Origin of the sequence: Streptomyces sp. JJ66, from assembly GCF_019303495.1 — a bacterium.
In the GTDB taxonomy this organism is placed as follows: domain Bacteria; phylum Actinomycetota; class Actinomycetes; order Streptomycetales; family Streptomycetaceae; genus Streptomyces.
This window is the reverse complement of sequence record NZ_JAEVFI010000027.1, coordinates 1-103,340: the sequence shown is the minus strand read 5'-3', so window position 1 is coordinate 103,340 and position 103,340 is coordinate 1. Positions and strand designations below refer to the sequence as shown.

The window sequence follows — 103,340 nt, the reverse complement described above, 5'->3', positions numbered from 1 at the left end:
CGCCTTGGCCGCGAGGGTGTCGATGAGCTTCTGCTCCACCAGGTTGTGATCGCCACGGAGCAGGACGAGGGTGAGCTGGCCGTCAACCACGTACACCAGCGTCTTGATCTGCCGTTCGGCCGCCACCTCATGCAGGCGGGCCAGCTCCTCGATGGTGCGGACGTCAGGAGTGTCGAACGCCTCCGGGGCCGCCAGCCCAGCACCATCCACCACCGCTGGCAGGGCAGAGGTCGCCTTCTCCGCGTTGGCGGCGTAGTCACAGCCTGGGCAGCGGACCACCAGATCCTCACCCGCCTCCGAGGGGCTCATGAACTCGACCGATGCACTGCCGCCCATGCTCCCGCTCGATGCCTGCACAGCGATCGCGGGCAGGCTGAGACGGGCGAAGATCCGCTCGTAAGCGGTCCTGTGCAGTTCGAAGGAGCGGTCTAGGCCGTCGTCCTCGACGTCGAAGCTGTACGAGTCCTTCATGGTGAACTCGCGGACCCGCAGCAGGCCGCTCTTCGGACGGGCCTCGTCACGGAACTTGGTCTGGAACTGGAACCACATCTGTGGCAGGTTCCGGTACGACCGCAGCTCCTGCGACAGGACGGTGAAGATCTCCTCGTGCGTCATGCCGAGCGCCAGATCCGCCCCCTTGCGGTCCTTGAGCCGGAACATCTCCTCGCCCATCACCTCCCAGCGGCCACTGCGCTGCCAGATCTCAGCCGGATGCAGCGCGGGCAGGATGAACTCCTGCACACCGATCGCGGTCATCTCCTCGCGAATGATGTCCATGATCTTGGTACGGACGCGCACAGCCAGCGGCAGCAGGGAGTAGTGCCCGGCCATGAGCTGCCGGACGAACCCCCCTCTCACCAGCAGGCGGTGACTCACCGCATCCGCGTCCGCCGGGTCCTCCCGGAGAGTGGGCACGTACAGCTGGGACCAGCGCATGGGACCGGGGTCCGTCCTCTCGGTGAAGCTGTGGAGTGTCGCGGCAGCGGTCGCGCCGACATCACGACGGGAGGCGCATTCTAGTAGCGAAGCCGTGCCCGAATCTCACCGTTTGAGAAGCCCCAGGCCAGAAGCGGCGCCGGGTGGGCCGGGCTCGGTACCCGGACGGAGGCGAATTGGCAGACACGCCCGAGAGCGCGGCCAGCAGCGATCGAACCGTGGACGCCATCCGCCGTTACTACGACGCACTCGGTGACGAAGAGTCCGACCGCCTCACCAAGGACATCGCCGGCAGAGTGTCCTTCGAAGTCCACCGCCGTTTCCTGGCCAGTTACCTGGAGGAGGGGCAACGGGTCCTGGAGATCGGAGCAGGACCGGGACGGTTCACCACGGTGCTGGCCGAGCACGGGGGACGCATCGTGGTCACCGACATCTCCCCGGTCCAGCTCCGTCTGAATGAGGTCAACGTCGCCGCAGCGGGAGCCCAGCACGCCGTGGAAGCCCGCCACACGCTCGACGTCCGCGACACCAGCCGATTCCCCGACGCATCGTTCGACATCGTCCTGGCATACGGCGGCCCGCTCTCCTACGCCTTCGGCCAGGAACACGAAGCCCTCACCGGCCTCCTCAGAATCGTGAAGCCCGAGGGCGTCATCGTCGCCTCGGTGATGTCCTTGTGGGGAAGCTGGAGGGCACGCTTCCAGGAGGCCACTCAGCTGATCCTCCACCATGGAACCGACATCAGCGACGCCGTCATCCGCACCGGCGACCTTCGCCACGTGCCCGGCATAACCCACGTCTGCCGACTGTTCACCTGGCAGCAACTCACCACGCTCGTCACCGAATGCGGCGGCGAAACTCTCGCAGGATCAGCCAGCAACTGGGCCAGTCTCGAAGACCCCACAGTCCTCGCCGACCTCGAACGCTCGCCCCAACTCTGGGAAAGGTTTCTCGCCTACGAGACCGCCGCCTGCGCCGATCTCGGCGCCCGCGACGGCGGCACCCATATCATCCTCGCGGCGCGCCCCAGCCAAACCGTACGGTGACCAGAACGACACCCCGTGCAGGCGCGAATGAGTACCTTCTCATCCAGAGCGCCACGGGTTATTACCCTGAGGAGCGCCCATCAGGCAGACACGCCGCCTCATCGCGTGACGTGCGATGAAACACCCACCACATGCGCCCTGGAAGTCGCGCCAAGACGTGATTACCGTCGGTGATTTGCGGGAGGGAAAAGTCTGGAGAAATACGTCGCTGTCCTGAAAGGCCAAGAGTAGACTCGGCGGGTATGAAGCAACGACGCCAGAAGAAGCTGGCGCGCGATCTTATCGACGCGACGTTGAGTTCGGACGCGGCGCGGGTGAAGAAGCTGTTGCGGGCCGGAGCTGACCCGGAGCGCAGGGACAGCGAGGGCGTCACCCCGTTGTATCGGGCGGCTGTGCAGGGAGAAGCCGAGATCGCACGGTTGCTTCTGGAAGCGGGTGCCGCCCCGGATGCCGAGAGCGAGGGAGGGGAGGGGGCGGAGGGCACACCCTTGTGTGCCGCCGCGTGCTGGGGCCACACCGAGGCAGTGCGTGAACTCCTGGCGCACGGAGCCGACCCCACCCTTCGTGAGGACGGAGGCAGGGGGATTTCCCCCCTGGAGTGGGCGAACTATGGCCCGCACCGGGAAACCGCCGCTCTGCTCCTTGCGGCGGGAGCGAAACCCGCCAGCGGAACGTCCAACGACTCGTAGCCCATGAGATAGAGCCCGCTACTTTCGCATCACCCCGTCAAACTTTAAACCGAGGCCGAGAAGACAGGACATGGCTGGTGGGACCCGTTGGGTGCTTGCCGGGCCACGCTGAGCCGACGCCCGTCCCCGCCCTTCGCCGGTCGCAACGATCAGGACGGCTGCATCCCCCGAGCTGACGAGCGTGCGCATGTTCCCCGCTGGGGCCGTGCCCAATCCCACCCGTACGGAGCATCAGGCATCGGGGTTTTCCCGTTCCCGATGGGGGAGGGTGTACCGCAGTGAGCGATGCGGTCACGCATGGCGATTTCCGGCCAACTCGCTCACTTGCGGGCAACCTCCGGGCCAGGCCACCTGTCTAGCCCGGTAAGTGTCCTGACGAGCACTCAGCACCTCTCCCGCTCTGGCGGGAGCAGACCAGAAGAGGGGAATTCCATGACGTTCTCACGTCGTGTCACGGTGACCGGAGCCGCCGTCTTCGCGCTGGCGGGCGCGGCCTCGGTCCTCGCTCCCACGGCCGCCGCCGCGCCGCCCACCGCAGCCGCCGCGTACAACGGGGCCTGCGGCAGTGGCTACTCCGTGGTGAACTCGGCTCCGGTCGCGAACGAGGGCACGGTCTTCCTGACCTACAGCCCTTCGGCACGGGCCAACTGTGTCGTCACCATCCGCAACAACCCTGGCTCCAGCCGGTACATGTCGGCCGTGCTCTCCACCGGCCGGGGCGCCGACTTCCGGACCTCCCGGGATGAGGGCTACTACACCCGGTACGCCGGTCCGGTCTATCTGACGGGCACCTCCGGCGCGTGCGTGAGCTGGTTCGGCGAGATCGACGGCCAGGTCGGCGGCAAGAACAACACCAACTGCGGCCAGAACTGACCACCTCAGGGGTGCCCGGGCTCCATGCTCCGGGCACCCCTTGAGCGGCCGGGGGCCGTTGGTGAAGTGCTGACCCAGCCGCTCCCGCGTCCGGTGAAGAACCTGCGGGGCGGCGGTGTGCTGGCGTGCCGGTGAGCGGGCCGCTGCAGGGCCGCGCGTCAGTGGCAGAGGGTGACGGCGGTGAGCGGTCAGCCGTCGGTCCGGGTGAGGTCGGCGGTGGGGCGGCCGGCGGCGTCGTCCTGCGAGGCGTAGCGCAAGGTGTGGTCCCCTTCCCGGAGGGTGAGGGTGACGGGGGCTGTCGAGTCGGCGCACAGCTTGATCCCGAGCACGGTGGGGCTGTCACCGGTCGGGTGATCGGTGAGTGTCAGCTTCGACTGGGTGATCTTGGTGAGTTCTCCGGTGCTGCCGCACTCGTACTCGCCCAGCCGCGCGGTCATCTCCACCACCTCATCGCCCGGTTTCCCCTCGCGGACGGTGAGGAAGAGGTTGCCGTTTCCCAGACCCTTGTCGGTGACGAGTTGCCCGCTCCAGGTTCCCAGGAAGTGACCGGGCACGGTGGTGGGGCTGTCCTGGGGGTTGTCAGAGGGGGAGAAGAGCAGCAGGGCGGTGACGGCCAGCGCGGCGGCGGTGAGGCCACCCGTGACGGCGAGCAGCGTCCGCCGCCGGACCGTCCGGCGCGGCGCTTCCCGCTCCGGCTGACCGGTGGGGGCAGCCGCCTCTGTGGGGTGGCCCGGGCCGCCGAAGGTGCCAGGGGCGCGGGGTGAGGTGGGGAGGTCCGAGAACCGGGGTGGCGGGCCGAAGGCTCCTCCTGGCGGTGCTGTCTTCGGGTCCTCGGTCTCCAGGTCCAGCAGGGCGACCGCCTGACGGCTGACCTCCTCCATCACCGGGCTGGGGAGCCAGCCCCCGGAGATGAGTGCCACGGCTCCGGCCGGGCCCGCGAGGTCGCGGGCCACCTCCGCCACGTCGGGCCGCCCGGCGCTCTCCTTGGCCAGGCAGGCGGAGACGAGTTCCCGCAGGGGGCCTTCCAGCCCCTCCAGTTCCGGGGGCTCGTGTACGACTTTGTAGAGCAGCACCGCGGGAGCGTCGCCGGGGAAGGGTGGCTGGCCGGTGGCGACGAAGGCCAGCACCGCGCCGAGGGAGAAGACGTCGGTGGCAGTCGAGACCTCTCGCCCGAGCACCTGCTCGGGCGACATGTATCCCGGCGAGCCGATGGCCACCCCGGTGGCCGTCATCGGGGTGGTGGCGTCGGTGGCGCGGGCGATCCCGAAGTCGATCAGGCGCGGACCGTCCAGGGTGAGCAGGACGTTGGAGGGCTTGACGTCCCGGTGCAGCAGGCCCCGCGTGTGCACCGTGGCCAGTGCCTCCGCCAGCCCCGCACCCAGGGCGCGCACGGTACGCGCGGGCAGCGGCCCGTACCGGGTGACGGCCCGGGCCAGATCCGGCCCCGCCACGTACCCGGTGGCCACCCACGGAACGTCGGCAGCGGGATCAGCGTCCAGCACCGGGGCGCTCCACTCACCACCCACCCGCCGGGCAGCGTCCACCTCCCGCCGGAACCGGGCCCGGAACTCCTCGTCGGCCGCGAACCGCGCGTGCACCACTTTCACCGCGACGGTACGGCCGCCCCGGCTGCGGCCCAGGTAGACCCGGCCCATGCCTCCCGATCCCAGCCGCCCCAGCAGCCGGTAGCCCCCCACGTACGCCGGGTCCTCCACCCCGAGCGGCTGCATCATCCGCTGCCCCCTCCAAGCACCGTCCACCCTTCCCCGGCCAGCGTAGACACTTCCCTCCCCACTGCTGGCACTTCGCCAAGCTATGTACTCCCCGGGGCGGGAGATGGTGTCCCTGGTGACCGGGACTGAGGACGCGTGCATCGCCTCCTCCAGAACGGCTCCTTCCCATACCTCCTGATCGCGGTCGGCCGCGTCTGACCAACCGCTGCCTGCCGGTGTCTGCGTGGGCGGGCTCGTGCCGCACGGGTCCGCCCACGCACCGGGTTTTCGGGCCTGCGGTCGGGGGCAGGCCGGTGTCAGTCCACGGGGGCGACGCGGATCAGGTTGCCGTCTGGGTCGGCGACGACGAACGTGCGCCCGAATACCTCGTCGCGCGGCTCACGGATGACGCGCACCCCTTTCGCCGTCCATTGCTCGAACCGGCGGTCGATGACCTCGGGGCCGCCGGGCAGCGTGAGGCAGACCTCGCTCGTGCGGGGCGCCTCCGGGGTGACGCTGCCGGTCTCGCCGCTCCAGAGCGCGAGCTCCGCGCCGTCTCCCAGACCGAAGGCGACGTATCCAGGGTCCTCGAAGCTCGGCTTGAGCTCCAGCAGGTCGGCGTAGAAGCGGGCGGCTTGGGGGGCGTCGTTGACGTAGACGATGAACACGATCGAACGCGACATTCCTGTACTCCTTGGGTCGTTCGCACGGAACGACTGGAGCGTGCTGGTCATGTGTGACAGGTCCCGTCGGGTATTTCTGAAATTCTCGGTCCCATGACTCCGGACCGTTTCTTCTCGCTGCTCCTGGCGCTGCAATCCCGGCAGACCTCGACGACTGCCGATCTGGCCGCGCAGGTCGGCGTGTCGGTGCGTACCGTCCTGCGGGATCTGCGGTGGTTGCAGGAAGCGGGCTTTCCCCTGGTGATCCGGCGCGGTCGCCTGGGTGGGGTGACGCTTCTCCCCAGTGGCTTGCTCGACACGTCGCACCTGACTCCCGACGAACGAGACCACCTCGCGCTGTACGGACTCGACGACGTGCAGCGCGAGCAGCTGGGGGCGGCGTCCGGGACCAGGCGCGCGCTGCGGAAGGTGCGCGGGGCGCTGCGCCGGTCGCGTAGCGATGCGCTGCCGCTCAGCGCGATCGTCACCACGGACAACAGGCCGTGGTTCTCCCCGGACGCTGAGGGCCTGCCTCCCGCTGCGCTGGCGGGTGACCTGCGGCGCGGGGTGCGGTTGCGCATCCGCTACCGCCGAGCTGAGGACACCGAGGCCACGTGGCGCGTCGTGGACCCTTACGGCCTGCTGGCCAAGGCGGGGAGGTGGTATCTCGTGGCGGACTCCGCGGGCCGTCCGCGACTCCACGCGCTGGAACGGCTCACTGAGTGGGAGCCGATGCGGGCCGCGCGTCGGCTGCGCCCGGGCATGACGCTGGAGGGTGTCGCGGCGGAACTCACAGCGCGTTGGGAGAATCCGGAAGCCGTTCAGATCCGTGCCGAGCTCGATGCGCGCCAACTCGACCGGGCACGGCGCATTCTCGGCCGTCGGCTGTCCCGTTGGGAGTGTGGGGGAGCGGGCCGCGTGTGCATGACCGTCACCGGCCGGAGCGTGGAAGACGTGCGGATGCTCCTGCCGTTCGGCGACAGCGTCACCGTGACCGGGCCGGTGGAAGCCCGCGAGCACATCCGGCACCTCGCTGCCCAAACCCTGCGGCAGCACTCGTGACGGCTGAGCCAGCCGCTCCAGGTGGGATTTCTGCGGTGGCCGGGTGCTCAGGGGACCGCTGCGGGACGCGGCCCGGGCGGCCGGGGTGGCTGCCGCAGGGCCGGGCAGGGCGGGGCAGGCCGGGGTGCCGCGGGGCCCGGGTGGTGCGGCGGGGTGTGGGGCCGCCGCACCGGGGTGGGTCAGCGGTCGGACAGGGTTTCGTAGCCCTCGATCTCGCGCGGGCTGCGCTGGCCGGGGCCGGTGTAGCGAGCGGAGGGGCGGACCAGGCGGCCGGTGCGCTTCTGCTCCAGGACGTGCGCCGACCATCCGGCGGTGCGCGCGCAGGTGAACATCGACGTGAACATGTGCGCCGGAACCTCGGCGAAGTCCAGCACGATCGCGGCCCAGAACTCGACGTTGGTGGCCAGCACGCGGTCGGGGCGGCGGGCGCGCAGTTCGTCCAGAGCCGCCTGCTCCAGTGCGGCGGCGACCTCGTAGCGCGGCGCGCCCAGCTCCTTGGCGGTGCGGCGCAGCACGCGGGCGCGCGGGTCCTCGGCGCGGTAGACGCGGTGGCCGAAGCCCATCAGCCGTTCGCCCTGGTCGAGCTGGCGCTTGACGTAGGCGGTCGCGTCGCCGGTGCGCTCGATCTCCTCGATCATGTGCAGCACGCGCGAGGGGGCGCCGCCGTGCAGGGGGCCGGACATGGCGCCCACGGCACCGGACAGCGCGGCGGCGACGTCGGCACCGGTCGAGGCGATGACGCGGGCGGTGAAGGTGGACGCGTTCATGCCGTGTTCGGCGGCCGACGTCCAGTAGGCGTCCACGGCGGCGACGTGCTTGGGGTCCGGCTCGCCGCGCCAGCGCCGCATGAAGCGCTCCACGACGGTGCCGGCCTTGTCGATCTCGCGCTGCGGCACCATCGGCAGCCCCTGACCGCGCGCGGACTGGGCGACGTAGGACAGGGCCATGACGGCGGCCCGGGCGAGGTCGTCGCGGGCCTGTTCGACGTCGATGTCCAGCAGCGGTTTCAGGCCCCACACCGGTGCGAGCATCGCCAGCGCGGACTGGACGTCCACGCGGATGTCCCCGGAGTGGACGGGGATCGGGAACGGCTCGGCCGGAGGCAGGCCGGGGTTGAAGCTGCCGTCCACCAGCAGGCCCCAGACGTTGCCGAAGGAGACGTGCCCGACCAGATCCTCGATATCGACCCCGCGATAGCGGAGCGCGCCACCCTCCTTGTCGGGCTCGGCGATCTCCGTCTCGAACGCGACGACTCCCTCAAGGCCGGGAACGAAATCGGACATCAGGCGGCTCCTCACGGTGGGCGCAGCGGCGGCGGCGGATGTGTGGTCCGGGTCGGCGGCCGTTGCCGGAATCCTGGGGTGGGCGCGGTGCGAGCTGGCGGTCTCCCAGTCTCGGGCGCGATCGAACACGATAGTCCCGGTCGGGAGGGTCCACACCTTTCCGGACGGCGATTTCTGCGGGTTCGTCACCGTGGGCTCGGGCGTGAGGAATGGCACACGCGGCGATCGGGTCGTCGCAGGTGTGAAGGCCGCCCGGAGTGGGCAGACTCGCCCACCAGCCGGGCAGGGTGGCGGCGGCATGATGCAGGATGAGGCTCGTGTCTGAACCCCACGACGCCCGTGACGAGGCCCCTGGTTCCGCCGACGCCGCTTCCCGCGCCGCGAATGGCGCCGCGAGCGGCGGCGCGAACAGCGGCGCGGCCCAGGACGCGGAGGCGTACCACGGTCACCGTGCCCACCCGGCCGACTACGCCATCGAGTCAGCCCGGCTCGCGGAGGCCGCCGCCACCTCGGCCGAGGCCGCGGCCCGCCGGGCGCGGCGCGCGGTGGACCCGGCCGCGATGCGCGCCCACTACCGGCACGAGGGCCTGCGGGAAGCCGAGCTGGCCGGGGAACCGTTCGAGCAGTTCGCGCACTGGTTTCACGACGCGCGGGAGGCCGGGCTGCACGAGCCGAACGCGATGGTGCTGTCCACGGCCGACGCGCAGGGGCGGCCCAGCTCCCGCACGGTGCTGCTGAAGGCGTACGACCGCGCGGGCTTCGTCTTCTTCACGCACTACGGCTCCCGCAAGGGGCTGGAGATCGAGGAGAACCCGTGGGTCTCGCTGCTGTTCCCGTGGCACGGCATCGCGCGACAGGTGATCGTCTCGGGACGGGCGCGGCGCACGGCCCGGGCGGAGACGACGGCGTACTTCCGTACCCGGCCGCACGGCTCCCAGCTCGGGGCGTGGGCGAGCGAGCAGTCCGCGACGGTGGCCTCGCGCACGGAGCTGGACGCGCTGTACGCGTCGCTGGCCGCGCGGTATCCCGAGGGCGCCGACGTTCCGGCGCCCCCGCGCTGGGGCGGGTACCGCGTCGTCCCCGAGACGGTGGAGTTCTGGCAGGGACGCGAGAACCGGCTGCACGACCGGCTGCGGTACCGCCGCGCGGGCTCCGCGTGGACGGTGGAGCGGCTGGCGCCGTAGCCGTCGGCGGGGCAGCCGGGCCGGAAACGGGAAACGGCCCGTGGGCTGCTTCCGTGCCGTGCGGGAAGCCGCACGACGCGGGCCGGTCGGACGAACCGGCAGCCCACGGGCCGGGTGACTGCGTTGGGTTGGCCGGCCAGGCCGACCGTGCTGAAAGCGACGAACGGCCTTAGGCCGCAGTCACCTCACGCGTCCGGGAGTCAGACATTCTCCGGATCACCTCCTTTCCCGTGTGCCCGCACGCTAACGCGGCACCCCGCCCCCCGCGCAAGGGAATTTCCACCCCAGAACGATTCCGGCGGATTCCGCGATTTCAGCTGTGCGCTGCGTCACGTTCGCGTTGAATGGGTCCACGTGCACCGTGCACGTACTCCCGGGGGTGCCAGATGCCTGCTCAGCGCGATACCCACTCCGAGCGTGCGGCCGACGACGCGGGCGGCCCGGCGGACAAGCGTCCCGCCGCCGCCCAGCCCGAGGCGCGACCGGCCGCCCACCCGGACGACGACCGCCTGCTCGCCGCCCTGCTGGACGGCATGGACGCCGCGCTGTGCGCCTTCGACGCCGACGGCGTGGTCACCCACTGGAACCGGGAGGCCGAGCGCATGCTCGGCTGGAGCGCGGCGGAGGCGGTGGGGCGGCGCGGCCTGTCCGGCTGGGCGGTGCGCAGCGCGGACGCCCCGGAGGTCGAGGAACGGCTGCTGGCGGCCATGACGGTGCCCGGCCGCCAGGTGCACGAGTTCGCGCTGCTCACCAAGGACGGCGGCCGGGTGCTGGTGCGCACCCAGTCCTCCGGGGTGCGCGACGCGGCCGGTGCGCCCGCCGGGGTGTACTGCGCGTTCAGCGAGGCGCACACGCAGATCGACCTGGAGCGTTCGATCGCGCTGAGCGAAGGGTTGTTCGACGAGGCGTCCTGGGGGGTCGTGCTCATCGACGCGGACTTGCGCCCCGCCGTGGTCAACGCGCACGCCGCCCGCGCGTTCGGCGTGCGCCGCTCCGGCCTGCTCGGGCGGCCGCTCGGGGACGTCCTGGGCAACGGCCTGGAGGAGCTGGAGGGCGCGCTGCACCACGTGCTGGCCGAGGGCACGCCGCCCGCGCCCGCCGACCTGTGGGTGACGCTGCGGCCGGGTGGTGACGGACCCGTCGAGCCGCCGCTGCGCCGGTGCTGGCGGAGCAGCTTCCTGCGGCTGTCCTCGCCGCTGGCGGAGGAACCGGTGCCGCTGGGCGTCGCGTGGCTGTTCCACGACGTCACCGACGCCAAACTCACCGAGCAGCAGGCGGCGCGCACCCGGTTCCGCGACAGCCAGCTGCACCGGGCCGCGCGGGCCGCCGCCGAGTGCGAGGACCCGATGGAGGCCGCCGCCGTCCACCTGGACTTCGCGCTCGCCGGATACGCCGACCACGCCCTGCTCGACCTGGCGGCCGGTGCCCGGCTGGTGCGGGCGGCGCACGCGCCGGGCGGCGCACAGGAACACTGGCACCCCCACCCGGACAGCGGCCTGCCAGTGCCCTATATGGCCAACCACCCCGCCCTCCAGGCGTTCGAACACGGCGGCCCGGTGCGCACGGGTGCGGGCGGCAGCACCTCGCCGGAGTGGGCGCGGGCGCGTTCCTGGCCGGAGGGGACGGCGTACGGCATGTGCACGGCCCTGCGCAGCCGGGGCCGGACGCTGGGGGTGGTGACGTTCCTGCGCGGCGCGGCCCGCCGTGGCTTCGACCGCGCGGACATCGCCTACGGGCAGGACATCGCGGTACGCGTCGCCGCCGCCGTCGATCTGGCGCAGGCGGTGCGCGGCGAACGCCGGGAACGCGGAGCGCGCGGTGCCCGTGGCGGCCTGGGCCAGCCGCCCGCTCCGCGCTGGTAGCGGCGTCTTGGACGCGGCACCCGGGACCCGGCTGGGTACGCCTCGCGGGCTCCGGCGCGGGGCGCGCGGCTCCGGCGCGGCACGCGGACCGGCGTGGAGTGCGGACCGGTGTGGGCACGCGGCTCCGGCGCGGCACGCGGACCGGTGTGGGCACTCCGGGCGCGCGCCCGGGGCTCAGGGGCGGCGGTAGAGGATCTGGTCCGCGTGCTGGGCCATCACTTGCTCGTTCCAGTCGTGGCCGCCGTCCACGTTGCCCGAGCGCAGCAGCGGCGGCGTCAGACCGCGCGCGATCAGCTCCCCGGCCGCCGTGGCCACCGTGGCCTGCAGCAGCGCGCAGGCGACGACCGTGGACGCGGGTGCGAAGGGGGCGGGCACCCCGGGGTGGCTGAGCACCGTGTCGCCGACGGGGACGCGGCTGTCCAGGACGACATCGCAGTGGTCCTTCAAGAACGTGCCCGAGGGGTGCCGCGAGCGGGTGGCGTACGCGTAGGCGACCGAGGTGACGCCGACGACCCGCAGCCCGCGCTCCCGCGCCCCGGACGCCATCTCCACCGGCAGCGGGTTGCGCCCGGACAGCGAGACGACGACGAGGAGGTCGCCGGAGCGCGCCGGGGAGGTCTCCAGCACCGCGTCAGCCAGCCCCGCCACCCCTTCCAGCGCGCTGCCCAGCGTCGCCGGGGTGACCTCGACACCGACCGTGCCGGGTACCGGCAGCAGGTTCAGCACCGCGAGCCCGCCCGCCCGGTACACCACGTCCTGCGCGACGAGCGAGGAGTGGCCCGCGCCGAAGGCGAACAGCCGCCCGCCCTCGGCCACGGTGTCGGCGAGCAGCGCGCCCGCCGCCGCGACGGCCTCCGCTTCCTCGTCCCTGACCTCCCTCAGGAGGCTGATCGCGCTGTCGAAATACCGCTCGGCAAGCTCGCTCGCGCTCATGGCGCTCACGGTAGAGGACCGGGCAGGCCGGGACCAGGGTGCCGCCGGAGCCGGCTGTCGGCGCGATGGGTCAGAATTGAGGTCAGGGCCACCGCACCAGACGAGGGGCACGAAGAGCCATGTCAGGACTCATCGACACCACCGAGATGTACCTCCGCACCATTTTGGAGCTGGAGGAAGAGGGCGTCGTGCCCATGCGTGCCCGCATCGCCGAGCGGCTGGACCAAAGCGGCCCGACCGTCAGCCAGACCGTGGCCCGCATGGAGCGGGACGGCCTGCTGACGATCGCGGGGGACCGGCACCTGGAGCTGACCGAGGAGGGCCGCAAGCTGGCCACCCGCGTCATGCGCAAGCACCGGCTGGCCGAGTGCCTGCTGGTGGACGTGATCGGCCTGGAGTGGGAGCAGGTGCACGCGGAGGCGTGCCGCTGGGAGCACGTGATGAGCGAGGCCGTGGAGCGGCGCGTGCTGGAGCTGCTGCGCCACCCGACGGAGTCGCCGTACGGCAACCCGATCCCGGGCCTGGAGGAGCTGGGCGAGGCGGGGGACGGCGAGCCGTTCCTGGCGGACTCCATGGTGAGCCTGGCCGACCTCGCGCCCGGCCCCGAGGGCAACACCGTCGTGGTCCGCCGCATCGGCGAGCCGATCCAGACGGACGCCCAGCTGATGCACACGCTGCGCCGGGCGGGGGTGCAGCCGGGCTCGGTGGTGACGGCCACGGCGGGCGCGGGCGGCGGTGTCCACGTCGGCAGCGGCGGCGAGGCCGCCGAACTCCAGGCGGACATCGCGGCCCACGTCTTCGTCGCCCGGCGCTAGCCCGCTGGCTTGCTGGCCCGTTGGCTTGCTGGCGTGCCGCCGGGGGAGAGGTGGGGGAGAGGGAGGGGCGGCGAGGGGTCACCGGGCGATCGGTGGCGCGGCAGCGCCCGGTGCCGCTGGCTTGTGGGAACAGCACTCTTTTCCGTGGCACTTGGCTGGAACGCGCCCGCACAGGGGCGGGGCGTGGCACCCTGTGGCTCCACTGGATGCGGGACAAGCCGAAAGGGGGAGTGCGGGATGCGGGCGAACGAGGTTCCGGGGAGGGTGCGGGCGGCGGTGCCGTACGGGGCCGCCGCCCTGTTGTCTGGTGCTCCCCCGGTGGATGCGGCCCGAGTCCCCGAGCGTCCCGGGCCGCTCCCGCCGGGCGCCCGATACCTCCCGATGCCGCGCGGCGCCCGCCTCTCGCTACGACTCTCCCCGCCGGGGGCGCCGTCAACCGTGACGAGGCGTCACACGAACGAGGGAAGTTGCGCCACTTCCACCCCTGCTCGAATGATCGTTCGATACTGTGAGGGGTGGCATCACCCAACGGGGTACCAATTCACTGGAGATTCCCCGGGAATCCACCGGACGGGGAACACCGCCGCAGGCAACCCGGAGGCGAATCGGGGTAGACGAAGAGGCAACGCGGCAGCGACAGCTGAGGAACGGCAGTGACGGCGACGGACACGGGAACGGGGGTGTCGGACCAGATGGTGCGGCGCATCGATGTCACCGGTACGGGTGGGCTGCGGCTCGCCGCCTGGGAGTTCGCCGACCCGCCCAAGACGGTGCCAGGCCAGCGCTCCGCCGCGCCCGGTGAAACCCCCGCGCGTACGGCGTCGGCGCGCAGCACTCCCGAGGCGCCGGGTGAGGGCCACCGCCAGCAGCCCGCCGTGCTGTTACTGCACGGCCTCATGGGCCGCGCCTCCCACTGGGCGCCCGCGGCCCGCCGACTGGCCGGACGCTACCGCGCCATCGGCCTGGACCAGCGGGGCCACGGCCGCAGCGACAAGCCCGAGAACGGCCCGTTCGACCGGGAGGCGTTCGTCGCCGACGCCGAAGCGGTGCTGGAGCAACTGCGGCTTGGTCCCGTCGCGCTGATCGGCCACTCCATGGGCGCGCTCACCGCCTGGCAGCTCGCCGCCCGCCGCCCCGACCTGGTGTACGCCGTCGTCATCTGCGACATGCGGGCCTCCGCGCTCGGCGAGCAGTCCCAGCGCGAGTGGGAGGCGTGGTTCCGCTCCTGGCCGCTGCCGTTCGCCACGCTGGCCGACGTCCGGCGCTGGTTCGGTGGGGAGGACCCGGCGCTGGAGCGGCCCAGCCCATCTCGGGGCGAGTTCTACGCCGAGGTGATGGCCGAACAGGCTGACGGCTGGCGCCCGGTGTTCTCCCGCCAGCAGATGCTTCAGGCCCGGGAAGCCTGGGTGTACGACGCGCACTGGGACGAGCTGGCGCAGGTCCGCTGTCCCGCTCTCGTCCTGCGCGGCATCGACGGTGAGCTGGGGCGCGCGGAGGCCCAGGAGATGGTGCGCGTGCTGCCGCGCGGCGAGTACGGCGAGGTGCCCGACGCCGGCCATCTCCTCCACCACGACCAGCCCGACGCCTGGCACCAGGCCGTTGACGGCTTCCTCACCCGCCACTTCCCGGCCGACGTGGCCCAGGCCGACCTCCCCGGCTGACGCCGAACTCCGCGCGGTGCCGCCGGAGCCCAGCGCGGGGGCGCGCCTGCCGGGGAGGCCGGGTCACGTTGACCGGGTGCGTGCGGTGGCGGCTTCCTGGCCGCAGGCGTAGGCCAGGTGGGGCAGAAGCTCCTCCGCGTCGGGCAGCCAGCGGTTGGCGTCCGTGGGATGCCGGACCCACTGCACGCAGCCGCGTACCCCCACCCGGGTCGGCGGCGCGGCGATCCAGCTGCCCTCGCCGTGGGTGGCGAGGTCCAGCGCGCCAGGCGACCAGCCCAGGCGGCGGATCAGCCCCGGTGCCTTCGACGCCGCGCCCGGGAGTACGAGGAACAGCATGCGGCCCTGCGGGGTGCTTGTCACCGGGCCGAGTGCCACCTCCAGGCGCTCCATGCGGGCCAGCGCCAGACAGCCCGCCACCTCGGGCACGTCGATCGCGTCGAAGGTGCGGCCTGTGGGCAGCAGTACCGAGGCGAACGGCGTGCGCTCCCACAGGCGGCGGGCGGCGGTGGCACCGCCCGTTGCCCGTTCGCTCCAGCCCGGCTGGAGCGGGTGGGCGCCGGGGGAGGGGCAGTCCGCCTCCCGGCACACGCAGCGCGGGACGCCGGTGACGATCTCCAGCCAGCTGCCGGGCAGCACGTCCCAGTGCCGCTCGCTCGTGTAGCGCAAGGCGTGGTCCAGGAGGGTGTCGCCGTGCGGTGCCGGGCCGCGCGGTGTCGCACGGCCCGGCACCGCACGGCGTGGCGCGGGCACCTGCTGCTGCGCGGGGTCGGCGGGGTGCGGAGTTGCCGGGGTCGCGGGGCCCGCCGGGGTGAGGGCGGTCGTGTCTTCCACGCAGTTCCCAACTGCGCCGCTGGGCCAGGGTTACGGCTGTTCGAGTGGTTCGCGGCGGCGCAACGTTACGGCAGACCGGCGACGCCGGGGCATGCGGTCGGTCACGGGGGCGCACGGGTGCACGCAGGGGGGCGCGCGCGGCGCCGGGCGGTGCGGCTGGGTAGCCACACCGGGTGCGCTCCCGGGTGCGTCGCCCGCACCGTCGTCGGTTCGAAGGGGACACCGCATGGCCGCCAGACCGCTCACCGCGCGCCAGCCGAACGACCGGCTCGCCGCCCTCATCGAGGCGGCGGGCTCCTCCAACGCCGGGCTCGCCCGCCGCGTCAACCTCGTGGGCGCCGAGCACGGGCTCGACCTGCGGTACGACAAGACGTCCGTCGCCCGCTGGCTGCGCGGCCAGCAGCCGCGCGGCCAGGCCCCGGCGATGATCGCTCAGGCGCTCGCCCGCAAGCTGGGGCGCCCCGTCACCGTGGACGAGATCGGCATGGCGCCCAGCCGCGACCAGAGCTCCGGCGTCGGCCTGCGCTACGCCAGCAGCGTCCCGCAGGCCGTCGAGCTGGCCACCGAGCTGTGGCGCGGCGACGTCGCCAGCCACGACTTCCTCACCGGCCAGACGGTCGCCGCCGCCGCGCTGGTCGAGCCCAGCCGGGACTGGCTGATCTCCGCGCCGGACACCGAGGTCCCCCGCGGCAGCGGTCCGCGCGTGGGCCCCGGCGACGTGGCGGCGGTACGGGCCACCACCGCCGCGCTGTCCGAGCTGGACCACCGCTTCGGCAGCGGCCACGTCCGCCCCGTCCTCGCGCACTACCTGAACAGCGTCCTCGCCGGGCTGCTGGCCGGGTCCTACCGCGAGCCGGTCGGGCGGGCGCTGTTCGCCGCCGCCGCCCGGCTGAGCGAACTGGCCGGGTACATGGCGGTGGACACCAAACGTCCCGGGCTCGCCCAGCGCCACTACATCCAGGCGCTGCGGCTCGCCCAGGCCGGCGGTGACCGCGCCTACGGCGGCTACGTGCTCGCGGCCGGAATGAGCCACCTCGCGGCGTCCCTGGGCAACCCGCGCGAGATCACCCAGCTGGCGCGCGCCGCGCAGGAGGGCACCCGTGGCCGGGTCACCCCGCGCACCGAGGCCATGTTCCACGCGGCCGAGGCCCGCGGGCACGCCCTGCTGGGCGACCACCGCGCCTGCCAGCTCGCCGCGGGCCGTGCCCTGGCCGCGTTCGAGCGCGCCGAGGCCGCCACCGACGCGGGCGACGACCCACCCTGGATCGCCCACTTCGACGCCGCCTACCTCGCCGACGAACTCGCCCACTGCCACCGCGACCTCGGCCAGCCAGGGCCTGCCCAAAGCCGCGCGGAGGAGGCGCTCGCCGGGCATCCGCAGACCCGGGCCCGGCGCCGGGCGATCGGTCTGCTGCTCCTGGCCGACGCGCAGGCCGCCGGGCGTCAGCTCGACGCGGCCTGCCACAGCGCCGGGCAGGCGCTCGACCTGCTGGCGGGCCTGCGCACCGGGCGCGGGCAGGAGTACCTCGACGCCTTCCACCGCCGCCTCGAACCGTTCGCCGCCGAGCCGGTGGTGCGCGCGTTCACGGAGCGGAGCTCCGCGCGGGATTCGTCGCCGGTCCCGTCGCAGTCCTCCCCGCCGTCCGCGCCGTCCGCGCCGTTCTCCTCCCGCTCCTCCGCTGGGACGGAGGAGCGGGCGGGCGGGTGAGGCGGTGGCCCGCCGACGCGCTGAGCAGCGGGTGCTGACCGGTAGGGGGGACGACGTGGCCGCGTGTGCGAGTCACCGGGTAGCGTGACCCGCTGGCGCCGGTAGCGGAGCCGTGAGGTCAACACGCCGCCCGCACCGGCCGGGTGGCCGTGACGCGGGCACAGGTGGGTAAGGAGTCCGGCGGTGACAGCGCACAGCGGACAGGGCGACGAGCCCCGCGAGGGAGTTCTCCTGCCGCCCGAGGGCAGCGAGCCGTGGCCACCGCGTTCGCGTGAGGTCCCGCAGGCCCCACCGTCCGGTGGGCAGCCCTGGGGACGGCCCTGGGGGCCCGGCGAGGCACCGCCGCCCGCGCAGGCGCCCGTGGGGCCGTCCGGCGCGGCCGACGAGACCCGGGTGCTGCCGCCCCAGCCGCCCACGGGCTACGCGCAGCCCCCCGCGCCCCCGCTGCCCCCGCAGGCCGGTGCTGTGCCCGGGGCCGACGACGCGACGCGCATGCTGCCGCCGCTGGCGCCCGAGCCGTCCTACGGCGGCCCCCCGCCCCCGTACGCGGGTGCTCCCGGCGCGGCCGACGAGACCCAGCTCCTTCCCCCGCAGGGGGCGCCGCCCGCAGGCGGTGCGGGCGAGGCCGAGGCCACCCGCGTCCTGCCGCCCGCCACCGGTGCTCCGCCGCAGGACCCGGGGTCCGCCGGGAACCCGGAGGCCACGCAGCAGCTCCGCCGCGTCCCCCGGCAGGGGCACCAGCCGCCGCAGCCCGCGCACACCCCGCCCCGGGCGGCGCAGCAGCCTCCGGCCGCCCCGCAACAGGCGCCGCCGGGCGGCGACGCGCGCCAGCCCCCGGCGGAGTTCGACAACCTCTTCCGCCCGGCCGGGGCCGCGTCCGCCGGAGGTTCCCCGCAGCGGTCCGGCTACGGCTACCCGCTCAGTCCGCCCGGCCACGGGTACGGCTACCCGCCCGCCGGTCACCAGCCGCCGTCCCCGCCCGGACCCGGCGGCGGCCCCGTCCCAGGAGGCGGTGCCCACGGTGATCCCGGCCCGCAGGGGCCACGTACCTCCGGCGGACGGCGCCGCACCTACCTCATCGGCGCGCTCGCCCTGGTCGTGATCATCGGCGCGGGTCTGGTCGTCGGCGCGGTCACCAGCGGTGGCGGCGAGGAGGACGGCCGCGATGACACCCCGCCGAGCGCCGGGCCGAGCGCCGAGGCCGGGCAGGCGGGCCAGGAGAGTGCCCAGGAGCAGGCCCGGGCGCTGGACGAGCTGCTGGCCGACAGCAACAACAGCCGGGACACCGTCATCAGCTCGGTGCAGAACATCAAGGAGTGCACGAAGCTCGGCCAGGCCGCCAAGGACCTCCGCGACGCCGCCGACCAGCGCACCGACCTGGTGACCCGGCTCGGGGAGCTGAACCTCGACCAGCTGCCCGACCACGAGGCGCTCGCGGACGAGCTGACCGAGGCGTGGAAGGCGTCCGCCGCCGCCGACGAGCACTACGCCGACTGGGCCGACGACGCCGCAGCGGAGGGCGGCTGCCCCGGCGGCACGGCGAAATCGACGGACGCGCTGACCCAGGCGACGGCGGCCAGCGGGGACGCGACGGCGGCGAAGAAGGAGGCGGCGCGGCTGTGGAACCCCACGGCACGCGAACACGGCCTCCCCGAGCGCCAGGCCACCCAGCTGTAACCCGCAACCCCGCGCGGCGGCCCCGGTGCCGTGCTGCCGCGCGGCCGTGCCGGGCGGCGGGAACCCGGGTGGGTCAGCTGGGGAGGTTCAGGAGGGTGGGGCCCATGTCCACCAGCTTGCCGCGGGTGGCGACGAGCTGGCCTTCGCGGACCTGCTGGAAGCTCACGTTGGCGTTGACGATGCGCGGGTACTCCGGGGCGCCGAGCAGGTCCTCGTAGTGCCAGCGCAGGGCGGGCGTGATGCCGCCGGTGCTGACCGGGCCGGTGTCGTCCAGCGTCCGGTGGACACTGCGGTGGGTGATCTCCTCACCCTCCATGGACTCCAGCACCGCGCGCAGCACGGTGTAGGCGACCCACGTCGTCTGCACGCCCGGGTCGGCGGGGTCGATGCGGTTGTCACCGAAGGCGTACTCGTGCAGGACGCCCTTCATCTCATCCCACACCGGTTCCTGGAGGGCCGGGTACCAGCTGGTGACGTAGGAGCCCTCCAGCATGCTGCTGGCGCCGCCGGTGCGGTTGATCAGCGACTGCTCGACGCTGCCGAGCACGGAGGCGAGCGTCACCGCGGGCGCGCCGTCGCGGACGCGGGCGAAGGAGTCCAGGAACGTGCCGGTGCGCCCGCCGAGCGCGGCGGCGACGCAGGCGTGCGCGGCCCCGGAATCCGCGTCCGGCCCGGTCCGCGAGCCCTCAGCCGGCCCGGACGCCGTGGCGTACCGCTCGCGGCCGTCCGCACCCGGTGAACCGGCGTCCACGCCCGCGCCCCGCAGCGCGCGCCGGGCCTCATCGGCGTAGGACGCGGAGTCCTCCGGGGCGCGCACGTCCGCCGCCGGTTTCGCCTTGCCGCCGTGCAGCCCGGCGTTGAACAGGCCGGGCAGTTCGTCGCCCGCGCTGGTATCCGGCCGCACGAGCGCGGTGTCCTCGCAGACGTCGGCGAGCTGCCGGCCGCTGCCCGCGACGAGCGCCGGCTGGCCGCCGTTGACGGGGAAGGACAGCGGGCTGGACATCTCCTCCGTCGTCAGCCCGTATCCGCCGAGGTAGGGGATTCCGGCCACCTCCAGCGCGGGCATGACGGTGCGGGCGTGCTGCGTGTAGGAGCCGACGACGGCGACGGCGCCCACCTCGCGCGCCTGCTCGGCGCACCGCGCGGCCCGCACGCTGTCGTTGCCCTCGTCGCAGGTGACGACCTTCAGCTCGCGGCCACCCACGCCGCCGCTGTCGTTGACCCAGCGGGCGTAGGCGGTGGCGACCGCCGTCATGCCGGGCATGTTGGTGGCCTTGGTCTCCTGCGGGGCCCAGGTCATCACGGTGATCGGCGTGTCGGCCGACCCACCGGAGAGCGTGTCGCACCCGGTGACCGTGCCGGCGAGCGCGGCGACGGCGAGAACGGCGGCGGTGACGGGACGGAGGTCGCGTGGTGCACGCCAAGCGGTCATGTCGCGCCACCCTGCCGGGCCCACGTAACGGCCAAGTGATGGTTCCCCAACTGTGGGTGACCAGGAGATGAAGACGGGGGGTTCGGGGGACCGGGGGGCGCGCACGTACGATCGGTGACCGTGCACGCCCACGAGAGCTCTTCCCGCCGCACCCGCCGGTCCGCCACCATGGGCGGCATGCCGGTCAACGACATGCCCTGGTGGCGCTGGCGCAGCAACGTGCGCTCGGCGCTGCACATGCTCTCCGACGCCGTCTTCCAGGAGACGTACTGGCTCGCGGGCCGCCCCGGCTACGGGGACGTGACCGACGCCGTGTACCGCCTCGTCGAGGACACCTGGCTGGACCACTGGTCGGCCGAGAAGTACGTCGGCGCGGTGTTCCGGGACGCCGAGGAGGCCGCTGCCGTGGACGCGGCGGTGCTGCCCGTGCTGCGCATTCTGCACCAGGTCGGCGCGGACGCCCCCGTCGCCGCCTACCTGGAGCACCCCGGGTGGGCGCAGGCGCGGCAGGCGGCCCACGTGGCGCACGTCCTGCTCGCGCACAACGACGGGGACGACCCGCAGGAGCCGGTGAAGTCGCTTGAGGTGCTGGCGATCATGCTGCGCGCCGCCTGACCCGTCCGCCCGGTGTGCCACCCTGGTGCCCATGAGTTCGCCGTCCGCCGCCCCTGACCGGGCCACCGCCGACCAGTACGTGCTGACCCTGTCCTGCCCGGACAAGCAGGGCATCGTCCACGCGGTGTCCAGCTATCTGTTCATGACCGGCTGCAACATCGAGGACAGCCAGCAGTTCGGCGACCACGACACCGGTCTGTTCTTCATGCGCGTCCACTTCAGCGCCGAGCCGCCGGTGACGCTGGAGAAGCTGCGGGCCTCCTTCGCGGCCGTCGGCGACAGCTTCCACATGGACTGGCAGATCCACCGGGCCGACGCGAAGATGCGTGTGGTGCTCATGGTCAGCAAGTTCGGGCACTGCCTGAACGACCTGCTGTTCCGCTGCCGCATCGGCGCGCTGCCGGTGGAGATCGCCGCCGTCGTCTCCAACCACACCGACTTCGCCGAGCTCGCCGCCTCCTACGGCGTCCCCTTCCACCACATCCCGGTCACCCGCGAGACCAAGGCCGAGGCGGAGGCGAAGCTGCTGGAGCTGGTGGCCGCCGAGGGCGTCGAACTGGTGGTCCTCGCCCGCTACATGCAGGTGCTCTCCGACGACCTGTGCAAGGCGCTGCCCGGGCGGATCATCAACATCCACCACTCCTTCCTGCCGAGCTTCAAGGGCGCCAAGCCCTACCACCAGGCGCACGCGCGCGGGGTGAAGCTGATCGGCGCCACCGCGCACTACGTGACGGCCGACCTGGACGAGGGGCCGATCATCGAGCAGGAGGTCGAACGCGTCGGCCACGAGGTGACGCCGGAGCAGCTCGTCGCCATCGGCCGCGACGTCGAGTGCCAGGCGCTGGCCCGCGCGGTGAAGTGGCACAGCGAACACCGGGTGCTGCTGAACGGGCACCGCACGGTGGTCTTCGCCTGAGGGCTGTCCCTGCTCCGGGCCGCGTCAAAGGCGGCTCAGCGACGCCGTGGCCAGCAGGACGTCGTGGACGGCCTCGCGGTCGCCCACGGCCCCGGCCGCCGCGTCGCGCGGGGTGACGTGGCCCGCCGCGAGCTGGCAGAACTCCAGGCCGTCCAGCGCGATATGCGCCACCGTCTGGTGCTCGGAGCCGACGGCGGCGGGGGAGTCGAGCGGGATGTGCCAGTCTCCGCCGCCCGCGCCCTCGATCTCCAGGTGCAGGGAACGCCCCGGGGCTCCGGCGGCCGTCAGCGTGCGGGCGGGGGCCGCGAGGCCGGACCTGCGGCGGGCGGCGAGCACGACGGGCAGCATGCGGGCGGCCAGGTCCACCAGCAGCCGCAGGTGAGGCGCCGCGGGCTGCCGGTACGGGTAAGCGACGGCCTCGGCGATGTCCGCGCCGTGCACCCAGCACTCGAAGGCGCGGTCGAGGAAGGCGTCCGGCAGCGGCAGCCCGGAGCCGGGCACGATGAGGGCCTCCGCGCGTTCCACGGCGAACGACGCGGCCTGCACCAGCGTGTGCGACTGGGCCCGCCACGGCACCCGCGCCGAGCGCGGCGACCGCTCGCCCATCTGACGCCAGTACGCCTCGGTACGGGCGACGAAGGCGGGCGCGGCGGTGGCGGTCAGCGGGTCCGGCAGGCCGAGCGCGGTGGCCACCAGGCCGTCCACCGCGGTGAGGTGGCCGACGACCTGGGCGACCGTCACGCTCCGCGTCCGCTGCCGCTCGCCGTCGAACCAGCGCAGCCGCACCTCGGCGTCCCACTCCGCCGCGCCCATGTCGCGCAGCAGCGCGTCCAGCCGCGCCGCCTCGGCGTCGTAGGGCCCGGCCCACTCGGGCACGGGAATGCGGGCCGGACGCCGGTCCAGGCACCCGGCGAGGACGCGGGAACGCAGCAGCGGGTCCAGGTCCAGGCTCTCCTCGTGGCGCAGCAGGCCCACGGCGTCCCGCAGGCGCAGGGCCTCCTCGGCGCAGGCCGCGCAGTCGGTCAGGTGCGCTTCGACCGCCGTCGTCTCCTCCGGCGGACAGGCCGACAGCGCCCAGGCTCCCAGCAGCGACTTCAGCGTGCCGTGGTCGAACACGTCGCTGACCTCACCCGTCCCGGCATGCCCCATCGCCCCGGCGGCCTCTTCTGCTCCGTCGGCCACCTCTTCTGCTCCGTCGGCCACCTCTTCTGCTCCGTCGGCCACCTCGGCCCCGGCGGCCTCTTCTGCCCCGGCGGTCACCTCCGGCTCACCGGTCCGCGCCCGTGCCTGCGTCTGCCCCGCCCCGGGTTCCGGCCCCGGCGGTTGCTGCGGTGGGACCGGGTCCGGCGCACGTGGGGCGTCCGGCGCGGTGGGTGGGCCGGGCGGCTCCGGCGCGGCGGGCTGCTCCGGGGTGCCGAACCCGCCCGGGGCGGTGGGCCGCTCCCGTGCGGTGGGCCGCTCGGGCGTGCCGGGATCGTCCGGTGGCCACGGGACGTCGCGGTCTGGTGGTACCCACCGGGGCGCGTCGTCGGCGGCCGGGCGGGGCGGGGGTATGCGGGGTGGCTCCCCGGCGCCGTCGGCGCGGCCGTCCCCGCCGGGCAGCCGCGGGCCGCTCACCGCCCGCCCCCGAGCCCGGCGGGACCGGAGGGCGGCGGCAGCGGGGTCGCCGTCGAGAGCAGTTGCAGGCCCAGCCGCAGCCTGCGCCGGGCCTCGGCATCGGTGACGCCCAGATCCCGCGCCGCCTCCGGGTAGGTCCGGCGGCCCCGGTGGGCCAGCTCCAGCGCGGCCCGCAGAGTGGGCGGCATGGCGGTGACGATGTAGTCCGCGCGGGCGGCGGCTGACGCGGAGCGCACCCGCTGCTCCAGCTCCTCCGGCGGCCCGCCCGCCGCCGCGTGCCGGGAGCGCAGCCCACGCACCGCCTCCTGCCGGGCCAGCGCCGCGAGCCAGGCGCGCAGCGGGCCGTCCTTGGGGCGGTAGGCGTCCGGGTGCTCCCACACGTGCGCGAACACCTCCCGGGTGACGCCGGCGGCCGCGTCCTCCTCGCCCAGCACGCGGTACGCCAGGCCGTACACCAGGGACGCGAACCGGTCGTACAGCTCGCCGAGCGCGGCGGCCTCGCCGCGCACCAGCCGCTGCTGCATCTTGCGGTCCCAGCGTGGTGGTGTGTCGTGCGCCATCGTCTCGACCCCCAGGCCCTTCGGCTACGTCGAATGTAGGCGAAGGGTCCGACAGCCCGGGCCGCTTCGCGGCACATCTCCACCCGGCAACGCTCCGGATCGTGGCGAACTCCTCACGCACCGCAGGGTCCGCAGGGTCACCCCGGGGCGAACATCACGGACATTTCAACATGTTCCGCCGAGGGTTGTTACACGGTTGACGAAAACCTTAGGTGGCGCTCACCCCACTTGGGCTTAGGGTCAGGGAGTGGAACGTCGTTTCCCGCCGCGCCCGGCTGGGCAGCCGAGCGGGGAAGACCGGTTCCACAGGGCGAGGAAAGGCTTCGGTAGGTGTCGTTGAAGGTGGTGGAGGAGGAGCGCGGGGAGTGGACCGTCCTGCGGGTCTCCGGTGAACTCGACCTGGTGACCTCGCCCGCGGTCCGCCAGCACGTCCACGACGCGGTGGCCGACGGCCGCCTCCACGTCGTGCTGGACCTCTCGCACGTGCTGTTCTGCGACTCCAGCGGCGTCGGCGTCCTGATCGCCGCGCGGCGGCTCATGCACGCCTGCACGGGCAGCCTGCGGCTGATCCTCCCGGCCCAGGGCGCGGTGGACGGCTCGCACGTCAACCGGGTCCTCGCGGCGCTCGGGGTGCGGCGGCTGTTCGCCTGCTACCCCGACCTGGACGCCGCCACCGACGTCTCCGCCCGCCCGCTGACGGCGTAGCCGCCTGCGCCGCGAGCCGGGCGCGACGCGTGCGACCCGCGACGCGTGCGGCCCGCGACGCGAGCGGGATGCCGCGCGAGCCGGTGTGCCTCACCGGGGCGGGCGCCGTCAGCGCGTGGCCACAGTGGCGGTGGCGGCGCCGAGGAAGGCGTGGATCGCCTCGCGGGAGGTGTCGCGGCGGGCGTCCATCCCGGCCCGGGTCAGGCACAGGTCGTGCAGCTCGGTGACCGCCTCCAGCGCCCGGTCCGCCAGGCCGTGCAGCGCCGCGTCCGACGTCAGCAGCCGCAGCCGGTACTGGGCCTGGACCGCCGTCGAGCGGAGCTCGAAGACCTCACGCGTGAGCGAACTCACCTCCTCCACGCCGGGGCGCTCGTTGTGCGCGTACCAGCGGTGGACGACCAGGCGCCGGTAGTTGTGCAGGGCGCTGGCGTAGGCGGCGCAGGCGTCCAGGCGTTCCTGGCGCAGCCGGTGGGAGGCGTCCAACTCCCGTGCCCGCTCGGTGATCCGGCGTTGGAAGAGGTAACTGACCGTGGCGCCCAGCAGGGTGCCGAAGACCGCGATGAGCGCCGTAATCGCCTCCATGGTGATCAGTTCAGCACGGTGACGCCGCGTCACCGCACCGGGGTTACCGTCGGGCTATCGCCGGTCGATATGGGCTCGTGATGGGCTCGTGACGGACGCGCGGGGTCACGCGGGCCGGTGCTCCGGTACCCTCCGTGAAACGCGACGCCGGGTTACGCCCGCGTTCGAGTCGACGCGGCGGGCCTCGCACAGTGTGCGGGACGGGTACTCCTTTGCGCCGGAATATTCCGGACGTGCTTGTTCGGGCCGGAGCGTGTCGAGCAGGCTGTCTTGCTCCGGGGTCACGGCGGGTGACCACGTCGGTACTGGTGGTGTGAAACGGTGCAGATGCTTCAGGTGCAACTGGAGATCGGTGCGGACCCGACCGAGGTCGGCCGTGCCAGGCAGTGGGCGAGGTCACGGCTGGCCGGTTCCGGGATCAGCGCGGACGGCCCCCTGGGCGAGGCGCTGATCCTGCTCGTCTCCGAACTGGTGACCAACGCCGTCGTGCACACCGGTGCGCCCGCCGTGCTGCGGATACTGCTCCCCGGGCCGCGCGGCGTCGGCGCCGTCCGGGTCGAGGTCGCCGACCACAGTTGCCGCCCGCCGTGCCCGCGTCAGGCGGGCGACGAGGACTCCGGCGGGCGTGGCCTGGAACTCGTGGGCGGCCTGGCGGACCGCTGGGGCTGGCACCCCGAGGGGCTCGGCAAGCGCATCTGGTGCGAGCTGGACAGCCTAGACAGGCTGGACAGCCTGGACAGCGCTGCCACGGTCGCCGAGCCGGGGGCCGTACCCGTCTCGGCGCAGGCATAGGCCCACCCGATCGGCGGGAGGTAAACCGGGCCATTGTGGGCAGCGAGCCGGTTCAGCCCCGCGCCCGGCCCCCGCGGCTACCGGTCATGGCGCGGACGACGGCCTTGGCCACCCGGTCCGACTCGCGCGCGATCTCCCGCAGCGGCCCGCTCGCCGGCTGCGCGTACCCCGCGAAGAACAGGCCGGGCGCGGCCGGACGCCGCCCGGCCTGCTGCGGCACCCCCCGGCCGTCCAGCACGCCGAGGTGGCCCACCAGCTCCTCCAGCCCGCGCCGGTATCCGGTCGCCGCGATCACCACCTGCGGCGAGAGGATCGTTCCGTCCGCCAGGTGCACCTTGTCGCCGTCGAAGGACTCCACGGCCGCCACCGGCGCCACCTGCCCCCTGCGCACCCGCCGCACCAGCCCGGCGTCGTACACCGGGGCGGAACCGGCCCGCGCCCGGCGGTGCAGCCCCGGCGCGGGGCGCGGCAGCCCGTACGCGGCCAGATCCCGCACCGTGACCCGGCTGGCCAGCGCCGCCGCCCGGTCGGCCACCGGCAGCGGCAGTCGCCGGGTCAGGATCGCGGTGCTCTGCGCCGACCAGCCCAGCGTCGAGCGGCGCAGGAGCTGCGGAGGGGTGCGCACGGCGAGCTGGACGCGGGCGGCGCCGCCGTCGGCGAGGTCGCAGGCGATCTCCGCGCCGCTGTTCCCGGCGCCCACCACGAGCACGTCGAGCCCGGCGTACGGCGCGGCGTCGCGGTATCGCGCGGAGTGCAGCAGTTCGCCGGTGAAGCCGTCCTGGCCCGGCCACTCGGGCAGGTGCGGGGTGCGGCACCAGCCGGTCGCCACGACGACGGCGGGCGCGTACAGCCGTCGGCCGCCGTTCCCGTGCAGCAGCCACCGGGGCTCTTTGGCGCCGCGAGCCCCGGCCGCTCCGCCGCCCTCGCTGTCACCGCCGTTTTCACCGCCGCTGTCACCGCCGCCGCCACCGGCGTCCGGCAGCGGCTCGACGCGGCTGACCGACACCCCGGCGGCGATCTCCAGCCGGTGTTCCTCGGCGTACCGCTCCAGGTAGCTGACCATGGCGTCACGTGAGGGCCAGCGCCCGGCCGCGCGGGGTATGGACAGGCCCGGGAGCCCGGACCGGCGGCGGGTGGTGTGCAGCCGCAGCCGGTCGTAGTGGCCGCGCCAGGCACCGCCCGCGCCGGACGACTGCTCCAGGATGACGCTCCGTTGGCCGCGCGCGGACAGGGCGGCGGCGACGGCCAGACCCGTGGGGCCTGCACCGACTATGTGGACAGGCGTCGACTCGTGCGCGGGCGTGGGCATGGCGACGAGCTTAGCGGCGGGCGGACCACCCGTGTGGCCCACCCGGCGAAGACCGCCCGCCCGTGGCCGACTTCGACAGAAACATTCCGTTTCGCGCCGTCTTCCGGGCGAGTTACCGGGTTGTTTGGGCCAGGGAGCACGTCAACGAGTCGGTTTGCGGCCGGTGACGGCGAGGTGGACCAGTAGGGTCAGCGTCGGCTTGATGTCCGCCTGCTTCGCGCCCCAGGCGGTGAAGCCCTGTCGGTGCCCGGCCACGCCGGTGAGCAGCGTCACCAGGGACCCGGCCACGGCCGCCGGGTTGACGTCCTGATCGACGCGGCCCTTGGCCTGCTGCTCCTTCACCGCGTCGGTGAGCATGCCGCTGACCGGTGTGAGCAGCTTGGTACGCAGCTTGGCGAAACGTTTATCCCCTTCCGCCGCCGCGAGGTCCACCACGCGCAGGATGGCGTCGTGCTTGCGCCAGAAGGCCAGAAAGCCCTCGACCAGCTCCTCGGCGGTCTGCGCCCCGGCCTTGCCCGTCCACGACCGGTCCGCCACGCGCTCGGTGAGCTGGCCGCCCTCCTTGGCCATGGTGTCGGCCAGCTCCAGCACGGCGCCCTCGACGTCGGGAAAGTACTGGTAGAACGTCGCTGGCGAGGTGCCCGCCTTGCGCGCGACATCGATGACCTTGACGTCGCGGTAGGGCGACGAGCTGAGCATGTCGCTGAGGCAGTCGAGCAGCTTCTGACGCGTCGCCTGCCCACGCCGTCCGGCCACCCGGCCGTCAACAGTTCGAACTGTTCCTGTCATGTCGTCAGCTTACCGACGGTCGAATGACCCGCATCCGGCCAGGGGGCAAACGGGTACCGCACCGCGACCCTACGGTAACCGGGCCGGTCGCGTCCCCCGTACGGACCGCCTGGGGAAGTGCGGACCCGTTGATCGGTGGGAAAATGCGGTGAACCTCAAATTCCCGGCTGTACCGGGAGGAAGGGGCCCGTCCCATGGCGGCACCGACCGACAGGCCGACCGGCGCGCCCGTGGCGGCCCACGCCGAGGGAGCGCCCTGCTGGGCGGACGCCATGGTCCCCGACCTGGCCGCCGCCCAGCGCTTCTACGGCGAACTCTTCGGCTGGACCTTCGGCACCCCGGCCGGGGCCGCCCCCGGCTCCTACAGCCCGGCCCACCTCGGTGGGCGCCAGGCGGCGGCCCTGACGCAGAAGACCGACGGCCGCATGCCCACGGTGTGGACGGTCTACCTGGCCACCCCGGACGCCGAGGCCACCGCCGAGCGGGTGCGGGCGGCCGGCGGCCAGGTGATCAGCGAGCCGCGTGCCGTCGGCGCGGGCCCGGCCGGGGTCATGGCCGTCGCCGCCGATCCCGGCGGCGCGGTGTTCGGCCTGTGGGAGCCCACGGTGCACCACGGCTTCGAGGTACGCGCCGAACCCGGCGCGTACGTGTGGACGGACCTGTACACCCGGCACCCGCGCGAGGTGGACGCCTTCTACCCGGAGGTCTTCGGCTACCAGGAGCTTGCGCAGGAGCAACTGCGGGAGCGGAACGCGGCCCGGCCGGACGCGGCGGAGGCGGGGGACACCGGCGGTGCGGAGGCGGGGGACACCGGCGGTGCGGAAGCCGGGGCCGCGGCACCCGAGATGGTGGTGTGGACGCCGCGCGGGGCGGCCGTGGACGAGGAGCACGCCGTCCTCGCCCGCTGCCTCATCGAGGCGGACGCCCCGGCCGCGCTGCCCGCCTACTTCCTCCCCTACTTCGCCGTGCGCGACGTGGACGCCGCCGTGGAGACGGCCCGGCGGCTGGGCGGACGCGTCACGCGGGAGGCCGAAACCGGCCCGTACGGCCGCTGGGCGGTGCTCGCCGACAACCAGGGCGCCACCTTCGCCGTCCTCGACCTGTCCGAGGCCAAGCCGCCGTCCGTGCGGCCCCCGCCGCCGGACGGGCGGTAGTCAGTCCGGGCGCGGGGCGGTCGCGGCTCCCGGCCCGGCCTCGCTCGTGGGAGGTTTGTGGGGGAGTGGGGCAGACACGACCGAAGCGCCCCCGGGTTCGCCTCCGGCGCCGTCGGCAGGAACAATCGCACGGGGACCGCTGACACCGGGCAGCGGTGCGAAGCTGCGGGGCGGGTACGACGTGGGGCCCCACGGGGAGGTGAGAGGGCATGGTGGATCAGCTGACCCAGCACGATCCGCGCCGGATCGGTCCGTTCGAGGTGCTCGGGCGGCTCGGCGCGGGCGGCATGGGGCTGGTGTACCTGGCCCGGTCCGCCTCCGGTCGCCGGGTGGCGATCAAGACCGTGCGCACCGAGCTGGCCGAGGACCAGCTGTTCCGGGTGCGCTTCACCCGCGAGGTGGAGGCGGCCCGCGCGGTCAGCGGTTTCTACACCGCCGCCGTCGTGGACGCCGACCCGCGTGCCCCGATCCCGTGGCTGGCCACCGCCTACGTGCCCGCGCCGTCGCTGGAGGAGATCGTCACCGAGTGCGGTCCGCTGCCGACGCAGGCGGTGCGGTGGCTGGCGGCCGGGATCGCGGAGGCGTTGCAGTCCATCCACGGCGCGGGGCTGGTGCACCGGGACCTCAAGCCGTCGAACGTGCTCGTCGTCGAGGACGGGCCGCGGGTCATCGACTTCGGTATCGCCTCCGGCGTCTCCACCACCCGGCTGACCATGACGAACGTCGCCGTCGGCACCCCGGCGTACATGTCGCCGGAGCAGGCGAAGGACTCGCGCAGCGTGACGGGTGCCAGCGACGTCTTCTCGCTCGGCTCGACGCTCGTCTACGCCGCCACCGGCCACGCGCCCTTCCACGGCGCCAACCCGGTGGAGACGGTGTTCATGCTGCTGCGCGAGGGCCCGGATCTGGCCGGTTTGCCCAAGGAGCTGCCGCCGCTGATCGAGGCGTGTATGCACATGGAGGCCGAGCGGCGCCCCACGCCCGCCGACCTCCAGGCGCAGCTCGCGCCGCACCTGTTCTCCTCCGGCGGCGACGACAGCGGCACGGCCTCCGCCTGGCTGCCGGCCGGCGCGGTGGAGCTGATCGAGCGCAAGCGCGGCGGACGCAACCGGCCAGTGCGCCGCCCGGGCGGACCCGGTGGCTCTGGGCACGCGGGCTCCGGGCACGCGGGTCCCGGGCATGCCGGACCCGGCCACTCGGGTCCGGGGCACTCGGGTCCGGGGCACTCGGGTCCGGGGCACTCGGGTCCGGGGCACTCGGGTCCCGGCCACTCGGGTCCGGGGCACGCGTCCGGGGCGCGGCCGCCGGGGGCGCCGCCCGCTCCGGCCGGGCAGCCCGCCGCCGTCCCCGGGCCGCCGTCGCACGCGCCAGCCCCGCCGCCGTTGCCCGCACCGGTCGCGGTGGGCACCTCCGGCGCTCCGTCCGCCTCGGTGGACGCCGCACCCGTGCATCTGCCCGGCGCTCCGGCTCCCCTCGGCGCGGGACCGCTGCGTGCCGACGTCCGCCGGGGTCCGGCCCCGGTTCCGGGCGCCGAGTGGGTCCGTCCGCCGACGGGTGCCCCTGCCGTGTCCCCCGCGCCCGCGTCCCCCGTGCCCCCGGTCGCGACTCCGGCGCCCGGGCGGTGGCGACCGTGGCGGTTCCGGATGTCCAACGACGTCTGGGGCACGCCGGTTGTCGCCGAGGGCCTGCTCTACGTCACGTCCTTCGAGGTGCACGCGCTGGACACCACCACCGGCCGGCGCCGGTTCAAGACGCGCGACGTCGCCTGGTCGATGGCCGTGGCGGACGGCGGCGTACACGCGTCCGACGGGCCCAGCCTGTTCGCCCTCGACGCGCGCGACGGCACCGAGCGCTGGAAGCTCGCCGTCGATGGCTGGGTGTACGCCCTGCGCGCGGCGGACGGTGTGGTCCTCACCGCCACCCGGGGCGGGGCGGTGCAGTCCTGGTCGGCGTCCGGCGGTGAACGCCTGTGGGAACTCACCGGCGCCCAGAGTGACTTCGAGACGCCGGACGCCGCGCCCGTGCTGCACGGCGGCACCGTCTACCTGTGGGCCGACGGCCGCCTCTACGCGCTGGACGCCCGCAGCGGCGACGAGCGCTGGACGTACCCGGTGGGCGATGCCTCCGCCACCGGCGGCGTCCCGATCCGCCTGCTGCCCGCCCCCGACGGGGTGCTGTACGTCTGCGCGGGCACGCGCATCCTCGCGCTGGACGCGGCCACCGGCACCGAACGCTGGCGCTTCCACGGCCCCGATCCGTTCCTGAGCCCGCCCGCCTTCGCCCCGGGCGCGGCCGTCGCGGGCGGCGGGGTGTACGTCGCCGACTACCGTGGCGTGGTGTACGCGCTCGATCCGGCCACCGGCCACGACCGCTGGCGCATCCCGACGCAGGCGCGCACCACCACCGCCCCGGTGGCCGTCGCCGACGGTCTGGTGCACGTCCCCAGCGGCAGCGCGCTCTACACCATCGACGCCGTGCCCGGCACCGGGCGCTGGCGCTTCGAGGCCCAGGGTGACCTCGTCGGAACCCCCGTCGCGGTGGACGGCCGGGTCCACTTCGGCTCCACCGACCAGTCGCTCTACACGCTCGACGCGGTCGGCGGCCAACTGCGGTGGAAACTGGCCACGGAGGGCGAGATCACCGGCTCACCGCTCGTCTCCGGCGGTGTCGTCTACGCCTGCAGCAAGGACCGCTGCGTCTACGCCCTCGACGCCGAACACGGCACCCGCCTCCCCGCCTGACGCGGCGACCACGCGGCCGCGAGCCCCCCGCCCGGGGTCCCGAACACGCCAGCGCCCCGCCACGACCTGCGTGGCGGGGCGCTGGCGTGTTCGCGGCACCGCGGCTTACATGATGTGGCCGTCACCCATCGGTGCGCTGTAGGTGTGGCCATCGGCCAGCGGCGTGACGTAGGTGTGGCCATCGGCCAGCGGCGTGACGTAGGTGTGGCCGTCGCCCGCCACGGGGCTGTAGGTGTGGCCATCGCCCAGGTGGGGCGCCAGCACGGCAGCCACCGCACCGGCGGCCACGGCCGAGGTGGCGAGCAGTTTCCTGGCCCGGGTCATGAAATCCTCCCCTTGTTCGGACGTACTTGCGAGTAGGACGTTAGCCCGCAGACTGCGCCAATGGTGTGGATAGCCTCAAGTTGGCTGATATTGAGCGCAGAACTGCTGGCCGACGCGTGCGGGGCCGACAACGACGACTCCCCTCCCAGCCGTCGTGGTCGGCCCCTGTTCCACCGGGACAGTGGTCAGTTGGCGGGCTCGCCCGTGGTGTGACCGTCCTGCTTACGCGGTTCTCCCGTGGTGTGCCCGTCCCGCGCGGGGGCGGGCTCCCCGGTGGGGTGGCCCTCGCTCAAGGGCTTGACGGCGATGGTGCGCTTGCCCTGTTCTGCCATGGCTTTCTCACTTTCCCCGTTGCCGTTGCCTCAGCTCGTCCGGCGACTCCCCTGCCAGTCGCCGGGCGAGCTGACCCCCATCGAACCGTCATCCGCGTGAGGCGACGACTCGATGTTCTGAGCATGCCGAAAGGCAATAAACGAACGATGAACGGGTTACCCGATCGCGTTTCAGGCCACGGCCGGCGTGCCCAGCAGGGCGCGGACCTCCTCGGCCTCCGCGGCGCCGCGCTCCTCGAAGACGCGCAGCGCCTCCTCCAGGCAGGCACGGGCGCGGTCGGACTGGCCCAGACCCCGCAACGCCCGTCCGAGGCTGACCAGTACCTGGCTGCGGCGCCAGTCGCCGCCCATACCGCGAAGACGGGTGAGTGCCTGCTCCGCCAGCGCCGCCGCCCGGGTGTACGCGTGGACCGTGAGGTGCACCTCGGCCGTCCGGAACAGGGTCATGCCCTCCCACAACGGCAGCCGTTCCGCGCGGAAGACCTCCAGGGCCCGGCCCAGATGCGTCAGCGCCTCCTCGGTGCGCCCCGCCTTGGCGAGGGCGATGCCCAGGGCGTACAGCGAGTTCGCGATGCGGCGGCCCGCTCCGCACTCCTCGTAGATGCTGAGTGCCTGCCGGGCCAGCTGAACGGCCGAAACATAGCGCTCGGTGTTGCCGTGCACCCGGGAGAGGTTGCTCAGCGCGCTGGCCTCGCCGGGCATGTTGCCGTCGCGCCGGAACTCCGCCACGGCCTCCTCCAGGCACGCCTCAGCCTCGTCGTACCGTGCGCTGAGGAAGCCCAGGATGCCGCGCTCGTTCGCCAGTTGACCGGCTGCGAGCGGGTCTTCGGTCCTCTTGGCGACGCGCAGGCCCTCCCGGGCGTGGTCCCACCCCTCCTGGAAGGCCCCGTGCACCGTGTTGGCGATGGTCAGGATGGTGTGTGCCCGTGCCTCACTGAGGGCATCTCCCGCCTCCTGCGCGACGGCGAGCAGTTTCTCGCCCGCTTGCACCGTCTGCCGCGAGTAGACCCCGGATTCCGGAAGATCCCGCGTGACGAGCAGCAGTTCGACCGAGCGGCGCACGGTCGTGGGGCCGGACAGGGACCGGGCCGTCGAGAACAGGCAGTCGGCCTCGCGGAAGAGCCAGTCCACGGCGGCCGCCCGGTCGGGGAAGGTGAGGCCGGGGTGGGTGGTGGGGGTGAGGTGGGCCGGGACGCGGTCACCGGGGCGGCCGAGGCGGTAGACCTCGGTGGCGGTGGCGAGGTAGAAGTCCAGCAGGCGGGAGAGCGCGGCCTCGCCTTCGCCCGCCTGGTGCTCGCGGTCCGCGCAGGCACGCGCGTAGAGCCGCAGCAGGTCGTGGTAGCGGTACCGGCCCGGCGCGGCCGACTCCAGCAGGCTGGTGTCCACCAACGACTCCAGCAGCTCTTCCGTGGTGTCCACGTCGCGGTCCAGCATCGCGGCGGCGGCGGCGAGCGAGATGTCGGGGCCGTCGGCCAGGCCCACCAGCCGGAAGGCGCGGGCCTGTTCGGCGTCGAGCTGGCCGTAGCCGAGTTCGAACGTGGCCTCCACCGCCAGGTCGCCGGCCTGGAGTTCGTCCAGCCGGCGGCGTTCGTCGCCCAGCTTGCGGGCCAGCACCGCGACCGTCCAGGTGCGGCGGGCGGCCAGCCGGGCGGCGGCGATGCGCAGGGCCAGCGGCAGGAAGCCGCACGCGGCGACGACGTCCATGGCCGCCTCCCGTTCGGCGCCCACCCGTTCGGCGCCGACGATGCGGGTGAACAGGGTCATCGCCTCGTCGGGGCTCATCACGTCGAGGTCGATCAGGTGCGCCCCCGCCAGGTCCATCATGCGCGCGCGGGAGGTGATGAGCGCGGCGCTGCCCTCGGTGCCCGGCAGCAGCGGCCGCACCTGCGCGGCGTCGCGGGCGTTGTCCAGCAGCGCCAGGACGCGCCGCCCGGACAGCAGCGAGCGGTACAGCGCGGCGCGTTCGTCCAGGCCGTCGGGGATCGCGGTGTCCGGGGTGCCGAGCGCGCGCAGGAAGGCGCCGAGCACGGCCTGCGGGTCGGCGGGGCTGGCACTGGCGCCCTGGAGATCCACGTACAGCTGCCCGTCGGGGAAGTGCTCGCGCGCGGTGTGGGCGACGTGGATGGCCAGGGTCGTCTTGCCGACGCCGCCGATCCCGGCCACTGCTGAGACCGCCATGACGCAGCCCTCCGCCGTGGCGAGCTGGGCGCTGAGCTCGGTGACGAACGCGGTGCGCCCGGTGAAGTCAGGGACGGTGGCGGGCAGTTGGTGTGGGCGGACGAAGGACGGCTCGGATGTGGCCTCGGCGGGCGCGGACAGGGAGTCGTCGGCACGCAGGATGCGCTGCTGGAGCTCGGAGAGTTCCGGACGCGGGTCCACACCCAGCTCGTCGGCCAGCAGGCGGCGGGTGTCGGCGTAGACGGCCAGCGCCTCGCCCTGGCGGCCGCTGCGGTACAGCGCCAGCATCAGCAGCTCGCGCAGCCGCTCCCGCAGGGGATGCGCGGCGGTGAGCGCCGTCAGCTCGGAGACGGCCTCGCTGTGGCAGCCGGTCTCCAGGTCCAGGTCCAGCCGGTGTTCCAGCAGCGTCAGGCGCCACTCCTCCAGCCGGGTGCGCTGGGTCGCGGCGTACGGGCCGGGGACGTGGGCCAGGGTCTCCCCGTCCCACAGGGCGAGCGCCTCGCTGTACAGGGCGCGGGCGCGCGGGCGGTCACCGGCGTGCGCGGCCTTCTCCGCGTCGGCGGCCAGGCGGGCGGCCTCGTCGGCGTCCAGCAGCGCGGCCGGGCCGGTGCGGATGGCGTACCCGCCCGACTCGGTGACCAGCGTCTGCGCCCCGAGCACCTTGCGCAGCCGCGAGGCGTACGTGCGCAACGCGGCGAGCGCCTGCTGCGGCGGCTCCTCGCCCCACATGCCGTCCATCAGCTCCGGCGCGGTCGCGGTGTGTCCGCCGCGCAGCAACAGCGCGGCGAGCAGTGCCTTCTGCTGCGGCGAGCCGGTGTTCAGCGCCTCTCCGTCGCGCCAGGCCCGCATCGGGCCCAACACCGCGAAGCGCAGCCCCGTGCCCGGGTCGGCGACCATGAGTGCCCCCCCTCGTATTCCGGGTGTTCCCGTCGTGCGGTGCCGCGTTTCCACAGTCTGCCCTCTCCCTGCCGGAATGGGCAGTTCCCCCTGTGCGCTATGGCTTGGTCTCACCCCTCACCGCCCGCGCCCCGGGCTTACCTGGCACCGGCCAACTGAGCGAAGCTACAGGACTTCGCGCCCGCGCGCCGCCCCGTCCACCACCGCCGGTTGGCCGAAACATCCACTGCTGCCCGCCCCACGCCGCACGGTGTCCCGCTGCGCGGTGGCGCTCGCGGGCGGCTGGGGCGGGGCAGGGGCTCAGCCGCCCCGCTGCCCGCCCGGCGGGGGCAGGTACCCGCACGCGGCCAGGTAGCGCAGGTAGTGGTCGATGAGGGCGGCGTCGGTGGGGGGACACGCGAGCCCGGCGAGGTCACGCACGGCGTTGTCGCGGCGCAGGGCGGGGAACGTGCCGTGCAGGTACATCTCCTTGACCGACAGTTCCCAGGCCGAGCGGCACCGGTCCACGCACAGGGAGACGAAGGGCGCCGTCGGGCTGGTGGGGTGGCGTCCGGCGTACCGCACCAGGTGCTCGACCCACTGGGCGTACGGCACCGTGCGCACCGTCCAGCCCGCCGCGCGCATGCGGTCCAGCACGTCGCGCAGCACGGCGGGGCGCGGGTTGGTGAGGTGGTAAGTGCGCCCGTCGGCCCGGTGGCTGGTGGCGAGGGTGACGACGGCGTCGGCCACGTAATCGACGGGTACGAAGTCCATCGGCAGCGCGATGTCGGGCGCGAGCGTGGTGTCCGCGACGACGCGCAGCAGGGAACAGATCGCCGTCTCGGTGTTGCAGACGCCGGTGCTCTGGTCGCCCATCACCTCGTACGGGCGGTGAACGGTCACCGGAAGCCCGGCGTGCGCGGCGTGCCGCAGCAGCCGTTCGGCGACCCACTTGCTCTCCGCGTACCCCATGCTCAGCGCCTCGGGGTGGCTGAGCGGCGCGTCCTCGGCCGCGCAGGTCACGCCCGCGACGCCGGACCCGGCCAGCACCGCCACCGTGGACAGGAAGTGCACCGGGACGCGGCGGGGCGCGGCCAGGCGCAGCAGTTCCCGCGTGCCGCCGACGTTGGCGTCCCGCAGCGCGCGGTAGGGGTACAGGAAGTTGACCCGCGCGCCGGAGTGGAGCACCAGGTCCACCGTGCCGGCGAGGTCCGCCCAGTGCGGCGGGCGCAGGCCGAGCCGGGGGGCGGCGAGGTCGGCGGGGAAGCACCGCACGCGGTCGGCGACGCCGTCGGTGCGCAGGCCGTACCGGGTGAGGTTCGCCCGCACCCGGCGCAGCGCCTGCCCGGCGTCGCGGGCACGGACCGGGCAGTGCACGCGCGCGCCGGTGTGCCGCAGCAGCCGGTCCAGCAGGTAGGCGCCGACGAACCCGGTGGCGCCGGTGAGCAGTACCTCGCGCGGGGCGGGCCAGGCGGGCGCTGGTCCGCGCGGGGGCGGCGGGGTGAACCCGAGGCGGGCTTCGGCCTCGTAGTCAACGGCGTCCCCGCGTTCCCCGGCGCCGCCCCGTTCCCCGGCGACACCCGGAGCCCCGGCGCCGCTGCCGTCCCCGGCGTCCCCGGCGTCCCCGCGTTCCCCGGCGTCCCCCGGAGCCGCGCCGACGCCCGCGCCCGCGACACCGCTGCCCGAGTCGCCCGCGCCGTCCCGCAGTTGCCGTACCGCCGTTGTGTAGCCCGCCAGCGTGCGGTCGTCGAGCAGGGCGCGGACGAGGCGGCTGCCGTGCGCGGCGTCGAGGTCCAGCGCGTCGAGCGTGCGGGCGACGACCTCGGCGGCCCGCAGCGAGTCGCCGCCGAGCGCGAAGAAGTCGTCGCCGGGCGCCGGTTCGGCCCGCAACGCGGTGCGCCAGACGGCGGCGAGCGTGGGCAGCAGTCCGGCGGCCCGCGCCCGGGGCACACCGGCCGCGTCCGCATCCGGTGTCGGCGCGCGCGGTCCCGGTGCGCGCGGTTTTGACGTGGCGGCCCACCTCCGTAGCCGGTGCTCGTCCACCGTGCCGCGTTCGGTCACCGGGAACGCGGGCACCGAGTGCAGCACGCCGGGCCGGGACTGGGCGGGCAGCCACTCGGCGAGCCGCGTGCGCACCCGTTCGACGGGTACCGGCCCGGCGTCCGCCCGCACCGGCGTGACGAAGGCGGCGAGCGTGCCCGCGTCCGCGTCGTACAGCACCACCGCCTCACCGACCTCCGGACACGCCCGCAACCGTGCCTCGACCTCGGCGAGTTCCACGCGCAGCCCGCGCACCTTCACCTGGCGGTCGGTGCGCCCGTGGTACTCCAGTGCGCCGTCGGGCCGCCACCTGGCGAGGTCCCCGGTGCGGTACAGCCGCTCACCGGTCCCGGCCACGGTGCCAAAGCGCGCGGCGGTCAGGTCCGGGTCGCCGACGTAGCCGAGTGCCAGCCCGTCCCCGCCGACGTACAGCTCCCCGACCTCCCCGACGCCGGCGGGCGTGCCGTCGGTACCCAGCACGTGACAGGTCGAGTTGGCCAGCGGACGGCCGATGGGCAGCGGCGTGTCGCGGTTGCCCGGGGCCAGCACGTGCACGGTGGAGACCACGGAGTTCTCCGTCGGCCCGTACAGGTTGCACACCGTGGTGCCGGGGCAGGCGGCGGTGACGGCGGCGGCCAGGGCCGGGTCCAGCACCTCGCCGCCCGCGGAGGCGTACCGCAGCCGGTGCAGCGCGCCGGGCCGGGTGCGCGCGACGAGGTGGAAGACGCTGGTGGTGAGGTAGGCGTGGGTGATCCCGGCGTCCGCGATGCGGCCCTCCAGCGCGGCTGGCGACAGCAGTTCCGCGCGGTCCACGAGGACCAGGCGGGCGCCGGTGAGCAGCGCGGACCAGATCTCGATGGTGGAGGCGTCGGCGGACAGCTCGTACGCGTGCAGCACGGCGTCCCCGGGCCCCGGAGCCCCCAGCCGCGGGTCGGAGCGGACGAGCCGCACAATGCCCCGGTGCGTCACCGCGACGGGCTTGGGGCGTCCCGTCGTGCCGGAGGTGAAGACGATCTGCGCACAGCCTCCGGCGTCCGCGTCGGCCTCCCGCACCCCGATTCCCGTGCTGCGCACCTCGGCGCCCGGCCAGGGGCCGGTTCCGGGCACCAGGCCGCCGTCCGCGAGGTCCAGCCGCACGGTGGGGCGGCGTACGGTGCAGGCGCCGCCGGGGAGGACGACGGCGGCGTCCACCCCCGCGTCCTCGGCCATGGCCCCAAGCCGCCCAGGCGGCTGGCTGGCGTCCAGCGGTACGCAGACGCCGCCCGCGCGCAGCACCCCGGCCAGCGCGACCAGCGCTTCCAGCGAGCGGGTGCCGCACACGCCGACGGCCCGGCCCGGACGCACCCCGGCCGTGCGCAGCCGCGCGGCCAGTGCGGCCGAACGAGCGGACAGCTCGCCGTAGGTGAGCCTGCGGGGCCCCTGCTCGGCCGCCACGGCGTCGGGCAGGGCGTGCGCGATGCGCTCGAACAGGTGGTGCAGGCAGCTCGTGCGCGGGTAGTCGGTCGCGGTGTCGTTCCACGCGGCGGGCACGGAATGGCCCGCGTCGAGCAAGGGGTTCATGGGTGTTCCCGGTGCGTGCGGGTGAGCTGAGGTCGTGCGGGGTTAGCTGAACTCCTGCGCGAACGCGGCGAAGTCAGCGGAGCGCCAGTGCTCCGGGCGCATGCGCAGGGTGATGTCGTCGGTGAGCTGGCTGGCGGTGGCGGCGAGGTAGCCCCCGGCGGTCTCCGGGGGCAGGTAGCGGTGGGCCAGCGCGGCCCGGGCCTCGGCGTCCAGCGGGTCCCGCACCTCCACGACCGGTCCCTCCACGCTGACGTAGCGGTAGGGCGGCGCCTCGGTCTGGACGCACAGGCTGAACCGCCCGGCGGCCAGCACGCAGCGCGCCTTCAGCGACGAGCGGCCCGTCTGCACCACGACGTCGCCACCGGGTTCGTAGGCGTACCAGACCGGGGCGAGCAGCGGCCCGTCCGCCCCCCGGCGCACGTCCCGCACACCCAGTACGCCGACGTGCACCCCCGAGAGGAACGCCGCACGCTGCTCCCGCGCCATCGCGGGCAGCCCAGACGCGGAATCCCCGGGCACGGCTTCGGACGTGACCCCGGGGGTCTCCCCGGGCGTGCCCTGAGGCAGGTCACCGGGTGGAGGTTCAGACAGCGGCGGCGTGACCACGGCGGTGCTCCTCTCAACTCCGCACCGGACGGGCGACGGAGGAAGAATTACCGGATACGGTACCGATTTTCACCGTTTCGGGCTATACCCTGACGCAGGGGACGGCCACAGCCACCACGGCCACTTCCACGGCGGCGGATGGAGGACCGCAGGTGAACGCATCTACAGCACCCACTACTTCACCCGGCGACGCCCCGGTCACCGAGTACGACGTCATCGTCGCCGGCGGTGGCCCGGCTGGAGCCACGCTCGCCACCCTCGTCGCGCGGCAGGGCCACCGCGTGCTGCTGCTGGAGAAAGAGGAGTTCCCGCGCTACCAGATCGGGGAGTCCCTGCTGCCCGCCACCGTGCACGGCATCGCGGCGCTGCTCGGAGTCGCCGACGAGATCCGGGACGCCGGGTTCACCGTCAAGCGCGGCGGCACCTTCCGCTGGGGCACGGCCCCCGAACCGTGGACGTTCACCTTCGACGAGTCACCCGAGCTGGCCGGTCCGGCGCCGTACGCCTACCAGGTCGAGCGCATGCGGTTCGATCAGATCCTGCTGGACAACGCGCGGCGGCACGGGGTAGAGGTCCGCGAGCGGCACGCCGCGCTGGACGTGCTGCGCGAGGAGCCCGGCGGCCGCGTGTGCGGGCTGCGGTACGCCGACGCCGACGGGCGCGCCCGCCAGGCCCGCGCCCGCTACGTCGTGGACGCGTCCGGCCACCGCAGCCGCCTGCACCAGCACACCGGCGGGCGCCGGGTGTACTCGGAGTTCTTCCAGAACCTCGCCTTGTTCGGCTACTTCACCGGCGGCCACCGCCTGCCCGCTCCCCACACCGGCAACATCCTGTGCGCCGCCTTCGACGATGGCTGGTTCTGGTACATCCCGCTCACCGCCGACCTCACCAGCGTCGGCGCCGTCGTCCGCCGCGACGCCGCCCACGCCGTACAGGGTGCGCCCGACCGGGCGTTGCGCCGCCTCATCGACCGGTGCCCGCTGGTCCGTTCCTACCTGGCCGGTGCCGAACGCGTCACCGAAGGCCCCTACGGCCGGGTGCGGGTGCGCAAGGACTACTCCTACTGCGACACCGCCTTCTGGACGCCCGGCCTGGTGCTCGTCGGCGACGCCGCCTGCTTCGTGGACCCGGTGTTCTCCTCCGGCGTCCACCTCGCCACCTACTCCGGCCTGCTGGCGGCCCGCTCGGTCAACAGCGTCCTGGCGGGCACGGTGGGCCAGGAGCGGGCGTTCGCCGAGTTCGAGGCCCGGTACCGGCGCGAGTACGGCCTGTTCTACGCGTTCCTGGCCGCCTTCTACGACATGCACCGCGACCGCGACTCCTACTTCTGGGAGGCCCGCAAGGTCGCCCGCTGCGGCGCGAGCGAACTGGAGGCGTTCGTCGCGCTCGTCGGCGGCGTCGCGTCCGGCGAACCCTCCCTCGCCCACCCCACCGCCGTCGGCGCCCAGGTCACCCGCACCTCGCGCGCGCTGCTGCGGGCCACGGCGCCCGACGTCCCCGACGCCCACCGGGTCGCGCACGCCCCGGACTCCGACGACATGCTGCTGAGCACCTGGGAACAGGGCGTCGCGCTCGAACGCGGCACCGCGCCCGGCGCCCACTTCGGCGAAGCCGCACCCCTGCTCCCGGGTGGCCTGCTCGCCACCCCCGACGGCGTCCACTGGACGGAGCCGTAACAGCCCCCAGCCGAAGCCACCGGATGCGTCGATACCGGTATCGCCCGGGTCCGCTGGCCTGAGCTGTGCTAAATTCGCACAAGTGGAGATCGGAGTGCGCATCGCGGAAGCCCGCGTGGAATGCGGGGTCACTCAGGCCCAGCTAGCCGCGGCCATTGGCATGGACCGAACAGCCCTGGCGAAGATCGAGTCGGGTAGCCGCCGGGTGGGCGCTGTGGAGCTTGTGGCCATCGCGCGTGAGCTGGGGCGGCGAGTGGAATGGTTCGTTGACGAGGCTCCACCCGCGCTCGCTTCTTACCGTGGAGCCCACGAGGGAGTGGCCGTACAGGCCATCGACACCATGCTCGACTCCCTGGTGCGCGACTGCGAGTTCGTCAGCTCACGCTGCCCCCATCTGGTGGAGGGCCAACCGGAACCGGTGCCGCACCCAGCCACCATGGAGGCGGCGGAGGAATTGGCCGTCACTGCGCGGCGTCTCCTGGGCTTGGAACCAGAACAGCCCGCACATGACCTCTCCCGGTTGTCCGCAGGTGTGGGGCTGCTGGTCTTCGCCATGGATCTCGGCGAGGGCGCGGACGCTGCGACAGTGCTACTGGAGCGCGGCGGCGTCGCGCTCATCAACGGCCACTGGCGGGTCGGGCGACGGCGCCTCGCTGCCGCTCACGAGCTGGGGCACTATCTCATCGCCGACGAGTTCTCCCTGGACTGGCGAGTTGCCGCTACCGAAGCCCAGGGAATCGAGGCCACGCTGGACCGTTTCGCGCGCGCCCTGCTCATGCCTGGCGATGACCTGAGGGACCGCTGGGAGGGTTGGCTCGCTACCCCGGATGAGACGTGGCGGGACGCCGCAGTGCGCGCTGCCAGTCACTACGGAGCGGACATGGCGACGCTGGCCCGCAGGCTCCTGGAGGTCGGTCTCGTCTCCAGAGGCCGGGCGGACGGTATTCGCGGCGTCACCACGAAGCAGGCCGACATCGTGGAGAAGAACCTCGTCGTCCGGGATGAACTGGCCCCGGTTTCTCTCCCCCGCCCCTACGAGCAGGCGGTACTGCGGCTTTACCGCCGTGAAGTGATCACCGCGGACCGAGCCCTGGACCTGCTTCGCGACACTTTTGACCAGGATTCCCTTCCTGACCTGCCTCCGGCGGAGGAGAGGGAAATCAGGGAAGTGACGTCGTGACGGAGACGCCGACCGCCGATGTACTGGACACCGGACCGCTCAGTCACTTCGCGCGTGCGCAGTGGCTGGCGTCCTCAGGACTGTGCTGGCAGATCACCGGGTCCACGGGCGGGAGCCCTCAGGCCCAGTGGAGAGCCACCCCCCGGGTCACTCCTCCGCGCTGGGGCGGCGTTCGGCTGGGGGGATGCGGGGGGCCAGGGCGTCTTCGGTGAGGGACGGGGCCGACAGGGACGAGGTGCGGTAGGCGGTGCGGCCGACGATCTGGCTCGTCACCGGGATCGTCAGGAGCTGGAAGAGGGCGACGAGGGCGAGGGGGGCGGCGTAGCGGAACGGAGCCTGCAGGGCGGCGCCGAGGAGGATGAGCAGCAGGCCGAGGGTCTGGGCCTTGGCCGCGGCGTGCAGGCGGCACACGGCGTCGGGGAAACGGAGCAAGCCGAGGGCGGCGAGCAGGCAGAACAGGGCGCCGGTGAGGAGGAGCACGGCGGAGATGACGTCCAGCACGGTACTCACCGCATGCCCTCGCGTTCCTCCACCAGGTGCGCGGCGGTGACGGAGCCGACGAAGGCGAGCAGCGCGACGGCCAGCAGGACGGGGACGCCCGCGCCGTCCTCGCGCACGGCCACGCCGACGGCGATCCCGGCCGCGAGCAGGGTGACCAGCACGTCCAGGGTGACGATGCGGTCCAGCACGCCCGGGCCACGGACCAGACGGATGGTGGTGAGCAGCGCGGCGATGCCCAGCAGGGCGAAGGTGAGGGCGTAGACGACGGTCAAGACGGCTCCTTCCGGTGCGGGGGCGGCTGCGCGCCGCCGTGGCCGGGCAGCGGGGGACTGTCGCTTCCGGGCGGCCCGGAGCCGCCGTCCCCGGGCGGCTGTGGGCCGCCGCCCCCGGGCGGTTGCGGGCCGCTGTCCGCGTCCGGTGGCGTGGTCCGGCCGAGGGCGGCGATCAGCCGCGCCTCGCCGCTTCGCAGGCGCTGGCGTTCGGCTTCGGCGTCCGCCGGTCCCGTCACCGGCAGCACGTGGACGTACAGCAGGCGCCGCTCGCGGTCGATCTCCAGCACGAGGCTGCCCGGGGTCATGGTGGTGAGCAGGGAGGTCGCGGTGACGAGCAGGTCGGTGTCGGCGGTGAGCGGCATCTCGACGACCGCCGCCCGCACCCGCGGCCCGTGCCGGACGGCGGCCCAGGCGATGGCGACGGCGGAGGCGACGATGTCCCACAGCACAGCGGCGGCCAGGCGCAGCAGCCGCAGCGGGCGCACCGAGACCTGCGGGCTCACCTCGGGCAGCCGGAACGCGGCGACGACGCCGACGGACACCAGCAGGCCGCCGGTGACGACGACGGCGGTCGGCGGCGACCACAGCAGCACCCACAGCAGCCACAGCCACAGCACCGACGGCAGTCGTCCCAGCAGCTGGCGCGTGCGGGGGCGGGGGCGGGGTGAGGGGCGGGTCACGGCGCACCCCCGCCCAGCACCGCGTCACGGTAGGTGTCGAGGCGGACCAGACCGGCGGCCGCGCGTTCGCTGAGGTCGGACAGGGGACCGGCGCCGAGCGCGAGCAGCACGCCGGTCGCCGCCATGCCGAGGGTCGCGGCGACGGCGAGGCGGGGCGTGCCCAGGCGGCGGCCGAGCGGCACCTTGGGCGGGCCGGGGGGCGCGAACGCACCGCGCCACACGCGCACCATGGCGTACAGGGTCAGCAGGCTGGTGACGAGCGCGGCGGCGGCGAGCAGGTAGGCGGCGGTGCCGCCGTGCGCGACGGCTGCCCGCAGCAGGGCGAACTTGGCGATGAACCCGGAGAACGGCGGGACCCCGGCCAGGCTGAGCGCGCCGAGCAGGAACAGCACACCGGTCGCCGCGGGGAGGGGGCGTTCGCGTTCGCCGCGTTCCATGCGCGACAGCTCCGGCGTCCCGGCGGCGTCCACCACCAGCCCGGCGACGAGGAACAGGGTGGCCTGCACGGTGATGTGGTGGACGATGTAGAGGATCGTGCCGGTGAGCCCGGCGACGTCGAACAGCGCGAGCCCGAACACCATGAAGCCGACGTGGCTGACGAGGGTGAAGGACAGCAGCCGGTTGATGTCGTCCTGGGCGATGGCGCCGAGGATGCCCAGCAGCATGGTGGCCACCGCGAGCGCCGCGCCGACCCACCAGGTGTCGTCGCGCGGGAAGAGCAGCGTCTGGGTGCGCACCATGGCGTAGATGCCGACCTTGGTCAGCAGCGCGGCGAAGACGGCGGTGATGGGCGCGGGCGCGCTCGGGTAGCTGTCGGGGAGCCAGAAGTGCAGCGGGACGACGGCGGCCTTGATGCCGAAGACCACGAGCAGCAGCAGGCTCAGCGCGGTGCGCAGCCCGGGTTCGAGCCGGGGCACCTGATCGGCGAGGTCGGCGAGGTTGACGGTGCCGGTGGCCGCGTACACCAGGCCGATGGCGGTCAGGAACAGCAGTGAGGACGTCAGGCTCGTCATGACGTACGTCATCCCGGCCCGTACCCGTGGCTCACCGGCGTTGAGCGTGATGAGCACGTAGGACGCGGCGAGCAGCATCTCGAAGGCGACGAAGAGATTGAACAGGTCGCCGGAGAGGAAGGCCAGCGCGATGCCCGCGACGAGCACGAGGTAGGCCGGGTGGAACGGGATGGCGAGCGCGCCGCTGCGGTCGGCGCTGTCCTGGCCGACGGCGAACAGGAGCACCGCGAGCGCGACGAGTACGGCGATGGCCAGCAGCATCGCGGCCAGCAGGTCGGCGACGAGCACGATGCCCAGCGGCGGCGCCCACTCCCCGGCCCGTACCACCACCGGGCCGTCGCGTTCGACCACGACCAGCAGGGCGATCGCGTCGGCCAGGACGAGGGTGAGCACCGCGCCGGTCAGCACGCGTTGCCTCGTGCTGTGCGGGGCGACGACCAGGGACAGCCCGGCCGCCAGCACGGGCAGCAGCACCGGCAGCCCCACCAGGGCCAGCACCAGGCCCGACGTCACGGTCATCGGGCGTCTCCTTCGTCCGGCCGGGGCTCCCGTCGGGGCCCCGGCCGGGGCGCGGGCCGGGGCTCCAGCGGGGCGGGTTCGACGTCGGCGCGCTCGCTGACGTCGCCGATGCGCCGGTCCTCCGGGTCGTCCTGCACCTCGTCGTGCCCGGACAGCCGCCAGGAGCGGTAGGCCAGCGCGAGCAGGAACGTGGTGACGCCGAAGGTGATGACGATCGCGGTGAGCGCCATCGCCTGCGGCAGCGGGTCGGCGTACCGCTCGACGTCGCCGGACGCGTCCTTCACCACCGGTGTCCTGCCCGGCGGCCCGCCCGCGACGAGCAGCAGCAGGTTCGCGCCGTGCCCGAGCACGATGAACCCCAGCAGCGTCCGCATGAGGGACCGCTGGAGCAGCAGGTAGACGCCGACGGCGAACAGCACGCCGACGACGATCGCCATGGTGGCGTCCAGACTCCTCACCGCGTGCCCCCTTCCCCGGCTTCCCCGGCTTCCCCGGCTTCCCCGGTCTCCCCGGCTCCCCCGGAGGACGCCCGCAGCGGGGTACCGGTCGCCGCCAGCAGCTTGAGGATGACGCCGACGACGAGTACGTAGATCCCGATGTCGAAGAACAGGCTGGTGGACCCCTTGACCGTGCCCAGCAGCGGCACGTGCCACTCCCACAGCGCGCTGGTCAGCGGCGGCGCGCCGAACGCCAGCGGCAGCGCGGCCGACGTCCCGGCGAGGGCGAGCCCGCCGCCCGCGAGGTGTCCGGGCGCCAGCGGCACGGCCAGGCCCAGGTCGGCCGTGCCGCCCACCAGGTAGCGCAGGATGAGCGCCTGACCGGCCACCAGCCCGCCCGCGAAGCCGCCACCGGGCCGGTAGTGGCCGGAGAACAGCAGGAACAGCGACAGCACGACGATGGAGGGGAACAACAGCCGGGTGACGACCTCCAGCAGCACCGAGCGCTCGGCGCCCGGACGCTGCCCGGCGCCCGGCAGCCACCGCTCGCGCGGTTCGTCCCAGCGCGCGGCGGTCTGCGGGGTGCCGCGAGCCGGCCTGGCGCGTTGTCGCGTGCCGCGTTCCCGCGTGCCGCGTTCCCGCGTGCCGCGTTCCCGCGTGCCGCGTTCCCGTGGCGGGCGCTCCGCTCCGGCGGCCGGGGTGGACGACGCGGCCGGTTCCTCCTCGCCCGGCCAGAACCGCACCAGGCTCCCCACGCCGATCGCGGTGACCAGCAGCACGGAGATCTCGCCGAGCGTGTCCAGCGCGCGGAAGTCCACGAGGATCGCGTTGACGACGTTCTCGCCGCCGGTCTCCGCCACCCGCCGCAGGTAGCCCGTGGACGGCCCCGAGGTCTGCCGCGCCTGCGTGGCGACCAGCGCGAACCCGGCGACGAACACGCCCACGGCCACCGCCACGCTCACCCGCACCCAGCGCCCGGTCCGGGCCTGCCCGGCCGGGGTGAAGCGCGGCGGCATGCGGCGCAGCACGAGGACCACGACGACGAGCGTGAGGGACTCCACCAGGAACTGGGTCAGCGCCAGGTCCGGCGCGCCCTGGAGCGCGAACAGGCCCGCGACGCCGTAGCCCACGGCGCCGGTGACCAGGACGGCCGTCAGCCGGTGCCGCAGGAACGTTACGGCGAGGGCGGCCGTCAGCACCGCCACCGCCAACGGCACCTCCATCGGCGTCCACCAGGCCCGCACCGCGTCCAGCGGCGGCAGCGCGGCCAGCAGCCCGGCCGTCGGCAACAGCACGACGGTGGTCAGGGTGACCGTCAGGTAGAGCGGCAGCGAACCGGCCTGCGTGCCCCGGGTGACGGCGACCGCGCTCGTGTAGAGGGCGATGAGCGTGCGCCGGTACCCCTCCTCGGCGTCCGGCAGGCGCGGCAGCCGCCCCAGCACCCGCGTCAGCGTCCCGCGCGCGGCGTGCAGGGCGAGGCCGAGCACGACGATGAGCGCGGCGAGCCCCAGCGCGAGCGTCCACCCGTGCCACAGCGCCGCGTGGTACGGCTTGCCGGACGCCACCGGGTACACCTCGGCGTAGGCGGCGCCCACCGCGTCCGGAACGCCGTAGGCCACCCCGGCGGCCAGACCCAGCACCGCGAGCACCGCGCCCGGGGCGACGAACCCGGCCGCCGGGCGCTGAACCGGCGTCGGCCCGGCGGCGTCCGGCTTGCGGGCGAACGCGCCCCACACTGCGCGCGCGGTGTAGGTGACGGTGAGCACCGAGCCGCCGAACACCGCCGCCAGCGCCCAGAAGTGGCCACCGACGGGGCTGTGCAGATACGCCTCCAGCGCGCCGTCCTGCGCCAGGAAACCCAGCAGCGGCGGCAGCTTCGCCATCGACGCCGCCGCCAGCACCGCGACCCCGCACAGCACGGGCAGCGCGGCGCCCACCCCGGACAGCTCGCGCACATCCCGCGTCCCGGCCTGATGATCCAGGACGCCGACGACCATGAACAGGCTCGCCTTGAACAGCGCGTGCGCCAGCAACAGCAGCACCCCGGCGAGCGCGGCCGTGCGCGTCCCGGTCCCCAGCAGCGCGATCATCAGACCCAGCTCGCTGATGGTGCCGTACGCCAGCAACCGCTTCAGATCACTCTCACGCAGCGCCTGCCACGCACCCACCACCAGCGCGTAGAGCCCCACCACCAGCACCAGCGGCCGCCACGGCGCCACCTCGGCGAAACCCGGCGCCAGCCGCGCCACCAGGTAGACGCCCGCCTTCACCATCGTCGCCGCGTGCAGGTACGCGCTGACCGGCGTCGGCGCCGCCATCGCGGCCGGCAGCCACGCGTGCAGCGGGAACTGCGCCGACTTCGTGAACGCCCCGAACAGCACCAGTACCAGCGCGACCGGCACCAGCCCGCCGCGCGGCGGATCGGCCAGCAGCTGTGAGATCCGGTACGTCCCGCCCGCCTGACCCAGCATCACCAGGCCCAGCAGCATGACCAGGCCGCCCAGAACCGTCGTCAGCAACGCCTGCTCGGCCGCCCGGCGCCGCACCCTGCCCTCCCGGCGCCCCGCGATGAGCAGGAACGACGCGACCGTCGTCAGCTCCCAGAACACGTACAGCAGGAACAGGTGGTCGGCCAGGACGAGCCCGAGCATCACGCCCGCGAACGCCACCAGCAGCCCGGACTCCCGCCCGTGCCCCGCACGGTAGTACCACGCCCCGTACGCCAGCACCGCGACGCCGATGCCCGCGACGACGCAGGTCAGCAGCAGCGACAGCGCGTCCAGCCGGAACGCCAGCTCCAGCCCCAGCGCGGGCGCCCACGCGACCGACTCCGTCACCGCCCGCCCGTCCAGCACCGCCCCGGCCCGGGCCAGCGCCCACCCCAGCGTCACCAGCGGCGGCAGCGCCGCCACCGCCCACACCGCGCGCCCGAGCCGCCGCGCGGCGACCGGCAGGAGCGCCGCACCCACCAGGTGCAGCACCACCAGGCTCAGCACGCGCTTGCCGTCCTCTCCCACCGGAAATGCCACCGAAACCTAAGCGGCCCCCGCGAGGGCCGCAGGCCACGTATTCCCTGACCAGCGTTGGACTAACAAACACGCCCTCCGCCGGTACACCCGCTTACGCCAGGTGCCGCGAGCCCCCGCATACGCCGGGTGCCGCGTGGCCGGTTTCGCGTGTGGGTAGCGGTCGAGTTACGCGCGTGGGTAGCGGTCGAGCCAGCCGGGGGAGCCCGTCGGGGTGGCCGGGCTGTGCAGGGCGGCCCCCTGGGTCATCTCCATCGCGAAGTCGTCCGCGAGCTGAAGCATCGTCGCCCGGCCCTCCAGCTCCACCACCCAGTGCGGCGGCAGCGCGGTCTCGCCGTGCAGCGCGCCGAGCAGGTTGCCGCAGATGGAGCCGGTGGAGTCGGAGTCGCCGCCGTGGTTGACGGCCAGCAGCAGCCCGTGCCGCACATCCTCGGCGACCAGCGCGCAGTACACGCCCATGGCCAGCGCCTCCTGGGCGACCCAGCCCTCACCCAGCGACTCCACCCGTTCGGCGCTCGGCATCCCCTGCCGTACCGCGCCCAGCGCCCGCTTCAGCGCGTCGGTGGTCTCCTCGTGCCCCGGGTGCACCGCCAGCTGGGTGAGCGTCTGCTGCACGGCCGCGTCCAGCGACTCGCCGCGCGTCACCGCGTGCACGATCGCCGCGAACGCACCGGCCGCCAGATACCCGGTCGGGTGGCCGTGGGTCTGCGCGGCGCACTCCATCGCCAGCTGGAACACCAACTGCGGCTCCCAGCCCACCAGCAGCCCGAACGGCGCGGACCGCATCACCGTCCCGCAGCCCTTGGACTCCGGGTTCTTCGGCCGCTCCAGGGTGCCCATGCGGTCGTCCGCCAGCCCGGTCAGGCACGCGTTGCCCGGCCCGCGCCGCGCGTACAGCCACTCCTCGCGCGCCAGCCAGCCGTCCTCGCGCCTGCGCTCGTCCGGCCCCCAGTCCCGCTGCGTGGCCGCCCACCTGCGGTACGCGGCGTGCACGTCGGTCGGCGGATGCCAGGCCCCGGTATCCCGCCGCACGTGGGCGCGTATCAGCCCGTCCACGGTGAACAGGGTCAGCTGCGTATCGTCGGTCACCGCGCCGCGCCGCCCGTACGCGGGCACGTAGTCGGTGACGCCCTGCGGCCCGTACGCCTCGCGGATCGCGGCCAGCGACGCGAACTCGACGCCCGCCCCCAGCGCGTCCCCGATCGCCCCGCCGAGCAGGCACCCGCGCACCCGGCCGCGGAACGCCTGCTGCTCGGCACGCCCCCACACGCCCGCCCCACCGGCCTGCTCCAACCCGGTCACGGCAGCCCCCTCACCCGGCCCTACACATCCGCCCCGCACTGTATTCCACCACCGCGACCCCCTCCCGTGACCAGGTGCCGGACGCTGCCCGACCCGCCTCCCCGACCCGCTGCCGCAACCGGCCGCGCCTCCTGCCAGGGTCGGCCCGCCCGTACCTGAGAGCGCGCCCCGCAGCCGACGTTTCGAGCCCCAGGTGGACGGAAACCGGACAGGACCTTATCTCCAACCGTGCTCGGAGGTGAGGCACTCTTGACGCTGACCGCCAACAGGGGAACGCTCGTGGAACCCAGTGGAACCAGCGAGAGGACGGCAATAGCCATGGCTCTAGGGTTCATTGGGATTGACTCCGGCACCGCTCAGGGCAACTGTCCTGCGGTCTGGATCGATGACGAGAAGAAGGAAGTTCTCTTCCAGGGCTGGAAGGCCGACGATGAGACGAAGGCTGTCTGTGTGACTGACAGTCCGCAGGCCGAAAGCGAGGGCATCGTCCGGCTTCCGTACCGCATGGTCGAGCTGATCAGGAGGGTGCGTGATGAGGCTGAGGGTTCCTAGCTTCGAGGACCTGCTGAACTCCGCAGAGCGTGCAGCGGTACATTTGGAGCTGCGCGACGTCTATGCGGCAGATACGGAATCCGAGGAGTATCAGCACTGGAAGAAGACCGGCTACCGACGCGACGACGAAGCCGCTGCCGCGTACTGGAAGCCGTGGGTGAACCTCATCTCGGGCCTCGTAGCACGGGGTGTGAGCGTTCGCCGCGCCCGCGTCGTCTCGGAGCCTGTGACCGAGTACATCAGGTACGAGCATTCTGGAACCCCGTGGATTGTCAGGGCAGGAGAACAAGTGCGCTGGCTCCCCCGCAGTCGGGCGAGCGAGCTAGCGCTTCCCGGTAATGACTTTTGGCTGATCGATGATAAGGCCGTGCGCTTCAACCTCTTCTCAGGGGATGGGAAGATCATCGATCCGCAGTACACCGAAAACCCCAAAACTGTAGCCCTATGTGCTGACGCGTTCGAAGATGTTTGGAAACGCGCAATCCCGCACGAGAATTACGAGATCTGACGGGCTGACTGACTAAGACATGCCCGCCTCCCCCTCGTCAAGTGCGCAAGAGGCCCGTAAGGCCGTAGCTGACCGACTACGGGAGATCAGGAAGGACGCGGGCTTGTCTGGCCACACTGTGGCTGTCAGTGCTGGTTGGTGCAAGTCCAAAGTCTCTCGTCTCGAGAACGCCGTCACTGCGCCTACCCCCGAAGACATTCGCGCATGGTGTCGTGCTTGCGATGCTGACGACCAAGCGGCAGATCTAGTTGCTGTGGCTCGCTCTGCCGACAACATGTACGTTGAGTGGCGCCGTGTTCAGCGATCTGGCTTGAAGCAGCTCCAGGAATCATACATCCCGTTGTACGAGCGCACGGGGGTGTTCCGCACCTACTGCTCGAATGTAGTACCCGGAGTGCTGCAAACCCACGCCTACGCATCGGCGCTGCTGCGTTCCATTAGCAAGTTCCACCAGCTTCCTGACGACGTGAGTGCCGCCGCTGATGCTCGGCTGGATCGTTCTTTTCGAGTGGTTCGAGAAGGTGGTCATCGATTTGCGTTGGTACTTGAAGAAGCGGTGCTACGGCACCGCGTGGGCGACGCTGAGACCATGGCCGGACAGCTCGGTTATCTGCTGTCGTCCATGGCATTTCCTTCCGTTTCGCTAGGTGTGATTCCATTTTCCGTTGAGCGGTGCATGTGGAAAACGGAAACGTTCAGCGTGTACGACACCGAGCAAGCCGAAGTCGAGCTGCTTACCGCGCGCGTGAACATCACTGCGCCGAGTGAAGTCAGTCAATACCTCCGCGCATTTCAGGAGTTCTCTCGGCTGGCCGTGCACGGGGCAGAAGCCCGGGCGTTGATCATCGCGGCGATTGACGCGTTGGAGTGATGAGCGTGGAACTCTCTGGAACTTCATAGATGTTGGATGTCAACGCTCCGTAGCGTCTTCATCACGTGAGTGACGCGAAGGGGTGTCGGATGTCCGAGCCAACGAGGTATTCCACTGCGCCGGTTGAGTTGCCGTTGCGCTGGGAGGCGGCGCCGGAGCCGGTGGAGGGGTGTGCGGGGTGTGCTGCGCTGGTGAGTGTGCGGGATCGTGCGCGTGCGGGTGGGGACATGACGACGGTCTCTGACTGCAACGTCTTCCTGGCCCGGCACCCCGAGGGGCACTGACGGCGGCCCCGGCGTCCGGTGTTCCCCGGGTGGACCGTGCGTCCGGTGTGGTGTTCGTTCCGCGTGGGGCGGTCGTCAAGCCGTGTCCCTTCCCGTGCTCCATCTGCCAGGCGAAGGGGCGTCAGTAGGGCCGTCTGAGGCAGGCGGCGGTGCCTGCGCCGTCTCGGGGCGTGCTGGCCACGCATGCCCGCGCGCTCATCCCCAGACGCCCCGCCCCATGCCGGGCGGGGTCCGGAAACACCGAGGAGAAAGGAGCGTTCCCATGACCCGTGTGGCTGTGGAGACGTACGCGTCTCGTACGCCGGATGCTGAGGGCTGGCGCGGTATCCCGTTCGCGCACCCGGCCCTGGACGGCGGCAGGCACGACGGAGGGCCGATGCCTCCGGAGGCCCCACGTCCCCCTGAACCCAAGCCCGACGACGACAAGTAGCCACGGCTGAAGGCATGACGAAGAGCGCGCCCCACCTCATGGCGGGGCGCGCTCGGTTCGAGGCCGGTTGGTAAGCGGGCCGCCTGGAGCCTCTATGCTGCGCAGGGCTGTGAAGGCGCCTGACTGGCCTGTTCGTGCCCTCAGGTGGAGGTCCGGTTGAGCGCGTACGAGCGGAAGCACCCATGAAGGGCGGGAAACGTGCAGCACTGGCACTTCACCCTCATTCTCGACCGCACGCTCACCGAAGATGACATGGAACCTTTCGCCGAGCGGGGCGAAGACCTGGGCAATCCGGAGAACGGGTCCCTCACTCCCACCTGCTGCGGGCCGGACCCCTCCGAAGTGGCCTGCTGGACCCCAGGCATCTCCCTCCTGGACGCCGTAGTACAGGCCGCCTACACGGTCACCCAGGCCACCGGCGCCCGCCCGGTGCGCGTAGAGGTCGCGGAAGAGCACCGCCGCAGCCTGCACGACCTCGCCGCCATCGGCTAAGGCCCGTTGCCTCGCGTGGCGTGCCCGCCGTGGCGATGGGCTGCTCAGGCGTTGAAGCCGTACTCCAGGACGTACGCGTCCGCGCGGAGGATCATGTCGTTGACCTCCACCGCGCGGCCGTCCTCGGTGTAGGCCGTGCGGCACACCAGCATCACCGGGGTGCCCGCCGACAGGGCAAGCGCGTCGGTCTCCTCCGCTGAGGGCATGCGTGCGCGCACCTCCTCCCGGAACCGCACCGGCTCGTGCCCCAGCTCCGTCAGCCGGGCGTAGAGCCCACCCGGCCCGGTGTCCGGTTCGGTGACGGGCGTTCCCCGGACCAGCTCGGCGGGCAGGTACGACGTGGCGAGCAGCACGGGTTCGCCGTCCAGCGCATACCGTCGCCTGCGGACGCAGACCGGCGCGTTCGGCCCCACGTCCAGGACGACGCCGATCGCGTCCGGTACCGGCTCCTCGCTCACCTGGACGCGATCGACGCTGACCTCGCGGCCCTCCGCGTCGGCCTCCCATACCGACCGCCCAGCTCCCCACTGCTCCCGCGCCACGCGCGGAACGCTGCGCCGCCGAAGGGGACGGACGGCCCGGACGAAGACACCCGCACCCTTGCGGGCCTCGGCAATGCCTTCGCTCTGGAGCACGCTGAGCGCCTGGCGTGCCGTCATCCTGGCCACTTGGTGCGTGGCCATCAGGTCGTTCTCGCCCGGCAGCCGGTCCCCGGGCGCATAAGTGCCGTCCGCGATCGCGCCCTTCAGCTCCTCGGCGATCCGCCGGTACTTGGGCTGTGGCCTGCTGCCGTCACCGTTCATCCGTCACTTCCTTCGGACCATCTCCAGCTACCGGGGCTGATCGCGTCGCTGCACTGCGGGAGGAAACCACGTGGGCACCGGTTCTCTTCGAGGATGCGCTGGGGATTATCACGACGGTGAGGGAGACCGAGCCAGCCCGGCCCGGGTGGGGCGTCAGGGGTTCAGGAGGGGGAGGAGTTGGGGGAGGTGGCCGTCGGAGGACTCGGCGGTGGCTACGCGGTCGGCGGGGACCTCGCCGTAGGTGGTGGTGCGGGGGCGGGCGGGGCGGCCGACGGAGGCGGCGATGGCGCGCAGGTCGCGCACGGAGCGGTAACTGCCGTAGCTGGATCCGGCCATGCGTGAGATCGTCTCCTCCATCAGCGTGCCGCCCAGGTCGTTGGCGCCGGAGCGCAGCATCTCGGCCGCGCCCTCCGCGCCGAGCTTGACCCAGCTGGTCTGGATGTTGGGGATGTGAGGGTGGAGGAGGAGGCGGGCCATGGCGGTCACCGCGCGGTTGTCGCGGGTGGACGGGCCCGGGCGGGCGATCCCGGCGAGGTAGACGGGCGCGTTGGTGTGGATGAAGGGGAGCGTGACGAACTCGGTGAAGCCGCCCGTCTCCTGCTGGACGCGGGCCAGGGTGCGCAGGTGCCCGAGCCAGTGGCGCGGCTGGTCAACGTGGCCGTACATCATCGTGGACGAGGTGCGCAGGCCGAGCGAGTGGGCGGTGGTGACCACCTCGATCCAGGTGGCCGCAGGCAGCTTGCCCTTGGTCAGCACCCAGCGCACGTCGTCGTCCAGGATCTCGGCGGCGGTGCCGGGAAGGGAGTCCAGGCCCGCCTCTTTGGCCGCCGTCAGCCAGTCGCGGAGGGACAGGCCGGTGCGGGACGCGCCGTTGACGACCTCCATCGGCGAGAACGCGTGGACGTGGATGCCGGGCACGCGCTCCTTCACCGCGCGGGCGATGTCGAAGTAGGCGGTGCCCGGCAGGTCGGGGTGGATTCCGCCCTGCATGCACACCTCCACCGCGCCGACGTCCCACGCCTGCTGGGCCCGGTCGGCGACCTGGGACAAGGAGAGGGTGTACGCGTCGGCGTCCGTGCGGCGCTGGGCGAAGGCGCAGAAGCGGCAGCCGGTGTAGCAGACGTTGGTGAAGTTGATGTTCCGGGTGACGACGTAGGTGACCTCGTCGCCCACCACGTCGCGGCGCAGCGTGTCGGCGATGGAGCACAGGGCGTCCAGCGCCGGACCGTCGGCGTGGAGGAGGGTGAGGGCCTGGTCGTCGGTGAGCTGGGTGGGGTCGGCGGCGGCCTGGGAGAGCGCGGCGCGCACGTCGCCGTCGATGCGCTCCGGCGCCATCCCGGGCGCGGCCTGCTCGCGCAGCGCGGCCCAGTCGCCGTACACCTCGTCGAAGTCGTCGCGCCGGTCGGCGGTGCGGCCGGTGGTGTCGATGGTGCGGTGCAGGTCGGTGCGGCCACTCGCGGTGAACGGCTCGTCCGGCTCCTGCCACGGGTGGCCGGTGAGGACGGCGTCCGGGCGGGCCAGCCCCGTTTCCGGGTCGGCCAGCGCGCGCACGTGGGGGAGGACGCGCGGGTCCAGCCACGGCTCACCGCGCCGGACGAACTCGGGGTAGACGCACAGCCGTTCGCGCAGCTCGAACCCGGCGGCGGCCGAGCGCTCGGCGAGCAGGTCCAGCTGCGGCCACGGACGCTCGGGGTTGACGTGGTCGGGCGTCACCGGGGAGACGCCGCCCCAGTCGTCGATTCCGGCCCCGATCAGGCGCGCGTAGGCGTCACTTACCCCGGCACTCGCCCCGGCACGCTCCCCGTCGTCCACCAGGTTCGGCGGCGCCTGGAGGCAGGCGGACGGTCCCAGGATGTGCCGGGCGACGGCCACCGTGGCCACCAGGTCGTCCAGTTCGGCGTCCGGCGCGTGCCGCATCACCGTGTCCGGCTTGGCCCGGAAGTTCTGGATGATCAGTTCCTGGATGCCCTGGTAGGCGCGGGCGACCCGGCGCAGCGCGAACAGCGACTCCGCGCGCTCGACGACCGTCTCCCCGATCCCGATCAGCAGCCCGCTGGTGAAGGGGACGGACGAGCGGCCCGCGTCCTCAAGTACCCGCAGCCGCACGGCCGGGTCCTTGTCCGGTGAGCCGTGGTGCGGGCCGCCGGGCTCGCTCCACAGCCGCGTCGCCGTCGTCTCCAGCATCATCCCCATCGACGGCGCGACGGGCTTGAGCCGCTGGAAGTCCGACCAGGAGACGACGCCGGGGTTCAGGTGCGGCAGCAGCCCCGTCTCCTCCAGCACCCGGATCGACACCGCCCGCACGTAGGCCAGCGTGTCGTCGTAGCCGCGCGCGTCCAGCCACTCACGCGCCTCGGGCCAGCGGTCCTCGGGCTGGTCGCCGAGCGTGATCAGCGCTTCCTTGCAGCCGAGCGCCGCGCCACGCCGCGCGATGTCGAGCACCTCGTCCACGGACAGGAACATCCCGTGACCCTCGCGCCGCAACTTGCCGGGCACGGTGGCGAACGTGCAGTAGTGGCACCGGTCGCGGCACAGCCGGGTCAGCGGCACGAACACCGACTTGGAGTAGGTGATGACGCCGGGCCGCCCCGCCGCCGCCAGCCCGGCGTCGCGTACCCGGGCGGCGGAGGCGGTCAGGTCCGCCAGGTCCGCGCCGCGCGCCTGGAGCAGGACGGCCGCCTCGTCCACGTCCAGCGCGACGCCGTCCCGCGCCCGCCTCAGCGCGCGGCGCATCGCGTTGGCGGTGGGTGCGGGGGTGGCGGCGGTCGGTCCGGACGACGGGGCGGGGTGCTGCGCGTCGGAAGGCATGCCCCGAGCGTACGACGCTGACCCGCCCCGCCCGGTCAGACCGTTACCGGGCGGGGCGGGAGCCTGGCCAGGGCGTGCCCGGCACGGGCGGGTGCCCGGCCAAGGCGGGTGTCTGGCACAGGCGGGTGCCTGGCTGGGCGCGGGGCGCGACCGGGGGACCCACGGCGGGGGAGTGTTACCCGGTGGGACGGGGGTGGGTTACCGGACGCGGGTGAGCTTCGCCCCCGGTCCGGGCTCCGTCAGCTCGCGCTCCAGCGCGACGGGCACCCGTACCTGCCCCGGCCCGTCCCCGACCGTCAGGTGTCCGACCTCCGTGCCCGGTTCCGCCTCGTGCGGCACGCCGTCCTTCGGCGCGTCCAGGCCCAGGTCCACCGTCAGCCCCGACCAGCCGACGGCGGCGACGTCCTCGGTGGCGACCAGCGGCGTCCGGCCGCCGAGACCGTCATCCACGACGCCGACAACCTCGCCCTTCTTGACGAACGTCTCCGAGGCGAGCACGTCCTGTGCGGACAGGATCAGCTCCTTGCCCGCCGCCAGCACCGTGTCGATGATCGAGGGCTGGTGCTGGCCGAGGACGGCGCCGATGACCAGCTGCCGGGTGCCGCCGGCGTCGGCCGTCGCGGCGAACAGCAGGTTGCCGCCGGCGGCGGTGGTGGTGCCGGTCTTGATGCCGACCGTGCCGAACTGCGGGACGAGGAAGTTCCAGTTGCGGTGCGTCTTGCCGCTGCTGTCCTCATAGCTCGGCTTGTTGACGATGTCGCGGAACACCTCGAACTCCATCACCGCCTTGCCCAGCTTCACCTGGTCCTCGGCCGTGCTGACCGTCTCCGCGCGCAGCCCGCTGGGGTCGGTGTAGGTGGTGTTCTTCATGCCCAGGTCCTTGGCGGCGGCGTTCATCTTCTCCACGAACGCCTTCTCCGAGCCCGCGTCCCAGCGCGCGACGAGCCGGGCCACGTTGTTCGCCGACGCGATCATCAGCGCGTTGAGTGCCTCGCCCTGCGTGATCGTTTCACCGGCCGTCACCTCGACCGTCGACTCGCCCTGCTCGCTCAGGCCCGCCTCCTGCTCGGCCTGCTCGTCCACCGGGATGCTCGCGCCCTCCTCACCCGGCTTCACCGGGTGCTCCTTGAGCAGCACGTACGCCGTCATCACCTTCGCGACGCTGGCGATCGGCACCGGCTTCTGCTCGCCGTGCGTGCCGAACGAGCCGAGTCCGTCCACCTCCATGGCCGCCTGCCCCTCACTGGGCCAGGCGATCTGCGGCTCGGCGCCGTCGAAGGCGTATGACGCGTTCGCGGTGAGCTCCAGCTCCGGCTCGGGCAGCGGACGCAACAGCTGGGCCGTGCCCACCACGAACACCAGGAGGAGGATGAGCGGGGTGTAGATCTTGATCCGGCGCAGGAACGTGCGCAGCGGTGTCTTGGGCGGCGCGGGCTTGTTGGTCAGCTCCGCGAGCAGGTCGAGCGGCTGCTGTCCCGGTGTGGGCGGCATCGGCTGCTGCCGCGTCCGCTCCGGCTCGGGGACTTCGGCGGTCCGGTCGGCGGGGGTGGGGGCGGGCTCGGGTTGGGGTTTGGGGGCGGGCTTGGGTACGGGGCCGGGTGCGGGCTCGGGCTGGGTGGGGGTGGGTTTCCCGGGGGCGGGCTTCTCCGGCTCGGCGCGCGGGGGGCTGGTGGCGTCGGCCGAGCGCAACGCCACGAACCGGCTGGTGCGCTCGGCGGGGTGCTCGGGGCGGGACTCCGGCTCCGGCTCGGGCTTTGGCTCCGGCTTTGGCTCCGGCTCGGGTTTCGGCTCGGGCTGGGGGCCGGGCTCGGGCTTCGGCTCAAGCTTGGGTTCCGGGTCGGGCTCCGGCTTCGGCTGCGCGTCGGCACCGGGTTCCGGCTCGGCGTCGGGGGCGCCCTCGGCGTTGGCGTTCGCCGTGGACTCGGGGTCGGCGTCGCGCCCGGGCTCGGCGTTCTGCTTCGGCTGCGCCTCCGGCGCGGGTTCCGGCTGCGGCGCAGGCTCGGGCTGCGGCTTGGCGTCGGCGTCCGACGTGGTGTCGGCGGACGCGTCCCGGTTCGGTGTGGTGGCCGGGCTCGACTCCGCGTCGGCCTGCGGCCCCGGGGCCGCGCCGGACGCCGCCGGGGAGTCGGCCGGGCCGGTCCCGGAGCTGGAGCCGAGGCCGGAGTCCGCAGGCGTTGCCCGGCTCGGGGTCTTTCCGGGCGCCGGGGTCGTGGCGCCCTGGTCCGGCGCGGTCTCGGGGTCCTTTGGGCCGGAGGTGTACGCCGTGCGGGGGTCGGTGGCCTCCCGATGGGCGGGAACCGTCCCTCGTTCCTCCGTCGTCTCCCCCGACGACCCCACGTGCTTCGACTTGTCGGGGGACTCGCCCGCCACCGTGCCTCCTGCTGTATCCACTGAAACGCTTCGCGTCTGCCGCACCAGTGTCGCCGTCCGCGCGTCCGGATTCGAACGCGCGACGCGGCTGACCCCGGCCTCCCAGTGGCCAGACGGGTACGACATACCTACTGGTTCCCGTACATAGCGGTCAGGTGCTCTCGACAGAACAATGTGAGAGGGGTCACCCTGTCATGCATCCACGCGGGGAGGCATGGATGGGCAGGATTCGCAGAACAATTCCGGAGGAGCTGCTGCTGCTGGCTTTGGACCCGGCCACGGGTACCACGGCACAGCCGCAGTCGCTCGATCTCGGCCTTGCTGGAGCGCAGCTCGTCGAGCTGGCCATGGCCGGGCGTATAGCCCCAGACGGGGACCGCATAGCCGTGGTGCTGCCACGGCCGACGGGAGATCCGACACTGGACTCCGCGCTGGAACTGCTGCGCAGACGCGGCAGCCCGGTGCGGGCCGTCCACTGGGTCGGCGGGCCTCGGCTGGGGCTGCGCCAGACGTACCTCACGCACCTGGAGCGCTGCGGCATGGTGCATGCCGTCAACGGCCAGATGTGCGGGGTGCTGCCGACGACGCGCTACCAGGCGACGGACACGGCGATCAGCCGGGAGATCAGGGCCCGGCTGGATGCCGCGATCCGTACCGGCGTGCCGCCGGACCCACGGACGGCCGCGCTGGCCGCACTGGCCCACGCGGTCGGGCTCGGCAAGCACCTTTACCCCGGCAACGAGGGCCGGTCGTGCCGTTCCCGCCTGCGGGACCTGATCCGGCACGACCCGATGGGCGGCCTTGTCGCCCACGCGGTGATGGACGTGCAGAACGGCGTGGCGGCGGCTGGTCCCCGGCGTGCCGCGGCGGCCGGGGGTGCGCGGGGCCAGCGGTCCGGAGCGTCCGGGCCGCCCGCGTCCGGACGCGCGGGCGGTGTGCCGGAGCAGCCACGGCGCGCGGCCGGTATGGCCCGCGTCGCCGGCGTCCGCTAGCCGCTCGTCGCTGGCCTCGCTGGCCTCGCTGGCCTCGCTGGCCTCGCTGGTCGCTTGCGCCCGCTCTGGCGGGCGCAAGCGTACGTGCTCCTGGGGTGGCCGGACGGTCCGGCGCGGCCGTCCCGGCCCAAGGCGTGGCGTCGCGGTGATGCGCCACGCGGCACGCCAGCCCGGGCACCCCGTGCAGGCGTTCGGATACACGTGGTGGCGAAAATCTGGCAAACACCCCGTGCGGACGCCCCGTTGCTGGCACTCTGCTGTCACGAGCAGAGTCTGACCAGCGGAGGTGTACGTTCCGTGGCGTCCAACATCAATCCCACCGTGAGAAGGCGCCGGCTGGGGCAGGAGCTGCGCAGGCTCCGCGAGGAGAGGGGGATGACGGCCGAGGGGGTCGCCGACCGCCTGCTCGTCTCCCAGTCCAAGATCAGCCGGCTGGAGAACGGCCGCCGCAGTATCAGCCAGCGCGACGTGCGCGACCTGTGCGCCGTCTACGAGGTCACCGACCCGCGCATAGTCGACTCCCTGATGCAGATGGCCAAGGAGTCGCGCCAGCAGGGCTGGTGGCACGCCTTCGGCGACATCCCGTACAGCGTCTACATCGGCCTGGAGACCGACGCCGCGTCCCTGCGCATCTACGAGCCGCAGATCGTGCCCGGCCTGCTCCAGACGCAGACGTACGCCGAGGCGGTCATCGCCGGTGCACTGCCCGAGGCGCCGCCCGCCGAGATCGAGAAGCGGGTGCGGGTGCGGATGCGCCGGCAGGAGCGGGTGACGGCGCCGAAGAACCCGTTGCGGCTGTGGGCCGTGCTCGACGAGGCCGCGCTGCGCCGCCGGGTCGGCGGACGGCAGACCATGATCGAACAGCTGGAACACCTCGGTGAGCTGTCGCAGCTGCCGCACGTGACGGTGCAGGTGATGCCGTTCTCGATGGGCGCGCATCCTGGCGTGAACGGCCAGTACGCCATCCTGGAGTTTCCCGACACCGCCGACTCCACGGTGGTGTACCTGGAGGGCGTCACGAGCGACCTGTACCTGGAGAAGGGGCCGGACGTGCAGAGCTACAGCGTGATGTACGAGCACCTGCGCGCGCAGGCGCTGAACGCGGAGGACAGCCGGGCGTTCATCCAGGACGTCGCGAAGGAGTACGCGCGCGAGACCTGACCGGGGGTCGGCCGGAACCGACTCCCGCAGTCCCGCCCGCGTCGCCCCGGCCCCGGCCCCGCCCCCCGGCCTCGCCCCACGGCCCCGCCCCTGGAAGTGCCCGGGGCGGGGCCGCGTCGCGTCCGTCGATGAGCCCCGCACCGTGGGCGAGGGCGCACCGTACACCCCCGCCGCGAGTGCGGGAAGGCGCTCCCGGAATATGCCATCCGGTCGGGTGAACGACAGCTTCAGGGGCGGCAGTTGGCGAGTACGGTCGATCATGCGCCAGTGAGAAAGCTGGCTTCTCAGCTGATATCCCCCTCCATCAGACCATGATGGGATACCGGGGGAGACGGGAGTAGAGACCATGGCAATCCGGCAGGGCAGGACCACGCACTGGGTGAAGTCCAGCTACTCGGGCGGTAACGGCGCCTGCGTCGAAGTGAAGTCCCCGGCTGAGCGGACGGTCGCGGTGCGGGACTCCAAGAATCCGCTCGGTCCCTCCATCGCCTTCGCTCCGGGCTCCTGGACGTCCTTCCTCTCCGCTGTGGACGCGGGCGGCCTCGGCCAGAGCTGACCCCTCTCCGCGCGGTCCGTCCCGCGCGGTACCGCCCCGCTCCTCCCGGACGGACGCCGCTGGCGGCCCGGCCCGGGGGGCCCGGGGCCGTACCGCCCCCGGCAGTGCCACGTGTTCCCTCCCCCCGCGTGGCGCGGCCGGTCGGCGACGGCTCGCGGGGCGTCACCCGCCAGCCGCGCGCACCCTCGCAGGGTGCGCGCGGCTGCGTGCGTGGGTCCCGGCCCGGCGAGTTCCGGGTGAGCGCGCTCCCGAGGGGTGAACCGGGCGGACGTCCGCGCGCCCACCGCAGGTTCCCGGCGGCTCCACGTCGCCCGGGGTGTTCGGGTGTCCCGCGAGATCGGGTGCCGGAATGCGCCGACGGCCCGGTGTGCGGCAGAAGTCCGCCGCACACCGGGCCGTCGCCCCGTAGAGTGCGCCATACGAACCCCCGTAGCCGTACGTCGCACCGTCTATTTCGTTTTACGGGCCGTGGAAAGACTACGGCGGGACAGACCCCTCTTGTCAAGATGATTTTACGATGAGGGGTACTGGCCGGTTACGCGTAAACTTTGTGAGAGGACCGACCGCGGTTGACCGGCCGCGGAGTTGACCACAAGGGGTGATGGGGTGGACAGGGGGACACCCGGCCACGGGCGCACCATCGCGGACAGGCTCGATCACCTGATCCGCACGCTTCATCCGCCCGGACGAGGGCCGCTCAGCTACATGGAGATCGCGGACGGGATCAAGGAGAAGGCGGGGGCGGGAGGCCAGACGGTCTCGCACGCCACCATCCAGAAGATCCGCAAGGGGGAGATCACCGATCCGAAGGTATCCACGCTCACCGTCATCGCCGGGTTCTTCGGCGTACCGGTGACGTACTTCTTCGACGACGCCGTGGCCGACCGGGTGGACGCGAAGCTCGCCAAGCTCAAGGAGAGTGTCGAACTCACTCGTGCACAGCGGGAGTTGGCCGAAGTGCTGGACGACGGTGCGGTGCGCGACGTCGCCGTGCGGATGAACGGCCTGTCCGTCGGCAGCCTGCGCGCCATCCGTGGCGTCGTAGAGCAGGCCCGGCGCCTGGAAGGGCTTCCGGAGGCTCCACGACGCCGGAAGTGAGCCGAGAGGCGCAACCTCGCCAGGGCTGACGCACGAGGGGGCGCACCCGGCGCACGCGGGGGCGCACCGGTGGCACGCCGGGGCACAGGAACGGCCGGGAATTGACGGGCACGCGGGTTTCCCGTCGTACGCCGCATTCATGCGCCTTCCTTATCTTCTGTAACGGTATTCAGCCCGCGCCCCGGCCCTTCGCCCCCTGAAGCTCATCCGTCCGTTCCGGAAATGGCCCGTAGATTTTGGCGGGGTGTCGTCGGCGGCGCTTAAACTACGGGCGCGAAGGAGTCCGTATGTCCACCACGAGCCGCCGTGCCCGCTGTGAGGCCGTTGCCGACGCGCTCGACCTCCCCCGCCCGTTCGACCTCGACGTCCTGTGCGAGCGCATCGCCGCCCGCCGGGGCCGCCCGCTGCGTCTGGTGCCCCTGGAGGGCGCCCCGGACGCCAGTACCCCCTGCGGGGTCTGGGTGGCGACCAGCACGGCCGACATGATCTTCTACGAGCCCGCCACCAGCGGCGTGCACAAGCTCCAGATCGTGCTGCACGAACTCGCCCACCTGGTGCTCGGGCACGGCGCCCCGGACGCCGAACGTCCCGCGTACGCCACCCGCCTGCTCCAGGACGTCGCCGAGTGCGCCCAGCCCGTTGACGAGGACGGCGATCTCGACCTCGGCCAGCTGCTCCACATCCTCGGCCGCACCAGCTACACCGACGAACAGGAGCGGGAGGCCGAACTCCTCGCCACCATCCTCAGCGACCGGGCGCTCAGCGAGGAAACCCCGCCTGCCTCCGGCCGCGCGGCCGGGGTACTGGACCGACTGGGCGACGCCTTCGGGCCTCCCGCCCGCTGGTGAGGCATCCGTGGAAACCGCCGTACTGATCCTGCTGTGGGCCATGGTCCTGTGGCGCGCGCCCGCCGCCCTGCGCGCCCGACGGCAACGCGCGCTGTGGGTGACCTTCGCCGCCCTCACCCTGTCCATGACGCTGCGGCTGCCCGAGATCATGCGGGCCATCGACGGCGGCACGGGTGTCAACAACCTCTCCACGCTGCTCAAGCACGTCTTCGGCCTCACGGCTGGGGCGGCGCTGCTGGAGTTCGTCTTCGGCATCACCCGGCCCACGAGCCGGGACGGCCGGCGGCTGCGGCTGGCCCTGGCCGGGACGACGCTGCTCGCGCTGACCGTGCTGTTCGCGCTGACGCCGCGCGAGGCTCAGGCGGAGAAGTTCTTCGAGTTCCACGCGGGCGGAGGCGCGGCCGTCACCACCTACCTCCTGGTCTGGTACGCCTACCTGGGCCTGGCCATGGCGGTCGCCGCCACCCTGTTCTGGAGCGCGCAGCGGCACGCGGGCGCGGGCTGGCTGCGCGCCGGGCTGCTCCTCCTCGGCGCGGGCACCGCCGCCAGTGTCGGCTACGCCCTCGTCCGCGCCGCCTTCCTGGTGCTGCGCCTGACCGGCGTGGCGGGCGCGGGCACCGACACGGGCGTCACCCACTGGACGGACGTCGCCAAGCACGCCGCCATCGTGCTCATCCTGCTCGGCAGCGTGCTGCCCGCCGTCGGCGCCGCCCGTGCCGCCCGGCGGTACGCGCGGCACCTGCGGGCCCTGGCGCCGCTGTGGCAGACGCTGACGGCCGCCGTGCCGGAGGTCGTGCTGCCCGAGGAGCTGCGGCGGAGCGAGCTGCGCATGCGGCTGCACCGGCGCATGGTGGAGATCCGCGACGCGATCCTCGCGCTCCAGCCGTATGTGACGGCCGCGCAGCGCGAGCACGCTGCGGCTGTCGCCGCGCGCAGCGGGCTGACCGGCACCGCCCGGCAGGCGCTGGCCGACGCCTGCTGGCTGGAGGCCGCGCGGCACGCCAGACTGGCTGGCCGGCCCCCGGTCGCGAGCGCACGGAGAGGGGACGCCGCGCTGGACGCCGGCGTGGCGCTGGACGCCGCCCCCGGCCCGGCCGCTGGCCCGTCGGCGGGCGCCACCCCGGCCGTGGGTCTCGCCGCACCCGGGACCGCCCCCGCCGCCCCGGCGGGCAGCCCCGCCGACGGCGGCGGTCCCGTGCGGGGGCTCGGCGACCTCAGTGATCTGGACGCCGAGGCCCGCGTCCTGCACGCGCTCCAGGCCGCGCTGCAGCGGCCGGAGGTCCAGGAGTTCACCGTCCGCACCGCCAGCCCGCCCCAGGAGACCGCGCCATCGTGACGACCTCGCCCGTGCCGCCCCCCCACCCCGCCGCCACCCGGTCCGCTACCGCCGCGTCCGACCCCGCGCCCCGCACCGCCGACCGCACCGCCGACCGCACCACCGATCGTCCCGCCGCCCCGGGGGAAGCCACCGACCGGGCCGCCCCACCGGCCGAGGACGCCATAGCACGCTCGCGTGCGGCCCGGTTCGTGACCGACGGGTTCGAGCCGAAGAACTGGATCACCGCGCTCACGCTGCTCGTCGGCTGGCGGGTGGCCGGGCTCGCGGGTGTCGGCTGGGGACTGTTCGGCGCCCTGTTCGCCGCCGTCATCCCGGTGCTGTTCATCACTTTCGGTATCCGCCGCGGCACCTGGGCCGACCGACACCTGGGGGTGAAGCAACAGCGGCTCGTCGTGATGGTGTTCATCATCACCTCGGTGGCCACCGGCACCCTGCTCATGGGCCTGCTCGGCGCGCCCCGGCCGATGATCGCGCTCATCGCCGCGATGGTGGTCACGCTGGTGGTGCTGATGGCGATCACCGTGGTGTGGAAGGTGTCCGTGCACGCCGCCGTCTCTTCCGGCAGCGTGGCCATCCTGGCGCTCGTCTACGGCCCCTGGCTGCTGGCCGCCTACCCGCTCGTCGCGCTGGTGGGCTGGTCGCGCGTCGCGCTGCGGGACCACACGGTGGCGCAGGTGTGGGCCGGTACCGCCCTGGGCGCGGCCGTCGCGGCGACGACCTACGCCCTGCTGCGGGGCTGACCGCGTACGCCGGGCGGCAGGCACCGGGCCACCGGGCACGCGGCACGCGCGTGCCGTGCGGTCAGCGACGCCGCCGGGCCGCGAGCCGCTCCCGCAGGGCCTCGGCGTCCGGCACGAACCACGTCTGCCCGGCCCGGTCGCACTCGCGGACGAAGTCGCGCAGCGCCCCGCTGGCCTCGGTATGCCGCGAGATGTCGCCCACCACGACGAGCCCGACCCGGTACTGGGCGAACTTCTGGACGATGTCGCCTGCCACGCGCGTCCGCAGCTGGAAGAAGGACGCGTCCAACCGCCCGGCCGGGACGACGACCCACTCGGCGCCGTGGTATCCGGCGTTCCCGATGAGGTCCAGGACGTCGGCACCGCCCCGGATCGGCTCGCCCTCCTCGGGGCACCGCAGCACCGGGACGCCGTCGATCTCGTCCACAGTCGTCATGCCCGCCGAGCGTAGGCAGCGCGCGGCCCGGCCGCACCCGGTTATCGCGCCGCCAGCAACTCCAGTATCCGCTCCCCGTACTTGGCCAGCTTGTTCGCGCCGACGCCGCTCACCTCGCCGAGCTGTGCCAGGGTGCTCGGCGCCCGGGAGGCGATCTCGCGCAGGGTGGCGTCGTGGAAGATGACGTAGGCGGGGACGCCCTGTTCCTTGGCCGTCGCCGCCCGCCACGCGCGCAGCTCCTCGAACAGCGGTGCCGCCTCCGCCGACAGCTCCACCGCGGCCGCCTTCTGCCGGGCCGCCGCCTCCTTCGCCGGCCGGGCGGTCTTCGCCTTCACCGGGTCCCGGCGCAGCTTCACCGTGCGTCCGCCGCCGAGCACCTCACCGCTGGCCTCGGCCATGACGAGCGTGCCGTAGTCGCCCTCCACGGCCAGCAGGCCCTGCGCTACCAGCTGCCGCACCACCGACCGCCACTCGGCTTCCGTCAACTCGGTGCCGACGCCGAAGACGGAGAGCGCGTCGTGGTCGAACTGGATGACCTTGGCCGTCTTCCGCCCGAGCAGGATGTCGATGATCTGGCCCGCCCCGAACTTCTGCCGCCGCTCGCGCTTCAGCCGCACCACCGCCGAGAGCACCTTCTGCGCTGCCACCGTGCCGTCCCACGTCTCCGGCGGCGTCAGGCAGGTGTCGCAGTTGCCGCATGGCCCGGACTCCTGGCCGAAGTAGGCCAGCAGCTGCCCCCGGCGGCACTCGACCGTCTCGCACAGCGCCAGCATGGCGTCCAGCTGCGCTGTCTGACGGCGCTGGTGCGCGGCGTCGCCCTGGCCACCGTCGATCATCTTGCGCTGCTGCACCACGTCCTGGAGACCGTATGCCAGCCACGCGGTGGACGGCAGCCCGTCACGCCCGGCGCGGCCCGTCTCCTGGTAGTAGCCCTCCACCGACTTCGGCAGGTCGAGGTGGGCGACGAAGCGGACGTCCGGCTTGTCGATGCCCATGCCGAACGCGATGGTCGCCACCACCACCAGCCCGTCCTCGCGCAGGAAGCGCGCCTGATGCTCGGCACGCACCCGGGGATCGAGCATCGCGTGGTAGGGCACCGCCTGGATGCCATGCTGCGTCAGGTACTCGGCCGTCTTCTCCACCGACGCGCGCGACAGGCAGTAGACGATGCCCGCCTCCCCGGTGTGCTCGGTGCGCAGCAGGTTCAGCAGCTGCTTTCTGGGCTCGCCCTTGGGCACGATGCGGTACTGGATGTTGGGCCGGTCGAAGCTGGCGACGAAGTGGCGGGCGTCCTGGAGCTTCAGCCGGGACGCGATCTCGGTGTGTGTGGCCTGCGTCGCCGTCGCCGTCAGCGCGATACGGGGCACGTCGGGCCAGCGCTCGTGCAGCTGGGAGAGGGTGAGGTAGTCGGGGCGGAAGTCGTGGCCCCACTGGGCGACGCAGTGCGCCTCGTCGATGGCGAACAGCGAGACGTGCCCGCGCTCCAGCAGGCTCAGCGTGGCCTCGCCGCGCAGCCGCTCGGGCGCGAGGTAGAGCAGGTCCAGCTCCCCGGCCAGGAACTCGGCCTCCACCAGGCGCCGTTCCTCGAAGTCCTGTGTGGAGTTGAGGAATCCGGCGCGCACACCCAGCGCCCGCAGCGCGTCCACCTGGTCCTGCATCAGCGCGATCAGCGGAGAGATGACGACCCCGACCCCCTCCCGGACCAGGGCCGGGATCTGGTAGCACAGCGACTTGCCACCACCGGTCGGCATCAGCACCAGCGCGTCGCCGCCCCCGACGACATGCTCGATGATCTCCTGCTGCTCCCCCCGGAACGCGTCGTACCCGAAGACCCGCCGCAGCACCTCCAGCGGCGCTTCCCCCGGCGTCACCGCCCGCGGGGGGAGACCGGCCGCCATGTCACCGGCAGGGTGGGCGTCCCCGGTGGGCGTGAGACCGGCCGGGGCGGCGCCGGGGTACGCGTCGTCGGCGAACGGGTCGCCCGGGTCGTCGTCGGGCGCCTCCCCGAGCTCGCCGCCCCACATGTCGTCCGGCAGGCCATCCGGAGTGCCGTGCGGACGGGCACCCGGGCCAGGGGCCGGGGCGCCACCCACGGCGTCGCCGGTGACGTCGGGAAAGTCGCTTTCGAGGGGAGCCATGCGGCCATGCTAGGAGCCCGCCGCAACCGCCACCGACCAGATCCGGCCAGTGCTCTGTCCGCACCCTGCGACGGCTGGTCGGCAGGACGCAGGTCAGGGGCGCCGCAACCGGAGCCGCCACAACGGAGTGTGCACCGTGCACCCAGACCACCGGCCCACCCGGCGCGGACGTGGCCGGAAATGCCCCCCCGCCCCCAGCGGGAACCCCTCAGCGTCTCGACAGCGCGCTGTCCCCACCCTGTCCCCATCTTGCGGAAAAACGGCCCTCCAGGAGCTTGTCCCGGAGGGCCGTTCGGCGTGTTTCACCTGGTCAGGCGGTGTGCCCCCGGCAGGATTCGAACCTACGGCACCCGCTTTGGGAGTTTTCTCTGATCAAGGCTGTGACCTGTGTAAACGCACTGCTCGACCCGTCTGGCCTGGGGAAATACCCCTCCGTAGTTCTCACGTGTTCGCGGGGCTTCCCGGCCTCATGTGTGCTGAATCCGTTCCGGTTGGCCACTGGGGTGGGTGTGGGTGCCTGATGCGGAGCCTCATCGACGAGGACGACCGGTCGCACTCCGTGAGAACTGCCGCTGTCGCTCGGCGGGCAGGCTGACGGATGCCCCGCTCTCGTCCCAAAGCTGTGAGCGGGCAGGCGGGAACCCGTAGCCTGGGGTCAGCAGCGGTACGCAGCCTGTTCAAGCGGAAGGGATGCCGATGACCACAGCCCCGAGCGGCGTGCCTCACCCGTCCCCGTCGTTGCACCCGCTGCGGACCATCCGTGACATCCGGGAGTCCCTGCCTGAGGATCAACGTCGGCACTTTGACGCAGAGCTCGCCGACACGGAGATCGAGGCACTGCCCGAAATGGTGCACCGCTGGGTGGCACTGAGCAACGACGGCTTCGAGGAGTTCGTGCTCTCCCGGCCCTTCGAGGGGCTGGAGTTCGGCGCCCGCTCCTACGACGAGCAGACGGACGCCGAGTGATCTACCTGTTCGACACCAACGTCGTCGCCGAGCTCACGACCCGGGCGAAGCCCGACCCCCGTGTCCTGTCCTGGTTCAGGTCCACGGCCCGACCCAACCGCTTCCTGAGCGTGATCACCGTGGCCGAGATCGAGGCCGGCGTTGCTGCCACCCCGGATCCCGTACGGCAGGCCCGCTACGCCCAAGCTCTCGCTGTGGTAAGGCACGAGTACCGTGACCGCATCGCGCCGATCGGCGAGCCGGAAGCGGCCGCCTACCTCACGATCCACAAGACGCTCAAGGCCGCCGGCACCAGCATTGACCCACCGGACGCCCTGATAGCCGCCACCGCCCTGGCCAACGGCTGGACGGTGGCCACACGCAACATCAAGCACATGGCCCGAACCGGCGCTCTGGTGGTCAATCCGTGGGAGCAGCAACTGTAGGCGGCCGCAGCGTCGCGTCGGTGCCCCCCGACGACGAGGAAGTGATCACCTGCACCGGAGACTCGGCTCCCTCTTGGCGGCGCTGGCTGTGGCCAGGTGCGGGAGAAGTACGCGGCTTCCGGCGACGCCGGGTCTGTTGTCGCCCCAGCCTCCGCGCCGATGAGCAGGCGCTCGTCCGCCCGCTGATCCGCCCCGTCGAGTCGGGGGGAGGCGGCGGCGTAGCGGCGGGCCGCGTCCCCGCTGGATCCGCCGTGTCCCTGATCTGTGCCCGCGCACATGAGAACATCCCCTCGGAAGATCACTTCCGAGGGGATGTTCGATGCTCCGTGCCCGGTCAGACACTGTGCCCCCGGCAGGATTCGAACCTGCGGCACCCGCTTTAGGAGAGCGGTGCTCTATCCCCTGAGCTACGGAGGCGGGGAAGTACCGGCGTCAGTGTAGCGGGTGGGGGTGGGGCGTGGACGGTGTGCTGAGCGGCTGCGGCGAGGGAGCGGCGGGTGTGGGGGTGGGAGAGGATCGGGGGGTGGGCGTGCACGGTGACGGTGAGGCCGGCGGCGCGGGCCACGTGGCGCAGGGAAGCGGTGAATGCGGTGTCGCCGACGTAGGCGGGAGCGGTGCTGGGGTGGCCGCCGCGGTGATAGGTGAGCGTGACGGGCTGGACTGGGGCACTGGCGTCGATGGCGGCCTGGAAGAGGGCGGGGCGGAAGGTGCCGCCCGGGCTGGAGCAGTGGGTGGTGGCCTCCGGGAAGACAGCGACGCTGTGCCCATCGCGCAGGGTGGCGGTCACGGTGGCTACCGCGCGCGGGAGTTCGCGCGGGGCGGTGCGGTTGATGTAGAGCGTGCCGGCGCGGGTGGTGAGGGTGCCGATGAGTGGCCAGGCGGCGACCTCGCGTTTGGCGAGCAGGCGCAGCGGGGCAGCGGCGAGGAGGGCCAGCGCGTCCAGCCAGGAGATGTGGTTGGCGACGACCAGCGTGCCCGGGGCGGGGGCGAGCGGGACGCCGGTGTGGTGGAGACGGACCCCGAGTGCGGCCAGGGCGGCGCGGGCGCGAGACCGGAGCACGGCGGGGTCGGCGAGGTGGGCGCCGTCGAGGACGCCGGCGCGGGTGACGACGCGGGTGAAGGCGGCGTAGCGGCGGGCCGTGGTGGCCGGTGACCCGGTGGGGCCGGGCGAGACGCAGTGGGCGGTGCAGGCAGAGGTGACGGTCCACGGGTCGGTGACGGATCGTGGCACCGGTGGGGTCGCCGCCACCGGGTGGGGTGGCGTCGGAGGTGGCGTGGCCAGCGGCGTTGGCGTGCTCCTGAGCGGTGCTGGGGCTGTAGGAGCTGCGGGGTTGGGGGGTGTTGGGGGCGCCGTGTGTGCTGGGGCCGCTGGCGTGGCGGGGGCCGGGGTCATCGCGGGGTGGTGAGGAAGGCGCGGCGGTAGCGGTCGGGGATGCTGGCCACGGGAAGCAGGGTGAAGAAGTCGGCGGTGTGGAAGTCGGGGTCGTGGGCGGGCGGACCGCACAGCCAGGCGCCGATGCGCAGGTAACCGCGCAGCAGCGGGGGCAGGTCGGCGTACCGGGGATCGGCGGGTGGCGGGGTGGACGGCTCCCAGGGACGGCGCGGGGTGACACGGAGTTCCGGCGGGGCGGTGTGCCGGGACCGGGCCAGCTCCCAGGCGGCACCGGCGGCCCGCTCGCCGTCGGCCAGCGGCACCGAGGCGCACCCGGCGAGGTAGCGGTGCCCGCAGTGTAGGACGTACCGGGCCAGCGCCGACCACAGCAGGTTGATCACCGCGCCGCCGCGATGCTCGGGGTGGACGCAGGAGCGGCCCGCCTCGACGAGCGCCGGACGCAGCGCGGTGAGGGCGGTGAGGTCGAACTCGGCGTCGGAGTACAGGCGGTCACTGCGCCCGGGCGGCAGCAGGCGGTAGGTGCCGACGACGGTTCCGGTGGCGCGTTCGGTGACGATCAGGTGGTCGGCGATGTCGTCGAGGGCGTCCATGTCGTGGCCAGGCAGTGAGGTGTGCAGCCGCGCGCCCAGCTCGTCGCCGAATACCTGGTGGCGCAGGCGCTGGGCCGCGCGGATCTGGTCGGCGGAGTGGGCTAGGGACGCGGTGTAGGCGCCGGAAACCGGTGGGGCGGTGGTGGTGGCGGGCATGGCGGGGCTCGCTTCCCGTGGTGGTTGGGGACACCGGACGGGTGGCGGGTCGCCACCGTCCGGGCGTGCCCAGGGTCACCGGGTGCCGGGGTTCGTGGCGGGGGTGGGCCGGGAGTTAGGGGTACGCGGCGCGGGGACAGGGGGACGCCGGGCGGCGCGTCGCGAGCTGTTAACCCGGCAGCGTCTTCTCGTACCAGACGACGTCCCAGTAGCGGCCGAACGTGTGGCCCACCTCGGTGAACGTCCCCACGTGCCGGAAGCTGAAGCGGGTGTGCAAGCGCACGGAGGCGGGGTGGGGGCAGGGCGATGCCCGCGTAGGGCCCGGTGAACGTCCTCGCCGGAGAGCGCGGTGAACAGGTGGTGGTAGAGCTGGCTGGCGCCGCCGCGACCGGTGGCCAGCGGATCGAGGTAGACGCTCACCTCCACCGGCGTCGCGAGGGCGGGCTTGGCGCGGAACGGGCCGCTCGTCGCGTAGCCGGGCGAAAGGCCGCGCCCAGGAGCCGGGCCACTCGTCGTCCGGGTCTGTCGCAACCAGGAGGCGGTGGGGGCCGTCTTCGGAGTGGGAGAACGGCCACGGACGGCGTTCGCTGACGCGAGGGGGCGCGTGTGGAATGTGATCGACGTCTCAGTGATGTAGCGGCCGTAGGGGTCGGTCAGTGCCGTCAGGCGGCTTCCTTGCCTCTGACCTGGGGTTCTCTTCTCGCCGCCACGCCCGCCCGTCGCCGGTGTGGCCGGTCAGGATACTGCATGATCGACAACTCGGCGGGGTGCATTGGGAATTCTGTCCGGATTCGGCTCGTTGAGATGTTCGGAAACGGTTACCCGGGTAGGGACGAACGGTGTCCGGAGGTCCTGTCCCGCAGGTGCTCCGGTCCGCCACCGACCAGTAAGTGATCACACGCAAGGGAGAGCGCATGGCAACCCGTGCCGTCGCCCGTCGTCAGCCCGCCACCGAAGGCGCTGAGGCGGCAACCAGTGTGCGCGCAGGCGGCGACGTCGCTGACCGTGATCTGGTCGGCATGTACCTCGACGAGATCGCCCGCACGCCGCTGCTGGACGCGGCCAAGGAGGTCGAGCTCTCGCTGGCCATCGAGGCCGGTGTCTACGCGCACCGGCTCCTCACCGGTGAGGAGTGGCCCGCCCCCGGTGGCGCCGCGGCCGGTGCCAGCCGGGAGGAGCTGCAGGAAATCGTCATGGAGGGGGAGCGCGCGAAGGACGTGTTCATCCGCTCCAACCTGCGCCTCGTGGTCGCCGTCGCCCGTCGCTACCCGCGCAGTGGCCTGCCCCTCCTGGATCTGATCCAGGAGGGGAACGCGGGCCTGGTGCGCGCGGTGGAGAAGTTCGACTACACCAAGGGCTTCAAGTTCTCCACCTACGCGACGTGGTGGATTCGCCAGGCCATCACGCGGTCCATAGCCGACCAGTCGCGCACGATCCGGCTGCCCGTCCACCTGGTGGAGGAGCTGGGCCGCATCCGCCGGGTGCAGCGCGAGTTCAGCCGCGAGCTCGGGCGGGAGCCGGAGGCCGCGGAGATCGCCGCCGAGCTGGGCTCCAGTCCCGAGCGCGTCACCGACGTGCTGGACTGGGCACGTGACCCGGTGAGCCTGAACATGTCGGTGGACGACGAGGGCGAGACGCAGTTCGGTGACCTGCTGGAGGACACCTCTGCGGTATCCCCCGAGCAGTCGGTGCTCACGCTGCTGCGCAGTGAGGAACTCGGCCACCTGATCGAACGCCTAGACCACCGCACGGCGTCGATCATCCGCGCCCGCTACGGCATCGAGGACGGGCGGGAACGGACCCTGACCGAGGTCGGCAAGCAGCACGGGCTGACCCGCGAGCGCATCCGGCAGATCGAGAAGCACGCCCTGCTGGAGCTGAAGCGGATGGCCCACGACACCGGGTTCGACGCGGTGGCCTGAGGCGGCTGAGGCCACGGCCACGGCCTTCCCGCAGGGCAGGCGCCCGAGGGCGGGAGAGGCTGGCACGGGCGCGCTCCCTCATCGTGATGTAAGGCCTCCTGCCTGCCCTGCCGACGAATGCTGCTGGTCAAGATGCCGACCGTCCCGGGCCGTGCGCCGCCGCCGGGAGCGGGCTGGCCGTGCAGCGCCGAGCGCCGCCGGGAGTGGGCGACGGTGCTCACCGGCCGTACAGGTCGCGGTAGGCGGGGATCTCTCCGCCCGCCGTGCTGACGGTCTCCGCCGCCAGCACGGCCTTCACGATCGCACGTGTCACCAGGTCGGCCCCGGCCGCCAGCACCTCGTTCAGCTCCGGCAACCGCACGGCTCGCTCCCCGGCCGACAGCGCGAACACCGTGTCGCCGTCGTGCATCAGGTGCACCGGCCGGACCGCCCGGGCCAGCCCGTCGTGTGCGGTACCGGCCAGCTTCTGCGCCTGGGCCGGGCCGAGCGCGGCGTCAGTGGCGACCACCGCCAGCGTGGTGTTCAGCGGCGGGATGCCCAGCGCCGCACGGGAGCGGGCCAGCCGCTCGTGGGCGGTGGCGTGCCGCGCCGCGTCCGGCACGGCGGTACGCCCCAGCGCCAGTTCCCCGTACAGCGCCCCCGTGCCCGGGTCGAGCACCGAGCCGACGGCGTTGACCACGACGAGTGCCGCGACCGTCACCCCGCACTCCAGCACCGAGGCCGCCGTTCCCACGCCTCCCTTCAGCCCGCTGGCCACGGCACCCGTGCCCGCGCCCACGTTGCCCTCCAGCACGCGGTCCCCCGCCGCGTGTGCCGCCTCGACCGCGGCCCGGCCCAGCTCGGCCCTGGGGCGGGCGCGCCAGTCTCCGCCCCGGCCCAGGTCGAACACGCAGGCCGCGGGAACCACGGGCACCACCTGGCCCGCGTCCGGGCCTACTGGCACCCCCCGGCCCTGCTCCTCCAGCCACGCCATGACCCCTGACGCAGCGTCGAGCCCGAACGCGCTTCCGCCGGTGAGGACGACGGCGTCGATCCGCTCCACCACGTTGCGCGGGTCCAGTGCGTCCGTCTCCCGGGTGCCGGGCCCGCCGCCGCGCACGTCCACCGCGGCCACGGCTCCGCCGGGCGGTGCGAGCACGACCGTCGTCCCCGTCAGCCACCCGCCGTCCGAGCGCTGGGCGTGCCCGACCCGCATACCCGCCACAGCGGTCAACGCGTCCCGCCCGGCTGTCGTGTCGTCCGTGCCCGTCGTCTTCTGCCTGTCTTCAGCCACGGCTCATAGGTACCAGGCCCGACGTCGGCCGTTGCGCTCACTGGCCATCCGGCATCGTCGCCCGGCACACACGGCACCGTCCCCGGCGCCCGGGATCTCCACTGGCTCCGGGCAACCCACCGGCTCCCGGCAACGCACCGCCCCCCTGGCACCACGCCGGTCCCGGCTGCACACTGTCCCCAGGCACCGTCACCGGGCGTCGGCGTCTTCACCGGGTGGGCTTGTCGCCGGGGCGTACAGCGAACGTTGATCGGACGTTCATGGCGGGGCCGCAGCCTGGTATCCATGTCGGCCGACCAGCAGCACCTCAGCCTCAGTGTCCCCGCCAGCCTCCGTGTCCACGCCGCGTCCTCACGGGTGCCGAAGCCGCGACGGAGGCCACCGGCACCCGTCGCGGAGTACACGCATACCCGGCTGCTGGCGGAGGCCCGGTCTGCCGCCGGAGCCCTGGACCGACTCGGAGTCTGTCCCGGTGAGCGGGTCGGCGTGCTGCTGCCGATGTGCCCGGAGTCCGTGGCGATGACCATGGCCTGCGGACGTCTGGACCTCCTGCGCGTCACTCTGCCCTGGGAGGACTCGGTGCCGCCGCTCCGGGAGGCCGTACGGCGCTCGGGTGCCGGAGTGCTGGTCGTCGCCGACGCGGCTACCCAGCTGGGGCGGACGTATGAGGTCAAGCGGATCGTGGACCGGGCGTTGGCCGACTGCCCTGCCGTGCGCTCCGTGCTGGTGGTCCACCGGACGGGCGGGCCGGTGCCGTGGACGCCCGGACGGGACCAATGGTGGCACGAGGCGCTGGCTACCCTGGAAGCATGACCGCACCGCAGCACACTCCGGCGCCCGCACCGCGTGATCCGGCCCCCGCGCTGGACTTCGGCGACCCGCTGAGCGGGCGGGCCGAGGACGATGCGGACCACGGCTGGGGCGAACGCCCCGCTGCGGGGGACGACGCGGCGGCCGACCTGGCCCGCTTCCTCGACGAGAAGCCCCCGCACCACTTCTGACCCGCGCTGCCGGGCGAATGGCCGCGTGAGCGCGAGGCCCTGGGCAGCGATCCGGAAGGGGCGCTTCTGGCACCACGGCGTCGGCACGCTGCCCGAGCCCGGCACCGGCCGGCCCGTGGGAATGCCTCGTACGGCCGGCCGCCTGCGCAGGGCTGTGGGCAGGCTCCCGCACCGCGAACCAGCGGCTCACCACAGCGCCACCGCCAACGGGACGTGCGCGGCGGCTCCGGCGAGGCGGGCGGCCGTATCCGGCGGCACCGACAGCACCACCAGCGCCCCTTGCGCGGGGTCAGAGGCAACCCCACCACCAGCGTCGCCTGGCCGCAGGCCGGGGACCTGCGCGACGGTGACACGGTGGGCCAGGACGCGCGCGGCCCCGACGCCCGCGCCGGTCTCCGCTCCGGGGCCAGGCTCCGGAGCGGGCGCCAGTACGTCCACCCGGTCACCCGGCTTCAGCAGCCCCACCACTCCGGCGTCCGCGATGCGCACCGGTACCCGCACCGGGCCGCTCCTGGCCGTCGCCGAAGCCTCGCCGGGTCCGGCAGCTGCTACAGCCTCAGGTGTGACCCCCTGCTCCGAACCCGTAGGCGGGCCGGTGTCCTGCCCCGCCCCTGCCGCCTCGGAAGCCCCTTTCGCGGGCCCGGGGCCGCCCGCCCACCCGAGCGCCCCCACGACCAGCGCGAGGAGCAGCAGCGAGGCCCCCACGGAGCGCCGCGCCCCGCGCAGTACAGACCGCAGCCGCTGCCGCACGGTGCCGCCGCGCCGCACTGGATCGAACGGCGGCACCGCCACCGGCGGCGGCACGTCGATCTCCCACCCCGGTGACCCCGGTAGCCCGGGTGCACCGTGCCGTCGCCCGGGCGGGCTGGCACCGCCCGGGCCCGGTGGCGTACCGCCAGCGGACGCACCACCTGGGGGAGCGGCGGACGAAGACTCGTCGGCACGGACGCAAGCAGCGGGAGCAGACATGAGCGCACCACCTCACGGCTGGAGGGACCGGACCGCCCGGAAAATCCGGACGCACACCACCGTGCCCGCAATCGCGAAATCCCGCTCAAGCCTGTGGATAACCCACCGCTTGTGGACAACTCCGCGCCCCAGCCTGCGTCCCTGATGCAGCGCCCCCGCGCCAACCGCCGCCTACCCCGAGCCGACCCACGCGAGCCGACCCACCGCGACAAGCCACCACCCGAGCCGACCCACCGCGACCCGCGACCCGCGCGACCCGGCCCGGCGACCGCATCCCCAACCCCTACCTCACGGCAGTTCGAGCCCCAGTTCCACCCCGTTCAGCGCGTCCGCGCAGGCGCAGCCGCGCTCGGCGGGCAGTGCCGCTACCGCGTCGAACAGCACGTCACGCACCCGTACCAGGTTCTCCCGGAACACCGCGAGCACCTCGGCGTGGGAGACGCCCTCGCCCGTCTCCGCACCGGCGTCCAGGTCGGTGACGAGGGCGAGCGAGCTGTAGCAGAGCCCGAGTTCCCGGGCGAGGACGGCCTCCGGGTGGCCCGTCATGCCCACGACCGCCCAGCCCTGCGCCGCGTGCCACCGGGATTCGGCGCGAGTGGAGAACCGGGGTCCTTCCACCACGACCATCGTGCCGCCGTCCACCGGCTCCCAGTCGCGCCCGCGCGCCGCGCTGAGCACTGCCTCGCGTCCCGTCTCGCAGTACGGGTCGGCGAAGGCGACGTGCACGACGTTCGGGCGTACCCCGTCGGCGCGTTCCTCGCCGTCGAAGAACGACTGGGCCCGGGTCCTGGTGCGGTCCACCAGTTGGTCCGGGACGACGAGGGTGCCCGGCCCGTACTTCTCCCGCAGTCCGCCCACCGCACACGGGCCCAGTACGCGCCGCACGCCCACGGACCGCAGCGCCCACAGGTTCGCCCGGTAGTTGATCTTGTGGGGTGGCAGGCGGTGATCGCGTCCGTGCCGGGGCAGGAAGGCCACGCGGCGTCCGGCCAGTTCGCCGAGGAACAGCGCGTCGCTCGGTTCGCCGTACGGCGTCGTCACCCGCACCTCGCGCACCTCGTCCAGGAATGAGTAGAACCCCGATCCGCCGATGACGCCGATGTCCGCCTGTGCCACCTGTTCATCCATGCGCCACAGCCTAGAACCCTGGCACCCTGGACAGGGCCGAACCCCAGCGCCGCCTCAGCCGGAGTTGGCCCGCCGCGACGCCCCCAGCCGGGCGGCCGGACGGTGCCCCAAGCCCGCGCGCCCGCACAGCGGAACGCGGCCCGCGTGCAGCCGGTGAGGCTGGCGCGCGCGGACCGCGTCCGGAAGGAGGTGCCCGGTCAGGAGGCCGGAGTGGCGGCGGCGGGCTTCGCGGAGTCGCTCTTGGCGCTGCCCGAGCCGCTGCTCTTGCTCTCGCTCTTCGAGGAGGAGTCGGAGGCCCCGGTCGAGCCAGCCGAGCCGGATGAGCCAGCCGAGCCCGAGGCCGTGCTGCTGCTGGACGACGAGCCCCGGCTGTCGTTCCGGTAGAAGCCGGAGCCCTTGAAGACGATGCCGACCGCGGAGAACACCTTCTTCAGGTGGCCCTGGCAGCTCGGGCACTCCGTGAGGGAGTCATCGGTGAACTTCTGCACCGCCTCAAGGCCCTCGCCGCACGCGGTGCACTGGTACTGATAGGTCGGCACTTGCTCCTCCTGGCACTCGTCCCTGTGGAGTGCTAACGACGCTCCATGGTGCAGCATTCCGCCGGGTTAGTCCACCGCGACGGGCACACGGTGACCGGCGCCACGCGTCATCACCGGTCCGTCGCCCGCCGAAGCGCCCTGCGCCAGCCGAGCGGAGCCGTCGGCCGGAGCGCCTGCCGCGCCCCGTGCGGAGCCGTCGGCCGGAGCGCCTGCCGCACCCCGAGCGGAGCCGTCCGCCGGGGTGCCCAGCGACGAGGCCACCGGACGGCTCGGCGGCGGCACCAGCCGCCCCCGCAGCACGGCGACGGCCAGCGCGGCCAGCGCGGTACCGGCGAGCGGCACGGCGAACCCGGCGGCGGCCCCGAACGCGTCGGTCAGCTGCCCGGCGGTGGTCGCCGCACCGGCCTGCCCGAGTGCCACGGACCCGGTCAGCCAGGTGAACGCCTCGGTCCGGGCACCTGCCGGTACCAGCCGTTCCACCAGCGTGAAGCCGGTGATCATCGCCGGAGCGATGGCCAGCCCGACGACCAGGCCGACGGCGCCGAGCAGGACCGGGGAGCCCACCGAGGCGGCGAAGAACAGGGGCACGCTCACCAGGGCGAGCAGCCCGTAGGCCACCGGCAGCCGCCGGTGCGCGGCCGAACGCCAGGCGATGACGCCGCAGGCCACCCCGGCGAGCATGTTGCCGCTGGCGAAGACGCCGTAGAGCAGGCCGTTGGCGCCGGGCTGGCCGATGGCCTGGGTGAACGCCGTCAGCGACACCTGCATGCCGCCGAAGACGGCGCCGATGCCCAGGAACGCCGGGATCAGCACCCGCACCCCTGGCACGGCGAGGGCCGAGGTGCCGCGACGGCCGGTGGTGGCCAGCTGGTCGCGGTGGGCGGGCGGTGCGGTGCGGGTCTGCGCGGCGAAGAGCAGTCCGCCCGCCACGGTCAAGGCCGCCTCAGCGACCAGTCCGGCCGCCGGGTGCACGCCCGTGCACAGTGCGGTGGCCAGCACCGGGCCGACGACGAACGTGAACTCGTCGGTGACCGACTCGAACGCGGCCGCCGTCGGCATCAGCGGCCCGCCGTCCAGCCGGTGCGCCCAGCGCGCGCGGACCATGGGCCCGACCTGCGGCACCGAGGCACCGGCGGGGATCGCGGTGAGCATCAGCGCCCACAGCGGCGCGTCGGCCAGCGCGAGGGCGATCAGCAGGCTGACGGCGGCGGCGTGCGCCAGCGCGCCGGGGATCAGCACGGCTCGCTGGCCGAACCGGTCGGCCAGCCGTCCGGCCTGCGGGGCGCACAGCGCCATGGCGACACCGGTGGTGGCGGACACGGTGCCTGCGGTGCCGAAGGAGCCGGTGGTGTGCTGCACGAGGAGGACGATGCCGATCGTCAGCATCGCGAAGGGCTGGCGGGCCAGGAAGCCGGGCAGCACGAAGGACCAGGCACCCGGGGTGCGGAACAGCTGACGGTAGCCGGGCTTGGACGCCACGGCCGGGCCTTTCTGCCGCCTGGTAGCACGCGCCGCCCCCGATTCGGGCCGTGCGTACCGAGAGCTGTCCACTGGTGCGCAGCACCGTCGGCATGCGGGCGTCGTGCACCTCGCGCCGTCCGGTGGCGCCAGCTCTGCATCAGGCAGGGTTGGAAAATCCTGTTCGGTATAACGAGTGTAACGGGCTTCTGCCACCTGTGATTCCCAGGCCAGCCAGCGGTGACACCTTTCACATCACAAAGATCACATCGCCAAGCCGTCGGCGCTGCGGCCCGCCCTTACCGGCTCGGTGCCGAGCGCCCCGGCGGCCCCTGCGCACCCGGGGGCCCGGGGTTCGGGCGCCGCCCGAGCCAGCCCGCCAGCTTGCCGCCCCGGCTGACCGCCAGCAGACGCTTCTCGGTGGCGTCCCGCACCGCGTCCGTCGCCACGACCAGCAGGTCGTCCCCGCGCATCAGCACCGTCGTCGGCGTCGGCACGAAGCTTCTGCCGCCGCGTACCACCAGGGTGACGGCCGCGCCCGGCGGCAGCCGCAGCTCGCTGACCTCGACGCCGTGCATGCGCGACGCCGAGGGGGCCGACGGGATGGCCACCGACAGCAGGTGCCCGCGCAGCCGCTCCAGCGGGGCCGACTCGATCTCGACGTCGGTGGCCGCGTCCCCCGGGCCGAGCCGCAGCATCCGGCCCAGTCGCGGCAGCGTCGGCCCCTGCACCAGTGTGAACACGACGACGAGCACGAAGACGATGTTGAAGATGCGGCCGCTGGACTCGATCCCGGCCACCATCGGGATCGTCGCCAGCACAATGGGCACCGCACCGCGCAGCCCGGCCCACGCCATCAGGGTCTGCTCACGCCACGGGGTGCGGAACGGTGTCAGGCACAGCACGACCGACAGCGGCCGGGCGACGAAGGTCAGCGCGAGCCCGATGAGGATGGCGGGCCAGAAGTCGGCGGCCAGCTCGCTCGGGGTGACCAGCAGGCCCAGCAGGACGAACATGCCGATCTGCGCGATCCACGCCACCCCGTCGGCGAAGCCGCGCACCGCCGGCCGGTGCGGCAGCCTGGCGTTGCCGAGGATCAGGCCGGTGATGTAGGTGGCGAGGAAGCCACTGCCCTGGGCGAGCGCACCGGCCGCGTAGGAGAGCACGCACAGCGCGAGCACGGCGATCGGGTACAGCCCGGACGCCGGGAGCGCCGCGTGCCGCAGCGCCAGTTCGCCCAGCTTGCCCACGACCACCCCGGCCACGATGCCCACCAGCAGCTGGAAGAGGATCTGCCCGATCAGCTGGTACCAGGGCATGGGGTGGGTCGCCAGCTCGGAGAAGGCGATGACGAGGATGACGACGGGGGCGTCGTTGAAGCCGGACTCCGCCTCCAGCATGCCGGTCAGCCGCCGGGGCAGCGGGATCGTCCGCAGCACGGAGAACACCGCCGCCGCGTCGGTGGAGGAGACGACCGCACCCAGGATCAGTGACAGCTGCCAGGACAGCCCGACCAGGAAGTGTGCCGCCGCCGCGGTGACCAGCACGCTGACGCCCACGCCGACCGTCGCCAGCACCGCCGCCCCCGGCATGACCGGACGGATGTCCCGCCATTTCGTGGCGAGCCCGCCCTCGGCCAGGATCATCACGAGCGCGGCGTAGCCGAGCACCTGCATCAGCTCGGGGTCACTGAACTCCATACCCAGGCCGTCGTTGCCCATGGCCACGCCGATCCCCAGGTAGATCAGCAGGGTCGGCAGCCCGCTGCGGCTGGAGATGCGCACCGCCACGACGGCGACCAGCAGGACGAGGGCACAGGCGAGCATCAGTTCGTTGAGGCGGTCGACAGTCAGGGGCTGTTCCTTCCTGCTTCGAGCCCACCGTGACGCCGGAGCGTGTGGCCATGCCACCGGACGCGCGGTCGCGCAAGCCCACGCGGGCGCTAAGAATGCGTAAATTTTCGTTGCCTAGTCTAACAACCGGCGCCTGAGGCGTGGCCCGGCGCAAGCCGGGACGGCTCCGCCACGCCGCCGCCGCGCATATCCGTCGCCCCTTGGGCGAGGCACTCCGGTGAGGCCCCCCGCCGGACCCTCAACCGGCCCCCGCCGGACCCAACCGGACCCACGCCGGACCCCAACCGGCCCGACGCCGCCCGCACCCCGCTCGCGCGCCCGCCCGCCGCCGTCACCGGGAACCGGGCGCTCCGGTTCAGGCGTGACGCCCCGTATGGGCCGCCGGGGTGGGCGCCTAGAGTTGCCCCTGCGCGGTTCCCCGCCCCCTAGGCCGTACGTCCCACCCCCCTCGAAGGACAGCGATGCCCGCAAAGAAACGCTCCCGGCGAGCCCGCCTGGTTGTGATCACTCTGGTGTTGCTGTTGCTCGGGGGCCTGGTCGGCGGCGCCTTCTGGGCCACCGGCACCGTGCGGGACTCCTTTCCGCAGACCACGGGCTCGGTGAAGCTGGAGGGCCTGTCCGGCACCGTCGAGGTCAAGCGCGACGCCAACGGCATCCCGCAGGTCTACGCTGCCAGCGCCGAAGACCTGTTCATGGCGCAGGGGTTCGTGCAGGCCCAGGACCGGTTCTGGGAGATGGACGTACGCCGCCACACCACCGCCGGACGCCTGTCGGAGCTGTTCGGCGAGAGCCAGGTGCGCACCGACGCCTTCCTGCGCACCCTCGGCTGGCGGGACGTCGCCGAGCAGGAGTACGAGAACGAGCTGTCCGACGAGACCAAGCGGCACCTTCAGGCGTACTCGGCTGGCGTCAACGCCTACCTGAAGGACCACGGCGGTTCCGCGCTGTCCGTGGAGTACGCGGCCCTCAGCCTGGTCAACGACGGCTACGAGCCCGAGCCGTGGACGCCGGTGGACTCCGTCGCCTGGCTCAAGGCGATGGCCTGGGACCTGCGCGGCAACCTCAGGCAGGAGATCGACCGGGCGCTGATGAGCTCCCGCCTGGACGAGGACCAGATCGAGGACCTGTACCCGGACTACCCCTACGACCGCAACCGCCCCATCGTCGAGGGCGGCGACGTGGACGCGGCGACGGAGCGCTTCGACCCCGACGCCGAACCGCAGCCGGACACCGGCGACGGCACCGGCGCGCCCGGCCTCCCCGGCCAGGTGCGAACGCAGCTCGGCGGCCTCGCCGCGTCGCTGGACGCGCTGCCCGCTCTGCTGGGGCCCAACGGCAGCGGCATCGGCTCCAACTCCTGGGTTGTCTCCGGGGAGTACACCACCAGCGGGAAGCCGCTGCTGGCCAATGACCCGCATCTCGCGCCGCAACTGCCGTCCGTCTGGTACCAGATGGGTCTGCACTGCACCCGCCTCAGCGAGAAGTGCCCCTACGACGTGGCTGGCTTCACCTTCGCCGGCATGCCCGGCGTCGTCATCGGCCACAACCAGGACATCACCTGGGGCATGACGAACCTCGGCGCCGACGTCACCGACCTCTACCTGGAGAAGATCGAGGACGGCGCGTACCTCTACGACGGCGAGATGGTGCCGTACGAGACGCGCACCGAGACGCTCAAGGTCGCCGGGGGCGAGGACCGCGAGATCACCGTACGCAGTACGCGCAACGGCCCGATCGTCTCCGACCGCGACGCCGAACTCGGCGAGGTCGGCGAAAGCGCGCCGGTCACCGGACCGGCCCCCGACCGCGGCGACGGCTACGCCGTCTCCCTGCGCTGGACGGCGCTCACCCCGTCCAGGACCATGGACGCCGTCTTCGCCCTGAACCGGGCCGATGACTTCCCCGCCTTCCGTGCCGCCGCCCGCGACTTCGCCGTGCCGTCCCAGAACCTGATCTACGCCGACACCCAGGGCAACATCGGTTACCAGGCGCCCGGCCAGATCCCCGTCCGGGGCCAGGGCGATGGCCGCTACCCGGCTCCCGGCTGGGACCCGGAGCACGCCTGGACCGGCTACATCGACCAGCAGGCCCTGCCGTACGAGTTCAACCCCGAGCGCGGCTACATCGTCACCGCCAACCAGGCCGTCATCGACCCGGAGACCTACCCCCACCTGCTGACCGAGGACTGGAGTTACGGCACCCGCAGCCAGCGGATCAACGACCTCGTCCAGTCGAAGATCAAGGATGGCGGGAAGATCTCCATGGACGACATGCAGAAGATGCAGCTGGACGACAGCAGTGAGATCGCCAAGCTGCTCGTCCCGTACCTGATGAAGATCGACGTCGAGGACCCCTACATCCGCGAGGCCCAGCAGCTGCTGGAGGGCTGGGACTACACCCAGGGTGCCGCGTCCGCGCCCGCCGCGTACTTCAACGGCGTCTGGCGCAACCTGCTGACGCTCACCTTCGGCACGAAGCTGCCCAAGGAGCTGCGGGTGGAGGGCGAGTGCCTGAACGTGCGGCCCGCCGACGACTCCGGGCCGCTGGAGGACCTGGACGGCACCGCCCGTACCGTGCGCGAGTGCGGCGAGCGCAGCCCCGCCACCGCCCAGCCCGACGGCGGCGACCGCTGGTTCGAGGTCGTCCGCCGCCTGCTGGACGACCCGGACAACGCCTGGTGGACCGCCCCCGCCGACGGTCTGGAATCCCCGGCCGCCCAGGGGCGCGACGAGGTGCTGGCACGCGCCATGAAGGACGCGCGCTGGGAGCTGACCACCAAGCTCGGCAAGAACATCGACACCTGGAGCTGGGGCCGCCTGCACAGCCTGATGCTCCAGAACCAGACGCTCGGCACGGAGGGCCCCGGCCTCGTCCAGCGGCTGCTCAACCGTGGCCCGTGGGAGCTGGCTGGCGGCAAGGACGCGGTCAACGCCAACGGCTGGAACGCGGCCGGCGGTTACGACGTGACGTGGGTGCCGTCGATGCGGATGGTCGTCAACCTCGCCGACTTCGACAAGTCACGCTGGATCAACCTCACCGGCGCCAGCGGCCACGCGTACCACCCGCATTACATCGACCAGACGGAGCTGTGGGCGGAGGGCGAGCTGCTGCCGTGGGCGTACAGCCGCGAAGCCGTGGACGACGCGACGCGGGACACGATGGCGCTGACGCCGTAACCGCCAGGCGTCGCGCGCCGGAGCCGCGCCGAGCCGCACCGGAGCGAGGAGGGCTGGCGGGCGCTGAGCCGGTGCGCGGCGGGCTGAGACGGACCGAGCCGGAGCCGCGCCGAGCCGCGCCGGAGCGAGGCACCCGCGCCGGGGTGGCGCCGGGTTAGCCGAACCGGTGTACGCCCGCTGGTGTCACCGCGGCGGTCACCGGGCGGTCGTGCGGCTCGGCCGGGACGGACGCCAGCACCTCGTGCGCGTACAGCACCACCACCAGCGCGGGCGCCGCGCCCGCCGACGCCAGCCGCTCCAGCACCCGGTCGTAGGAGCCGCCGCCGCGTCCCAGCCGCAGCCCGCTGGCGTCCACCGCCAGCCCGGGCAGCAGCACGGTGTCCGCGGCCAGCACCGCGTCCGGCCCGAGCCGCGGGCCGCCCGGCTCCCACAGTCCACGCGTCGCCGGGACGAGCGCGCCCAGGCCCGCGTACGCGGCCCAGTCCAGGTCGTGGTCGGCTTGGAGCACCGGCAGCAGCACCCGCACACCGCGCGTCCGCAGCGTGTCCAGCAGCTCGCGCGTGCCGGGTTCGGCGCCGACGGAGACGTACGCGGCCACCGTGCCCGCGTCCGCGAGTTCCGGCAGCCGCACCGCCTGTGCCGCCAGCGCGCGCGCCGCCGCGGCCACCGCCTCGCGCGGCATCCCGGCGCGCCGCGCCAGCAGCTCGCGGCGCAGCTCCCGCTTCCTTGCTCCGGCCGCCGGTGGCTCCGTACGGTTCACCTGTCGTACACCTTCCGTCAGCACTGTGGTCGCGTCATCCGTGCGGTCCGCCGCAGGGGCATGGTGCCACCCCTCCCCAGCCTGGACCGCCCGAGAGCGCGCACCAGCAGATAAGATTCCCGCCATGACTTCGCCACGTACCCGGATCAGCAAGGCCGTGGTTCCAGCCGCGGGCCTCGGTACCCGCTTTCTGCCCGCCACGAAGGCCACGCCCAAAGAGATGCTTCCGGTCGTGGACAAGCCCGCGATCCAGTACGTCGTCGAGGAAGCGGTCGCCGCCGGGCTGGCGGACGTGCTCATGGTCACCGGTCGCAACAAGCGTCCGCTGGAGGACCACTTCGACCGCAACTACGAGCTGGAGCAGGTTCTGCGGGCCAAGGGTGACGAAGGCCGGCTGGAGCGGGTGCAGGAATCCAGCGACCTGGCCGCCATCCACTACGTGCGCCAAGGCGACCCCCGGGGCTTGGGCCACGCCGTCCTGTGCGCGGCGCCGCACGTCGGCGACCAGCCGTTCGCCGTCCTGCTGGGCGACGACCTCATCGACCCGCGCGACCCGCTGCTCGCCAAGATGATCGAGGTGCGGGAGCGGCACGGCGGCAGCGTCATCGCGCTGATGGAGGTGGAACCGGCCATGATCCACCTCTACGGCTGCGCCGCCGCCCGTCCCACGGACGACGGCGACGTCGTCACCGTGCGTGACCTGGTGGAGAAGCCCGACGCCGACCAGGCGCCCAGCAATCTCGCCATCATCGGCCGCTACGTGCTCGACCCGGCCGTCTTCGACGTGCTGCGCCGCACCGAGCCCGGCCGCGGCGGCGAGATCCAGCTGACCGACGCCCTCCAGACGATGGCGGCCGACCCCTCGCTCGGCGGCCCCGTCCACGGCGTTGTCTTCCGCGGCCGCCGCTACGACACCGGCGACCGTGGCGACTACCTGCGCGCCATCATCCGTCTCGCCTGCGAACGCGAGGACCTGGGCCCGGAGTTCCGCGCGTGGCTGCGGCACTTCGTCGCCGAGGAACTGCCGGGCGGCGCTCCCGGGGAGCCCGCCCGGGGCAACGGGTCCGGTGACGCGGACCGCGCCACAGAAGCCGTCCTCCGGGGGGCCGTACACCGGTGAACGACACCTGGTCCGTGGACGACCACCTCGCCGACATCCTCGGCTCGGTCCGCCCGCTGGAGCCCATCGAGCTGCCGCTGCTGGAGGCGCAGGGCTGCGTCCTGGTCGAGGACGTGCTGGTGCCTGCCCCGCTGCCGCCGTTCGACAACAGCTCCATGGACGGCTACGCCGTGCGCGTGGCGGACCTGCGCGGGGCCAGCGAGGACTACCCGGCGGTGCTCACCGTCATCGGCGACATCGCGGCGGGCGGCGGTGAGCTGCCCACCGTGGCGCCCGGGCAGGCCGCCCGCATCATGACCGGTGCCCCGCTGCCACCCGGTGCGGAGGCCGTCGTCCCGGTGGAGTGGACCGACGGCGGCACCGGCGGCGGCCCCGCCGACGCCATGACGGCGCACTCCGCCGACCCGGCCGGTGCGGGCGGCGAGGTGCGCGTGCACCGCCCGGCGCGCGCGGGCCAGCACGTGCGGGCGCGCGGCAGCGACGCGGCCTCCGGCACGCTCGCGCTGCGCGCCGGTACCGTGCTCGGGCCGCCACAGCTGGGGCTGCTCGCCGCCATCGGACGCGGCGCGGTGCCGGTGCGTCCCCGTCCGCGCGTGGTGGTGATGTCCACCGGCAGCGAACTCGCCCAGCCCGGCGAGGAGCTGACACCGGGCCGCATCCACGACTCCAACAGCTACGTGCTGACCGCCGCCGCCCGCGACGCCGGCGGCCTGCCCTACCGCGTCGGCGCCGTCACCGACGACGCCGGCTCCCTGCGTTCGGCCATCGAGGACCAGCTCTCCCGCGCCGACGTGATCGTCACCAGCGGCGGCGTCAGCGTCGGCGCCTACGACGTCGTCAAGGAGGCGCTGAGCGGCATCGGCACCTCGCCCGGAGACAACCTGGTGGCCTGGGGCAGCGGCGTGGAGTTCCGGCGGCTGGCGATGCAGCCGGGCAAGCCGCAGGGGTTCGGCCTGATCGGCGCCGAGCGGGTGCCGCTGCTGGCGCTGCCCGGCAACCCGGTGAGCGCCTACGTCTCCTTCGAGCTGTTCGTGCGCCCGGTGATCCGCACCCTGCTGGGCTCCGAAGAGGTGCACCGGCCACGGGTGCGGGCCCGGCTGGCGCTGGCCCAAGCGGCGGCCCCGCTGTCCTCGCCGCGCGGCAAGCGGCAGTTCCTGCGCGGCGGCTACACCCCGCCGGGTGAGGGCACCGGGCCGGGCACCGTCCGTCCGGTGGGCGGCGCGGGCTCCCACCTGATCGCCGCGCTGGCGCAGGCCAACGCGCTCATCGTGCTCCCCGAGTCCGTCACCGAGGCGGCCGACGGCGATGAGCTGGACGTCGTGCTGCTCGGCTGACGGCGCCGCCGTCGGCCCGGGCCGGTACGGTGTTCCCTCATGAACAGCCAGCAACACCTCACGCACCTGGACGAGTCCGGGGCCGCCCGCATGGTGGACGTCTCCGGCAAGGACGTCACCGCGCGTACCGCCCGCGCCACCGGGCGCGTCCTGGTCGCGCCCCGCGTCGTCGAGCTGCTGCGCGGCGCGGATGGCGGCCTGCCCAAGGGGGACGCCCTCGCCACCGCCCGCATCGCCGGGATCATGGGGGCGAAGAAGACGCCGGAGCTGATCCCGCTGTGCCACCCGCTGGCGGTCTCCGGGGTGCGGGTAGAGCTGCACGTGGCCGAGGACGCCGTGGAGATCGCGGCCACGGTGAAAACCACCGACCGCACCGGTGTGGAGATGGAGGCGCTCACCGCCGTCTCCGTCGCCGCGCTGACGGTGGTGGACATGGTGAAGGCCGTGGACAAGGGCGCGGTGATCAGCGACGTCCGCGTGGAGGAGAAGACCGGCGGTACGTCGGGGGAGTGGAGGCGCGCATGAGCCCCGTCCGCGCACTGGCGGTCACCGTCTCGGGCCGGGCCTCGGCCGGGGTGTACACCGACACCGGCGGGCCGCTGCTGGTGGAGGGGCTGCGGGGGATGGGCTTCGAGGTGGAAGGCCCCAGCGTCGTCCCCGACGGCGAAGCGGTCGAACAGGTGCTGCGCGCCGCCGTGGCCTCCGGCTACGACGTCGTGCTGACCACCGGCGGAACCGGTTTGACGCCCACCGACCTCACCCCGGAGATGACCGGCCGCGTCCTGGACTACGAGATCCCCGGCATCCCCGAGGCCATCCGGGCCTACGGCCGCCCCAAGGTGGCCACCGCCGCGCTCTCCCGTGGCCTGGCCGGGGTGGCGAAACGTACCCTGATCGTGAACCTCCCCGGCTCCCGGGGCGGGGTGAAGGACGGCCTGGCCGTCCTCGCCGACCTGCTGCCACACGCCGTCGATCAGCTGCGCGGCGGCGATCACCCCAGAGGGGATGCCCACTGAACGCCGTATGGCCGGTGGAGCTGGCGGACGGCGACGTCGCCCTCCGCCCCATAAAGCTGCGCGACCACCGCGCCTGGCGCGAGGTGAACCAGCGCAACCGGGGCTGGCTGCGCCCGTGGGAGGCCACCGTCCCGCCGGTGCCGCCGGGCCACGTGACGCCGCAGCGGCCCACCTACCGGCAGATGGTGCGGCACCTGCGCGGCGAGGCGCAGGCCGGGCGGATGCTGCCGTTCGTCATGCTGTGGCGCGGGCAGCTCGCGGGCCAGCTGACGGTCGCGGGCATCACCTGGGGCTCGATGTGCTCGGCGCACATTGGCTACTGGATCGACCAGTCCGTCGCCGGGCGCGGAATCACCCCGACAGCGGTCGCGCTCGCCGTGGACCACTGCTTCCACCGCGTTGGTCTGCACCGCATCGAGGTGTGCGTCCGTCCCGAAAACGTGCCCAGCCGCCGCGTGGTGGAAAAGCTGGGGTTCCGCGAGGAGGGCCTGCGCCCGCGTTACCTCCACATCGACGGCGCCTGGCGTGACCACCTGGTCTACGCCCTCACGGCCGAGGAGGTCCCCGAGGGCCTGCTGGCCCGCTGGCGCGAACGCACCGTCCCGGATACCTCGCAGAAATAGCCGCGTGCTATCGGTCCACCGTCCCCCGCGAATTCGACATCATGTTCGAATTCTTTCCCTGGTGACCTCCGTGTTCCCGTCCTGAAAAAGTTTCGAGATGTCTGGCAGATCGTGCGACACACCGCGTCAATTGGCTGATGCGTTTCCTCAAACCCCTCTACGGTGTGAGGCGTGAGCAGCAGCGGCCTCATCTACGCAGTCATCGTCGGGGCCTGGGCCGCCTACCTGGTGCCGATGTGGCTCCGTCGCCAGGACGAGCTGAACGACGCGCGTCCGACGGAACGGTTCACCACCGCCATCCGGATGCTGACCGGCCGGGCAGCAGCCGACCGGCGCCGGAGCCCGGCGCCCGGGGCCCGAACCGATGACGCGGCGACGCCCGGAGAGCCGGACGGCACCTACGACGCCGACCGGCCCCGCACCGACCCCGCACCGCACGGTGGTGAGGACCGGCCCGCCGCCGGACGCGCCTTCGAGGAGCGCGCCGCCCGCGCCCGGGTGCTCGCCCGCCGCCGTCGCACCACGATGGTCCTCTTCCTCGCCCTCACCGTCGGCGCCGTCGCCGCGGCCGTCGGCGGCGTGCGCCTGCTGTGGGCGCCCGCCGCACCCGCCGTCCTGCTCACCGTCTACGTCGTCTACCTGCGCGGGCAGGAACGTCACCGCCACGCCGTGAAACTGGACCAGCGCCGCGCGGAGGCCGCCGCCCGCCAGCTGCACGAGCGGCGCCGCGCCACCGTCCCCGAACCCGCCGCCGCACCCGCCCCCACGCCAGCCCCCACCGCCACCGCCGACCGGCGCGCCCTGGTGGAGGAGACCGACCACGCCGAGTGGATCGACCAGCAGCGCGCCCCGCGCGGCCCCTCCGGCCCCGACGGCTGGGACCCCGTGCCCGTTCCCCTGCCCACCTATGTCAACGCCCCGGTCGCCCCCCGCAGCGCCACCGATGTGGACCTCGGCGCCCCCGACGCCTGGAGCTCCGCCCGCGCCGAGCCCCCCGCCGACGAGCGCCGCCCCACCCCCACCCCCCTCTACGACCAGTACGCCGACGACACCCGCCCCCGCGCCGCTAACGGGTAGCCACGGATTTCACCGCCCCCCACCAGGGGTGCTACAGTTTCACCCGTCGCAAACAAGGGCCTGTAGCGCAGTCCGGTAGCGCATCTCGTTCGCAACGAGAGGGTCAGGGGTTCAAATCCCCTCAGGTCCACAGCACGTAGAGCCCCGGCCGGGGATATTCCGGCCGGGGCTCTCTGACGTGCTGTGGGATTTATGCCCGGGCGGGCGCCTGCGGTTCGGTTTCCGTGGAAGGAGGCGGTGTGGGGGAGGTGAAGCGGAGCCAGCCGTCGTCCACCGGGGCGCGGCGCATCAGGCGCAGGTCGCGCAGGTAGTTCTGGTGCAGGCGCCACGGTGCGGACGGGCCCTGCCGGGGGAGGGTGGCCAGGCTGCGCTGCACGTAGCCGGAGGTGAGGTCGAGGAGCGGGCTGAGCTCGCCGTCACCGGTGAAGGGCGGCGGGGTCGGCGTGGCGACCTGGCGGCCGGTGTCGCGCAGGTGGTTGAGCACGCGGCACACGTAGCGGGCGACGAGGTCAGCCTTCAGCGTCCAGGAGGCGTGGGTGTAGCCGAGGGTGAGCGCGAAGTTGGGCACGCCGGAGAGCATCATGCCCTTGTAGGCGACGGTGTGGGCGGGATCGACGACCTGGCCGTCAACGGTGAGGGTGAGGCCGCCGAGCAGGCGCACGTTCAGGCCGGTGGCGGTGACGATGACGTCGGCCTCCAGGGCGGCGCCGGAGCGCAGGGCGAGGCCCGTTTCGGTGAAGGTGTCGATGTGGTCGGTGACGATCTCGGCGGTGCCCGCGCGCAGGGCGCGGAAGAGGTCGCCGTCGGGGACGAGGCACAGGCGCTGGTCCCACGGGTTGTAGCGCGGCGCGAAGTGGGTGTCGATCGCGTAGTTCGCGGGAAGCCACCGCCGCAGCCCCCTGCGCAGTAGCGCCTTCATCAGCTTCGGCTGGCGGCGGCTGAGCTGGTAGCTGCCGAGCTGGACGAGGACGTTCTTCCACCGCACCGCCGCGTACGCCGCCTTCGCGGGCAGCGTGCCGCGCAGGAGCCGGGCTATCGGGTCGCGGGCGGCCAGGGTGGTGACGTAGGACGGGGAGCGCTGGAGCATCGTCACCCGCGCGCCGCGTTCGGCGAGCGAGGGGACCAGCGTCACGGCGGTGGCGCCGCTGCCGATGACCACGACGCGCTGGCCGGTGACGTCCAAGCCCTCGGGCCACTGCTGCGGGTGCACGACCGGCCCGGTGAACCGCTCGCGGCCCGGGAAGGGCGGTGCGTAGCCCTCGTCGTAGCGGTAGTAGCCCGTGCACGCGTGCAGGAACGCGCAGGTGAACACGGCGGGCTCGCCGGTGTCGGTGCGTTCGGCGTGCACCGTCCAGCGCGCCTGCGCGCTCGACCACTGGGCGCGCACCACCGTGTGCCGGTAGCGGATGTGCTGATCGACGCCGTACGCGCGCGCGGTGTCGCGAACGTACCGGAGGATGGAGGCGCCGTCGGCCAGCGCCTTCTCACCCGGCCACGGGCGGAAGGAGTAGCCGAGGGTGAACATGTCGGAGTCCGAGCGCACGCCGGGGTAGCGAAAGAGGTCCCAGGTGCCGCCGCTGGCCTCGCGTGACTCCAGGACGGCGTAGCTGTGGTCCGGGCTCTCGCGCCGCAGGTGGCAGGCGGCGCCGATGCCGGAGAGCCCCGCGCCGATGATCAGCACGTCCACGTGTTCCGGGCGCGGCTCGGGTGGGGGTGGCACGTGTTCCTGCCTTCCTCGCAGCGGTGGGACGGTCGCCGGGCCATCTGGCGACAGGGGGTGACAGCGGCACGCTGATGGGGGTGCACGAGCGCACGGGTACGTTGGGCGCCGGCTGGCGGGACCGGGGGTTCGGTCCCCGGGGGTCCGGCGGCTGGCGCCGCTAGGTAAGCGGGTGCAGCGGCTTGGCGTAGCAGCGGCTTTCCGGCTCGCAGCGGTAGTAGCCGAACTTGGCGCACGGCTCATACCCCGCCGAGACGTACAGCGCGATCGCCTCCGGCTGCTTGGTGCCCGTCTCCAGGACCATCCGGGTGCGCCCGGCCGCGCGGGCGTCCGCCTCCAGCTGCGCGAGGATGGCGCGCGCCAGCCCGCGTCCCCGGGCTTCGGGGACGACGAACATGCGCTTGATCTCGGCGTCCCCGTCCGAGTAGCCCTCGCCGTCCTGGTCCATGGCGCGCCAGCCGCCGGTGGCGACCGGGCGTTCGGTCTCGTCGTAGGCGAGCAGGTACAAACCCTTCGGCGGGACGAACATCTGTGGGGAGAGCGGGGTGGCGTCCCCCTCGGTGTCGTAGCGCCTGGCGTACTCCAGCTGCACCTCGGCGTCGAGCTTCTGCGCGTCGGGGTGGTCGTACCGTGTGCGGGCGATGTGCATATCAGCATGGTAGGTAGGGTGCGTCTGTGCTTGAGGTCTCGACGGTCAACGTGAACGGACTGCGGGCGGCCGCCGGGAAGGGCTACGGGCCCTGGCTCGCGGGCTGCGCCGCTGACGTGGTGTGCCTGCAAGAGGTGCGGGCGCTGCCGGAGCAGCTTCCCGAGGCGGTGCGCGCCCCGGACGGCTGGCACGCGCGGTGGGCGCCGTCGGCCGTCAAGGGACGGGCCGGTGTGGCGGTTCTCACCCGCCGCGCGCCGGACGCGGTACGGGTCGGGTTCGGTGTCGAGGAGTTCGACGCGGCCGGACGCTACCTGGAGGTGGACCTGCCCGGCGTGACCGTCGCCAGCCTGTACCTGCCCTCCGGTGAGGTCGGCACCGAACGGCAGGCGGAGAAGGAGCGGTTCATGGCCGCGTTCCTGCCCTACCTGGCCGCGCTGCGGACGCGTGCGGCGGCGGCGGGCCGCGAGGTGCTGGTGTGCGGTGACTGGAACATCGCCCACCAGGAGGCCGACCTGAAGAACTGGAAGGCCAACCGCAAGAACTCCGGGTTCCTGCCCGAGGAGCGGGCCTGGCTGAGCCGGGTGTTCGACCCGGCCGACGGCGGCTACGCCGACGTGGTGCGGCAGCAGTACCCCGAGCAGGCCGGGCCGTACTCGTGGTGGTCCTACCGGGGCCGGGCGTTCGACAACGACAGCGGCTGGCGCATCGACCTGCTGGCCGCGACGCCCGGGCTGGCCGCACGCTGCGTCAAGGCGCACGTGGAGCGGGCGGCCAGCCACGGCGAGCGGTGGACAGACCACGCCCCGGTCACGGCGGTGTTCGGGGACTAGCCGACACCGGTGCCGTCCTGGGCGGGGGCTCAGGTGCCGGGCTTGCGGCCCCAGATGTGGACGTCGTCCCCCGTCTTCAGCAGGCTCCAGTACTTCCGGGCATCCGCGTCGCGCATGTTGACGCAGCCGTGGGAGCCCGGGGGCGCCCAGACGCTGCCCTTGATGGAGTGGAACGCGATGCCGCCGTCGAAGAACTGGCTGTAGGGCATCGCGACGTCGTACAGCGTGGACCAGTGGTCCTTGTTCTTCCAGTAGATCTTCTTGGCGCCGGTGCGCGTCTCGTGGCCGTCGCGGCCGGTGCGCACGGGCACCGGCCCGTAGACCAGTCTGCTGCCGTCCTGCACCCAGCTGAGCTGCCGGGTGAGGTCCACGCAGGCGATGCGGCCCTTGTTCGTGGGGCACGTGCCCGCTTTGTTCGGCGTCTTCCCGGCGCTCTTCTGCACGTTCATCAGGCTCATCACGCCCCAGGTGATGGGGCCCGCGTAGCCGGCGTTCGGGGATATGCCGTGCCGGGTCTGGAAGGTCTGGATCGCCTTGCAGTCCCGGGCCGACTGGCGGCCGTCCACCGTCAGGCCGAGGAAGCCTTCGACCTGGCGCTGGTGGCTGCCGGTGCTGGGGTTGCACCACGGTGCCGCCTGTGCGGGTGCGGCGGTGGCCACCAGGCCCAGCGGGGCCGCGACCGCCGCGACCGCCAGCGTCGCGCCCACCCTGCGGCGGCGGGCTCCTCTTCGCGTCGTTGCCATGAGGTGCGTGCTCCCTCCCTGACGCCCGGGTCCGGCTGTCGCCGGAGTGGCCCGCGCGCGTCAGGGAGACGCTTTCACCCCGGGTGATGGTTGCGCTACACCGCCTCCCGCGCCTCCCCGGCGGCGCCCTCAGGACATCGCGATTACGCTGGGTCAATGAGCGGGAACAGTGCGGAGACGTGGGTGTGCTCGGCCGAGGACGCGCAGGCACAGGTGGCGCTGCTGGCCGACCAGTGGGCGGAGGCCGTCGTCTCCAACGACGCCGACCGCATCGCCCCCTACCTGGCGGACGACTGGGCGGTGGTTTCCGGCACCGGCGTCACCGCGCGCGAGGAGTTCCTTGGGCTGGTCCGCTCCGGGGAGCTCAGCCACTCGGCGATGACCCTGGTCTCACCCGTCCGCGTCCGCGCCTGGGGTGCGACGGCGACGTTCACCGCCCGCGTCTCCAGCACCACCTACCTGCGCGGCGAGCGGCACGACACCACCACGTGGTCCACCGATGTCTTCGTCCGCCACGATGGCGCCTGGCGCTGCGTCCTGAGCCAGACCACCCCGGCCACCACCCCCGTCCCCCCGGCCGCGCCCTGACCCACCGCTACCCGCGCTGGCCGACGCACCCCGCGCCGACCAGGGCGTATCCCTGGTGCGGCTGGCGGTGCCGAACCCTGACACGAGACGGCCGGGGCCGCCACCCCTGGGTGGGCTAGTCCGACAGCGGCCCGTCGTCCATCATCCTTCCGGCTGGGGAACCTCTTGGGAAAGTAGCGGCTTACGCAAGACGGTGTTCCCACCTTAGCGACGGGGTTGCGTCGATCCAGTACAGATGGGAGTCGGCGGTGACGCGGAGCCGCACAGCGTCGATATCCGGCACCCCGGCGTCCTGCCAGGCGATGAGGGCGCGTTCCACGTCGTCCCACAACGCCACAGGGCCGCCCTGGCGGACAACCCAGCTGTCGCCTTCGGTGAGGAACTCAGCGAAAGACTCCCGCTCAGGATCGAAGACGTACAGGAGTGGGGTGCCGTCGCTGGTCGTGGCCCGAACGAGCTGTGCGCCGGGTGCCGTGAGCTGGGCGACGAAGGCGGGCATCCACTCCTCCAGCATGAGGGGGGACACCTTCGCCGTACGCTCGCTGTCGGCGTAGGCAGTGAGTGCGGAGAGGTCGCCGGCCACCGGAGCGACTGTTTGTGCGCGGGCCTGCATGAATGACGAGCGGCCGATGATGCGACCCTCGGCGGTGCGGTCCTCGTTCACGGTGACCTTCGCCAGGCCGGTGCCGTAGGGCCAGGAGCCGATCGTCGCCAGGATGCATCCTCCCGGTTTCGTCTGCCTGATCCATGAGTACGGGAGGCGGCGCACGGCACAAGTGGCGATCACACGGTCAAACGGTGCCCGGCGTGGGTGTCCGAGAAGTCCGTCGCCGGTCACGGTCCACGTCGAGAATCCGGCTGCTTCCAGGGCGGCGTCTGCGCGGGCTGCGACCTCCGGGTCCACCTCGATTGTGGTGACGTTGTCCTCGCCGAGATGATGGCACATCAGGGCGGCGGAATAGCCGGTGCCGGTGCCGATCTCCAGGACGTGGTGACCTGCGTCCAGGTCCAGGCTCTCGATCATGCCGACGACGGTGGTCGGGTCGGTGGACGATGACGTGGGTACCCCCGTCACTGGCTCTCCGCACTGGTCGGCGGTCAGGTGGCCGTCGAGCTGGGTGGTGAGGGTTTCCGCGCTGTAGGCGAGCCTCAGCCACTCCTCTCGGGTCGTGCCGAGTGGGGTGATGGGCCGCCAGGTCCTTCCCTCATCGACGAACACGCCAGGGTTGAGGAACTGCTCGCGAGGCACGGCCTCCACGGCAGCCCGCAGCCACGGGAGTGTGAGAACCCCCTTGTCTGCCAGCAGGCCAGCCAGGCGGCGCCGCTCGGATGCTGAGTCGTTCACGGGCTGTCTCCTTGTGTGAGTAGTTCGGCGAAGGCTGCGGACATCTCCAGTCCGGTCTTCGGCTCCAGCCATCCCCATTGACCGTTTGGATTCAGCTCCAGCCACCAGTGGTTGCCCGCCCCATCGAGAGCCAGGTCGAAGCTGCCGGACACAAGGTGGAAGTGGTCCAGGTAGGTGAGCAGCGCCCGGTCCATTCGGTCGGGAAGCTTCGCCACGGTGTAGGAGAGTGCGGAATAGTCCTTGCGCCAGTCCAGCAGATCGGAGCCGATGCGTACGGCGAACACCTGTCGGCCCACGACGAGGACGCGAAGGTCAGCGACCTTGTCTACGCGGGCCTGGAAGAGGTGTGGCGTCACACGCACGCTATCGTCGATCTCATCGGCGGTGACGAGGTCTGCCCAACCCGTCACACGGATGCCATCCCTCTCGTATGGCGTCCATCGCAGGGTCTTGTAGATCACCTGGTTGTGCGACGCGATGAAGGCGCGGGCTTCCGCAGGGTCGTTGGTCACCAGAGTGGGGGGAACCGTGAAGCCGAGCCGCTGTGCGACCGCGAGCTGGGTGGGTTTGTAGTCGGCTGCGGTGTTGAAAAGGGGGTGATTGACCCACAGCGGGCCGTCAAGGGCGTAGAGGGTTCCCCCGAGACCGTAACGGGCTTGCGCGGCCGCGAACCGTGCGTCGTGATCGCTCAGGTGCGGGAAGGCGGGCCATTCAGGCCGACGCCAGTACACGGACCGCACATCGGTCAGGTCGGCGGTTCTCGACGGGGTACGCACCTGCCCGACCACGGGGGCCGGGCAGGTGCCGAACCGAGCCGAGACCGTCAGGTCCGCGCCGATGTCGGCGGGGTTGAACCTGACCACCGGCACGTCTCGCCGGTTGAGTTCGGTGATTACCATGTCGGCGGTAATGTCGTCCGCCTCGGTGGCCACCAGTACCGGCCTCTCCTCGGTCCCGGCCATCAGTCTTGCTGGCTGTCCTGGTCGTGGCCCTGGTCGTTCCGGGAGTCCGAGTTCGTGGTCGTGGAGGTCTCGGTGCCGGAGCTGGTGCCGTGCTTGCCCATCTCGACGACTTGGCCGTGACGGTCACGGAACACCCCGAGCTGCGTGACGGGGTCGATGGTGACCCTGGCGTGCGGGAGGCGGGTGGTGGACGGGTACGGCGTGAGGCGGCCGACGCCCCACGGGCTCGCGACGGCGAGCTGCGCGTTCGTACCGGGCGTGTCAACGATCGCGGCCATTGTGCAACGTCCTTTCTCTCATCGACCCTCGGCTCGGACGAGCCGAGGGGGTGCCCGCTGCGTACAGTGGGCGCCCGCGCTGGCAGGGGGGAAGTCCAGCCGAGCGCGGAAGCATGGGGTCAATCGCCCTGCCGTCGCTCGTATGCCACGGCTTCCCTAAGGCGCTGAAGGCTCCGCTGCCCCTGTTTCTCGAAAACCCGCTCAGAGAGCATGCGCGCCTGCACGATGGTTCGAGCTGTACTCCCAGGCAGCCCCGGCACTCGCCGGTCGTCCGGTACGCCGGATCTGCAGCCACAGCGGACGAGGGTGAACCTGCACGGCTTGGCGTGCTTCCCATCACGCGCCTTCCTTGGCTACCAGGCAGGCCCAGACGACCTTGCCCGGGCCGTTGTCGTGGACGCCCCAGGAACTGGAGAGGGCCTGGACGATGAGCAGACCGCGACCCGTCTCCTCGTCGTCGGCTGTCTTCCTGCTGGCCACGGTCTGCCGCGACCCGTCGCCCACAGCGATACGCACCCGGTGATGGGTGAGCCGCTCCACACTGATGTGGACAAGGCGACACCCACTGTGCTGAACGGAGTTGGCGACCAACTCGGAGACGCAGAGCATGCCTGCATCGACCAGCTCTCCCAGAACCCACGTGTTCAAGGCTGCGCTGACAAGGCGTCGTGCCCGACCTGCGGACTGCGGTTCGCAGGGAAGTGTCGCGCTATATCCAGGGAGCCCAACGCCGTTGGCTTGGATCGCGGTCAAGGTCACGGGTCTTCCCTCCGAGACGGTGGAGCGCTGCCCTCAAGAGGCGAGCAGTGCTCTCTTCCCTGCAGTTCAATGTCATGAGCGACGCTCTGCCTCTGCACGCGGCGGCGGTGGTGTGCGACGAGGAGAGTCAACCGCCGCACCAGTGCGGGGGGACAGGCGAAATCCCGAGATGCCGTGGGCGTGACCCCGGTGATTGTTACCTTCGGGGTGTCGCCTTCAGGCGCAATCCCGCTACCGTGCGGACGTGGGAGAGAATCGCGAACTGGCTGCAGCGATGGCCGAGTGTCAGATGGGACAAGCGGAGTTAGCCAGACGCGTTAACACCGAAATTGAGAAGCTGACCGGCCATTCAGGGCACATGACGGACCGTGATGTCCGACGCCTGCTAAAGGTTGTCTCGTAAGGGGTCAGCCGTGGGCGAGGTTGTGCATGTGGGCGACGCCGATGGCCNGGCGGCGGCAGTCACGGAGGATCTTCCAGGTCTTCATCCGGGCGAAGACGTGCTCCACGCGGGCTCGTACCCGGCGGTGGGAGGCGTTGTGCTCCTCCTTCCAGTCCGGAAGATGCCCCTGCCCAGCCCGGCGGCGGTGCGGGATGATCGCGCTGGTGCCCTGGTAGCCGCCATCGGCGACCACCATCGCCTCTCCGCAGGCGGCTTCGGCGCCCGAGGCGGGGAAAGCGGTGCAGTCGTTGCGGTTGCCCGGCAGCGGGTCGCCGACGGTGAACACCAGACGGGTGTCCGCCTGGATGACGACCTGGAGGTTCGTCGAGTAGCGGTAGTTCTTCGACGGCGCTGCCACGGTGCGATCGCGGGTGGGCACCAAGGTGCCGTCCACGATCAGCACCTCATCTCGCTTCGGGCGTCGCCGCAGCGGCTGGAGGGCCAGCCAGGGCGCGTGACGGTCGATGATCCGGCCGACCGCGGCCACCGAGATGCCGAACAGCGGCGCGAGCTGCCGCATGGTGAGGTTGGTGCGGTAGTACACCGCGACCAGCAGCACCCGGTCGGCCAGCGGCAGCGACCATGGCCGCCCCGGCCTGCTCTCGGCCAGCTCAGCCCCGCCGGCCTTCTCCACAGCTGTCACCAACCGCCGGAAGCGGCCCGGCGCCAGACCGGTGAACACCTCGATCACGTCACGACGTTCCGCACTCAGCACCTGCACAGTCAGCCCAACGCGCACCAGCCACAACAGTTACGAGACAACCTTTAGGCGGACCGGGTCGTGGTCGGCGCCGAGCAGCGGGGTCTTGCCGCGGTCGATGGGCGGAAATTCAGCGTCCACGCTTTTGGCTCCTAATCAGAAATCTAGATCGAGGTAGTCGATGTCATTCTGTGGTGCAGGTTAGTTGAGAAGGGGGCAGATCCAGTGAATACTCCTGGGGGCTTGCCGCCGGCTCGCATGCACTCGATGACCTGAGCAGTCACGGGTGGGGTTCATGCTTTCACTGTGACTCGCTGGTGTTGTTGATGTAGAAGGCGAAGTAGAACAGTGAGGTGTTGAGGTCGGTTCCCTGGTGTCCGAGGATCTCGTTGTAGAACTGCACCTCGGAGATTTTCCGGCTGGCGAACTTGTGGTAGGCGACGGCGGCGTATGCCTCGCGTAGTTCTCGTGGTGTGATCGGCTGTCCGTCGGCGTCGGTGAACGTGCGTTTGGCGACGATGCCGACTTCTTTGCCGAAGCGCTGTGAATAGGTTTTGTTGTCCAGAGCGGGGTCGATCTCCTCGCGGATGCGGGCGACGGTCTCGAGGACGAGGTCCCGCTCCGCGAGTACGGGGATGGGGTAGGCGGTGGCGGCGCGTTCGGTCTCACGGGTCTTGGTCTGTCCGCTGAACAGGACCTGCGGCGCGTGGGTGGGGTCAGGCTCGAAGCCGCCGACACAGCCGACCTCGTAAGGGCGGCGGCCGGTAAGGGCCACGACGCCGGCGATGGCCGCGGCGTTGGACCACCGGACCTTCGTGTTGTAGCTCAGCAGCGCCACGGCCCGCTCGATGTGCTGCTGCGCGTTCAGCGGCCGCTGGTTGTGGTGCCGTTCCTCGCGCTGCTCCTGCTGGTGCTGGCGGTACTCCGTCACGCGGGCAGCCGAGTACTTGAGCTTCTCCAGGACGGGGGCGTCTTCGCCCAGTTCGGCCTTGATCACGTTTCGGTAGTCGGTGATCAGGCTGCGGTTCGTGGTCGGGGCATACGGCTTGCCCGTCTTTGGGTTGACTCGCCGGTGGATGGCCGACAGTTCGGTGAGCACGGCCATGTGCATCCGCTGCTCGTCGGAGCCGGCGTCGCGGATCTTGGCCACGAAGCGGTCGATCCGCTCCTTGTCAGCCGGAGTCAGCATGGGGAAGCCTTTCGGGTCGCGGGTGGCCGGGGACGGCGCATATCGAGCAGGTGCCGGGCCGGACACCCCACTCTCTAGTATCTTTGGGGTGTATCCCCAAAGATACTAGAGAGTGGGGTGCAGTACAACCGCGCCACACCCACGCCGCGCCGCCCGCACCGGCCCCCACACCCACAGCGCCGCGCAGCCGGACTCCCTAGCCGTCCGGACACGTCGCCCTCCTGCCGCACGGCGCTAGAGCACCCCTCCTGCCGCCACGCTGCCCACCCGCGCGAGCGGCAGGCCGCTCGCGCGACCCGTCCGCTTACGTGCATCTGCGAGAGCGTCCGCCACCACGGTGACTGCGGCTGCAGGCCAGAGAACGAACGTCATCCTCGCGGTGGTGGCCTCGACGAGTTCCTTCCCGAGCCCGCGCCCGGCACGGGCCAGCCGCAGGAGGCGGCATGCCTCGTCGATGAAAGCGTCCTCGGGCGACAGGCCCAGGGGCCGGCAACCGGGCGGCTGACCCGGTCACCTCGAACAGGGGCTCGGCCGCTGTGTCAGCGGCGCTGGTGAGCGTCATGCCGTGCCTTCCGTGGCGGTGGCCCTGCGCTTGAGCAGGCGGTCGTACTTGGTGAGCGAGGGAGCCGGACGGGCATCTCCGGGCAGCCGGGCGAGCAGGGAGATCACCCTGGCCTGCTGCGGCCCGCCCTCGAAGTCCTCGCTGTCCGGCACTGCCCCGACCGTCTGACGGTGCAGCAGCAACACCTCGATCAGCGAGCGGGTGCCCTCCCGCTCGCCCAGCGATTCCCGGGCGCTGCTCTGGTGCGATCCGGTCACAGAGTGGGAATCGAGCCGCTCGGACAAGCACGACCAGTAGTGGGGAACGTGGCACGAGCAAGGTCGCCCTCGGCGGCAGGGCAGATGACCGGGCAGCTCTACCAGTGCGAGCTCGCCCGGCCGCAGCTGGCATGACCCGACCGCCGAGGTTCGCATGGAAATCCTTGACGACACCGAGTTCCTCGAATTCCCCATACCCACAAGGAAGATTGACAGAGTTTCATTCAACCTTCCCAAGAATCCCTTCACGTTCGATTCCTATTTATGAACTGAAGGGAATTCACATAAGGAATCAAGTAAGGAAGGTGACGGCGGTTTAAGCGAGGGAGAGTCAGAATAGTTACATGGGGCCACGTTAAGTCATATTGCACCCTCGCAATAATAAAACAAGGTGCAACGAGGAATTTGGGGAAAGTGAAGAGAAATTCGGGGGGTAAATTTAA

92 protein-coding genes, 2 tRNA genes and 2 pseudogenes are annotated in these 103,340 nt (G+C 72.8%); 47 read left to right on the top strand and 49 right to left on the bottom strand.

Annotation, left to right across the window (positions count from 1 at the left end):
* On the bottom strand, positions 1 to 936 hold a 936-nt coding region (gene proS, locus JJV70_RS18200), incomplete at its 3' end, for a proline--tRNA ligase (RefSeq protein ID WP_219049060.1).
* Between the two features lie 176 nt (positions 937 to 1,112).
* Between proS and JJV70_RS18195 the strand changes: the two genes are divergently transcribed.
* From JJV70_RS18195 to JJV70_RS18185, 3 genes are all read left to right on the top strand, one after another.
* Positions 1,113 to 1,982: a class I SAM-dependent methyltransferase gene (locus JJV70_RS18195; protein ID WP_219049059.1), complete on the top strand. Its 870-nt coding sequence runs from the start codon at positions 1,113 to 1,115 to the stop codon at positions 1,980 to 1,982.
* Positions 1,983 to 2,224: 242 nt separating this feature from the next.
* Positions 2,225 to 2,671, top strand: a complete 447-nt coding sequence (locus tag JJV70_RS18190) for an ankyrin repeat domain-containing protein (protein ID WP_219049058.1) — start codon at positions 2,225 to 2,227, stop codon at positions 2,669 to 2,671.
* Between the two features lie 432 nt (positions 2,672 to 3,103).
* Positions 3,104 to 3,544, top strand: coding sequence for a spore-associated protein A (locus JJV70_RS18185; protein WP_219049057.1), 441 nt, complete (start codon positions 3,104 to 3,106; stop codon positions 3,542 to 3,544).
* A 188-nt stretch (positions 3,545 to 3,732) separates the two neighbouring features.
* Here the strand turns inward: JJV70_RS18185 and JJV70_RS18180 are convergent, their stop codons facing one another.
* Together JJV70_RS18180 and JJV70_RS18175 are read right to left on the bottom strand one after the other, a co-directional pair.
* Positions 3,733 to 5,277, bottom strand: a complete 1,545-nt coding sequence (locus JJV70_RS18180; RefSeq protein ID WP_374227313.1) for a serine/threonine-protein kinase — start codon at positions 5,275 to 5,277, stop codon at positions 3,733 to 3,735.
* Between the two features lie 296 nt (positions 5,278 to 5,573).
* A complete protein-coding gene (locus JJV70_RS18175) occupies positions 5,574 to 5,939 on the bottom strand; it encodes a VOC family protein (RefSeq protein WP_219049056.1) in 366 nt (121 codons plus the stop codon).
* Positions 5,940 to 6,032: 93 nt separating this feature from the next.
* Between JJV70_RS18175 and JJV70_RS18170 the strand changes: the two genes are divergently transcribed.
* Positions 6,033 to 6,980, top strand: coding sequence for a YafY family protein (locus tag JJV70_RS18170; RefSeq protein ID WP_219049055.1), 948 nt, complete (start codon positions 6,033 to 6,035; stop codon positions 6,978 to 6,980).
* Between the two features lie 179 nt (positions 6,981 to 7,159).
* Here the strand turns inward: JJV70_RS18170 and JJV70_RS18165 are convergent, their stop codons facing one another.
* Complete coding sequence (locus JJV70_RS18165) at positions 7,160 to 8,263, bottom strand: citrate synthase 2 (protein ID WP_219049054.1); 1,104 nt, start codon at positions 8,261 to 8,263, stop codon at positions 7,160 to 7,162.
* Positions 8,264 to 8,823: 560 nt separating this feature from the next.
* Between JJV70_RS18165 and pdxH the strand changes: the two genes are divergently transcribed.
* Positions 8,824 to 9,447: a pyridoxamine 5'-phosphate oxidase gene (gene pdxH / locus JJV70_RS18160; protein ID WP_219049075.1), complete on the top strand. Its 624-nt coding sequence runs from the start codon at positions 8,824 to 8,826 to the stop codon at positions 9,445 to 9,447.
* Between the two features lie 386 nt (positions 9,448 to 9,833).
* Positions 9,834 to 11,309 (top strand): PAS domain-containing protein, encoded by a 1,476-nt coding sequence (locus JJV70_RS18155; RefSeq protein WP_219049053.1) that lies wholly within the window; start codon positions 9,834 to 9,836, stop codon positions 11,307 to 11,309.
* 174 nt (positions 11,310 to 11,483) lie between these two features.
* Here JJV70_RS18155 and JJV70_RS18150 read toward each other — a convergent pair whose 3' ends face one another.
* Positions 11,484 to 12,242 (bottom strand): SIS domain-containing protein, encoded by a 759-nt coding sequence (locus JJV70_RS18150; RefSeq protein ID WP_219049052.1) that lies wholly within the window; start codon positions 12,240 to 12,242, stop codon positions 11,484 to 11,486.
* A 119-nt stretch (positions 12,243 to 12,361) separates the two neighbouring features.
* Between JJV70_RS18150 and JJV70_RS18145 the strand changes: the two genes are divergently transcribed.
* Together JJV70_RS18145 and JJV70_RS18140 are read left to right on the top strand one after the other, a co-directional pair.
* The gene (locus JJV70_RS18145) at positions 12,362 to 13,057 is read left to right on the top strand and encodes a metal-dependent transcriptional regulator (protein WP_219049051.1); all 696 of its coding nucleotides are present in this window, start codon (positions 12,362 to 12,364) and stop codon (positions 13,055 to 13,057) included.
* A 692-nt stretch (positions 13,058 to 13,749) separates the two neighbouring features.
* Positions 13,750 to 14,718: an alpha/beta fold hydrolase gene (locus JJV70_RS18140; RefSeq protein WP_219049074.1), complete on the top strand. Its 969-nt coding sequence runs from the start codon at positions 13,750 to 13,752 to the stop codon at positions 14,716 to 14,718.
* 63 nt (positions 14,719 to 14,781) lie between these two features.
* On the opposite strand, the gene JJV70_RS18135 is transcribed toward JJV70_RS18140, so the two are convergent.
* Positions 14,782 to 15,447: a bifunctional DNA primase/polymerase gene (locus JJV70_RS18135; RefSeq protein WP_219049073.1), complete on the bottom strand. Its 666-nt coding sequence runs from the start codon at positions 15,445 to 15,447 to the stop codon at positions 14,782 to 14,784.
* Between the two features lie 328 nt (positions 15,448 to 15,775).
* Here JJV70_RS18135 and JJV70_RS18130 point away from each other — a divergent pair, with 328 nt between their 5' ends.
* Entirely contained in the window at positions 15,776 to 17,257 is a 1,482-nt protein-coding gene (locus JJV70_RS18130; protein WP_257574156.1) for a transcriptional regulator, read from the top strand.
* 183 nt (positions 17,258 to 17,440) lie between these two features.
* Positions 17,441 to 18,934: a hypothetical protein gene (locus tag JJV70_RS18125; RefSeq protein ID WP_219049050.1), complete on the top strand. Its 1,494-nt coding sequence runs from the start codon at positions 17,441 to 17,443 to the stop codon at positions 18,932 to 18,934.
* Positions 18,935 to 19,007: 73 nt separating this feature from the next.
* Here JJV70_RS18125 and JJV70_RS18120 read toward each other — a convergent pair whose 3' ends face one another.
* Positions 19,008 to 20,366 carry an ABC transporter substrate-binding protein gene (locus JJV70_RS18120; protein ID WP_219049049.1) on the bottom strand — a complete coding sequence of 453 codons (1,359 nt, stop codon included), beginning with the start codon at positions 20,364 to 20,366 and terminating at the stop codon, positions 19,008 to 19,010.
* Between the two features lie 114 nt (positions 20,367 to 20,480).
* On the opposite strand from JJV70_RS18120, the gene JJV70_RS18115 reads away from it, so the two are divergent.
* Together JJV70_RS18115 and purU are read left to right on the top strand one after the other, a co-directional pair.
* The gene (locus tag JJV70_RS18115) at positions 20,481 to 20,981 is read left to right on the top strand and encodes a hypothetical protein (protein ID WP_219049048.1); all 501 of its coding nucleotides are present in this window, start codon (positions 20,481 to 20,483) and stop codon (positions 20,979 to 20,981) included.
* 31 nt (positions 20,982 to 21,012) lie between these two features.
* A complete protein-coding gene (gene purU / locus JJV70_RS18110) occupies positions 21,013 to 21,897 on the top strand; it encodes a formyltetrahydrofolate deformylase (protein ID WP_219049047.1) in 885 nt (294 codons plus the stop codon).
* A 24-nt stretch (positions 21,898 to 21,921) separates the two neighbouring features.
* Here purU and JJV70_RS18105 read toward each other — a convergent pair whose 3' ends face one another.
* Both JJV70_RS18105 and JJV70_RS18100 read right to left on the bottom strand, forming a co-directional pair.
* Positions 21,922 to 23,514, bottom strand: coding sequence for a zf-HC2 domain-containing protein (locus JJV70_RS18105; RefSeq protein WP_308294888.1), 1,593 nt, complete (start codon positions 23,512 to 23,514; stop codon positions 21,922 to 21,924).
* Entirely contained in the window at positions 23,511 to 24,074 is a 564-nt protein-coding gene (locus JJV70_RS18100; RefSeq protein ID WP_219049046.1) for an RNA polymerase sigma factor, read from the bottom strand. The genes JJV70_RS18105 and JJV70_RS18100 overlap by 4 nt, the downstream gene beginning before the upstream one ends.
* A gap of 330 nt (positions 24,075 to 24,404) precedes the next feature.
* Between JJV70_RS18100 and JJV70_RS18095 the strand changes: the two genes are divergently transcribed.
* Positions 24,405 to 24,779, top strand: coding sequence for an STAS domain-containing protein (locus JJV70_RS18095; protein ID WP_219049045.1), 375 nt, complete (start codon positions 24,405 to 24,407; stop codon positions 24,777 to 24,779).
* 108 nt (positions 24,780 to 24,887) lie between these two features.
* On the opposite strand, the gene JJV70_RS18090 is transcribed toward JJV70_RS18095, so the two are convergent.
* On the bottom strand, positions 24,888 to 25,361 hold the full coding sequence (locus JJV70_RS18090; RefSeq protein WP_219049044.1) for a hypothetical protein: 474 nt from the start codon (positions 25,359 to 25,361) through the stop codon (positions 24,888 to 24,890).
* 321 nt (positions 25,362 to 25,682) lie between these two features.
* On the opposite strand from JJV70_RS18090, the gene JJV70_RS18085 reads away from it, so the two are divergent.
* The gene (locus JJV70_RS18085; protein ID WP_219049043.1) at positions 25,683 to 26,153 is read left to right on the top strand and encodes an ATP-binding protein; all 471 of its coding nucleotides are present in this window, start codon (positions 25,683 to 25,685) and stop codon (positions 26,151 to 26,153) included.
* A 52-nt stretch (positions 26,154 to 26,205) separates the two neighbouring features.
* Here the strand turns inward: JJV70_RS18085 and JJV70_RS18080 are convergent, their stop codons facing one another.
* Both JJV70_RS18080 and JJV70_RS18075 read right to left on the bottom strand, forming a co-directional pair.
* On the bottom strand, positions 26,206 to 27,462 hold the full coding sequence (locus tag JJV70_RS18080) for an NAD(P)/FAD-dependent oxidoreductase (protein ID WP_219049042.1): 1,257 nt from the start codon (positions 27,460 to 27,462) through the stop codon (positions 26,206 to 26,208).
* A gap of 141 nt (positions 27,463 to 27,603) precedes the next feature.
* Positions 27,604 to 28,251: a TetR family transcriptional regulator gene (locus JJV70_RS18075; protein WP_219049041.1), complete on the bottom strand. Its 648-nt coding sequence runs from the start codon at positions 28,249 to 28,251 to the stop codon at positions 27,604 to 27,606.
* 194 nt (positions 28,252 to 28,445) lie between these two features.
* Here JJV70_RS18075 and JJV70_RS18070 point away from each other — a divergent pair, with 194 nt between their 5' ends.
* Together JJV70_RS18070 and JJV70_RS18065 are read left to right on the top strand one after the other, a co-directional pair.
* Complete coding sequence (locus tag JJV70_RS18070) at positions 28,446 to 29,405, top strand: VOC family protein (RefSeq protein ID WP_257574155.1); 960 nt, start codon at positions 28,446 to 28,448, stop codon at positions 29,403 to 29,405.
* Between the two features lie 209 nt (positions 29,406 to 29,614).
* Entirely contained in the window at positions 29,615 to 32,146 is a 2,532-nt protein-coding gene (locus JJV70_RS18065) for a serine/threonine-protein kinase (RefSeq protein WP_219049040.1), read from the top strand.
* Between the two features lie 105 nt (positions 32,147 to 32,251).
* Here the strand turns inward: JJV70_RS18065 and JJV70_RS18060 are convergent, their stop codons facing one another.
* The 5 genes from JJV70_RS18060 to JJV70_RS18040 all read right to left on the bottom strand — a co-directional run bounded on the left by JJV70_RS18060 (position 32,252) and on the right by JJV70_RS18040 (position 39,942).
* Positions 32,252 to 32,470 carry a hypothetical protein gene (locus JJV70_RS18060; RefSeq protein WP_219049039.1) on the bottom strand — a complete coding sequence of 73 codons (219 nt, stop codon included), beginning with the start codon at positions 32,468 to 32,470 and terminating at the stop codon, positions 32,252 to 32,254.
* A 185-nt stretch (positions 32,471 to 32,655) separates the two neighbouring features.
* Positions 32,656 to 32,802 (bottom strand): hypothetical protein, encoded by a 147-nt coding sequence (locus JJV70_RS18055; RefSeq protein ID WP_219049038.1) that lies wholly within the window; start codon positions 32,800 to 32,802, stop codon positions 32,656 to 32,658.
* Between the two features lie 171 nt (positions 32,803 to 32,973).
* A complete protein-coding gene (locus tag JJV70_RS18050; protein WP_219049037.1) occupies positions 32,974 to 35,877 on the bottom strand; it encodes a BTAD domain-containing putative transcriptional regulator in 2,904 nt (967 codons plus the stop codon).
* Positions 35,878 to 36,177: 300 nt separating this feature from the next.
* Positions 36,178 to 39,456 (bottom strand): amino acid adenylation domain-containing protein, encoded by a 3,279-nt coding sequence (locus tag JJV70_RS18045; RefSeq protein WP_257574154.1) that lies wholly within the window; start codon positions 39,454 to 39,456, stop codon positions 36,178 to 36,180.
* A 42-nt stretch (positions 39,457 to 39,498) separates the two neighbouring features.
* Positions 39,499 to 39,942, bottom strand: coding sequence for a pyridoxamine 5'-phosphate oxidase family protein (locus tag JJV70_RS18040; protein ID WP_219049036.1), 444 nt, complete (start codon positions 39,940 to 39,942; stop codon positions 39,499 to 39,501).
* 272 nt (positions 39,943 to 40,214) lie between these two features.
* Between JJV70_RS18040 and JJV70_RS18035 the strand changes: the two genes are divergently transcribed.
* The gene (locus JJV70_RS18035) at positions 40,215 to 41,738 is read left to right on the top strand and encodes a tryptophan 7-halogenase (protein ID WP_219049035.1); all 1,524 of its coding nucleotides are present in this window, start codon (positions 40,215 to 40,217) and stop codon (positions 41,736 to 41,738) included.
* 82 nt (positions 41,739 to 41,820) lie between these two features.
* The gene (locus JJV70_RS18030) at positions 41,821 to 42,918 is read left to right on the top strand and encodes a helix-turn-helix domain-containing protein (protein WP_219049034.1); all 1,098 of its coding nucleotides are present in this window, start codon (positions 41,821 to 41,823) and stop codon (positions 42,916 to 42,918) included.
* 147 nt (positions 42,919 to 43,065) lie between these two features.
* Here JJV70_RS18030 and mnhG read toward each other — a convergent pair whose 3' ends face one another.
* The 7 genes from mnhG to JJV70_RS17995 form a co-directional block, all read right to left on the bottom strand.
* Positions 43,066 to 43,428, bottom strand: a complete 363-nt coding sequence (gene mnhG / locus JJV70_RS18025; RefSeq protein WP_219049033.1) for a monovalent cation/H(+) antiporter subunit G — start codon at positions 43,426 to 43,428, stop codon at positions 43,066 to 43,068.
* Complete coding sequence (locus JJV70_RS18020) at positions 43,425 to 43,691, bottom strand: monovalent cation/H+ antiporter complex subunit F (RefSeq protein ID WP_219049032.1); 267 nt, start codon at positions 43,689 to 43,691, stop codon at positions 43,425 to 43,427. Before JJV70_RS18020 ends, mnhG begins: the two co-directional genes overlap by 4 nt.
* Complete coding sequence (locus JJV70_RS18015; RefSeq protein ID WP_219049031.1) at positions 43,688 to 44,371, bottom strand: Na+/H+ antiporter subunit E; 684 nt, start codon at positions 44,369 to 44,371, stop codon at positions 43,688 to 43,690. The genes JJV70_RS18020 and JJV70_RS18015 overlap by 4 nt, the downstream gene beginning before the upstream one ends.
* Complete coding sequence (locus tag JJV70_RS18010; protein ID WP_219049030.1) at positions 44,368 to 45,903, bottom strand: proton-conducting transporter membrane subunit; 1,536 nt, start codon at positions 45,901 to 45,903, stop codon at positions 44,368 to 44,370. The genes JJV70_RS18015 and JJV70_RS18010 overlap by 4 nt, the downstream gene beginning before the upstream one ends.
* Positions 45,900 to 46,361 carry a Na(+)/H(+) antiporter subunit C gene (locus JJV70_RS18005; RefSeq protein WP_308294887.1) on the bottom strand — a complete coding sequence of 154 codons (462 nt, stop codon included), beginning with the start codon at positions 46,359 to 46,361 and terminating at the stop codon, positions 45,900 to 45,902. The genes JJV70_RS18010 and JJV70_RS18005 overlap by 4 nt, the downstream gene beginning before the upstream one ends.
* On the bottom strand, positions 46,358 to 49,369 hold the full coding sequence (locus JJV70_RS18000; protein ID WP_219049029.1) for a Na+/H+ antiporter subunit A: 3,012 nt from the start codon (positions 49,367 to 49,369) through the stop codon (positions 46,358 to 46,360). The genes JJV70_RS18005 and JJV70_RS18000 overlap by 4 nt, the downstream gene beginning before the upstream one ends.
* Positions 49,370 to 49,534: 165 nt before the next feature.
* Complete coding sequence (locus JJV70_RS17995) at positions 49,535 to 50,659, bottom strand: ADP-ribosylglycohydrolase family protein (RefSeq protein WP_219049068.1); 1,125 nt, start codon at positions 50,657 to 50,659, stop codon at positions 49,535 to 49,537.
* Between the two features lie 258 nt (positions 50,660 to 50,917).
* Between JJV70_RS17995 and JJV70_RS17990 the strand changes: the two genes are divergently transcribed.
* The 7 genes and pseudogenes from JJV70_RS17990 to JJV70_RS17970 all read left to right on the top strand — a co-directional run bounded on the left by JJV70_RS17990 (position 50,918) and on the right by JJV70_RS17970 (position 53,805).
* Positions 50,918 to 51,220, top strand: coding sequence for a hypothetical protein (locus JJV70_RS17990; protein WP_257574153.1), 303 nt, complete (start codon positions 50,918 to 50,920; stop codon positions 51,218 to 51,220).
* Positions 51,201 to 51,728 (top strand): DUF6879 family protein, encoded by a 528-nt coding sequence (locus JJV70_RS17985; protein ID WP_219049028.1) that lies wholly within the window; start codon positions 51,201 to 51,203, stop codon positions 51,726 to 51,728. Before JJV70_RS17990 ends, JJV70_RS17985 begins: the two co-directional genes overlap by 20 nt.
* 19 nt (positions 51,729 to 51,747) lie before the next feature.
* A pseudogene (locus JJV70_RS23305) lies at positions 51,748 to 51,954 on the top strand (helix-turn-helix domain-containing protein); the annotation flags it as partial.
* An 84-nt stretch (positions 51,955 to 52,038) separates the two neighbouring features.
* Positions 52,039 to 52,599 carry a DUF5753 domain-containing protein gene (locus JJV70_RS17980; RefSeq protein ID WP_306823490.1) on the top strand — a complete coding sequence of 187 codons (561 nt, stop codon included), beginning with the start codon at positions 52,039 to 52,041 and terminating at the stop codon, positions 52,597 to 52,599.
* An 89-nt stretch (positions 52,600 to 52,688) separates the two neighbouring features.
* A complete protein-coding gene (locus tag JJV70_RS22940; protein WP_257574152.1) occupies positions 52,689 to 52,883 on the top strand; it encodes a hypothetical protein in 195 nt (64 codons plus the stop codon).
* 262 nt (positions 52,884 to 53,145) lie between these two features.
* A complete protein-coding gene (locus JJV70_RS17975) occupies positions 53,146 to 53,313 on the top strand; it encodes a hypothetical protein (protein WP_219046859.1) in 168 nt (55 codons plus the stop codon).
* Positions 53,314 to 53,511: 198 nt separating this feature from the next.
* Complete coding sequence (locus JJV70_RS17970; RefSeq protein WP_219049026.1) at positions 53,512 to 53,805, top strand: hypothetical protein; 294 nt, start codon at positions 53,512 to 53,514, stop codon at positions 53,803 to 53,805.
* Positions 53,806 to 53,849: 44 nt separating this feature from the next.
* On the opposite strand, the gene JJV70_RS17965 is transcribed toward JJV70_RS17970, so the two are convergent.
* From JJV70_RS17965 to JJV70_RS17955, 3 genes are all read right to left on the bottom strand, one after another.
* Entirely contained in the window at positions 53,850 to 54,608 is a 759-nt protein-coding gene (locus JJV70_RS17965) for a GntR family transcriptional regulator (RefSeq protein ID WP_219049025.1), read from the bottom strand.
* A gap of 153 nt (positions 54,609 to 54,761) precedes the next feature.
* Complete coding sequence (locus JJV70_RS17960) at positions 54,762 to 57,416, bottom strand: bifunctional FO biosynthesis protein CofGH (RefSeq protein WP_219049024.1); 2,655 nt, start codon at positions 57,414 to 57,416, stop codon at positions 54,762 to 54,764.
* 198 nt (positions 57,417 to 57,614) lie between these two features.
* Positions 57,615 to 59,786: a serine hydrolase gene (locus tag JJV70_RS17955; RefSeq protein ID WP_308294886.1), complete on the bottom strand. Its 2,172-nt coding sequence runs from the start codon at positions 59,784 to 59,786 to the stop codon at positions 57,615 to 57,617.
* A 218-nt stretch (positions 59,787 to 60,004) separates the two neighbouring features.
* On the opposite strand from JJV70_RS17955, the gene JJV70_RS17950 reads away from it, so the two are divergent.
* From JJV70_RS17950 to JJV70_RS22935, 7 genes are all read left to right on the top strand, one after another.
* Positions 60,005 to 60,778: a GPP34 family phosphoprotein gene (locus JJV70_RS17950; protein WP_219049022.1), complete on the top strand. Its 774-nt coding sequence runs from the start codon at positions 60,005 to 60,007 to the stop codon at positions 60,776 to 60,778.
* Positions 60,779 to 61,075: 297 nt separating this feature from the next.
* Positions 61,076 to 61,939 carry a helix-turn-helix transcriptional regulator gene (locus JJV70_RS17945; protein ID WP_219049021.1) on the top strand — a complete coding sequence of 288 codons (864 nt, stop codon included), beginning with the start codon at positions 61,076 to 61,078 and terminating at the stop codon, positions 61,937 to 61,939.
* A gap of 346 nt (positions 61,940 to 62,285) precedes the next feature.
* On the top strand, positions 62,286 to 62,495 hold the full coding sequence (locus JJV70_RS17940; protein WP_219049020.1) for a DUF397 domain-containing protein: 210 nt from the start codon (positions 62,286 to 62,288) through the stop codon (positions 62,493 to 62,495).
* 606 nt (positions 62,496 to 63,101) lie between these two features.
* Positions 63,102 to 63,593 carry a helix-turn-helix domain-containing protein gene (locus JJV70_RS17935; RefSeq protein WP_219049019.1) on the top strand — a complete coding sequence of 164 codons (492 nt, stop codon included), beginning with the start codon at positions 63,102 to 63,104 and terminating at the stop codon, positions 63,591 to 63,593.
* Positions 63,594 to 63,880: 287 nt separating this feature from the next.
* Positions 63,881 to 64,441: a hypothetical protein gene (locus JJV70_RS17930; protein ID WP_219049018.1), complete on the top strand. Its 561-nt coding sequence runs from the start codon at positions 63,881 to 63,883 to the stop codon at positions 64,439 to 64,441.
* 7 nt (positions 64,442 to 64,448) lie between these two features.
* Positions 64,449 to 65,777, top strand: coding sequence for an MAB_1171c family putative transporter (locus JJV70_RS17925; protein WP_219049017.1), 1,329 nt, complete (start codon positions 64,449 to 64,451; stop codon positions 65,775 to 65,777).
* Positions 65,774 to 66,520: a hypothetical protein gene (locus JJV70_RS22935; protein WP_257574151.1), complete on the top strand. Its 747-nt coding sequence runs from the start codon at positions 65,774 to 65,776 to the stop codon at positions 66,518 to 66,520. Before JJV70_RS17925 ends, JJV70_RS22935 begins: the two co-directional genes overlap by 4 nt.
* A gap of 61 nt (positions 66,521 to 66,581) precedes the next feature.
* Here JJV70_RS22935 and JJV70_RS17915 read toward each other — a convergent pair whose 3' ends face one another.
* On the bottom strand, positions 66,582 to 66,956 hold the full coding sequence (locus JJV70_RS17915; RefSeq protein ID WP_219049016.1) for a DUF4180 domain-containing protein: 375 nt from the start codon (positions 66,954 to 66,956) through the stop codon (positions 66,582 to 66,584).
* Positions 66,957 to 66,997: 41 nt separating this feature from the next.
* The gene (gene recQ, locus JJV70_RS17910; protein ID WP_257574165.1) at positions 66,998 to 68,854 is read right to left on the bottom strand and encodes a DNA helicase RecQ; all 1,857 of its coding nucleotides are present in this window, start codon (positions 68,852 to 68,854) and stop codon (positions 66,998 to 67,000) included.
* Between the two features lie 936 nt (positions 68,855 to 69,790).
* Here recQ and JJV70_RS17905 point away from each other — a divergent pair.
* Both JJV70_RS17905 and JJV70_RS17900 read left to right on the top strand, forming a co-directional pair.
* On the top strand, positions 69,791 to 70,060 hold the full coding sequence (locus tag JJV70_RS17905; protein WP_219049015.1) for a hypothetical protein: 270 nt from the start codon (positions 69,791 to 69,793) through the stop codon (positions 70,058 to 70,060).
* Positions 70,057 to 70,485 (top strand): type II toxin-antitoxin system VapC family toxin, encoded by a 429-nt coding sequence (locus tag JJV70_RS17900; protein WP_219049014.1) that lies wholly within the window; start codon positions 70,057 to 70,059, stop codon positions 70,483 to 70,485. The genes JJV70_RS17905 and JJV70_RS17900 overlap by 4 nt, the downstream gene beginning before the upstream one ends.
* A gap of 344 nt (positions 70,486 to 70,829) precedes the next feature.
* Here JJV70_RS17900 and JJV70_RS17895 read toward each other — a convergent pair.
* The 3 genes from JJV70_RS17895 to JJV70_RS17885 all read right to left on the bottom strand — a co-directional run bounded on the left by JJV70_RS17895 (position 70,830) and on the right by JJV70_RS17885 (position 72,624).
* A tRNA-Arg gene (locus JJV70_RS17895) sits at positions 70,830 to 70,902 on the bottom strand.
* Positions 70,865 to 71,878, bottom strand: a complete 1,014-nt coding sequence (locus JJV70_RS17890; protein WP_219049064.1) for a 1-acyl-sn-glycerol-3-phosphate acyltransferase — start codon at positions 71,876 to 71,878, stop codon at positions 70,865 to 70,867. The genes JJV70_RS17895 and JJV70_RS17890 overlap by 38 nt, the downstream gene beginning before the upstream one ends.
* Positions 71,875 to 72,624 (bottom strand): GNAT family N-acetyltransferase, encoded by a 750-nt coding sequence (locus JJV70_RS17885; protein WP_219049013.1) that lies wholly within the window; start codon positions 72,622 to 72,624, stop codon positions 71,875 to 71,877. The genes JJV70_RS17890 and JJV70_RS17885 overlap by 4 nt, the downstream gene beginning before the upstream one ends.
* Positions 72,625 to 73,538: 914 nt before the next feature.
* Here JJV70_RS17885 and JJV70_RS17875 point away from each other — a divergent pair.
* Positions 73,539 to 74,546, top strand: coding sequence for an RNA polymerase sigma factor RpoD/SigA (locus JJV70_RS17875; RefSeq protein WP_219049012.1), 1,008 nt, complete (start codon positions 73,539 to 73,541; stop codon positions 74,544 to 74,546).
* Between the two features lie 217 nt (positions 74,547 to 74,763).
* On the opposite strand, the gene JJV70_RS17870 is transcribed toward JJV70_RS17875, so the two are convergent.
* Entirely contained in the window at positions 74,764 to 75,819 is a 1,056-nt protein-coding gene (locus JJV70_RS17870; RefSeq protein WP_308294885.1) for a P1 family peptidase, read from the bottom strand.
* Between the two features lie 285 nt (positions 75,820 to 76,104).
* Between JJV70_RS17870 and JJV70_RS17865 the strand changes: the two genes are divergently transcribed.
* Positions 76,105 to 76,632 carry an AMP-binding protein gene (locus JJV70_RS17865; protein ID WP_219049011.1) on the top strand — a complete coding sequence of 176 codons (528 nt, stop codon included), beginning with the start codon at positions 76,105 to 76,107 and terminating at the stop codon, positions 76,630 to 76,632.
* On the top strand, positions 76,629 to 76,820 hold the full coding sequence (locus tag JJV70_RS17860) for a hypothetical protein (protein WP_219049010.1): 192 nt from the start codon (positions 76,629 to 76,631) through the stop codon (positions 76,818 to 76,820). Before JJV70_RS17865 ends, JJV70_RS17860 begins: the two co-directional genes overlap by 4 nt.
* 186 nt (positions 76,821 to 77,006) lie before the next feature.
* On the opposite strand, the gene JJV70_RS23420 is transcribed toward JJV70_RS17860, so the two are convergent.
* The 5 genes from JJV70_RS23420 to JJV70_RS17835 all read right to left on the bottom strand — a co-directional run bounded on the left by JJV70_RS23420 (position 77,007) and on the right by JJV70_RS17835 (position 82,740).
* Complete coding sequence (locus tag JJV70_RS23420; RefSeq protein WP_308294884.1) at positions 77,007 to 77,321, bottom strand: RcpC/CpaB family pilus assembly protein; 315 nt, start codon at positions 77,319 to 77,321, stop codon at positions 77,007 to 77,009.
* A 756-nt stretch (positions 77,322 to 78,077) separates the two neighbouring features.
* The gene (locus JJV70_RS17850) at positions 78,078 to 78,917 is read right to left on the bottom strand and encodes an S-methyl-5'-thioadenosine phosphorylase (protein ID WP_219049008.1); all 840 of its coding nucleotides are present in this window, start codon (positions 78,915 to 78,917) and stop codon (positions 78,078 to 78,080) included.
* Positions 78,918 to 79,114: 197 nt separating this feature from the next.
* Complete coding sequence (locus JJV70_RS17845; protein ID WP_219049007.1) at positions 79,115 to 79,456, bottom strand: FmdB family zinc ribbon protein; 342 nt, start codon at positions 79,454 to 79,456, stop codon at positions 79,115 to 79,117.
* Between the two features lie 66 nt (positions 79,457 to 79,522).
* The gene (locus JJV70_RS17840; protein WP_308294883.1) at positions 79,523 to 80,935 is read right to left on the bottom strand and encodes an MFS transporter; all 1,413 of its coding nucleotides are present in this window, start codon (positions 80,933 to 80,935) and stop codon (positions 79,523 to 79,525) included.
* A gap of 278 nt (positions 80,936 to 81,213) precedes the next feature.
* Positions 81,214 to 82,740, bottom strand: a complete 1,527-nt coding sequence (locus JJV70_RS17835; protein WP_219049006.1) for a potassium/proton antiporter — start codon at positions 82,738 to 82,740, stop codon at positions 81,214 to 81,216.
* A 488-nt stretch (positions 82,741 to 83,228) separates the two neighbouring features.
* Between JJV70_RS17835 and JJV70_RS17830 the strand changes: the two genes are divergently transcribed.
* Positions 83,229 to 85,943 carry a penicillin acylase family protein gene (locus JJV70_RS17830; protein ID WP_219049005.1) on the top strand — a complete coding sequence of 905 codons (2,715 nt, stop codon included), beginning with the start codon at positions 83,229 to 83,231 and terminating at the stop codon, positions 85,941 to 85,943.
* A gap of 154 nt (positions 85,944 to 86,097) precedes the next feature.
* Here the strand turns inward: JJV70_RS17830 and JJV70_RS17825 are convergent, their stop codons facing one another.
* Positions 86,098 to 86,625, bottom strand: a complete 528-nt coding sequence (locus JJV70_RS17825; RefSeq protein ID WP_257574162.1) for a 5-formyltetrahydrofolate cyclo-ligase — start codon at positions 86,623 to 86,625, stop codon at positions 86,098 to 86,100.
* 202 nt (positions 86,626 to 86,827) lie between these two features.
* On the opposite strand from JJV70_RS17825, the pseudogene galU reads away from it, so the two are divergent.
* The 7 genes and pseudogenes from galU to JJV70_RS17790 all read left to right on the top strand — a co-directional run.
* Positions 86,828 to 87,727, top strand: a pseudogene (galU, locus tag JJV70_RS17820) (UTP--glucose-1-phosphate uridylyltransferase GalU); the annotation flags it as partial.
* Positions 87,728 to 87,819: 92 nt separating this feature from the next.
* The gene (gene glp / locus JJV70_RS17815; RefSeq protein WP_219049002.1) at positions 87,820 to 89,157 is read left to right on the top strand and encodes a gephyrin-like molybdotransferase Glp; all 1,338 of its coding nucleotides are present in this window, start codon (positions 87,820 to 87,822) and stop codon (positions 89,155 to 89,157) included.
* Between the two features lie 39 nt (positions 89,158 to 89,196).
* Entirely contained in the window at positions 89,197 to 89,682 is a 486-nt protein-coding gene (gene moaC, locus JJV70_RS17810) for a cyclic pyranopterin monophosphate synthase MoaC (protein WP_219049001.1), read from the top strand.
* Entirely contained in the window at positions 89,679 to 90,173 is a 495-nt protein-coding gene (locus JJV70_RS17805; RefSeq protein WP_219049000.1) for a molybdenum cofactor biosynthesis protein B, read from the top strand. The genes moaC and JJV70_RS17805 overlap by 4 nt, the downstream gene beginning before the upstream one ends.
* A gap of 14 nt (positions 90,174 to 90,187) precedes the next feature.
* Entirely contained in the window at positions 90,188 to 90,796 is a 609-nt protein-coding gene (locus tag JJV70_RS17800; RefSeq protein WP_374227312.1) for a GNAT family N-acetyltransferase, read from the top strand.
* A 171-nt stretch (positions 90,797 to 90,967) separates the two neighbouring features.
* The gene (locus JJV70_RS17795) at positions 90,968 to 91,873 is read left to right on the top strand and encodes a hypothetical protein (protein WP_219048999.1); all 906 of its coding nucleotides are present in this window, start codon (positions 90,968 to 90,970) and stop codon (positions 91,871 to 91,873) included.
* A gap of 56 nt (positions 91,874 to 91,929) precedes the next feature.
* Positions 91,930 to 92,003, top strand: a tRNA-Ala gene (locus JJV70_RS17790).
* A gap of 60 nt (positions 92,004 to 92,063) precedes the next feature.
* Here the strand turns inward: JJV70_RS17790 and JJV70_RS17785 are convergent.
* Together JJV70_RS17785 and JJV70_RS17780 are read right to left on the bottom strand one after the other, a co-directional pair.
* The gene (locus tag JJV70_RS17785; protein ID WP_308294881.1) at positions 92,064 to 93,593 is read right to left on the bottom strand and encodes an NAD(P)/FAD-dependent oxidoreductase; all 1,530 of its coding nucleotides are present in this window, start codon (positions 93,591 to 93,593) and stop codon (positions 92,064 to 92,066) included.
* A gap of 160 nt (positions 93,594 to 93,753) precedes the next feature.
* Positions 93,754 to 94,242, bottom strand: coding sequence for a GNAT family N-acetyltransferase (locus JJV70_RS17780; protein ID WP_219048997.1), 489 nt, complete (start codon positions 94,240 to 94,242; stop codon positions 93,754 to 93,756).
* 26 nt (positions 94,243 to 94,268) lie between these two features.
* On the opposite strand from JJV70_RS17780, the gene JJV70_RS17775 reads away from it, so the two are divergent.
* Positions 94,269 to 95,072, top strand: a complete 804-nt coding sequence (locus tag JJV70_RS17775) for an exodeoxyribonuclease III (protein ID WP_219048996.1) — start codon at positions 94,269 to 94,271, stop codon at positions 95,070 to 95,072.
* A gap of 29 nt (positions 95,073 to 95,101) precedes the next feature.
* Here JJV70_RS17775 and JJV70_RS17770 read toward each other — a convergent pair whose 3' ends face one another.
* Positions 95,102 to 95,815 (bottom strand): L,D-transpeptidase, encoded by a 714-nt coding sequence (locus JJV70_RS17770; protein ID WP_219048995.1) that lies wholly within the window; start codon positions 95,813 to 95,815, stop codon positions 95,102 to 95,104.
* A 156-nt stretch (positions 95,816 to 95,971) separates the two neighbouring features.
* Here JJV70_RS17770 and JJV70_RS17765 point away from each other — a divergent pair, with 156 nt between their 5' ends.
* Positions 95,972 to 96,403 carry a nuclear transport factor 2 family protein gene (locus JJV70_RS17765; RefSeq protein WP_219048994.1) on the top strand — a complete coding sequence of 144 codons (432 nt, stop codon included), beginning with the start codon at positions 95,972 to 95,974 and terminating at the stop codon, positions 96,401 to 96,403.
* 181 nt (positions 96,404 to 96,584) lie between these two features.
* On the opposite strand, the gene tgmC is transcribed toward JJV70_RS17765, so the two are convergent.
* The 7 genes from tgmC to JJV70_RS17730 all read right to left on the bottom strand — a co-directional run bounded on the left by tgmC (position 96,585) and on the right by JJV70_RS17730 (position 102,897).
* Positions 96,585 to 97,748, bottom strand: a complete 1,164-nt coding sequence (gene tgmC / locus JJV70_RS17760; protein ID WP_308294880.1) for an ATP-grasp peptide maturase system methyltransferase — start codon at positions 97,746 to 97,748, stop codon at positions 96,585 to 96,587.
* A complete protein-coding gene (gene tgmB, locus JJV70_RS17755) occupies positions 97,745 to 98,710 on the bottom strand; it encodes an ATP-grasp ribosomal peptide maturase (RefSeq protein ID WP_219048992.1) in 966 nt (321 codons plus the stop codon). Before tgmB ends, tgmC begins: the two co-directional genes overlap by 4 nt.
* Positions 98,710 to 98,988, bottom strand: a complete 279-nt coding sequence (gene tgmA / locus JJV70_RS17750) for a putative ATP-grasp-modified RiPP (RefSeq protein ID WP_219048991.1) — start codon at positions 98,986 to 98,988, stop codon at positions 98,710 to 98,712. The genes tgmB and tgmA overlap by 1 nt, the downstream gene beginning before the upstream one ends.
* Positions 98,989 to 99,324: 336 nt before the next feature.
* Complete coding sequence (locus JJV70_RS17745; protein ID WP_219048990.1) at positions 99,325 to 99,747, bottom strand: ATP-binding protein; 423 nt, start codon at positions 99,745 to 99,747, stop codon at positions 99,325 to 99,327.
* A gap of 407 nt (positions 99,748 to 100,154) precedes the next feature.
* Positions 100,155 to 100,910, bottom strand: a complete 756-nt coding sequence (locus JJV70_RS17740) for a transposase (RefSeq protein WP_219048989.1) — start codon at positions 100,908 to 100,910, stop codon at positions 100,155 to 100,157.
* A 280-nt stretch (positions 100,911 to 101,190) separates the two neighbouring features.
* Positions 101,191 to 102,078 (bottom strand): protelomerase family protein, encoded by an 888-nt coding sequence (locus tag JJV70_RS17735; RefSeq protein ID WP_219048988.1) that lies wholly within the window; start codon positions 102,076 to 102,078, stop codon positions 101,191 to 101,193.
* 558 nt (positions 102,079 to 102,636) lie between these two features.
* Positions 102,637 to 102,897: a hypothetical protein gene (locus JJV70_RS17730; RefSeq protein WP_219048987.1), complete on the bottom strand. Its 261-nt coding sequence runs from the start codon at positions 102,895 to 102,897 to the stop codon at positions 102,637 to 102,639.
* Between the last annotated feature and the right edge of the window lie 443 nt (positions 102,898 to 103,340).

What these genes read in the sequence shown, in the direction of transcription:
- JJV70_RS22940 (WP_257574152.1), top strand. Translation starts at nt 52,689, where the DNA reads ATGTCCGAGCCAACGAGGTATTCCACTGCGCCGGTTGAGTTGCCGTTG.
- JJV70_RS17825 (WP_257574162.1), bottom strand. Translation starts at nt 86,625, where the DNA reads ATGCCGCGCGAGGCGGTGGCCGCGGCGGCGCGCGCGCTGGCGGCACAG.
- JJV70_RS18165 (WP_219049054.1), bottom strand. Translation starts at nt 8,263, where the DNA reads ATGTCCGATTTCGTTCCCGGCCTTGAGGGAGTCGTCGCGTTCGAGACG.
- JJV70_RS18130 (WP_257574156.1), top strand. Translation starts at nt 15,776, where the DNA reads ATGGCCGCCAGACCGCTCACCGCGCGCCAGCCGAACGACCGGCTCGCC.
- JJV70_RS17915 (WP_219049016.1), bottom strand. Translation starts at nt 66,956, where the DNA reads ATGACGACTGTGGACGAGATCGACGGCGTCCCGGTGCTGCGGTGCCCC.
- JJV70_RS18055 (WP_219049038.1), bottom strand. Translation starts at nt 32,802, where the DNA reads ATGGCAGAACAGGGCAAGCGCACCATCGCCGTCAAGCCCTTGAGCGAG.
- JJV70_RS17905 (WP_219049015.1), top strand. Translation starts at nt 69,791, where the DNA reads ATGACCACAGCCCCGAGCGGCGTGCCTCACCCGTCCCCGTCGTTGCAC.
- JJV70_RS18190 (WP_219049058.1), top strand. Translation starts at nt 2,225, where the DNA reads ATGAAGCAACGACGCCAGAAGAAGCTGGCGCGCGATCTTATCGACGCG.
- JJV70_RS17975 (WP_219046859.1), top strand. Translation starts at nt 53,146, where the DNA reads ATGACCCGTGTGGCTGTGGAGACGTACGCGTCTCGTACGCCGGATGCT.
- JJV70_RS18060 (WP_219049039.1), bottom strand. Translation starts at nt 32,470, where the DNA reads ATGACCCGGGCCAGGAAACTGCTCGCCACCTCGGCCGTGGCCGCCGGT.
- JJV70_RS17830 (WP_219049005.1), top strand. Translation starts at nt 83,229, where the DNA reads ATGCCCGCAAAGAAACGCTCCCGGCGAGCCCGCCTGGTTGTGATCACT.
- JJV70_RS18045 (WP_257574154.1), bottom strand. Translation starts at nt 39,456, where the DNA reads ATGAACCCCTTGCTCGACGCGGGCCATTCCGTGCCCGCCGCGTGGAAC.
- JJV70_RS17960 (WP_219049024.1), bottom strand. Translation starts at nt 57,416, where the DNA reads ATGCCTTCCGACGCGCAGCACCCCGCCCCGTCGTCCGGACCGACCGCC.
- tgmB (WP_219048992.1), bottom strand. Translation starts at nt 98,710, where the DNA reads ATGGCCGGGACCGAGGAGAGGCCGGTACTGGTGGCCACCGAGGCGGAC.
- purU (WP_219049047.1), top strand. Translation starts at nt 21,013, where the DNA reads ATGAGTTCGCCGTCCGCCGCCCCTGACCGGGCCACCGCCGACCAGTAC.
- tgmA (WP_219048991.1), bottom strand. Translation starts at nt 98,988, where the DNA reads ATGGCCGCGATCGTTGACACGCCCGGTACGAACGCGCAGCTCGCCGTC.
- JJV70_RS18090 (WP_219049044.1), bottom strand. Translation starts at nt 25,361, where the DNA reads ATGGAGGCGATTACGGCGCTCATCGCGGTCTTCGGCACCCTGCTGGGC.
- JJV70_RS18140 (WP_219049074.1), top strand. Translation starts at nt 13,750, where the DNA reads ATGGTGCGGCGCATCGATGTCACCGGTACGGGTGGGCTGCGGCTCGCC.
- JJV70_RS17930 (WP_219049018.1), top strand. Translation starts at nt 63,881, where the DNA reads ATGTCCACCACGAGCCGCCGTGCCCGCTGTGAGGCCGTTGCCGACGCG.
- JJV70_RS18170 (WP_219049055.1), top strand. Translation starts at nt 6,033, where the DNA reads ATGACTCCGGACCGTTTCTTCTCGCTGCTCCTGGCGCTGCAATCCCGG.
- JJV70_RS18075 (WP_219049041.1), bottom strand. Translation starts at nt 28,251, where the DNA reads ATGACAGGAACAGTTCGAACTGTTGACGGCCGGGTGGCCGGACGGCGT.
- moaC (WP_219049001.1), top strand. Translation starts at nt 89,197, where the DNA reads ATGAACAGCCAGCAACACCTCACGCACCTGGACGAGTCCGGGGCCGCC.
- JJV70_RS17965 (WP_219049025.1), bottom strand. Translation starts at nt 54,608, where the DNA reads ATGAACGGTGACGGCAGCAGGCCACAGCCCAAGTACCGGCGGATCGCC.
- JJV70_RS18100 (WP_219049046.1), bottom strand. Translation starts at nt 24,074, where the DNA reads ATGGCGCACGACACACCACCACGCTGGGACCGCAAGATGCAGCAGCGG.
- JJV70_RS18080 (WP_219049042.1), bottom strand. Translation starts at nt 27,462, where the DNA reads ATGCCCACGCCCGCGCACGAGTCGACGCCTGTCCACATAGTCGGTGCA.
- JJV70_RS18155 (WP_219049053.1), top strand. Translation starts at nt 9,834, where the DNA reads ATGCCTGCTCAGCGCGATACCCACTCCGAGCGTGCGGCCGACGACGCG.
- JJV70_RS18040 (WP_219049036.1), bottom strand. Translation starts at nt 39,942, where the DNA reads ATGGCGCGGGAGCAGCGTGCGGCGTTCCTCTCGGGGGTGCACGTCGGC.
- recQ (WP_257574165.1), bottom strand. Translation starts at nt 68,854, where the DNA reads ATGGCGGCCGGTCTCCCCCCGCGGGCGGTGACGCCGGGGGAAGCGCCG.
- JJV70_RS18180 (WP_374227313.1), bottom strand. Translation starts at nt 5,277, where the DNA reads ATGATGCAGCCGCTCGGGGTGGAGGACCCGGCGTACGTGGGGGGCTAC.
- JJV70_RS17875 (WP_219049012.1), top strand. Translation starts at nt 73,539, where the DNA reads ATGGCAACCCGTGCCGTCGCCCGTCGTCAGCCCGCCACCGAAGGCGCT.
- JJV70_RS17850 (WP_219049008.1), bottom strand. Translation starts at nt 78,917, where the DNA reads ATGGATGAACAGGTGGCACAGGCGGACATCGGCGTCATCGGCGGATCG.
- JJV70_RS17985 (WP_219049028.1), top strand. Translation starts at nt 51,201, where the DNA reads ATGAGGCTGAGGGTTCCTAGCTTCGAGGACCTGCTGAACTCCGCAGAG.
- JJV70_RS17950 (WP_219049022.1), top strand. Translation starts at nt 60,005, where the DNA reads ATGGGCAGGATTCGCAGAACAATTCCGGAGGAGCTGCTGCTGCTGGCT.
- JJV70_RS17765 (WP_219048994.1), top strand. Translation starts at nt 95,972, where the DNA reads ATGAGCGGGAACAGTGCGGAGACGTGGGTGTGCTCGGCCGAGGACGCG.
- JJV70_RS17860 (WP_219049010.1), top strand. Translation starts at nt 76,629, where the DNA reads ATGACCGCACCGCAGCACACTCCGGCGCCCGCACCGCGTGATCCGGCC.
- JJV70_RS18150 (WP_219049052.1), bottom strand. Translation starts at nt 12,242, where the DNA reads ATGAGCGCGAGCGAGCTTGCCGAGCGGTATTTCGACAGCGCGATCAGC.
- JJV70_RS17885 (WP_219049013.1), bottom strand. Translation starts at nt 72,624, where the DNA reads ATGCCCGCCACCACCACCGCCCCACCGGTTTCCGGCGCCTACACCGCG.
- JJV70_RS17865 (WP_219049011.1), top strand. Translation starts at nt 76,105, where the DNA reads ATGTCGGCCGACCAGCAGCACCTCAGCCTCAGTGTCCCCGCCAGCCTC.
- JJV70_RS17770 (WP_219048995.1), bottom strand. Translation starts at nt 95,815, where the DNA reads ATGGCAACGACGCGAAGAGGAGCCCGCCGCCGCAGGGTGGGCGCGACG.
- JJV70_RS17940 (WP_219049020.1), top strand. Translation starts at nt 62,286, where the DNA reads ATGGCAATCCGGCAGGGCAGGACCACGCACTGGGTGAAGTCCAGCTAC.
- JJV70_RS18070 (WP_257574155.1), top strand. Translation starts at nt 28,446, where the DNA reads ATGGCGGCACCGACCGACAGGCCGACCGGCGCGCCCGTGGCGGCCCAC.
- JJV70_RS17735 (WP_219048988.1), bottom strand. Translation starts at nt 102,078, where the DNA reads ATGCTGACTCCGGCTGACAAGGAGCGGATCGACCGCTTCGTGGCCAAG.
- JJV70_RS18145 (WP_219049051.1), top strand. Translation starts at nt 12,362, where the DNA reads ATGTCAGGACTCATCGACACCACCGAGATGTACCTCCGCACCATTTTG.
- JJV70_RS18010 (WP_219049030.1), bottom strand. Translation starts at nt 45,903, where the DNA reads ATGACCGTGACGTCGGGCCTGGTGCTGGCCCTGGTGGGGCTGCCGGTG.
- JJV70_RS18120 (WP_219049049.1), bottom strand. Translation starts at nt 20,366, where the DNA reads ATGACCGCTTGGCGTGCACCACGCGACCTCCGTCCCGTCACCGCCGCC.
- JJV70_RS18185 (WP_219049057.1), top strand. Translation starts at nt 3,104, where the DNA reads ATGACGTTCTCACGTCGTGTCACGGTGACCGGAGCCGCCGTCTTCGCG.
- pdxH (WP_219049075.1), top strand. Translation starts at nt 8,824, where the DNA reads ATGCGCGCCCACTACCGGCACGAGGGCCTGCGGGAAGCCGAGCTGGCC.
- JJV70_RS18050 (WP_219049037.1), bottom strand. Translation starts at nt 35,877, where the DNA reads ATGGTCGCCGACCCGGGCACGGGGCTGCGCTTCGCGGTGTTGGGCCCG.
- JJV70_RS17780 (WP_219048997.1), bottom strand. Translation starts at nt 94,242, where the DNA reads ATGCACATCGCCCGCACACGGTACGACCACCCCGACGCGCAGAAGCTC.
- JJV70_RS18175 (WP_219049056.1), bottom strand. Translation starts at nt 5,939, where the DNA reads ATGTCGCGTTCGATCGTGTTCATCGTCTACGTCAACGACGCCCCCCAA.
- JJV70_RS17805 (WP_219049000.1), top strand. Translation starts at nt 89,679, where the DNA reads ATGAGCCCCGTCCGCGCACTGGCGGTCACCGTCTCGGGCCGGGCCTCG.
- JJV70_RS17890 (WP_219049064.1), bottom strand. Translation starts at nt 71,878, where the DNA reads ATGACCCCGGCCCCCGCCACGCCAGCGGCCCCAGCACACACGGCGCCC.
- JJV70_RS18065 (WP_219049040.1), top strand. Translation starts at nt 29,615, where the DNA reads ATGGTGGATCAGCTGACCCAGCACGATCCGCGCCGGATCGGTCCGTTC.
- JJV70_RS17835 (WP_219049006.1), bottom strand. Translation starts at nt 82,740, where the DNA reads ATGCTCGCCTGTGCCCTCGTCCTGCTGGTCGCCGTCGTGGCGGTGCGC.